The sequence below is a fragment of the Kitasatospora cinereorecta genome, from assembly GCF_024172095.1.
Lineage (GTDB): Bacteria > Actinomycetota > Actinomycetes > Streptomycetales > Streptomycetaceae > Kitasatospora > Kitasatospora cinereorecta.
Map to the genome: position 1 here is coordinate 505,001 of NZ_JAMZDX010000003.1, position 113,840 is coordinate 618,840.

Annotated in this window: 96 protein-coding genes, 1 tRNA gene, 2 rRNA genes, 1 other RNA gene, 1 pseudogene and 1 riboswitch (2 of these 102 running past the window's edge); of the genes and pseudogenes, 73 read left to right on the forward strand and 28 right to left on the reverse strand. The window is 72.8% G+C overall.

Features of this window, described 5'->3' with window-relative positions; translation table 11 throughout:
- The 3 genes from FHR36_RS15875 to FHR36_RS15885 all read left to right on the forward strand — a co-directional run.
- Window positions 1–1,444: ribosomal RNA gene (locus FHR36_RS15875) — 23S ribosomal RNA — on the forward strand (it extends 1,662 nt beyond the left edge of the window).
- A 71-nt stretch (window positions 1,445–1,515) separates the two neighbouring features.
- Window positions 1,516–1,632 (forward strand): 5S ribosomal RNA (rrf, locus tag FHR36_RS15880).
- Between the two features lie 124 nt (window positions 1,633–1,756).
- On the forward strand, window positions 1,757–2,215 hold the full coding sequence (locus FHR36_RS15885) for an SRPBCC family protein (RefSeq protein WP_253797874.1): 459 nt from the start codon (window positions 1,757–1,759) through the stop codon (window positions 2,213–2,215).
- Between the two features lie 57 nt (window positions 2,216–2,272).
- Here the strand turns inward: FHR36_RS15885 and FHR36_RS15890 are convergent, their stop codons facing one another.
- The 5 genes from FHR36_RS15890 to FHR36_RS15910 all read right to left on the reverse strand — a co-directional run bounded on the left by FHR36_RS15890 (window position 2,273) and on the right by FHR36_RS15910 (window position 7,973).
- Window positions 2,273–3,583, reverse strand: a complete 1,311-nt coding sequence (locus tag FHR36_RS15890) for a DUF58 domain-containing protein (protein WP_253797875.1) — start codon at window positions 3,581–3,583, stop codon at window positions 2,273–2,275.
- 134 nt (window positions 3,584–3,717) lie between these two features.
- The gene (locus FHR36_RS15895) at window positions 3,718–4,707 is read right to left on the reverse strand and encodes an AAA family ATPase (RefSeq protein WP_253799308.1); all 990 of its coding nucleotides are present in this window, start codon (window positions 4,705–4,707) and stop codon (window positions 3,718–3,720) included.
- Between the two features lie 125 nt (window positions 4,708–4,832).
- Window positions 4,833–6,101, reverse strand: coding sequence for a DUF4350 domain-containing protein (locus FHR36_RS15900; protein ID WP_253797876.1), 1,269 nt, complete (start codon window positions 6,099–6,101; stop codon window positions 4,833–4,835).
- A complete protein-coding gene (locus FHR36_RS15905; RefSeq protein ID WP_253797877.1) occupies window positions 6,098–6,784 on the reverse strand; it encodes a DUF4129 domain-containing protein in 687 nt (228 codons plus the stop codon). The genes FHR36_RS15900 and FHR36_RS15905 overlap by 4 nt, the downstream gene beginning before the upstream one ends.
- Window positions 6,785–6,788: 4 nt before the next feature.
- Window positions 6,789–7,973, reverse strand: a complete 1,185-nt coding sequence (locus FHR36_RS15910; protein ID WP_253797878.1) for a DUF7847 domain-containing protein — start codon at window positions 7,971–7,973, stop codon at window positions 6,789–6,791.
- 205 nt (window positions 7,974–8,178) lie between these two features.
- Between FHR36_RS15910 and mtrA the strand changes: the two genes are divergently transcribed.
- From mtrA to FHR36_RS39925, 3 genes are all read left to right on the forward strand, one after another.
- Window positions 8,179–8,856, forward strand: a complete 678-nt coding sequence (gene mtrA / locus FHR36_RS15915; RefSeq protein ID WP_033821070.1) for an MtrAB system response regulator MtrA — start codon at window positions 8,179–8,181, stop codon at window positions 8,854–8,856.
- Between the two features lie 142 nt (window positions 8,857–8,998).
- A complete protein-coding gene (gene mtrB / locus FHR36_RS15920; protein ID WP_253797879.1) occupies window positions 8,999–11,011 on the forward strand; it encodes an MtrAB system histidine kinase MtrB in 2,013 nt (670 codons plus the stop codon).
- The gene (locus FHR36_RS39925) at window positions 10,983–12,860 is read left to right on the forward strand and encodes an LpqB family beta-propeller domain-containing protein (RefSeq protein WP_253797880.1); all 1,878 of its coding nucleotides are present in this window, start codon (window positions 10,983–10,985) and stop codon (window positions 12,858–12,860) included. Before mtrB ends, FHR36_RS39925 begins: the two co-directional genes overlap by 29 nt.
- Before the next feature lie 6 nt (window positions 12,861–12,866).
- Here FHR36_RS39925 and FHR36_RS15930 read toward each other — a convergent pair whose 3' ends face one another.
- On the reverse strand, window positions 12,867–13,616 hold the full coding sequence (locus FHR36_RS15930; RefSeq protein WP_308199366.1) for a ComF family protein: 750 nt from the start codon (window positions 13,614–13,616) through the stop codon (window positions 12,867–12,869).
- Between the two features lie 362 nt (window positions 13,617–13,978).
- Here FHR36_RS15930 and hpf point away from each other — a divergent pair, with 362 nt between their 5' ends.
- Entirely contained in the window at window positions 13,979–14,674 is a 696-nt protein-coding gene (gene hpf, locus FHR36_RS15935) for a ribosome hibernation-promoting factor, HPF/YfiA family (protein ID WP_253797881.1), read from the forward strand.
- A 177-nt stretch (window positions 14,675–14,851) separates the two neighbouring features.
- Window positions 14,852–15,583, forward strand: coding sequence for a response regulator (locus tag FHR36_RS15940; protein ID WP_253797882.1), 732 nt, complete (start codon window positions 14,852–14,854; stop codon window positions 15,581–15,583).
- An 84-nt stretch (window positions 15,584–15,667) separates the two neighbouring features.
- On the opposite strand, the gene FHR36_RS15945 is transcribed toward FHR36_RS15940, so the two are convergent.
- Window positions 15,668–16,819 carry a winged helix-turn-helix domain-containing protein gene (locus tag FHR36_RS15945; protein WP_253797883.1) on the reverse strand — a complete coding sequence of 384 codons (1,152 nt, stop codon included), beginning with the start codon at window positions 16,817–16,819 and terminating at the stop codon, window positions 15,668–15,670.
- A 75-nt stretch (window positions 16,820–16,894) separates the two neighbouring features.
- The gene (locus FHR36_RS15950; protein ID WP_253797884.1) at window positions 16,895–17,434 is read right to left on the reverse strand and encodes a GNAT family N-acetyltransferase; all 540 of its coding nucleotides are present in this window, start codon (window positions 17,432–17,434) and stop codon (window positions 16,895–16,897) included.
- Between the two features lie 276 nt (window positions 17,435–17,710).
- Here FHR36_RS15950 and secA point away from each other — a divergent pair, with 276 nt between their 5' ends.
- The gene (gene secA, locus FHR36_RS15955) at window positions 17,711–20,461 is read left to right on the forward strand and encodes a preprotein translocase subunit SecA (RefSeq protein ID WP_253797885.1); all 2,751 of its coding nucleotides are present in this window, start codon (window positions 17,711–17,713) and stop codon (window positions 20,459–20,461) included.
- A 94-nt stretch (window positions 20,462–20,555) separates the two neighbouring features.
- Here secA and FHR36_RS15960 read toward each other — a convergent pair whose 3' ends face one another.
- Window positions 20,556–21,104, reverse strand: coding sequence for an Rv3235 family protein (locus FHR36_RS15960; RefSeq protein ID WP_253797886.1), 549 nt, complete (start codon window positions 21,102–21,104; stop codon window positions 20,556–20,558).
- 261 nt (window positions 21,105–21,365) lie between these two features.
- Here FHR36_RS15960 and FHR36_RS15965 point away from each other — a divergent pair, with 261 nt between their 5' ends.
- The 5 genes from FHR36_RS15965 (at window position 21,366) to FHR36_RS15985 (ending at window position 30,836) form a co-directional block, all read left to right on the forward strand.
- Window positions 21,366–22,520, forward strand: a complete 1,155-nt coding sequence (locus FHR36_RS15965) for a patatin-like phospholipase family protein (protein ID WP_253797887.1) — start codon at window positions 21,366–21,368, stop codon at window positions 22,518–22,520.
- A 139-nt stretch (window positions 22,521–22,659) separates the two neighbouring features.
- Window positions 22,660–23,169 (forward strand): DUF6912 family protein, encoded by a 510-nt coding sequence (locus FHR36_RS15970; RefSeq protein WP_253797888.1) that lies wholly within the window; start codon window positions 22,660–22,662, stop codon window positions 23,167–23,169.
- Between the two features lie 29 nt (window positions 23,170–23,198).
- Window positions 23,199–23,855: an HAD family hydrolase gene (locus FHR36_RS15975; protein WP_308199368.1), complete on the forward strand. Its 657-nt coding sequence runs from the start codon at window positions 23,199–23,201 to the stop codon at window positions 23,853–23,855.
- A gap of 93 nt (window positions 23,856–23,948) precedes the next feature.
- Window positions 23,949–25,601 carry an L-glutamate gamma-semialdehyde dehydrogenase gene (gene pruA, locus FHR36_RS15980; RefSeq protein WP_253799314.1) on the forward strand — a complete coding sequence of 551 codons (1,653 nt, stop codon included), beginning with the start codon at window positions 23,949–23,951 and terminating at the stop codon, window positions 25,599–25,601.
- Between the two features lie 294 nt (window positions 25,602–25,895).
- Entirely contained in the window at window positions 25,896–30,836 is a 4,941-nt protein-coding gene (locus tag FHR36_RS15985) for an NAD-glutamate dehydrogenase (protein ID WP_253797889.1), read from the forward strand.
- Window positions 30,837–31,036: 200 nt separating this feature from the next.
- Here the strand turns inward: FHR36_RS15985 and FHR36_RS15990 are convergent, their stop codons facing one another.
- Complete coding sequence (locus FHR36_RS15990) at window positions 31,037–33,838, reverse strand: FtsK/SpoIIIE domain-containing protein (protein ID WP_253797890.1); 2,802 nt, start codon at window positions 33,836–33,838, stop codon at window positions 31,037–31,039.
- 249 nt (window positions 33,839–34,087) lie between these two features.
- Between FHR36_RS15990 and FHR36_RS15995 the strand changes: the two genes are divergently transcribed.
- The 3 genes from FHR36_RS15995 (at window position 34,088) to prfB (ending at window position 38,499) form a co-directional block, all read left to right on the forward strand.
- The gene (locus tag FHR36_RS15995) at window positions 34,088–35,959 is read left to right on the forward strand and encodes a serine/threonine-protein kinase (RefSeq protein ID WP_253797891.1); all 1,872 of its coding nucleotides are present in this window, start codon (window positions 34,088–34,090) and stop codon (window positions 35,957–35,959) included.
- A gap of 130 nt (window positions 35,960–36,089) precedes the next feature.
- On the forward strand, window positions 36,090–37,355 hold the full coding sequence (locus FHR36_RS16000; protein WP_253797892.1) for a serine/threonine-protein kinase: 1,266 nt from the start codon (window positions 36,090–36,092) through the stop codon (window positions 37,353–37,355).
- Window positions 37,356–37,389: 34 nt separating this feature from the next.
- Window positions 37,390–38,499, forward strand: a complete 1,110-nt coding sequence (prfB, locus tag FHR36_RS16005; RefSeq protein ID WP_253797893.1) for a peptide chain release factor 2 — start codon at window positions 37,390–37,392, stop codon at window positions 38,497–38,499.
- 70 nt (window positions 38,500–38,569) lie between these two features.
- Here the strand turns inward: prfB and FHR36_RS16010 are convergent, their stop codons facing one another.
- Window positions 38,570–38,755 carry a hypothetical protein gene (locus FHR36_RS16010; RefSeq protein WP_253797894.1) on the reverse strand — a complete coding sequence of 62 codons (186 nt, stop codon included), beginning with the start codon at window positions 38,753–38,755 and terminating at the stop codon, window positions 38,570–38,572.
- Between the two features lie 261 nt (window positions 38,756–39,016).
- On the opposite strand from FHR36_RS16010, the gene ftsE reads away from it, so the two are divergent.
- The 10 genes from ftsE to FHR36_RS16060 all read left to right on the forward strand — a co-directional run bounded on the left by ftsE (window position 39,017) and on the right by FHR36_RS16060 (window position 50,606).
- Entirely contained in the window at window positions 39,017–39,706 is a 690-nt protein-coding gene (gene ftsE, locus FHR36_RS16015; RefSeq protein WP_035863161.1) for a cell division ATP-binding protein FtsE, read from the forward strand.
- Between the two features lie 10 nt (window positions 39,707–39,716).
- Window positions 39,717–40,625 carry a permease-like cell division protein FtsX gene (gene ftsX, locus FHR36_RS16020; RefSeq protein ID WP_253797895.1) on the forward strand — a complete coding sequence of 303 codons (909 nt, stop codon included), beginning with the start codon at window positions 39,717–39,719 and terminating at the stop codon, window positions 40,623–40,625.
- A gap of 108 nt (window positions 40,626–40,733) precedes the next feature.
- On the forward strand, window positions 40,734–41,834 hold the full coding sequence (locus FHR36_RS16025) for a S41 family peptidase (protein WP_253797896.1): 1,101 nt from the start codon (window positions 40,734–40,736) through the stop codon (window positions 41,832–41,834).
- Between the two features lie 69 nt (window positions 41,835–41,903).
- Window positions 41,904–42,380 (forward strand): SsrA-binding protein SmpB, encoded by a 477-nt coding sequence (gene smpB, locus FHR36_RS16030; protein WP_253797897.1) that lies wholly within the window; start codon window positions 41,904–41,906, stop codon window positions 42,378–42,380.
- A 93-nt stretch (window positions 42,381–42,473) separates the two neighbouring features.
- Window positions 42,474–42,852: a transfer-messenger RNA gene (gene ssrA, locus FHR36_RS16035) on the forward strand.
- 191 nt (window positions 42,853–43,043) lie between these two features.
- Window positions 43,044–44,393 (forward strand): nitrate/nitrite transporter, encoded by a 1,350-nt coding sequence (locus tag FHR36_RS16040; protein WP_253797898.1) that lies wholly within the window; start codon window positions 43,044–43,046, stop codon window positions 44,391–44,393.
- A gap of 128 nt (window positions 44,394–44,521) precedes the next feature.
- Entirely contained in the window at window positions 44,522–45,742 is a 1,221-nt protein-coding gene (locus FHR36_RS16045; RefSeq protein WP_253797899.1) for a uroporphyrinogen-III synthase, read from the forward strand.
- Between the two features lie 78 nt (window positions 45,743–45,820).
- Window positions 45,821–48,100 carry a HelD family protein gene (locus tag FHR36_RS16050; RefSeq protein ID WP_253797900.1) on the forward strand — a complete coding sequence of 760 codons (2,280 nt, stop codon included), beginning with the start codon at window positions 45,821–45,823 and terminating at the stop codon, window positions 48,098–48,100.
- Window positions 48,101–48,417: 317 nt separating this feature from the next.
- Window positions 48,418–49,893, forward strand: coding sequence for an NAD-dependent malic enzyme (locus tag FHR36_RS16055; protein WP_253797901.1), 1,476 nt, complete (start codon window positions 48,418–48,420; stop codon window positions 49,891–49,893).
- Between the two features lie 431 nt (window positions 49,894–50,324).
- Window positions 50,325–50,606, forward strand: a complete 282-nt coding sequence (locus FHR36_RS16060) for an HU family DNA-binding protein (RefSeq protein WP_253797902.1) — start codon at window positions 50,325–50,327, stop codon at window positions 50,604–50,606.
- 96 nt (window positions 50,607–50,702) lie between these two features.
- Here FHR36_RS16060 and murA read toward each other — a convergent pair whose 3' ends face one another.
- Window positions 50,703–52,043 (reverse strand): UDP-N-acetylglucosamine 1-carboxyvinyltransferase, encoded by a 1,341-nt coding sequence (gene murA, locus FHR36_RS16065; protein WP_253797903.1) that lies wholly within the window; start codon window positions 52,041–52,043, stop codon window positions 50,703–50,705.
- Window positions 52,044–52,271: 228 nt separating this feature from the next.
- On the opposite strand from murA, the gene FHR36_RS16070 reads away from it, so the two are divergent.
- The 9 genes and pseudogenes from FHR36_RS16070 to FHR36_RS39355 all read left to right on the forward strand — a co-directional run bounded on the left by FHR36_RS16070 (window position 52,272) and on the right by FHR36_RS39355 (window position 63,295).
- Entirely contained in the window at window positions 52,272–52,841 is a 570-nt protein-coding gene (locus FHR36_RS16070) for a YqgE/AlgH family protein (protein WP_253797904.1), read from the forward strand.
- Between the two features lie 60 nt (window positions 52,842–52,901).
- A complete protein-coding gene (locus tag FHR36_RS16075; protein WP_253797905.1) occupies window positions 52,902–53,177 on the forward strand; it encodes a DUF3039 domain-containing protein in 276 nt (91 codons plus the stop codon).
- Between the two features lie 67 nt (window positions 53,178–53,244).
- A complete protein-coding gene (locus tag FHR36_RS16080; protein WP_253797906.1) occupies window positions 53,245–54,987 on the forward strand; it encodes a beta-N-acetylhexosaminidase in 1,743 nt (580 codons plus the stop codon).
- Window positions 54,988–55,193: 206 nt separating this feature from the next.
- Window positions 55,194–56,090, forward strand: coding sequence for an FAD binding domain-containing protein (locus FHR36_RS16085; RefSeq protein WP_253797907.1), 897 nt, complete (start codon window positions 55,194–55,196; stop codon window positions 56,088–56,090).
- A gap of 56 nt (window positions 56,091–56,146) precedes the next feature.
- Window positions 56,147–56,642 (forward strand): annotated as a pseudogene (locus FHR36_RS16090) ((2Fe-2S)-binding protein); the annotation flags it as partial.
- A gap of 838 nt (window positions 56,643–57,480) precedes the next feature.
- Window positions 57,481–59,793: a xanthine dehydrogenase family protein molybdopterin-binding subunit gene (locus tag FHR36_RS16095; RefSeq protein WP_253797908.1), complete on the forward strand. Its 2,313-nt coding sequence runs from the start codon at window positions 57,481–57,483 to the stop codon at window positions 59,791–59,793.
- 154 nt (window positions 59,794–59,947) lie between these two features.
- Window positions 59,948–61,318 carry a S8 family serine peptidase gene (locus FHR36_RS16100; protein ID WP_253797909.1) on the forward strand — a complete coding sequence of 457 codons (1,371 nt, stop codon included), beginning with the start codon at window positions 59,948–59,950 and terminating at the stop codon, window positions 61,316–61,318.
- Between the two features lie 125 nt (window positions 61,319–61,443).
- Window positions 61,444–61,773: a hypothetical protein gene (locus tag FHR36_RS16105; protein WP_253797910.1), complete on the forward strand. Its 330-nt coding sequence runs from the start codon at window positions 61,444–61,446 to the stop codon at window positions 61,771–61,773.
- Between the two features lies 1 nt (window position 61,774).
- Window positions 61,775–63,295: a WXG100 family type VII secretion target gene (locus tag FHR36_RS39355; protein ID WP_301330263.1), complete on the forward strand. Its 1,521-nt coding sequence runs from the start codon at window positions 61,775–61,777 to the stop codon at window positions 63,293–63,295.
- 94 nt (window positions 63,296–63,389) lie between these two features.
- On the opposite strand, the gene FHR36_RS16115 is transcribed toward FHR36_RS39355, so the two are convergent.
- Window positions 63,390–64,145, reverse strand: coding sequence for a DUF427 domain-containing protein (locus FHR36_RS16115; protein WP_253797911.1), 756 nt, complete (start codon window positions 64,143–64,145; stop codon window positions 63,390–63,392).
- Window positions 64,146–64,257: 112 nt separating this feature from the next.
- A tRNA-Cys gene (locus FHR36_RS16120) sits at window positions 64,258–64,329 on the reverse strand.
- 259 nt (window positions 64,330–64,588) lie between these two features.
- A riboswitch (guanidine-III (ykkC-III) riboswitch) is annotated at window positions 64,589–64,651 on the forward strand.
- 34 nt (window positions 64,652–64,685) lie between these two features.
- Between FHR36_RS16120 and FHR36_RS16125 the strand changes: the two genes are divergently transcribed.
- Together FHR36_RS16125 and FHR36_RS16130 are read left to right on the forward strand one after the other, a co-directional pair.
- A complete protein-coding gene (locus FHR36_RS16125; protein ID WP_253797912.1) occupies window positions 64,686–65,000 on the forward strand; it encodes a DMT family transporter in 315 nt (104 codons plus the stop codon).
- A 98-nt stretch (window positions 65,001–65,098) separates the two neighbouring features.
- Entirely contained in the window at window positions 65,099–66,550 is a 1,452-nt protein-coding gene (locus FHR36_RS16130; protein WP_407660832.1) for an MFS transporter, read from the forward strand.
- Window positions 66,551–66,577: 27 nt separating this feature from the next.
- Here the strand turns inward: FHR36_RS16130 and FHR36_RS16135 are convergent, their stop codons facing one another.
- The gene (locus FHR36_RS16135) at window positions 66,578–67,921 is read right to left on the reverse strand and encodes a polysaccharide deacetylase family protein (protein WP_253797913.1); all 1,344 of its coding nucleotides are present in this window, start codon (window positions 67,919–67,921) and stop codon (window positions 66,578–66,580) included.
- Between the two features lie 313 nt (window positions 67,922–68,234).
- On the opposite strand from FHR36_RS16135, the gene FHR36_RS16140 reads away from it, so the two are divergent.
- The 4 genes from FHR36_RS16140 (at window position 68,235) to FHR36_RS16155 (ending at window position 75,382) form a co-directional block, all read left to right on the forward strand.
- The gene (locus FHR36_RS16140; RefSeq protein WP_253797914.1) at window positions 68,235–70,832 is read left to right on the forward strand and encodes a phosphatidylglycerol lysyltransferase domain-containing protein; all 2,598 of its coding nucleotides are present in this window, start codon (window positions 68,235–68,237) and stop codon (window positions 70,830–70,832) included.
- Between the two features lie 113 nt (window positions 70,833–70,945).
- Window positions 70,946–71,521, forward strand: a complete 576-nt coding sequence (locus FHR36_RS16145; RefSeq protein WP_253799318.1) for a class F sortase — start codon at window positions 70,946–70,948, stop codon at window positions 71,519–71,521.
- Window positions 71,522–71,546: 25 nt separating this feature from the next.
- On the forward strand, window positions 71,547–72,860 hold the full coding sequence (locus tag FHR36_RS16150; RefSeq protein ID WP_253797915.1) for an alpha/beta hydrolase: 1,314 nt from the start codon (window positions 71,547–71,549) through the stop codon (window positions 72,858–72,860).
- The gene (locus tag FHR36_RS16155; RefSeq protein ID WP_253797916.1) at window positions 72,857–75,382 is read left to right on the forward strand and encodes a DUF2156 domain-containing protein; all 2,526 of its coding nucleotides are present in this window, start codon (window positions 72,857–72,859) and stop codon (window positions 75,380–75,382) included. The genes FHR36_RS16150 and FHR36_RS16155 overlap by 4 nt, the downstream gene beginning before the upstream one ends.
- Window positions 75,383–75,452: 70 nt before the next feature.
- Here FHR36_RS16155 and FHR36_RS16160 read toward each other — a convergent pair whose 3' ends face one another.
- Window positions 75,453–75,920, reverse strand: a complete 468-nt coding sequence (locus FHR36_RS16160) for an SsgA family sporulation/cell division regulator (RefSeq protein ID WP_253797917.1) — start codon at window positions 75,918–75,920, stop codon at window positions 75,453–75,455.
- Between the two features lie 180 nt (window positions 75,921–76,100).
- Between FHR36_RS16160 and FHR36_RS16165 the strand changes: the two genes are divergently transcribed.
- From FHR36_RS16165 to FHR36_RS16185, 5 genes are all read left to right on the forward strand, one after another.
- The gene (locus FHR36_RS16165; RefSeq protein ID WP_253799319.1) at window positions 76,101–76,298 is read left to right on the forward strand and encodes an Arc family DNA-binding protein; all 198 of its coding nucleotides are present in this window, start codon (window positions 76,101–76,103) and stop codon (window positions 76,296–76,298) included.
- A complete protein-coding gene (locus FHR36_RS16170) occupies window positions 76,295–76,672 on the forward strand; it encodes a type II toxin-antitoxin system death-on-curing family toxin (RefSeq protein ID WP_253797918.1) in 378 nt (125 codons plus the stop codon). The genes FHR36_RS16165 and FHR36_RS16170 overlap by 4 nt, the downstream gene beginning before the upstream one ends.
- Window positions 76,673–76,808: 136 nt before the next feature.
- The gene (locus FHR36_RS16175) at window positions 76,809–78,635 is read left to right on the forward strand and encodes a DEAD/DEAH box helicase (RefSeq protein ID WP_253799320.1); all 1,827 of its coding nucleotides are present in this window, start codon (window positions 76,809–76,811) and stop codon (window positions 78,633–78,635) included.
- Window positions 78,636–79,033: 398 nt separating this feature from the next.
- A complete protein-coding gene (locus FHR36_RS16180) occupies window positions 79,034–79,684 on the forward strand; it encodes an IclR family transcriptional regulator (RefSeq protein ID WP_253797919.1) in 651 nt (216 codons plus the stop codon).
- Between the two features lie 42 nt (window positions 79,685–79,726).
- A complete protein-coding gene (locus FHR36_RS16185) occupies window positions 79,727–80,545 on the forward strand; it encodes a hypothetical protein (protein ID WP_407660833.1) in 819 nt (272 codons plus the stop codon).
- Window positions 80,546–80,582: 37 nt separating this feature from the next.
- Here the strand turns inward: FHR36_RS16185 and FHR36_RS16190 are convergent, their stop codons facing one another.
- Entirely contained in the window at window positions 80,583–81,065 is a 483-nt protein-coding gene (locus FHR36_RS16190; protein WP_253797920.1) for an Lrp/AsnC family transcriptional regulator, read from the reverse strand.
- 180 nt (window positions 81,066–81,245) lie between these two features.
- Here FHR36_RS16190 and FHR36_RS16195 point away from each other — a divergent pair, with 180 nt between their 5' ends.
- Window positions 81,246–81,692, forward strand: coding sequence for a VOC family protein (locus FHR36_RS16195; protein WP_253797921.1), 447 nt, complete (start codon window positions 81,246–81,248; stop codon window positions 81,690–81,692).
- Window positions 81,693–81,719: 27 nt separating this feature from the next.
- Here FHR36_RS16195 and FHR36_RS16200 read toward each other — a convergent pair whose 3' ends face one another.
- The gene (locus FHR36_RS16200) at window positions 81,720–82,268 is read right to left on the reverse strand and encodes a hypothetical protein (RefSeq protein ID WP_253797922.1); all 549 of its coding nucleotides are present in this window, start codon (window positions 82,266–82,268) and stop codon (window positions 81,720–81,722) included.
- A 155-nt stretch (window positions 82,269–82,423) separates the two neighbouring features.
- Between FHR36_RS16200 and FHR36_RS16205 the strand changes: the two genes are divergently transcribed.
- The 4 genes from FHR36_RS16205 (at window position 82,424) to FHR36_RS16220 (ending at window position 87,909) form a co-directional block, all read left to right on the forward strand.
- Entirely contained in the window at window positions 82,424–83,128 is a 705-nt protein-coding gene (locus FHR36_RS16205; RefSeq protein WP_253797923.1) for a response regulator transcription factor, read from the forward strand.
- Between the two features lie 26 nt (window positions 83,129–83,154).
- Window positions 83,155–84,534, forward strand: a complete 1,380-nt coding sequence (locus tag FHR36_RS16210) for a sensor histidine kinase (protein WP_253799323.1) — start codon at window positions 83,155–83,157, stop codon at window positions 84,532–84,534.
- 276 nt (window positions 84,535–84,810) lie between these two features.
- Window positions 84,811–86,340 carry a glycoside hydrolase family 18 protein gene (locus tag FHR36_RS16215; protein ID WP_253797924.1) on the forward strand — a complete coding sequence of 510 codons (1,530 nt, stop codon included), beginning with the start codon at window positions 84,811–84,813 and terminating at the stop codon, window positions 86,338–86,340.
- Between the two features lie 168 nt (window positions 86,341–86,508).
- A complete protein-coding gene (locus tag FHR36_RS16220; RefSeq protein ID WP_253797925.1) occupies window positions 86,509–87,909 on the forward strand; it encodes a glycosyltransferase 87 family protein in 1,401 nt (466 codons plus the stop codon).
- A gap of 103 nt (window positions 87,910–88,012) precedes the next feature.
- On the opposite strand, the gene FHR36_RS16225 is transcribed toward FHR36_RS16220, so the two are convergent.
- Window positions 88,013–88,429, reverse strand: a complete 417-nt coding sequence (locus FHR36_RS16225) for an SsgA family sporulation/cell division regulator (RefSeq protein ID WP_253797926.1) — start codon at window positions 88,427–88,429, stop codon at window positions 88,013–88,015.
- Between the two features lie 223 nt (window positions 88,430–88,652).
- Here FHR36_RS16225 and FHR36_RS16230 point away from each other — a divergent pair, with 223 nt between their 5' ends.
- The 3 genes from FHR36_RS16230 to FHR36_RS16240 all read left to right on the forward strand — a co-directional run bounded on the left by FHR36_RS16230 (window position 88,653) and on the right by FHR36_RS16240 (window position 92,568).
- On the forward strand, window positions 88,653–90,749 hold the full coding sequence (locus tag FHR36_RS16230) for an RDD family protein (protein ID WP_253797927.1): 2,097 nt from the start codon (window positions 88,653–88,655) through the stop codon (window positions 90,747–90,749).
- 53 nt (window positions 90,750–90,802) lie between these two features.
- Window positions 90,803–91,762 carry a D-2-hydroxyacid dehydrogenase family protein gene (locus tag FHR36_RS16235; RefSeq protein ID WP_253797928.1) on the forward strand — a complete coding sequence of 320 codons (960 nt, stop codon included), beginning with the start codon at window positions 90,803–90,805 and terminating at the stop codon, window positions 91,760–91,762.
- A 113-nt stretch (window positions 91,763–91,875) separates the two neighbouring features.
- The gene (locus FHR36_RS16240; RefSeq protein WP_253797929.1) at window positions 91,876–92,568 is read left to right on the forward strand and encodes an RDD family protein; all 693 of its coding nucleotides are present in this window, start codon (window positions 91,876–91,878) and stop codon (window positions 92,566–92,568) included.
- Window positions 92,569–92,713: 145 nt separating this feature from the next.
- On the opposite strand, the gene FHR36_RS16245 is transcribed toward FHR36_RS16240, so the two are convergent.
- Window positions 92,714–92,962, reverse strand: coding sequence for a hypothetical protein (locus FHR36_RS16245; protein WP_253797930.1), 249 nt, complete (start codon window positions 92,960–92,962; stop codon window positions 92,714–92,716).
- 226 nt (window positions 92,963–93,188) lie between these two features.
- On the opposite strand from FHR36_RS16245, the gene nfi reads away from it, so the two are divergent.
- The 5 genes from nfi (at window position 93,189) to FHR36_RS16270 (ending at window position 97,817) form a co-directional block, all read left to right on the forward strand.
- Entirely contained in the window at window positions 93,189–93,881 is a 693-nt protein-coding gene (gene nfi, locus FHR36_RS16250; RefSeq protein WP_253797931.1) for a deoxyribonuclease V, read from the forward strand.
- Between the two features lie 163 nt (window positions 93,882–94,044).
- The gene (locus FHR36_RS16255; RefSeq protein WP_253797932.1) at window positions 94,045–94,485 is read left to right on the forward strand and encodes a DUF2563 family protein; all 441 of its coding nucleotides are present in this window, start codon (window positions 94,045–94,047) and stop codon (window positions 94,483–94,485) included.
- A 55-nt stretch (window positions 94,486–94,540) separates the two neighbouring features.
- Window positions 94,541–95,986 (forward strand): WXG100 family type VII secretion target, encoded by a 1,446-nt coding sequence (locus tag FHR36_RS16260; RefSeq protein ID WP_253797933.1) that lies wholly within the window; start codon window positions 94,541–94,543, stop codon window positions 95,984–95,986.
- An 88-nt stretch (window positions 95,987–96,074) separates the two neighbouring features.
- A complete protein-coding gene (locus FHR36_RS16265) occupies window positions 96,075–97,445 on the forward strand; it encodes a S8 family serine peptidase (RefSeq protein WP_253797934.1) in 1,371 nt (456 codons plus the stop codon).
- Between the two features lie 120 nt (window positions 97,446–97,565).
- Window positions 97,566–97,817, forward strand: coding sequence for a hypothetical protein (locus FHR36_RS16270; protein ID WP_253797935.1), 252 nt, complete (start codon window positions 97,566–97,568; stop codon window positions 97,815–97,817).
- Window positions 97,818–97,860: 43 nt separating this feature from the next.
- Here the strand turns inward: FHR36_RS16270 and FHR36_RS16275 are convergent, their stop codons facing one another.
- Window positions 97,861–98,424: a GNAT family N-acetyltransferase gene (locus FHR36_RS16275; RefSeq protein WP_253797936.1), complete on the reverse strand. Its 564-nt coding sequence runs from the start codon at window positions 98,422–98,424 to the stop codon at window positions 97,861–97,863.
- A 63-nt stretch (window positions 98,425–98,487) separates the two neighbouring features.
- Between FHR36_RS16275 and FHR36_RS16280 the strand changes: the two genes are divergently transcribed.
- On the forward strand, window positions 98,488–98,976 hold the full coding sequence (locus tag FHR36_RS16280) for an HIT family protein (RefSeq protein WP_253797937.1): 489 nt from the start codon (window positions 98,488–98,490) through the stop codon (window positions 98,974–98,976).
- A gap of 104 nt (window positions 98,977–99,080) precedes the next feature.
- Window positions 99,081–99,611 (forward strand): DinB family protein, encoded by a 531-nt coding sequence (locus tag FHR36_RS16285; RefSeq protein WP_253797938.1) that lies wholly within the window; start codon window positions 99,081–99,083, stop codon window positions 99,609–99,611.
- A 41-nt stretch (window positions 99,612–99,652) separates the two neighbouring features.
- Here FHR36_RS16285 and FHR36_RS16290 read toward each other — a convergent pair whose 3' ends face one another.
- The 3 genes from FHR36_RS16290 to FHR36_RS16300 all read right to left on the reverse strand — a co-directional run bounded on the left by FHR36_RS16290 (window position 99,653) and on the right by FHR36_RS16300 (window position 102,060).
- On the reverse strand, window positions 99,653–100,738 hold the full coding sequence (locus FHR36_RS16290; protein ID WP_253797939.1) for a DUF2332 domain-containing protein: 1,086 nt from the start codon (window positions 100,736–100,738) through the stop codon (window positions 99,653–99,655).
- A 198-nt stretch (window positions 100,739–100,936) separates the two neighbouring features.
- Complete coding sequence (locus FHR36_RS16295) at window positions 100,937–101,386, reverse strand: hypothetical protein (RefSeq protein ID WP_253797940.1); 450 nt, start codon at window positions 101,384–101,386, stop codon at window positions 100,937–100,939.
- 131 nt (window positions 101,387–101,517) lie between these two features.
- Complete coding sequence (locus tag FHR36_RS16300; protein WP_253797941.1) at window positions 101,518–102,060, reverse strand: hypothetical protein; 543 nt, start codon at window positions 102,058–102,060, stop codon at window positions 101,518–101,520.
- Between the two features lie 317 nt (window positions 102,061–102,377).
- Between FHR36_RS16300 and FHR36_RS16305 the strand changes: the two genes are divergently transcribed.
- The gene (locus FHR36_RS16305) at window positions 102,378–103,406 is read left to right on the forward strand and encodes a type IV toxin-antitoxin system AbiEi family antitoxin domain-containing protein (protein ID WP_253797942.1); all 1,029 of its coding nucleotides are present in this window, start codon (window positions 102,378–102,380) and stop codon (window positions 103,404–103,406) included.
- Window positions 103,407–103,415: 9 nt separating this feature from the next.
- Here FHR36_RS16305 and FHR36_RS16310 read toward each other — a convergent pair whose 3' ends face one another.
- A complete protein-coding gene (locus FHR36_RS16310) occupies window positions 103,416–104,003 on the reverse strand; it encodes an isochorismatase family protein (RefSeq protein WP_253797943.1) in 588 nt (195 codons plus the stop codon).
- A gap of 140 nt (window positions 104,004–104,143) precedes the next feature.
- The gene (locus FHR36_RS16315; RefSeq protein WP_253797944.1) at window positions 104,144–105,475 is read right to left on the reverse strand and encodes a nicotinate phosphoribosyltransferase; all 1,332 of its coding nucleotides are present in this window, start codon (window positions 105,473–105,475) and stop codon (window positions 104,144–104,146) included.
- Between the two features lie 131 nt (window positions 105,476–105,606).
- On the opposite strand from FHR36_RS16315, the gene clpS reads away from it, so the two are divergent.
- The 9 genes from clpS to FHR36_RS16360 all read left to right on the forward strand — a co-directional run bounded on the left by clpS (window position 105,607) and on the right by FHR36_RS16360 (window position 111,420).
- The gene (gene clpS, locus FHR36_RS16320) at window positions 105,607–105,900 is read left to right on the forward strand and encodes an ATP-dependent Clp protease adapter ClpS (RefSeq protein WP_253797945.1); all 294 of its coding nucleotides are present in this window, start codon (window positions 105,607–105,609) and stop codon (window positions 105,898–105,900) included.
- A gap of 30 nt (window positions 105,901–105,930) precedes the next feature.
- Entirely contained in the window at window positions 105,931–106,506 is a 576-nt protein-coding gene (locus tag FHR36_RS16325) for a DUF2017 domain-containing protein (protein WP_253797946.1), read from the forward strand.
- Window positions 106,507–106,582: 76 nt separating this feature from the next.
- On the forward strand, window positions 106,583–108,043 hold the full coding sequence (locus FHR36_RS16330) for an amino acid permease (RefSeq protein WP_253797947.1): 1,461 nt from the start codon (window positions 106,583–106,585) through the stop codon (window positions 108,041–108,043).
- Window positions 108,044–108,048: 5 nt separating this feature from the next.
- The gene (locus FHR36_RS16335) at window positions 108,049–108,480 is read left to right on the forward strand and encodes a M67 family metallopeptidase (protein WP_253797948.1); all 432 of its coding nucleotides are present in this window, start codon (window positions 108,049–108,051) and stop codon (window positions 108,478–108,480) included.
- A 138-nt stretch (window positions 108,481–108,618) separates the two neighbouring features.
- On the forward strand, window positions 108,619–108,756 hold the full coding sequence (locus tag FHR36_RS16340) for a putative leader peptide (protein WP_301330265.1): 138 nt from the start codon (window positions 108,619–108,621) through the stop codon (window positions 108,754–108,756).
- Window positions 108,757–108,855: 99 nt separating this feature from the next.
- A complete protein-coding gene (locus FHR36_RS16345) occupies window positions 108,856–109,134 on the forward strand; it encodes a MoaD/ThiS family protein (protein ID WP_253797950.1) in 279 nt (92 codons plus the stop codon).
- Window positions 109,134–110,102, forward strand: a complete 969-nt coding sequence (locus FHR36_RS16350; protein ID WP_253797951.1) for a PLP-dependent cysteine synthase family protein — start codon at window positions 109,134–109,136, stop codon at window positions 110,100–110,102. The genes FHR36_RS16345 and FHR36_RS16350 overlap by 1 nt, the downstream gene beginning before the upstream one ends.
- 200 nt (window positions 110,103–110,302) lie before the next feature.
- Window positions 110,303–110,491, forward strand: a complete 189-nt coding sequence (locus FHR36_RS16355; protein ID WP_253797952.1) for a MerR family transcriptional regulator — start codon at window positions 110,303–110,305, stop codon at window positions 110,489–110,491.
- Between the two features lie 176 nt (window positions 110,492–110,667).
- Complete coding sequence (locus FHR36_RS16360; protein WP_253797953.1) at window positions 110,668–111,420, forward strand: MBL fold metallo-hydrolase; 753 nt, start codon at window positions 110,668–110,670, stop codon at window positions 111,418–111,420.
- Here FHR36_RS16360 and FHR36_RS16365 read toward each other — a convergent pair.
- On the reverse strand, window positions 111,408–112,322 hold the full coding sequence (locus FHR36_RS16365; protein WP_253797954.1) for a branched-chain amino acid transaminase: 915 nt from the start codon (window positions 112,320–112,322) through the stop codon (window positions 111,408–111,410). The two genes, FHR36_RS16360 and FHR36_RS16365, sit on opposite strands and share 13 nt — an antisense overlap.
- 141 nt (window positions 112,323–112,463) lie before the next feature.
- Between FHR36_RS16365 and FHR36_RS16370 the strand changes: the two genes are divergently transcribed.
- A complete protein-coding gene (locus FHR36_RS16370) occupies window positions 112,464–113,417 on the forward strand; it encodes a helix-turn-helix domain-containing protein (RefSeq protein ID WP_253797955.1) in 954 nt (317 codons plus the stop codon).
- Between the two features lie 61 nt (window positions 113,418–113,478).
- Here FHR36_RS16370 and FHR36_RS16375 read toward each other — a convergent pair whose 3' ends face one another.
- On the reverse strand, window positions 113,479–113,840 hold the final stretch of the coding sequence (locus FHR36_RS16375) for a PTS transporter subunit EIIC (protein WP_253797956.1). Its footprint extends 913 nt past the window's final position; 362 of the gene's 1,275 nt are visible here — the last part of the coding sequence; its start codon lies beyond the right edge, outside the window — the gene reads right to left on this strand; its stop codon occupies window positions 113,479–113,481.

Below are 113,840 nucleotides of genomic sequence, written 5' to 3' on the forward strand. Positions count from 1 at the left end.
CCCGGGGTAAGGGTGTAGGACGAACGGTAGGCAAATCCGCCGTTCACATAGTCTGAGACCTGATGCCGAGCCGATTGTGGTGAAGTGGATGATCCTATGCTGTCGAGAAAAGCCTCTAGCGAGTTTCATGGCGGCCCGTACCCTAAACCGACTCAGGTGGTCAGGTAGAGAATACCGAGGCGTTCGGGTGAACTGTGGTTAAGGAACTCGGCAAAATGCCCCCGTAACTTCGGGAGAAGGGGGGCCATTGCTGGTGACGGGACTTGCTCCCCGAGCTGGTGGTGGCCGCAGAGACCAGCGAGAAGCGACTGTTTACTAAAAACACAGGTCCGTGCGAAGCCGTAAGGCGATGTATACGGACTGACGCCTGCCCGGTGCTGGAACGTTAAGGGGACCGGTTAGTCTAGTTTCGGCTAGGCGAAGCTGAGAACTTAAGCGCCAGTAAACGGCGGTGGTAACTATAACCATCCTAAGGTAGCGAAATTCCTTGTCGGGTAAGTTCCGACCTGCACGAATGGCGTAACGACTTCTCGACTGTCTCAACCACAGGCCCGGTGAAATTGCATTACGAGTAAAGATGCTCGTTTCGCGCAGCAGGACGGAAAGACCCCGGGACCTTTACTATAGCTTGATATTGGTGTTCGGTTCGGCTTGTGTAGGATAGGTGGGAGACTGTGAAGCGGCAACGCCAGTTGTCGTGGAGTCGACGTTGAAATACCACTCTGGTCGTGCTGGATGTCTAACCTGGGTCCGTGATCCGGATCAGGGACAGTGTCTGGTGGGTAGTTTAACTGGGGCGGTTGCCTCCTAAAGAGTAACGGAGGCGCCCAAAGGTTCCCTCAGCCTGGTTGGCAATCAGGTGTTGAGTGTAAGTGCACAAGGGAGCTTGACTGTGAGACTGACGGGTCGAGCAGGTACGAAAGTAGGGACTAGTGATCCGGCGGTGGCTTGTGGAAGCGCCGTCGCTCAACGGATAAAAGGTACCCCGGGGATAACAGGCTGATCTTCCCCAAGAGTCCATATCGACGGGATGGTTTGGCACCTCGATGTCGGCTCGTCGCATCCTGGGGCTGGAGTAGGTCCCAAGGGTTGGGCTGTTCGCCCATTAAAGCGGTACGCGAGCTGGGTTTAGAACGTCGTGAGACAGTTCGGTCCCTATCCGCTGTGCGCGTAGGAGTGTTGAGAAGGGCTGTCCCTAGTACGAGAGGACCGGGACGGACGAACCTCTGGTGTGCCAGTTGTTCTGCCAAGGGCATGGCTGGTTGGCTACGTTCGGGAGGGATAACCGCTGAAAGCATCTAAGCGGGAAGCCTGCTTCGAGATGAGCACTCCCACCTCCTTGAGAGGGTAAGGCTCCCAGTAGACGACTGGGTTGATAGGCCGGATATGGAAGCCTCGTGAGGGGTGGAGTTGACCGGTACTAATAGGCCGAGGGCTTGTCCTCAGTTGCTCGCGTCCACTGTGTTGTTCTGAAACAACGACCGCCCTGCCGGCGGGTCGACAGTTTCATAGTGTTTCGGTGGTCATAGCGTGAGGGAAACGCCCGGTTACATTCCGAACCCGGAAGCTAAGCCTCACAGCGCCGATGGTACTGCAGGGGGGACCCTGTGGGAGAGTAGGACGCCGCCGAACAATTCTTCAGAAATAGCCCCTCCCGGGGAGATCCGGGAGGGGCTTTTCGCATTTCCGGGCCCGGTCGGTCGGAGCTGGATAGGCTTCGGGCACGACCAGCCGGGAAGGCAGGGGGGAATGCGCGATGTGGGAGCACGAGTACATGTCCGAGACGGCGTTGGCGTCTGAGGCGATCTGGACGGTTCTGCGGGACCTCGACAACTGGGCGCGGTGGGACACCTCGATGGAGGTGGTCGAGCTGCTGGGGGCGTTCGAGGTGGGGTCGAAGGTCTCAATGACGCCGATCGGGCAGGAGCCGATCGTCTCGGAGATCACGGGGATCCGGGAGAACGAGTACTACGCGGACCGGACCGAGTTCGGGGGTGTGGTGCTGGACTTCAGCCACACGCTGGAGCGTCTGGCGGACGGTGGCACGCGGGTGGTGCACCGGCTGGAGATCACCGGGCCGGAGGCCGACACGCTCGGGGCCGAACTCGGTCCGGCGATCACGGAGGACTTCCCGGAGGCGATGGCGGCCCTGCTAAGGCGGCTTCCGGCGTGTGAGCCGGGACCGGTGAACGACCGAGGCCCCCGTACGAGATGACTCGTGCGGGGGCCTCGGTCTGTGCCAGGGGGCCAGGGAGCCAGGGGCCAGCCGGCCTCAGAGGCGGCCGGCGGCCTTGAGGGCGAGGTAGGCGTCGGCGACGGCGGGGGCGATCGTGGTCGGCGGGGCGTCGAGGACGGTGACGCCGGCGCGGGTGAGGCGGTCGGCGGTGCGGCGGCGGTCGGCGCGGGTCTGCTCGGCGGCGGCGGCGCCGTAGATGTCCTGGACGGTGCCGCGGGCGGCGGCGAGTTCGTCGAGCCGGGGGTCGGCGACGGAGGCGAGAACGACCTCGTGGCGCTTGGTCAGCAGGGGGAGCTGGGGGAGCAGGCCCTCTTCGATCGGGCGGGCGTCCAGGCCGGTGAGCAGGACGATCAGCGAGCGGTGGGGTGCCATTCGCAGAGCGTTCGCGGTGAGGGCACGGAAGTCGGTCTCGACCAGGGCGGGTTCGAGGGTGGCGAGCGCGTCGGTGAAGGCGGGCAGCACGTCGGTGGGGGTGCGGCCGGCGATGCCGATGCGCTTGCGGGTGTCGTGGGCGAGCAGGTCGACGCGGTCGCCGGCCTTGGTGGCGAGGGCGGCGAGCAGGAGTGCGGCGTCGAGGGCGGCGTCCAGACGTGGTGCGTCGCCGACGCGGCCGGCGGACGTGCGGCCGGTGTCGAGGACGATCAGGACGTGGCGGTCGCGTTCGGGGCGCCAGGTGCGGACGGCGACGGTGTTGCGGCGGGCGCTGGCGCGCCAGTCGATGGAGCGGACGTCGTCGCCGGGCAAGTACTCGCGCAGGGAGTCGAACTCCGTGCCCTGTCCGCGGGTCAGGACCGAGGTGCGGCCGTCCAGTTCGCGCAGCCGGGCGAGCCGGGAGGGCAGGTGCTTGCGGCTGGTGAACGGGGGGAGGGCGCGGACGGTCCAGGGGACGGTGTGCGAACCCTGACGGGCGGCCAGACCGAGCGGTCCGAGGGATCGGACGGTGACCTTGGCCGCGTGGTGGTCGCCGCGCCGGGTGGGGCCGAGTGGGGTGGTGAGGCGGCGGCGCTCGCCGGCCGGGACCGTGACGGTGTGTCGGGACGCGGCGAAGGCGGTGCCGGGCCGCCAGGCGGACGGGGGCCAGGCGTCGCGGATCCGGGCGCGGAGCGGGCGCCGGGAGGGGTTGGTGACGGTGAGTTCGACCGTGGCGTCCTCGCCGAGGCGGACGCTGGTGTCGCCGCCGCGCTCCAGCCGGAGGCTGCGGACGGGGGCGGCGAGCGCGAGGTCGGCGAGGACGCCGAGCAGCACCGGGAGGGTGGCGACGGCGATGCCCGTCCAGGACGGCAGGACCAGGCCGACGACGAGTGCGCCGAGAGCGGCGAGGAGGGCCGTGCGGCCGGTCAGGGCCATGGGTGGAGGTGCTCCGTTCGGTGCGTGGCTCGTGCCTGGTTCGGTGCGTCGCCCGGGGGCACCGGGACGCGCGCGGTGAACGGCGCGGGTGTCCCCCGGGGGTGACGGGTCGGCAGGCGGTGGCGGCTGTGTGGCTACCTGGGCGCCGGGGTCTGGGCGAGGACGGCCTGGATGACGGCGTCGGCGGTGACGCCCTCCATCTCGGCCTCCGCGCGCAGCTGGACGCGGTGGCGCAGGGTCGGCAGGGCGAGGGCCTTGACGTCGTCCGGGGTGACGTAGTTGCGGCCGGCCAGCCAGGCCCAGGCGCGGGAGGTGCCGAGCAGGGCGGTGGCGCCGCGCGGCGAGACGCCGATGGAGAGCGAGGGGGACTGCCGGGTGGCCCGGCAGAGGTCGACGATGTACGCCAGGACCTCGGGGGAGACGGTGAGTTCGGCGATCTCGGCGCGGGCGGCGGCGAGGTCGGCGGGCCCGGCGACGGGGCGGACGCCGGCGGCGGCCAGGTCACGGGGGTCGAACCCGGCGGCGTGCTTGGCGAGGACCTGGAACTCCTGCTCGCGGGTGGGCAGCGGGAGGACCAGCTTGAGCAGGAAGCGGTCGAGCTGGGCCTCGGGCAGCGGGTAGGTGCCCTCGTACTCGACCGGGTTCTGGGTGGCGGCGACCAGGAAGGGCTCGGGCAGCTTGCGGGGCTCGCCGTCGACGGTGACCTGGCGTTCCTCCATGGCCTCCAGCAGGGACGCCTGGGTCTTGGGCGGGGTCCGGTTGATCTCGTCCGCGAGCAGCAGGTTGGTGAAGACCGGGCCGGGCTGGAAGGAGAACTCGGCGGTGCGGGCGTCGTAGACCAGGGAGCCGGTGACGTCGCCGGGCATCAGGTCGGGGGTGAACTGGATGCGCTTGGTCTCGAGGCTGAGCGCGGTGGAGAGGGTGCGGACCAGCAGCGTCTTGGCGACGCCGGGGACGCCTTCGAGCAGGACGTGGCCGCCGCAGAGCAGGGCGACGACGAGGCCGGTGACGGCGGCGTCCTGGCCGACCACGGCCTTGCCGATTTCGGCACGCAGCGCGGTGAGCGCGGCCCGGGCGTCACTCGCCGCCGGGGTCGCGGCGGCGGTGGCAGCGGCCGTGGGCACGGGTGCCGGGGCGGCGGCCGGGGCCGGGACCGCCGGGACCGGCGGGGTGGCGTAGGCGGCGTCCGCGTCGCGGGGGGCGTCGAGGGCCTTGTCGAGGTCGAGGGTGGGGGCAGCGGGCTGCTCGGTCACGGCTGGCGTACCTGCCTTTCCAGGGCATCGAGGTCGTCGGTGAGCCGCAGCAGTGCGGCGTCGTCGGTGGGCGCCGGGCCGTACAGCACCTGCTGGACGTCGGCGGCGGGGTGGCCGAGGCGCGCGGCGACGGCGGCGCACAGGGCGGCCTCGGGCACGTCGCCGGTGGTGGCCGGGATGCCGAGGGCGGCGGCGAGCCGGTGGCGGGCCGCGCGGCGCAGGGCGTCGGCGGCCCGGCCGTGGGCGCGGGCGCGCTGGTAGAGGCGGGCGCGGCCCTCGGTGGTCTCGGTGGCGCGGACGACGACCGGGAGCGGTTCGGTGACCACCGGGCCGAGCCGGCGGGCGCGCCAGAGGGCGGCGAGCCCGGCGGCGACGGCGAGTTGGAGGGTGGCCCAGTACCAGCCGGCCGGGACGTAGTCGGTGAAGCTCTTGCGGGCGACCGAGGGCGCGGGCGCGGAGTAGTCGGGCAGGTACCAGACCAGCTGGGGCCGGGAGCCGAGCAGGCCGAGGGCGAGCGAGGCGTTGCCCTCCTCGGCGATCCGGTCGTTGGTGAGCGGGTCGCCGGTGCCGAGGGCCACGGTCTCCCGGCCGCCGCTCGCGCGGTGCAGCAGGGTGGGGTGGCCGTGGCGGGCGTAGCAGCCGGTGTCGTCGGCGCCGCGGAGGTAGGTGAGGCCGCCGAGTTCGGCGCTGCCGGCGCGGTTGGCCTCGGGGAGGGTGCAGCCGGCGGGGGTGGTGAGCGTGTCGACCAGGTTGGCGGGGCCCTCGGTCTGCCCGGCGACGCGGGAGCCGGGCATCAGCTGGTCGAGGGCGGGCTGCTGGGGGGCGATCAGGACCAGTCGGCCCTCGCCGCGCGGTACGGCGGCGAGTCGGCGCAGCTGGGCGGTGCTGAGCAGGTCGCTGCGGGGGACGACGACGGTGGCGCCGGGGGTGCGCACGGCGGCTTCGAGGTCGCGCTCGGTGTCGACGGTGCGGACGGTGATGCCCCGCTTCTCCAGCAGGTGGACGGCGGCGAGGGTGCCCTCGCGGTCGCCGGAGCGGGGGTCGAGCGCGGGGAAGGTGCTCTGGCCGCTGATGCCGGCGATGAGCAGGCCGACCAGGAGCAGGGCGAGGGCGGTGAACAGGTACCAGCGGCTGCGCCGCCACAGGGTGCGGGCGGTGGGCGAGACGGAGGTGTGCGCGGCGGCGTCGTCCGGGGCGGGCGCAACGGTCTCGGCGGCGTCGGACGGCCCGGTGGGCAGCTCGGTCGTGGCGGTGGTTGCGGTCATGCGGCGGCTCCGCCCACGGGGACGGGGGCCGCGCCCGCGAGGGTGGGCCGGGTGGCCTGCAGCTTCCGGTCGAGGTCGGCGAGGGTGAGGTAGGCGGCCCGGTCGGCGGCGCGGTCGCCGAAGGCGATGTCGTCGAAGGTGCGGGCGGCGTCGGCGAGGGCGGCGGCGTGCTCGGGCAGGACGCGGGCGGCCTCGGCGGCGGCCTCGTCGGCGGTGCGGCCGGGTCGGTGGTCGAGCAGGGTGCGTTCCTCCAGGGAGCGGACCAGGGCGCGCATCTGTTCGCGGACCGCGTCGGCCCACTCGTCCGCGGCGGCGTGGGCGGTGGCGGCCGCGCGGTGCTCGGCGGCGGTGCGCGGGCCCTGCCGGGTGAACAGGGTGTCGGCGCTGCGGGTCCGGCGATGCGGGGTGCCGTAGCGCCACCAGAGGACGGCGAGCAGGCCGAGGACCAGGACGACGGCGAGCAGGACGCCGGCGGTGCCGCCCCGGAGGGGGTGGCCGAGGCCGGTGAGCAGGTCGTCGAGACGGTCGCCGACCCACTTCATGGCGCGTTGGACCAGGCTGGGGTCGTGCCGGTGGTAGGCCGGGTTGAGCAGTTCCTGCTTGGCGGCGTCCCGGGCGGCGTCGCGCGGGACGGTGACCGGGGCGCCGCCGGTGAGCGGCGCCCCTTCCCCCCTGTACGGCATCGGGTCAGGCCCCCGGCGGGGTGAACTGGCCGGGCACGGGCACGGGCACGGTGCCGTAGCCGGGCAGTCCGGCGGCGCGGGCGAGCTCGATGTCCAGGGCCTCGCGGCGGATCCGCTGGTCGACGTAGATCAGCACGGTGGCGGCGGCGGAGGCCGGGATGGTGATGGACTTGACCAGGGTGGTGCCGACGGCGAGCAGCACGATGCCGATCAGCGCGGCGCCTGCGGACTTGGCGGTCTGCGGGCTGCCGAAGCCGCCGCCGAGGGCGGCCGAGACGGCCATGAACGGCATGACCGCGAACATCGCGACGATGCCGACCAGGATCTCGATCAGCGCGGTGATGCCGAAGATCCGCCACCAGGAGCCGCGGACCAGCCGCCAGGAGCGGCGGATCGCGGGGAAGACGCCCTGCTTCTCCAGGACCAGGGCCGGTCCGGCGAGGCTGAGTCCGACGCCGACCCACAGGACCAGGGCGAGCGCGGGCAGCACCAGCAGGACGACGGCGGCGTCGGCGAGTCCGGCGGCGGCCAGACCGAAGATCGGCAGCAGGGCGACCACCAGGGTGCCGAGCAGGATCAGCACGTGGACGGCGGTCAGTCCGAGCAGCCGCCACAGCTGGGGCCGGGTGGCGCGCCAGGCGTCCTTGAGGGTGACCTGTTCGCCGAGGACGGCGCGGCTGACCACGATGGTGAGCAGGCCGCCGGCGAGGACGCCGACCAGCAGGTCGAGCGGCATGGTGGCGTACTGGGTGACGGCGTACACGTCGGCGTCGCCGTCCTGGTAGGCCCACCAGTCGGCGAGGGCCTGCAGGACCTGGACGATCGCGGCCAGGCCGAGCGAGAGTCCCAGCGTGGTGCGCCAGTGGCGGCGGACGGTGGTGAAGGCGCCGTCGAGGAGTTCGCCGACCCCGAGCGGGCGCAGCGGGATGACGCCGGGCTTGGGGCTCTGCGGGACGCCCCAGCCGCCGTAGGGCGGTCCTGGGTGGCCGGTGGGTCCCTGTCCCCAGCCGCCGTACGCGGAGCCGTACGGGCCGGGCTGCAGGGGCGTGGCGGGGGGTACGGGAGCGGCGGGCGGTACGGGTGCCGCGGGCGGGACGCCGTCCTGCGGAGCAGGGGGAACCTCGGGCGGGGTCGGCGCGCCGGGCTCGGGGACGGAGCCGGGCGGGGTCCAGCCCGGGGTGTCGGTCATCACTGCTCCTTGTCGGTGGTGCCGCCCATCGTGCCATGGTGGGGCCGACCACCCCAGAGGTATCCGGCAGTATCCGTACAACTGCCGGCCCGACCCTGTTGAGCTGCGAATTTTGCGGCGGTATGACTGGTTGAAAGGACGGGTGAACCGGCACAATGGCACGGCTGTGCGGCAGGTCACAATCCGGTAATGAGAAGATGGAGTCATGAAGGGACGCGTCCTCGTCGTTGATGACGACACTGCACTGGCCGAGATGCTCGGGATTGTGCTGCGTGGTGAGGGTTTCGAGCCGTTTTTCGTCGCGGATGGGGACAAGGCGCTAGCCGCGTTCCGGGAGACCAAGCCCGATCTGGTGCTGCTGGACCTGATGCTTCCCGGTCGGGACGGCATCGACGTCTGTCGGCAGATCCGGGCGGAGTCGGGCATTCCGATCGTGATGCTCACCGCCAAGACCGACACGGTCGACATCGTGGTGGGCCTGGAGTCGGGAGCCGACGACTACGTCACCAAGCCGTTCAAGCCCAAGGAGCTGGTGGCGCGGGTGCGGGCCCGGCTGCGCCGGGCCGAGGAGCCGACGCCCGAGCAGCTGACCATCGGCGATCTGGTGATCGACGTGGCCGGCCACTCGGTGAAGCGGGACGGGCGGGGCATCCCGCTGACCCCGCTGGAGTTCGACCTCCTGGTGGCGCTGGCGCGCAAGCCGTGGCAGGTGTTCACCCGGGAGGTGTTGCTGGAGCAGGTCTGGGGCTACCGGCACGCCGCCGACACCCGCCTGGTCAACGTGCACGTCCAGCGGCTGCGCTCGAAGATCGAGAAGGACCCGGAGCGTCCCGAGATCGTCGTGACCGTCCGGGGCGTCGGTTACAAGGCGGGCCCGAGCTGACGTGACGCGGCCGTACGAGATCGACGACTCCCCGTCGGGCGGCGACACGTCCGGCGGGGATCACGCTGCTGTGCGCGGTGACGTGCTGAGCTCGACCACGCGGGGGCGCAGGCCCCGGCGGGGTCCGGCGGCGCTGTTCGCCATGGTGGCGCGTCAGTTCCGGCGGCCGGTCAACCGCCTGCTCGCGCTCTACCGGCGCTCGATCCAGCTGCGCGTGGTGGCGACCACGCTGCTGCTGTCCTTCGTGGTGGTGCTGGTGCTCGGCGTGGTCGTGGTGGCGCAGGTGCGCACCGGGCTGCTGGACACCAAGAAGCACGCCGCGCAGGGCCAGGCGATCGGCGGCTTCCAGATCGAGCAGGACAAGATCAACGAGGCGATCAGCCTCCAGGCGAGGGCCGGGGCCTCGGCCGACCCCTCGCGCGACCAGATCGGCGCCTGGCTGACCAAGCAGGTCTCCGACCTGGCCAGCGGCGGCGCCGGGGTGTACTCGGTGATCGCGCTGGCTTCCACCGGCCAGGAGGCGAGCGCCCCCAGCGCCGGGCTGCGCGGCGCCCGCTACTCGGGGTCGATCCTGCCCAGCAGCATCACGCCCGAGCTGCGCGCGCAGGTCGCCGGGGAGGCGGCCGTCCCGCACGAGCAGACCGCGATCATCCACCGCGCCCAGGCCGACGGCACCCCCGCCGAGGACGAGAAGGGCCTGGTGATCGGGAAGCAGTTCAGCGGGCCGGACAACAACGCGTACCAGCTGTACTACGTGTTCTCGTTCAAGCAGGAGACGGACACCCTCGGCCTGGTGATCGGCACCCTGGCGACGGCCGGGATCTTCCTGGTGATGCTGCTCGGCGGCATCGCCTGGCTGGTGGTGCGCCAGGTGGTCACCCCGGTGCGGATGGCCGCGGGCATCTCCGAGCGGCTCGCCGCCGGGCACTTCGACGAGCGGATGAAGGTCACCGGCACGGATGACATCGCCCGCCTCGGTGAGTCCTTCAATCGGATGGCCAACGGTCTGCAGGCGCAGATCCGGCAGCTGGAGGAGCTCTCCCGGGTGCAGCGGCGGTTCGTCTCGGACGTCTCGCACGAGCTGCGCACCCCGCTGACCACGGTCCGGATGGCCGCCGACCTGATCTACGACAGCCGCGAGGACCTGGACCCGATGGCCGCCCGCTCGGCCGAGCTGCTCCAGGACCAGCTGGACCGCTTCGAGTCGCTGCTGGCCGACCTGCTGGAGATCAGCCGCTTCGACGCCGGCGCCGCGATCCTGGACGCCGAGCCGGTCGACCTGCGGGACATCGTGACCCGGGTGGTCGAGGCGGCCGACCCGCTGGCGCAGGCCAAGGGCAGCGCGGTCGTCATCCGCGGCAACGACGAGCCGGTGGTCGCCGAGGTCGACGCCCGCCGGATCGAGCGCATCCTGCGCAACCTGGTGGTCAACGCGCTGGAGCACGGCGAGGGCCGGGACGTGGTGATCCGGCTCGGCTCGGGCGAGGGCGCGGTGGCGGTCGGCGTGCGCGACTACGGCATCGGCCTGAAGCCGGGCGAGGCCTCCCGGGTGTTCCACCGCTTCTGGCGCGCCGACCCGTCCCGGGTGCGCACCACCGGCGGCACCGGCCTCGGCCTGTCGATCGCGGTGGAGGACGCCCACCTGCACGGCGGCTGGCTGCAGGCCTGGGGCGAGCCCGGTGGCGGCTCGCACTTCCGGCTCACCCTGCCGCGCACCCGCGGCGGCGAGATCAGCCGGGCGCCGTTCCGGCTGGAGCCGGAGGACTCGCGGCACAACCGCGGCATGGCGTCGGCCGGTACGCCGTACCGGCGGGCGGTGCGCCCGCACGGGGCGACCGCGCTGACCGTGAGCGGCGAGCCGTCGAGCGTGCCGGAGACACCGGACACCGAGCGGCCGGGCTTCGGCAGCGGTCTCGGCGGGGTGCTGGCGATCGGCCCCGGACTGGGCGAGATCGGCCGCCGGCCGGCCGCCCCGGTCTCCGACCCCTCGGACGTCCGGTCCGCGGCGGCGGGGTACGGTGCCACCGGTGCCCAGGTGCTGGTCGACCGGCCGGCGACCCGGCCGCCGAGCCAGCAGGCCGCCCCGGCCGAGGAACGGGCTCCCAGCGACCAGGAGGGGACGCAGCGTGCGAAGGACGAGCCGCAGGACGGTTGACGTCGGCACGGCGCTGGCCGTCGGCGTGCTCGCCACGGGCTGCGTGGCCATGCCCTCCGGCGGCCCGCCGGAGCGGGTGGAGCAGAGCGCGGCCGCCGACGACCTGCAGGTGCACGTCTACCCGGTGGCCCCGCACCCGGGGGAGCTGCCGGCCGACCTGCTGGCGGGCTTCCTGGACTCCTCCAACGCGGACCAGGCCAACTACGACACCGCCCGGCAGTACCTGACCGCGGACGCCAGCCACCGCTGGAAGCCGGAGGCCGGCGTGGTGGTGCTGGCCAAGATCGCGCAGGCGGTGGGCAGCGGTGCCCCGCAGAGCGGCGACGCACCGGTCGACGTCGCGGTCAGCGGCGAGCAGGTGGCCCGACTGGACGGCAAGCACACGTACTCGGCCGACCACGCCGGTGAGACCTACCGGCAGACCTTCGGCTTCGTGAAGGAGAGCGAGGGGCCGAACAAGGGCGAGTGGCGGATCAACAGCCTCCCGGACGGCCTGATCGTCGACCAGACCAACTTCCTGAACGGCTACAAGGCGGTTCACCGCTACTACTTCGCGGTCACCGACCCGTCCGCCGACCACCCCGTCCAGGTGCTGGTGCCGGACCCGATCTACCTGCGCCGGCGGATCGACCCGCTGACCGCCGCCGCCGAGGCCACCGCCGCGGGCCCGTCCGACTGGCTCGCCCCCGCGGTGTCGACCGCGCTGGACGGCGTACGGGTCAAGAGCGTCTCGGTGAACGACAACCGGGTCGCCACCGTACGGGTGGAGGCCGCGGACCTGTCCGGGCGTCAGCAGCAGTGCCAGCAGATGGCCGAGCAGCTCTTCCAGACCGTCGCCGACCAGCAGGGCAAGGGCCAGCTGGACCGCCTCGAGGTGGCCGGCAACCAGGGCGGCTGCGCGGTCTCCGCCCAGCAGGTCAACCAGGTCGCCCCCGGCTCGCTGGCGAGCGGCCCGAGCGGCGGCCCGGCCGGCGCCCAGGCGTACTTCCAGCTGGAGACCGGTCAGCTGATGCGCTATCAGGACGGCACCCAGGGCGTACCCGTGCCCGGGGTGCTCGGGCAGCCCACCCCGGCCGGGCAGTCGAAGCCCTCGGTGATCGCGGTCCGTCGTGACGGCAACGCGGCCGCCGTGGTCAACCAGGACGGCAAGGCGCTCTACCTGCCCGGGCTCGGCGACACCGACAAGCTGGGCGACCTGGTGGTCCCCAGCCGCGCCCCGCGCCCGGACGCCGGCCTGGCCTCGCCGAGCTGGGACGGCCGGCAGGACCTCTGGCTGGTCGACCGGGACCCTTCCGCACCCCGGGTGCTGATGGTCCGTACGCACGCCGGCGGGCCGGCGCCGCACACGGTCGTGCCGGTGCAGGTCGACGGGATCGACGGCCGCACCGTGCAGGCGCTGCGGATCTCCTCCGACGGCACCCGGATCGCCCTGGTGCTGCGCTCCGGCACCGGCGCGACCACGGTCGCGCTCGGCCTGGTGCTCCACTCCGGCAGCCAGGCCTCCCCGCAGGTCAGGATCACCGCGCTGCGGCCGGTGGCCCCCCAGCTCACCGGCGTGGCCTCGGTCGCCTGGGCCGACCCCGACCAGCTGGTGGTGCTCGGCAAGGAGAAGGACACCCTCCAGCAGCTGCACTACCTGGGCACCGACGGCTCCGCCGCCACCGACTCCCCGCTGCAGATCGGCGAGTCGATGACCTCGGTGTCGGCCACCGAGGTGCGCACCGGCGACAACCAGGGTCCGCCCGCGGTCCTGACCGTCTCGGACACCGGCATCTACCGGCTCAAGGACAACCAGCTGAGCGAAGTGCCGTCCAAGACCCGGGCCGTGGCGTTCGGCTACCCGGGCTGAGCCGACTCACTCCTTCGGCCTGGACCGGCCGCGCCGGGCGGTGGCCGCCACCGTGGCCGCGGCCCGCGGCGGACAGCCGGCCGCGCGCAGCGCCCGCGCCGCCTCGGCGAGGCTGGCGCCGGTGGTCACCAGGTCGTCCACCAGGATCAGCCGGTGGCCCACCAGGCGGGCCGCGAGGCGGGCCGGGACGGCCAGCGCGCCCCGCAGGTTGCGCTGCCGCTCGGCCGCCGACAACCCGGCCTGGTCGGCGACGGGGCGGGTCTGCCGCAGCACCGGCGCCACCCGGGTGGCCACCCCCGTCCGCCGCAGCTCCCGGGCCGCCGCCTGGGCGAGGCGCAGCATCGGGTCGTGGCCGCGGGCCCGGGTGGCCCGCCGGGTGGAGGGCACCGGCACCAGCAGCAGCGGGGCGGCCCCGGCGCCGGTGGCCGAGCGGACCGCGGCGGCCAGCGCCGCACCCAGCGGAGCGGCCAGGCGCAGCGCCCCGCGCTCCTTGTGGGCCAGCAGCAGGCGGCGGACCTGGTCCGCGTACGGGGCGGCGGCGTGCAGCGGCGGCAGGTCGGGCGGGGCCGGGCAGGGGCCGGCCGGGCCCGCCTGGGCGCACTCCAGGAGCGCGCGGCAGCCGCCGCACACCTGGCCCCGTACGCTGCCGCAGCCGGCGCACCGCGCGGGCAGCAGCAGGTCGAGCAGGGTGGACGCGGGGGAGGAGGGGCGGGCGGAGCGGGACGGCGGAGGACAGGTGGAGGAAAAGGTCGTCACGACCGCTCCCAAGGGCTCGCCATGCGGAGACTTGCGCCATACGGTGGGCGGTACAAGGCGTGTTGTCCAGACGTTTACCACCCTTTCACCCGGAGGAGGGTAAACAGGGTGGAACAGCTGTACAGCCAGCCCTGCGCACCTATGTAGTTCGATCGGGGAGGCGAGATCCGCGGGGCAGGTGTTCGATGAAGCTCCGGGGGTTTCAACCGCTCCTGGTGGGGAGGAAGTGAGGTGAGGGCCAGTCGCACCCGCCGACCCCGGTGAAACCGACGTGGTCGACGGACTGGCTGGTCCGGCTGGGTCTCATGCCGATCCGGTACGCAATCCGGTATCGGCGTCAGCACAAGGGATCGGAGTTCTGCGTGGACATCGTCGTCAAGGGCCGCAAGACCGAGGTGCCCAAGAGGTTCCGCGAGCACGTGGCCGAGAAGCTGGAGAAGGTCCAGAAGTTCGACACCAAGGCGATCAGCCTGGATGTCGAGGTGTCCAAGGAACACAACCCGCGGCAGGCCGACCGCTCCGATCGGGTGGAGATCACCCTCCGCAGCCGTGGCCCGGTGATCCGGGCCGAAGCCGCCGCCACCGACCCGTGGGCGGCGCTCGACCTCGCCTCCGCGAAGCTGGAGGCGCAGCTGCGCAAGTCCGCCGACCGTCGCAGGGTCCACAAGGGCGGCGGCAACGGCCGCACCCCGGTCAGTGTGGCCGAGGCGACCGCGGCCCTGGCCTCGCTCCCCGCGACGGCGCCGAGCGAGGGCGGCTACAACGGTTCCGCCCGCAAGACGATGCAGGGTTCCGTGGAGGTGGAGGGCGACGGTCCGCTCGTCGTCCGCGAGAAGACGCACTCCGCCGCGCCGATGTCGCTGGACCAGGCGCTGTACGCGATGGAGCTCGTCGGCCACGACTTCTACCTGTTCCAGGAGAAGGACAGCGGCCTGCCGAGCGTGGTCTACCGCCGGCACGGATACCACTACGGCGTGATCCACCTGAAGGAGGATCTGACCGCCACGGGTGACACCGCCGGTGCCGGCGGTGCGATCAACGGGCCGGACGAGGACTGACCTGCGCCCCACCGGCCGCTCCCGCAGCACAATCCGACAGCAGTGAACGCACCGGTGACCCCGGCGGCCGTGGCCGCCGGGGTCACCCAGCTGGGCGGCGCGACGGCGGAGGGTGATCACGGCGGCCGGTCGTGGAATGATTGGCCCGTCATCGACCGGTAGCCGGGGGAGGAGCGGATGGGGGAGCTGTCGCGCGAGGGGCAGGGACACGGACCCGAGGGGCCCGGGTACCCGCCGCGTCGCGCCGAGCCGATCCGCGTGCTCGTGGTGGACGACCACGCCCTGTTCCGACGAGGCCTGGAGATCGTCCTGGCCGAGGAGGAGGACATCAAGGTCATCGGTGAGGCCGGGGACGGCGCGGAGGCCGTGCTGAAGGCCGCCGACCTGCTTCCGGACATCATCCTGATGGACGTCCGGATGCCGCGCCGCAGCGGGATCGAGGCGTGCACCGCGATCAAGGACGTGGTCCCGAGCGCGAAGATCATCATGCTGACGATCAGCGACGAGGAGGCCGACCTCTACGAGGCGATCAAGGCGGGCGCCACCGGCTACCTGCTCAAGGAGATCTCCACCGACGAGGTGGCCACCGCGATCCGCGCGGTCGCCGACGGGCAGTCGCAGATCAGCCCCTCGATGGCGGCCAAGCTGCTCACCGAGTTCAAGTCGATGATCCAGCGGCGTTCGGACGACCGGGAGTTGGTGCCCGCACCGCGGCTGACCGACCGTGAGCTGGAGGTGCTCAAGCTGGTGGCGACCGGGATGAACAACCGGGAGATCGCCAAGGAGCTCTTCATCAGCGAGAACACGGTGAAGAACCACGTCCGCAACATCCTGGAGAAGCTGCAGCTGCACTCCCGGATGGAGGCCGTGGTCTACGCGATGCGCGAGAAGATCCTCGAAATAGGCTGACCCGCCGGGCTCCGCCGGGTCGGCGGAGCCCGGAATCGGGGAGACGGAACCCGGGGGCCGGAATCCGGAGCCCGGACCGGCCGCTCAGCCGAGCAGCTTCTCCAGCGGCGCCCGCAGCGACTCCTCCGCGAGCGCCTCCACCCGTACCGTGTCGCAGTTCACCCACGCGGCGGCCTCGAGCAGCGCCTCGGCCAGCGCCTCCAGGTGGCGCGGCGACTCCAGTGAGACCTGCTTGGCGACCAGCGTCCGCCCCTCCCGGGCCGGATCGACCCGGCCGACCAGCCGGCCGCCGGCCAGCAGCGGCATGGCGAAGTACCCGTGCACCCGCTTGTGCTTGGGCGTGTACGCCTCCAGCCGGTGGGTCATCCCGAAGATCCGCTCGGTGCGGGCGCGGTCCCAGATCAGCGAGTCGAACGGGGAGAGCAGCGTGGTGCGGTGGCGCCCGCGGGGCTCGGCGGCCAGCGCCTCGGGGTCGGCCCAGGCGGGCGCGGACCAGCCCTCGACGCTCACCGGCACCAGCCCGGACGCCGGCAGCGCCGCCTCCACCTGATGGCCCTTCAGGCGGTGATAGTCCATCAGGTCGGCCCGGGTGGCCACCCCGAGCGCGGCCCCGGCCTGCGCCACCAGCTGCTCGACGCACTCCGCGTCCGACAGCTCCCGGCCGAACAGCTCGGCCGGGATCGCCTGCTCGGCCAGCTCGTACACCCGCTTCCAGCTGCGCCGCTCGGTGCACACCACGTCGCCGAAGGCGAGCGCCCGCTCGACTGCGATCTTGGTGTCCGACCAGTCCCACCACTCGCTGGTGCGCTTGGCCCCGCCGAGCTCGGTGGAGGTCAGCGGGCCCTCGGCGCGCAGCTTGTCCAGCACGTGCCGGTAGGTCTCCGGCGACACCTGGTGGCCCCAGAGGTTGCCGCGCTCCCGGTAGGACCGGCGGCGGAAGGCGAACAGCGGCCACTCTTCCACCGGCAGGATGCAGGCGGCGTGGGACCAGTACTCGAAGGTGGTCTCCTGCCCCCAGTACGCCCCCTCCACCGCCTTGCGGCCGACCGCGCCCAGACGCGCGTACGGCACCAGCTCGTGCGAGCGGGCCAGCACCGAGATGGTGTCCAACTGGACTGCGCCCAGGTGCCGGAGCACCCCGCGGACCCCGCCTCGGCGGTCGGGGGCGCCCAGCAGCCCCTGCGCGCGCAGGGCGATCCGGCGGGCCTGGTCGGCGGACAGCGACGAGACGGTCATGCCGCGAGGGTAGAACGCCCCACTGACAACGCAGCGCGGGCGGCCCCCGTGGCCGGCCCCCGCAGCCGGACGGGGTCAGCGCGGGTCGGTGGCCAGCAGCGAGCCCATCCAGCAGTCCCGGTACGTGCCGCGCTGCTGGTCGTACGAGCGCAGGGTGCCCTCGAAGGTGAAGCCGAGCCGGTCGGCGAGCGCCCGGGAGGGCTTGTTGCCGACGTAGGCCACCCACTCCAGGCGGCGCAGGCCGAGTTCGGCGAACGCCCAGGCGATCACCGCGCGGGACGCCTCGGTCGCGTAGCCGTGGCCGCGCTGCCCGGCGGCGTTCCAGAAGCCGATCTCGCCGGTGCCCGGCCGGCCGGCCTTCAGGGCGACGCCCTGGGTGCCGACCAGCGCGCCCTCGGCGGTGCGCACCACGAAGGTGGCGTTGGTGCCGGACCGCCACCCCTCGGGGGCGAGCCGGTCCACGAAGAACTCGGCGTCCGAGCGGCTGTACGGGGAGGGAACGACCGTCCAGCGCTGGATCTCGGGGTCCTGGCAGGCGGCGGTGATCTCGTCGACGTCCGACGGGTGGGGCGCGGCCAGCACCAGGCGCCCGGTTTTCAGGGTGGGAGTCTCCATGATCGGATTGTTCCGGAGAGTGGATTCGGCGCCCATTCGTTTTTCCCGGGGAACCTCCGGCGGTGCTCGACGGTTGAGCAGGACACGGAGGACCGGTCGGTGACCGGTTTGCCCGCTCGGGTGGCGGTTCGTGGGTTTTGCCACCGCGGGAGACACGGGAATACCGTGCTGACGGACCTCCCGGCGGCTTGGCCTCCTCGCATACGATGGCCCGTACGGTGGGGTAGGACTCGCCGCAAGTCATCCAGAGCCGATCCAGGCAAGGAGCCCGCTCACGTGTCCGTCTTCGACAAGATCCTGCGCGCAGGCGAAGGTAAGATCCTTCGCAAGCTGCAGCGGATTGCTGCCCAGGTCAACTCGATCGAAGAGGACTTCGTCAACCTCACCGACGACGAGCTGCGCGCACTGACCGACGAGTACAAGGCCCGCCTCGCCGACGGCGAGTCGCTGGACGACCTCCTCCCCGAGGCCTTCGCCACCGTCCGCGAGGCCGCCAAGCGCGTCCTGGGCCAGCGCCACTACGACGTCCAGCTCATGGGCGGTGCCGCGCTGCACTTCGGCCACGTCGCCGAGATGCGCACCGGCGAGGGCAAGACCCTGGTCGGCACCCTGCCCGCGTACCTCAACGCGCTGACCGGCAAGGGCGTTCACCTGATCACGGTCAACGACTACCTCGCCGAGCGCGACTCGGAGTGGATGGGCCGGGTGCACCGCTTCCTCGGCCTCGAGGTCGGCGTGATCCTGGCGAACATGACGCCGGCCGAGCGCCAGAAGCAGTACGCGATGGACATCACGTACGGCACCAACAACGAGTTCGGCTTCGACTACCTGCGCGACAACATGGCCTGGTCGCAGGAGGAACTCGTCCAGCGCGGCCACAACTTCGCGATCGTCGACGAGGTCGACTCGATCCTGATCGACGAGGCCCGTACGCCGCTGATCATCTCCGGCCCGGCCGACCAGGCGACCAAGTGGTACGCCGACTTCGCCAAGCTGGTCACCCGCCTCAAGATCGACCGCGACTACGAGGTCGACGAGAAGAAGCGCACCGTCGGCGTCCTGGAGGACGGCGTCTCCCGGGTCGAGGACTACCTGGGCATCGACAACCTCTACGAGTCGGTGAACACCCCGCTGGTCGGCTTCCTGAACAACGCCATCAAGGCCAAGGAGCTGTACAAGCGCGACAAGGACTACGTCGTGATGAACGGCGAGGTCATGATCGTCGACGAGCACACCGGCCGCATCCTGGCCGGCCGCCGCTACAACGAGGGCATGCACCAGGCGATCGAGGCCAAGGAAGGCGTCGAGGTCCAGAACGAGAACCAGACGCTGGCCACCATCACCCTGCAGAACTTCTTCCGCCTCTACGACAAGCTGTCCGGCATGACCGGTACCGGCACCACCGAGGCGGCCGAGTTCCACCAGATCTACAAGCTCGGCGTCGTCCCGATCCCGACCAACAAGACCCCCAAGCGCATCGACCAGCCCGACCTGATCTACAAGTCGGAGCCGGCCAAGTTCGCCGCCGTGGTCGAGGACATCGCCGAGCGCCACGAGAAGGGCCAGCCGGTCCTGGTCGGCACGGTGTCCGTCGAGAAGTCCGAGTACCTGTCGCAGGAGCTGCGCAAGCGCGGCATCCCGCACGAGGTGCTCAACGCCAAGCACCACGAGCGCGAGGCGCAGATCGTCGCCCAGGCCGGCCGCAAGGGCGCCGTCACCGTCGCCACCAACATGGCCGGCCGCGGCACCGACATCATGCTCGGCGGCAACCCCGAGCACCTGGCCGCCGCCGAGCTCGCCCAGCGCGGCATCACTCCCGAGGACACCCCGGAGGAGTACGAGGCCGCGTTCCCGAGCGCCCTCGAGAAGGCCAAGGCCGCGGTCAAGGCGGAGCAGGAGGAGGTGCAGGAGAACGGCGGCCTGTACGTCCTCGGCACCGAGCGCCACGAGTCCCGCCGGATCGACAACCAGCTGCGCGGCCGCTCCGGCCGCCAGGGCGACCCGGGCGAGTCCCGCTTCTACCTGTCGCTCGGCGACGACCTGATGCGCCTGTTCAAGGCCGGCATGGTCGAGCGCGTGCTCTCCATGGCCAACGTGCCCGAGGACGTGCCGATCGAGTCCAAGATGGTCACCCGCGCCATCGCCTCCGCGCAGACCCAGGTCGAGCAGCAGAACTTCGAGATCCGCAAGAACGTCCTGAAGTACGACGAGGTCCTCAACCGCCAGCGCGAGGTCATCTACGGCGAGCGCCGCCGCGTCCTGGAGGGCGAGGACCTGCAGGAGCAGGTCGGCCACTTCATGGACGACACCGTCGCCGCCTACGTCCAGGCCGCCACCAGCGAGGGCTTCGAGGACGACTGGGACCTCGACAAGCTGTGGACCGCCCTCAAGCAGCTCTACCCGATCACCCTCGACCTGGACGAGGTCGAGGAGGAGGCCGGCGAGAACGGCGGCTTCACCCCCGAGTTCCTCACCAAGGTCCTCCAGGAGGACATCCAGGCCTCCTACGGCCGCCGCGAGGACCAGCTCGGCGACCAGATCATGCGCGAGCTCGAGCGCCGCGTCGTCCTCTCGGTGCTCGACCGCCGCTGGCGCGAGCACCTCTACGAGATGGACTACCTGCAGGAGGGCATCGCGCTGCGCGCCTACGCCCAGCGCGACCCGCTGGTCGAGTACCAGCGCGAGGGCTTCGACCTGTTCTCCGCGATGATGGAGGGCATCAAGGAGGAGTCCGTCGGCTACCTGTTCAACCTGGAGGTCCAGGTCGAGCAGCAGGTCGAGGAGGTCCCGCTCGCGGACGAGATCAGCCTCGAGAAGGAGGCCCGTCCGGAGATCAAGGCCAAGGGCCTGGAGGCGCCGGAGCGCAAGAAGCTGCACTACACCGCCCCCTCCGGGGAGATCGGCGGCGGTGTGGTCGAGGGCGACTTCGACGAGGACGGCCTGATCGACAACGGCGACGGCCTCACCCGCGCCGAGCGCCGCAAGGCCGCCAAGGCGGCGGGCAAGGGGCGCCGCCGCAAGGCCTGACGGCCGGTCGCCGCGAACGCGGCTGCGAACCGATGAGGGCGTCATCCCGGGAGACCGGGGTGGCGCCCTCGCCGTTTTCCCCGACGTGCGCTGATCAGTGCGCCTCGACGGCCGTGCACTGCCACTGGGCGGTGCGGTGGTGCTGCTCCAGGCGGAACGCCACCATGTGGTGCCGGTGGCCGAACTCGACCCGTACGCAGACCTCCAGGGCGCCCGGGCCCGGCGCGGAGTCGTAGACCCGGCCCAGCCGCATCCGGGACGCCCCGCCGCGCGGCCGCAGCGGACCGGTGCGGACCAGGGCGGTTAGCTGCTGGTAGCCGTTCATGGTGGTGTGGCGCTGGAGCTGGCCGACCGGGCGGACGCCGGTGAGGACCTCGACCAGGCGGTGGGCGAAGCGGGCGGCGAGGTCTCGGTGGGCGGGGGTGGTGCCGGGGCTGTGCGCGGTGCAGGCGGCCCGGGGGTGGCGGGGCGAGCGGGGGCCGCCCGCGGCGGCCGGGTGGGGCGAGCGGACCGGGCGGCGCGGGTGCGGGTGGCCGGGGGCGTGCACGGCGTGCACCAGCGGGCGGATACGGGGTGCGGGTAGGGGCGCGGGTACGGGCGCGGGCGGAGCTGCGGGGGCGGGCACGGTTGCCTGGTCGGTCATGGCGGCTGCCTCTCGGTCGGATCGTTCGTGTCCTTGCTATCGGCGGCTCCCGCGCGCGGCAAGAACCGGTGGAGCAAGGGGTGGGGCGGTGTCGGGCTGTCACCTATCCGGGTGAGAACCGCGTCGGTGCGGGCCCGTCGCGGCCGACGTCCGATACAGGTGGTTGACGCGAGCGGGTGATCGACAGGGCACGAAGGGGGACGTCGTAACCGGGATTACCCGGAGGTAGGGAGCAGGATCGAGGGACGGAGGTGGTGACGGGTGACCCAGGGCGGCGTTCGTTCCGAGGACACGGGGGAGCGGGCGGCGGGCCCGGTCCGGCGCGGGCTGGTGCTGGGCGGCGGCGGCATGCTCGGCGCCGCCTGGACGATCGGCGCCCTCGCCGCCGTCGAGGAGGCCACCGGCTGGCACCCCGGAGCAGCCGCCATCGTCCTCGGCACCTCGGCCGGTTCGGTGCTCGGCACCATGCTCGCCGCCGGCGTCCCCCTCACCGACCTGCGCGACCACCAGCTCGGCCGCCCGGTCACCCGCGGACCGCTCGCCGACGTCGACTTCGACTACGCGACGGCGGTCGGCGGTGCGATGCCCCCGCGCCCGGCCGTCTCGATCGGCTCGCCCGGGCTGCTGCGGGACGTCGTCCGGCACCCCCGCGACTACCCCTTCCTGACCATGGTCTCGGCGGCCGTGCCCACCGGTCGGGGCTCCGTCGCGCCGCTGGGGGAGCTGGTCCGGCACCTGGTCGGCACCGACGGCTGGCCGCCCGGCTCGCCGCTGCGGGTCGCCGCCGTCGACTACCGGACCGGCCGCCGGGTGGTGTTCGGCGACCCCGGCGCGCCGCGCGCCGCGGTGGCGGACGCGGTGATGGCCTCCTGCGCGATCCCCGGCTGGTTCGCCCCCGTCCAGGTCAACGGCAGCACGTACGTGGACGGCGGTTGCTGGTCCGCCACCAACGTGGACCTGATGGTCGGGCGCGGACTGGACGAGGTGTACGTGCTGGCGCCGATGGCCCTGCGACTGCATCCGCAGGGGCGGGCCGAGCCGGGGCGCGGGACGCTCGCCGCGCTGCGGGAGTGGCGCGAGCGGGAGCGGGGCGAGCGGGGCGAGCGGGGCGAGCGGGGGGATCGGCCGAAGGGGGCGCTCGCGCAGCTGGTCAGCCGGTACCGGCGGGCGGTGACACGGCAGATGCTGCGGGAGGCGAGGGAGTTGCGGGCGACCGGGACGCGGGTGCACCTGATCGCGCCGACGCTGGCGGACCTGGCGGTGATGGGGACGAACATGATGGACCCGGGGCGGCGGGAGGAGACGATGGAGACGGCGGTGCTCACCACGCGCGATGCGCTGATGGCGAACCCAGGGGCGCGGGGAACTGCGCGCGGCGGCAGGGCAGGTGGGGTACTCGGCGACGTTCCGGAGTGACGCGCGGCCCCTTCCGTTTCGCGCAGTTCCCCGCGCCCCTGGGGATGCCCGATCCCGCTGGGTTCCCGCGCCCCTGGGTTGGCGTCACCCGCGGACGGATACGCTTCTGCTCCGAGGTTCGTCGAGGAAGGTGCCTGCGATGCGCGTGTACGTGCCCACCACGGTGCGGGGTCTGGCCGCCGCGCATCCCGACGGTGCGCTGGAGGAGTCGGCGGCCTACGCGGTGACGCCGGCGCTGCGGGAGTGGTACGTCAGCGACGACATCGAGGAGTTGGAGTACGCGGCGCTGAACCGGGCGGCCCAGTCCTCGCTGCGGCTGCTGGCGGCGGACCCGCAGGCGCCGCGGCGCCGGGTGGTGGTGGCGGTGGAGGTCGCCGATTCGGCGGTCGCGCCGTTCCCGGGGGACGAGTACCAGGACCAGGCGTCGCTCGGCCGGGTGGTGCTGCGCGGGCCGGTGCGCCTGGCGAAGGCGGCGGCGGTGCACGCGGACGCAGCGGACACGGACGTGGTGGCGGACGTGACGGCGGCCGCGGCGGTGATCGAGGCGGCGGACAAGGGCGACCAGGACGCCCAGTTCACGGTGGACGGCGCCGAGGACCACGAGTTGCTGTGGTTCGCGACCCAGGAGGTTCCCGGCCTCTTGGCGTGAGCGTCGGGGCCGGGTCGTACCCTTCAGGGGTGCAGAGTCATATCGTCTGGGACTGGAACGGGACGCTCCTCCACGACATGGAGGCGGTGCTCGGTGCGAGCAACGCCGCCTTCGCGACGGTCGGCATCGGGCCGATGACGTTGCAGGAGTACCGGGAGCAGTACGAGATCCCGATCCCCCGGTTCTACGAGCGGCTGCTGGGGCGGATGCCGACCGAGGCGGAGTGGCTGGCGCTCGACGGGGCGTTCCACGACCGGTACAGCGAGCTGTTCCCGGCGGCGGGGCTGACCGAGGGGGCGCTCGCGCTGCTCACCGGGTGGCGGGCGGCGGGTCGCAGCCAGTCGCTGCTGTCGATGTACGAGCACGAGCGGCTGGTGCCCGCGGTGGAGGGCTTCGGGCTGACTCCGGAGTTCCTGCGGGTGGACGGGCGGACGGGTGCGTCGGGCGGGCGGAAGGCCGTTCATCTGGCGCGTCACCTGGCCGCCCTGGACGGGCAGGTCGATCGGAGGCGTACGGTGTTGATCGGTGACGCGGCCGACGACGCGGAGGCCGCCCTGGAGTCGGGGATCCACGCGGTGCTGTACACCGGCGGGTCGCACTCGCGGGAGAAGCTGGCGAAGGTCGGCGTCCCGGTGGTGGACAGCTTGGCCGAGGCGGTCGGGATCGCGGAGCGGATCGCCGGCTGAGGGCCGGCCCGCGTGTCAGCGCGGACGTTGCCGACGCGGCTGGTCACCCTGGACCCACCGCCCAGCCCTCGACCCGTACGGAGCGCCATGCCGATCGACGCCGTCACGCAGGTCCCGCCGCCGGCCAACGAGCCGGTGCGCGACTACGCTCCGGGCAGCCCGGAGCGGGCCCGGTTGCTGGCGAAGCTGGACGAGCTGGCGGCGGAGCCGGTGCCGCTGCCGATGACGATCGCGGGCGAGCAGCGGTTCGGCGGCGGCGAGCGGATCGACGTGGTCCAGCCGCACCACCACGCGGCGAAGCTGGGGGTGCTGGGCAACGCGACGCACGCGGATTCCCAGCTGGCGGTGGACGCGGCGCTGGCGGCGGCGCCGGAGTGGCGTTCGCTGTCGTTCGACGACCGGGCGGCGGTGTTCCTGCGGGCGGCCGACCTGCTGGCCGGGCCGTGGCGGGAGACGCTGGCGGCGGCGACCATGCTGGGCCAGTCGAAGACGGCGTACCAGGCGGAGATCGACGCCACCTGTGAGCTGATCGACTTCTGGCGGTTCAATGTGCACTTCGCGCGGCAGATCCTGGCCGAGCAGCCGCTGTCCGGGCCGGGGGTGTGGAACCGGGCGGACCACCGGCCGCTGGAGGGCTTCGTCTACGCGGTCAGCCCGTTCAACTTCACCTCGATCGCCGGCAACCTGCCGACCGCGCCCGCGCTGATGGGCAACACCGTGGTGTGGAAGCCGGCGCCGACCCAGACGCTGTCGGCGTTCCACCTGATGCGCCTGCTGGACGCGGCCGGCCTGCCGCCCGGGGTGATCAACCTGGTGACCGGCGACGGTCAGGCGCTCTCCCAGGTGGCGCTGGCCAGCCCGGCGTTCGCCGGTCTGCACTTCACCGGCTCCACCGCGACGTTCCAGCAGCTGTGGCGGACCATCGGCGCCAACATCGGCGGCTACCGCGGCTACCCGCGGATCGTCGGGGAGACCGGCGGCAAGGACTTCCTGGTCGCCCACCCGTCGGCCGACGAGGCGGTGCTGCGGACGGCGATGATCCGCGGGGCGTTCGAGTACCAGGGGCAGAAGTGCTCGGCGCTGTCCCGGGCGTACCTGCCGCGCAGCGTGTGGCTGCGGATCAAGGACGAGTTCCTGGCCGAGGTGGACGCGCTGACCGTCGGCGACGTCACCGACCTGTCCAACTTCATGGGTGCGCTGATCGACGACCGGGCGTACGGGCGGAACGTGGCGGCGATCGAGCGGGCGAAGCGGGACCCGGCGGTGGAGCTGGTGGCGGGCGGGCAGTACGACGACGCGATCGGGTACTTCGTCCGGCCGACCGTGCTGGTCTCCGGGGACCGGCGCAACGAGATCTTCTCCACCGAGTACTTCGGGCCGATCCTGGCCGTGCAGGTGTACGAGGACGCCCGCTGGCCGGACGTGCTGGACCGGGTGGACCAGGCGGCGCCGTACGGGCTGACCGGCGCGGTGATCGCGCAGGACCGGCGGGCCATCGCGCAGGCGGTGGAGCGCCTGCGGTTCACCGCCGGCAACTTCTACATCAACGACAAGCCGACCGGCGCGGTGGTCGGCCAGCAGCCGTTCGGCGGCGGCCGGGCGTCGGGGACCAACGACAAGGCGGGTGCGGCGCAGAACCTGATGCGCTGGACGTCCACCCGCTCGATCAAGGAAACATTCGTGCCGCCGACGGACTACCTGCACCCCCACATGGAGTGGGCGCCGGAGCCCGGGCACCGCGGCTGACCGTTCCGTCGCGATCGCGGGACGGATTGGACAAGGTGTCCAGGAAGGATGGATCTTCCTGCGGGTTTGCTCCTCTGTGTCCCCTGACACCTTCGTTTCCTCAGGTTAGGCTGACTGGCGTCGCCGGACCGGTCCCGCAGTCAAAAGGATCTGTCGTACCCAGGCGAAGGGCGTCCCATGCGTGGCACGAGCGCCTTTCATCCTGGACGTGCGGGAGTATTGCGGACGGACCCGGCGGTGCACACCCAGCCACCACCGAGTCACGCAACGGCGCGCGACAGGAGCCAAACAGTCATGCAGACCAAGCTGGACGCAGCCAAGGCCGAACTGCTCAGGAAGGCAGCAGCAGCCGCTGAGAACAGCCAGGTAGGGGGAGCGGCGCCAGGTGAGGGCCTGAGCAACGGCGCTCTGGCCGCGTACCTGCACCACTACTACCTCCACACCGCGCCCGAGGACCTGCTCGACCGGGACCCGGTCGACGTCTACGGCGCGGCGGCCTCCCACTACCGGTTGGGACTGAAGCGTCCCCAGGGCACCGCCGAGGTCCGGGTCTCCACCCCGACCGTCGAGGAGAACGGCTGGTCCTGCGGCCACACCGTGGTCGAGGTCGTCACCGACGACATGCCCTTCCTGGTCGACTCGGTCACCAACGAGCTGACCCGCCTGGACCGCGGCATCCACGTGGTGATCCACCCCCAGCTGGTCGTACGCCGTGACATCACCGGCAAGCTGCTGGAGATCCTGGACATCGACGCCTGCTCGCGCAGCCAGGCCGCCGGCGCCGAGTGGCCGACCGACGCCGTGGTCGAGTCCTGGATGCACATCGAGATCGACCGCGAGACCGACCGCGACGACCTGCGCTCCATCGAGACCAACCTGCGCCGCGTCCTGGGTGACGTCCGCGAGGTGGTCGAGGACTGGTCCAAGATGCGCGACTCGGCCCTGCGCCTGGCCGACGAGCTCGCCGAGGAGCCCCCGGCCGGCCTGCAGGAGCAGGAGGTCGGCGAGGCCTGGGAGCTGATGCGCTGGCTGGCCGACGACCACTTCACCTTCCTCGGCTACCGCGAGTACGACCTGGTCGAGCACGAGGGCGAGGAGGTGCTCAAGGCGGTCGCCGGCACCGGCCTCGGCATCCTGCGCTCCGACCCGCTCAGCCACGACACCGGCCACCACCCGGTCAGCGAGGCCTTCGGCCGGCTGTCCGCCCCGGTCCGGGCGAAGGCGCACGAGAAGAAGCTGCTGGTCCTCACCAAGGCCAACAGCCGCGCCACCGTGCACCGCCCGGCCTACCTCGACTACGTCGGCGTGAAGAAGTTCGACGCCAACGGCGAGCCGATCGGCGAGCGCCGCTTCCTCGGCCTGTTCTCCTCCGCCGCCTACACCGAGTCGGTCACCCGGATCCCGGTCGTGCGCCGCAAGGTCCAGGAGGTGCTGACCGGCTCCGGCTTCTCCAGCGAGAGCCACGACGGCCGCGACATGCTCCAGATCATGGAGACCTTCCCGCGCGACGAGATGTTCCAGACCGCGCCGTCGGAGCTGCTCTCCATCGCCACCAGCGTGCTCTACCTGCAGGAGCGCCGCCGGCTGCGGCTGTTCCTGCGCCAGGACGAGTACGGCCGCTACTTCTCGGCCTTCGTCTACCTGCCGCGCGACCGGTACACCACCCGGATCCGCCTGGCGCTGATGAACATCCTCACCGAGGAGCTCAGCGGCGTCGCCATCGACTACACCGTGTACGCGACCGAGTCGGTGCTGACCCGTCTGCACTTCGTGGTGCGGGTCGCCCCCGGCACCGAGCTGCCGCACCTGTCCGACGCCGACGTCGAGCGGATCGAGAACCGCCTGGCCGAGGCCGCCCGGTTCTGGATGGACGGCTTCCACGACCAGCTGCACACCGAGCTGGGCGAGGAGAAGGCCGCCGAGCTCGGCCACAAGTACGCCAACGCCTTCCCCGACGGCTACCGCGCCGACTTCCCGCCGCGCGCCGCCGTCGCCGACCTCAAGCAGATCGAGTCGCTGGCCGGCGAGGGCGACTTCCGCCTCAACCTGTACCAGCCGGTCGGCGCCGGCGACGACGAGCGCCGCTTCAAGATCTACCGGGTCGGCGGCCCGATCTCGCTCACCGAGGTCCTGCCGGTCCTCCAGCGCCTGGGCGTCGAGGTCCTCGACGAGCACCCGTACGCGCTGCGCCGCTCGGACGGCACCACCGCGTGGGTGTACGACTTCGGTCTGAAGCTGCGCGAGGCCACCGAGTTCACCGAGGAGGACCGCGACCGCTTCCAGGAGACGTTCTCGGCCACCTGGACGGGCCTGGCCGAGAACGACGGCTTCAACGAGCTGGTGTTCAGCGCCAAGCTGACCTGGCGTCAGGCGATGGTGCTCCGCGCGTACGCCAAGTACCTGCGCCAGGCGGGTTCCACGTTCTCCCAGGACTACATGGAGGACGCGCTCCGCAACAACACCCACACCACGCGGCTGCTGGTCAACCTCTTCGAGGCGCGGCTCTCCCCGAGCCATCGCTCGGGCGCGGCCGAGCTCACCGACGCGATCCTGGAGGAGCTGGCCGGCGCGCTGGACGAGGTCGTCTCGCTGGACGAGGACCGCATCCTGCGCTCCTTCCTCCACCTGATCAAGGCCACCCTGCGGACCAACTTCTTCCAGCACTCGGCCGAGGGCACCTGGCACAGCTACGTGTCGATGAAGTTCGACCCGAAGGCGATCCCGGACCTGCCGGCCCCGCGCCCGGCGTTCGAGATCTGGGTCTACTCGCCCCGGGTCGAGGGCGTGCACCTGCGCTTCGGCAAGGTCGCCCGCGGCGGTCTGCGCTGGTCCGACCGGCGCGAGGACTTCCGCACCGAGATCCTCGGCCTGGTCAAGGCCCAGATGGTCAAGAACACCGTCATCGTGCCGGTCGGCGCCAAGGGCGGCTTCGTCGCCAAGCAGCTGCCGGACCCGTCGGTGGACCGCGACGCCTGGCTGGCCGAGGGCATCGCCTCGTACAAGACCTTCATCTCGGCGCTGCTCGACATCACCGACAACCTGAAGGCCGGCGAGGTCGTCCACCCGCTCGACGTGGTCCGCCACGACGAGGACGACACCTACCTGGTGGTCGCCGCCGACAAGGGCACCGCGACCTTCTCCGACATCGCCAACGGCGTCGCGGAGTCGTACGGCTTCTGGCTGGGCGACGCCTTCGCCTCCGGCGGTTCGGCCGGCTACGACCACAAGGGCATGGGCATCACCGCCCGCGGTGCCTGGGAGTCGGTCAAGCGCAACTTCCGCGAGCTGGGCGTCGACACCCAGTCCGAGGACTTCACCGTCATCGGCATCGGCGACATGTCCGGCGACGTGTTCGGCAACGGCATGCTGCTCTCCGAGCACATCCGCCTGGTCGCCGCCTTCGACCACCGGCACATCTTCCTGGACCCGAACCCGGACGCCGCGGTCTCCTACGCCGAGCGCCGCCGCCTGTTCGACCTGCCGCGCAGCTCGTGGGACGACTACGACAAGTCGCTGATCTCGGCGGGCGGCGGGATCTTCCCCCGCTCGGCGAAGTCCATCCAGCTCTCCGCCCAGGTCCGCGAGCGGCTCGGCATCGAGTCCGCCAAGCTGACCCCGGCCGAGCTGATGAAGGCCATCCTCCAGGCCCCCGTGGACCTGTTCTGGAACGGCGGCATCGGCACCTACGTCAAGGCCACCGCCGAGACCAACGCCGAGGTCGGCGACAAGGCCAACGACGCGATCCGGGTCAACGGCGCCGACGTCCGCGCCCGCGTCATCGGCGAGGGCGGCAACCTCGGCTGCACCCAGCTCGGCCGCATCGAGTTCGCGGCCCTCGGCGGCCCGGAGGGCCGCGGCGGCTGGATCGACACCGACGCCATCGACAACTCCGCCGGTGTGGACACCTCGGACCACGAGGTCAACATCAAGATCCTGCTCAACCAGGTGGTCGCCGACGGCGACATGACGGTCAAGCAGCGCAACACGCTGCTCGCCGAGATGACCGACGAGGTCGGCCGCCTGGTGCTGCGCAACAACTACGCGCAGAACGTGGTGCTCGCCAACGCCGTGGCCCAGGCCGCGTCGATGGTCAACGTCCACTCCCGCATGATCAACCGGCTGGAGTCGGCCGGGCAGCTCGACCGGGCGCTGGAGTTCCTGCCCACCGAGAAGCAGATCCGCGAGCGGCAGCAGGCCGGCCGCGGCCTGTCCCAGCCCGAGCTGTCGGTGCTGCTCGCCTACACCAAGATCACGCTGGCCGACGAGCTGCTCGCCACCGACCTGCCGGACGACCCGTACTTCCGCGCCGTCCTGCACGAGTACTTCCCGAGCGCGCTGCGGGCCAGGTTCGCCGACGCGATCGACAACCACCCGCTGCGCCGGGAGATCATCACCACGCTGATCGTCAACGACACGATCAACCGCGGTGGCTGCACCTTCGCCTTCCGCCTCCGCGAGGAGACCGGGGCGACCTACGAGGAGATCGCCCGTAGCCACGCGGCCGCCCGCGCGATCTTCGGCCTGGAGCAGATCTGGGACGAGGTCGAGGCCCTGGACAACCAGGCGCCGGCCCGGGTGCAGACCAAGATGCGCCTGCACTCCCGCCGCCTGGTCGAGCGCGCCACCCGCTGGCTGCTCAACAACCGGCGCCAGCCGCTGGACATCGCCGGCACCATCGAGTTCTTCCGCGACCGGGTCGAGCAGGTCTGGGGCAGCCTGCCCAAGCCGCTGCGCGGCGAGGACGCGGCCTGGTTCGACTCGGTGTACGAGGAGCTGGCCGGCGCCGGTGTCCCGGAGGGCCTGGCCACCCGGGTGGCCGGACTGTCCTCCGCCTTCCCGACGCTCGACATCGTCGGCGTCGCGGACCGCTCGGACGCGGACGTGATGGAGGTGGCCGAGCTCTACTACGACCTCGCCGACCGCCTGCAGATCACCCACCTGCTGGACCGCATCATCGAGCTGCCGCGCACCGACCGCTGGTCGTCGATGGCCCGTGCCGCGATCCGCGAGGACCTCTTCGCGGCCCACGCGGCCCTCACCGCCGACGTCCTGGCCGCCGGCCCGGCCGGCTCCTCCCCGGAGGAGCGCTACATGGCCTGGGCCGACCTCAACGGCACCCTGCTGAGCCGGGCGAAGACCACGCTCGACGACATAAGGGGTTCGGACAACTACGAGCTGTCGAGCCTGTCGGTGGCGATGCGGGTGATCAGGACGCTGCTGCGCAGCGGCCGCTGACGCTCGACCACCAGGGGCGCGGGTCCTCGCGCGACCGGCCGGCATCCACGTGATGCACGGCCGGGAGCGCGGGGACCCGCGCCCTTTCGCGTCGAACCCATCCCGGGCCTTGTTCAGGACGGCAGCCCTCGACTCGGGCATCATCGACCGGGCGGGCGGGGCCACGAGGGGAGTCGCGCCCGCCCGGTCACTGCCGGGCGTTACTGCTCGGCGGCCCGCTGGAGGGCGCTGGCCAGCAGGGCGAGGTCGGTGGGGCCGTTGCCGAGTTCGCGGACCGGCCGGCGGGCCGGCGGGGCGCCGAGGTCGGCGGTGTGGAGGGCGACCACGGTCGGACGGAGGGTGGCCGTCCGGGGGATGCGTCCGCTGACCCGGGCGGCCTGGAAGGCGGTCACGCCGCCGTCCGGCCGGCGCAGGAAGCCGCGGCCGGGGGTGGTGTCGGACAGCGTCGCGGCGTCCGGCAGGTGGATGAGCAGGTCGGACTCGGCGGGCTGGTCCGTACGCAGGGCTATCCGCAGCAGCGACGCCTCGTCCAGCTCGGTACCGGCGGTGGCCTCGGGGGCGCCGGTGGCGGCGATCAGGTGGAGGCCGAGGCGTCCGCCGCGCCGGGCGACCTCGGAGAGGGCGCGGGCGAGCGGGCGGCCGGCCGCGGAGGTGGGGGAGAGCAGCGCGTCGTAGTCGTCGACCACCACCACCGCCCGGACCGGTTCGTCGCCGGCAGGCGTGGACGTGGGCGCGGGCGTGGGCGCGGGCCCGGCGTCCGGTGCGCGGCGCGGCTCGACCACCCGGGCGCCGGACGCCCGGGCGACGGCGGCCCCGCCGGGGGCGACCAGGGCGGGGGCGCGGTCGGCGGCCCGGGCGGCGTGCCACTCGGTGAAGCCGCGGCCCTCGAAGCGGTGCTCGCGCAGGTCGAGCTCGTCCAGCAGCGACTGGGCGAGCAGCATGGCCCGCCGGGGGTCGTCGTCGGCGTTCAGGTGCTCGCCGACGTGCGGCAGGTCGGTGCAGCCGCCGAGGCCGCCGTCCTCACCGGCCCGGCGGCCCTCCACCACGGTGATGTCCAGGCGGCCGGGGCGCTCGGAGACGGCGAGCGAGGCGACCAGGGTGCGCAGCAGCTCGGTCTTGCCGGAGCCGGCGGCGCCGCCGATCAGCAGGTGCGGGCCACCGCTCTCGCCGGGCTCGACCAGGTCGGGGTCGGCCAGGTCGAGGGCGCAGGTGTCGTCCTCGCGGGAGGTGCCGAGCAGCGCGGTGGCGCTGCCCGCGCCGGGCGGCAGGGCGGACCAGCTCGCGGCGAGCTTGGCGGGCGACACGCTCTCCAGCCGCAGCAGGTCGAGCAGGCGCAGGGCCTCCGGCAGCGGGCCGCGGGCGGCCGGGGCGGCCTCGCGGAGCGGGGCGAGGACCCGGGCGAGCCGTTCGGCCCAGGCGGGCGAGACGGCGTCCAGGGCGACCTCGTCGACCTGCTCGCGGGCGCCGGCCGCGGGGCGCTCGACGGTCAGCAGGGTGCCGACCTCGCCGGTGACCAGCGCGCGGGCGCCGAGGCCGGCCGGCAGCCGCTCGGGCAGGTCGGCCAGGCAGACGGTGAAGACGCCGACCGCAGGGCCCTGGCGCAGCAGGACGGCGAGCGCGTCCCGGGCGGCCTGCCCGCCGGGGTCGCCGTCGACCACCAGGACGGTCGCCGGGGCACCGGCGGAGGCGGTGGCCAGCTCGGCGAGCCGGGCCTCGGCCTGCTCCGGGCCGAAGCCGAACAGCTGCCGGCAGGCCTGGCCGTGGGCCGGCCGCAGGTGGGGGAGCCACTGGGCCCAGGTCCACTCGGCGGCGGTCTCCGGCTCGGCGGCGACCACCACCACGCTGAGCCCGCTCGGCGGGTGCAGGGCGGCCAGCTGGGCGACCACGGCGCGGGCCAGGCCGGCCACCCGGTGGCGCGGTCCGGCCAGGCCGAGGCTGCCGGCGGTCTGCAGGTCGACGGTGACCGGGACGGCGGGCAGCAGCGTGCCGGGGGCGGTGCCGGCGCCGCCCGGCCGGTCGGCGGTGCCCAGCCGCAGGGTCAGCGCGTCCGGGTGGGCCGGGCCGCGCTCCCACAGCCGCGGTCCGGCCGACAGGGCGGTGAGCAGCAGGGCGGCCGGGTCGGGCCAGCGTTCGCGCTGGGCGGCGGCCTGCCGGGCCCGGGCGGCGGCGTGCTGCTGGGCGGCGTCCGGCCGGGGGGACTCGGGGGCCTTGGCGCGGCGCAGCGAGAGCAGCGAGCGGCTGCGCCCGGCGGGCTGCGCGGGCTCCGGCTCGGGGGCGGGTACGGGCTGCGCGAGGTGGGCGCGGGCGGCCGGCTGGGGGGCGATCCTCAGGTGGCCCTCGCCGTCGGGCGCGGGCTCGCGGGCCGGGGAGGGGGTCGCCGCGGCCTTCGGGCGGTGGACCTGGAGGGTGGACTCGCCGATCCGGACCAGTCCGCCGTCGGCCAGCTCGGCGCTCTCGTCCCGCAGGAAGCGCTGGTCGGCGCCGGCGCCGCGGGGCTCGTCCAGCACGGTGCCGTTGGTGGAGCCGAGGTCGCGGACGGTGACCCGGCCGTCGGCGGCCAGGTGGAGCGCGAGGTGCAGCCGGGAGACGTCCGGGTCGTCCAGCGGGACGTCGGCCTCGGAGGAGCGGCCGACCCGGATCTCCTCGCCGTGCAGGTGGTGGACGCCGCCCGCGTCGGGCCCGCCGACCACCCGCAGCTCGGCGGCGTGCGGCTGCGGCCCGTCGTCCTCGGTCGCGTCCGGGTCGGGCTCGTTCAGGCAGAGCACCGCGCCGTCCAGCAGCGGGGGGCGGCCCAGCGGGGTCGACTCGTCGAGCCGCCGCGCGCCCGCGTACAGGTGGACGTGGGTGGCCGAGCGGGGACCGCGGACGCCGACGGCCCCGGCCAGGGCGTGCGCCACCGAGCCGAGCGCCGTTCCGGCCGGGGCCGTGACCAGGACGTCGGTGGAGGCGCCGGCACCCGACGGGCCGCTGCGCGGTCGAAGGACGGTGAGCCGGATCTGCATCTCGCCCCTGTGTCCCTTCTGCACACGTGTGGTGCCTGCCATCCTGCCACCCGGGAGGGACAGCCCGCGTACGGTACCGGATTTGACGATCTTGCGATCATCGCCATGGTGGGCCGGACGGAACGTCAGGTCAAGGCAGGCCGTGGTCAGCGTGCCGGGCCGCTGACCAGGACACCCGCCGCTCGCCTCGGAAAGCCGCTCGGACACCGTTAGAGTTGCCGAAAACAGGGGCCAGCGAGGAGTGCACAGGTGCGGCCAGTCGGCAGCAAGTATCTGCTCGAGGACAGCCTCGGGCGCGGGGCCACCGGCACCGTGTGGCGCGGCCGGGTCCGCGAGGACGTCGCGGTGCCCGGGCTGCAGCCCGGACAGGCCGTGGCGATCAAGGTGCTGCGTGAGGAGCTGGCCGCCGACCCGGACGTGGTGATGCGCTTCCTGCGGGAGCGCTCGGTGCTGCTGCGCCTCAGCCACCCCAACATCGTGCGCACCCGCGACCTGGTGGTCGAGGGCGAGCTGCTGGCCCTGGTGATGGACCTGGTCGAGGGCCCGGACCTGTTCCACTACCTGCGGACCAACGGCCCCCTCTCGCCGATCGCCGGCGCGCTGCTGATGGCCCAGGTCGCCGACGCGCTCGCGGTCAGCCACGCCGACGGCATCGTGCACCGCGACCTCAAGCCCGCCAACGTGCTGCTCGCCACCACGCAGAGCGACGGCGAAGAGCGCATGTACCCGATGCTGACCGACTTCGGCATCGCGCGGCTGGCCGACTCCCCGGGCATCACCCGTACCCACGAGTTCGTCGGCACCCCCGCGTACGTCGCCCCGGAGTCCGCCGACGGCCGCCCGCAGACCGCCGCGGTGGACGTCTACGGCGCCGGCATCATGCTGTACGAGCTGGTCACCGGCCGCCCGCCGTTCCAGGGCGACGGCCCGCTGGCCGTCCTCCAGGCGCACCTGGCCCAGGAGCCGGAGCGCCCGCGCACCATGCCCGAGCCGCTGTGGACGGTGATCGAGCGCTGCCTGCGCAAGAACCCGGCCGAGCGCCCCACCGCCGTCTCGCTGGCGCACGCCCTGCGGGTGGTCGCGGCCGGGGTCGGGGTGCACGCCGCCCCGGCGGCCGTGGACGCGGCGCTGTCGGTCGGCGAGCTGCTGGTCACCGACCCGGCCCTGGCGGCAGCCGCGGCCGTCGCGGCCGCTGCCGCCACCGGCGGCGCCGACCCGACCCAGGTGCTGCCCACCCGCGGCTTCGACCCGGCGGCGGCCACCCAGGTGATGGGCCACGCCCCGACGCCCGGCGCCGCCGAGGACCGCACCCAGGTGATGGGCCAGCCCGCGGCCGCGGCCGGCGCGGCCGACCGCACCCGGGTGATGCCCCCGATGCCCGCCGGGGCGCCCGGCGCTCCCGCTGCGCCGGCCGCGCCGGAGACCCCGCACCCGTGGCAGACCCAGCTGCGCGCCGCCCGGGACCGCAACCAGCAGACCGAGATCGGCTACTTCGACCCGGACGAGCTCAGCCGCCCGCAGGTCGCCCCGCAGCCGTACCAGGCCCCCAGGCCCGGCCAGGGCCCGCAGCAGGGCCCGCCGCAGGGCCAGCGCCCCGGGCAGGGCCCGCAGGGCTACGGCCGGCAGCCCGGCAACCGCGCCCCCCAGGGCTACGGCCAGCAGCAGCCGCCGGCCGGCGGCCGGTACGCGCCGCAGGGCGGCCACGCCCAGCGCCCGCCGGTGGCCCCGCCGCCGTACCAGGCGCAGCGCCCGGGCCAGGGGCAGGGCTACGGCGCGCAGCCGCAGGGCCACGGGCAGCCGCAGGCGTACCCGCCGCCGGCGCCGGCCCCCGCGCAGGCCCCGCAGCGGCGGGCCGAGCCGCAGCCGCAGCGCCGCCCGGAGCCGCCCGCGCCGCAGTACCGCGAGCCGGAGCCCCGCGAGCCGCGCCGGCGCAGCCGCAACCGGATGTACATCCCGGGCCTGGGCTGCCTGAAGGGCTGCCTGATGGTGCTGCTGATCCTGGCGATCGCCGCGGTCGCGCTCTGGAACTTCACCCCGCTCCCGCACTGGTGGGAGAACGTGCAGACGTGGTGGGGCGAGGCGCAGACCTGGCTGAGCAGCTTCTCCGGAAGCTCACATTGACGATTTGTCGACAAATTTGAAGATTTCTTTCCGGCAAGGGCCCTGCCAGGAGCCGTCCGGGGCTCCCGGAGGGCCCCCGGGCGCGTAGGTTGTTCGCTGAGCACCGACCTCACGAGCCCACGGAGCAGCATTGGCACGCAAGATCGGCAGCCGGTACACGGTCCACCAGGTGATCGGCCGGGGCTCGGCCGGGACGGTGTGGCTCGGCGAAGGCCCGGACGGTCCCGTGGCGGTCAAGCTGCTGCGCGAGGACCTGGCGTCCGACCAGGTGCTGGTCGGCCGCTTCGTCCAGGAGCGGTCCGCCCTCACCGGCCTCGACCACCCCAACGTGGTCGGGGTCCACGACATGGTGGTGGACGGCAGCGACCTGGCCCTGGTGATGGACCTGGTCCAGGGCAGCGACCTGCGCAGCCGGCTCGAGCGCGAGGGCGTGCTCAGCCCGCAGGCCGCCGCCTCGGTGATCGCCGACGTGGCCGAGGCGCTGGCCGCCGCCCACGCCGCCGGGATCGTGCACCGCGACGTCAAGCCGGAGAACGTGCTGCTCGACCTGGCCGCGGCGCCCGGCCCCGGCGGAGTGCCGCGCGCCAGGCTCACCGACTTCGGCATCGCCCGCCTGGTCGACGCCCCCCGGCGCACCCGGGCCACCCGGATCATCGGCACCCCGGACTACCTCGCCCCCGAGATCATCGAGGGCCTGGAGCCGCGCGCCGCGGTCGACATCTACGCCCTGGCCACCGTGCTGTACGAGCTGCTCACCGGCGCCACCCCGTTCGGCGGCGGGCACACCGGCGCGGTGCTGCGCCGCCACGTGACCGAGAACGTCCCGCCGGTCCCCGGGATGCCGGACGGCCTGTGGCGGATCATCTCCGAGTGCCTGGCCAAGGCCCCCGCCTCCCGGCTGCGCGCCGCCGAGCTGGCCGCCCGGCTGCGCGAGCTGCTGCCCTCGCTGGCCGGCCTGCCGCCGCTGGCGGTCCCCGCGCCGCGCAGCCCCGTCGAGGAGCAGCTCACCCCGGGCGAGGCCGTCTACGCCGAGGTGGACGCCGGCAGCGGCACCCACCGCCGCCGCCGCGGCCCCGCCGTGCCGCTGGTCCCCGCGCCCTCCCCGGACTCCACCCGGGACACCCACACCAGCCTGCGCCGCCCCTCCCCGCAGGAGCTCGCCTCCTACGCCGCCGAGTCGCGTGCCCAGCGCACCGCCGCCCCGCAGAGCCACCGGCGCAGCCGGGCGGCCCGGATCCGGCTGCGCCGCACCCTCGCGGTGGTGGTCGCCGTGGTGCTCCTGCTGGCCGGCGCGGCCGCCGCGTTCGCGGCCTTCGCCGCCGAGCCGCCGCACGGCGGGAAGGCGTTCACCGGCCTCTCCGGGCCCTCCCGGGGAGCCTTCGACCCCCCGCTGTAGCCGAGTCGGGCCGCCGAGCCATTACGCTTGATGCGTGGCAGCCGTCGATCCTTCCGAAGAGCTCAAGAACCTCGAGTCGACCATGGGGTCGATCGAGGCCGTCCTCGACCTGGACAAGATCCGGGCCGACATTGCGACCCTGGAGGAGGAGGCAGCCGCCCCGACCCTCTGGGACGACCTCGCGAACGCCCAGAAGGTCACCAGTCGGCTCTCCTTCCTCCAGGGTGAGTTGCGCAAGTTCGAGACCCTGCGCGGCCGGGTCGACGACCTGGCGGTGCTCTTCGAGCTGGCCGAGTCGGAGGACGACGCGGACACCCGCGCCGAGGCCGAGTCCGAGCTGGAGTCCGTCAAGAAGGCCGTCGAGGAGCTGGAGGTCCGTACCCTCCTCTCCGGCGAGTACGACGCCCGCGAGGCCCTGGTCAACATCCGCGCCGAGGCCGGTGGCGTGGACGCCGCCGACTTCGCCGAGCAGCTGATGCGCATGTACCTGCGCTGGGCCGAGCGGCACGGCTACCCGACCGAGGTCTACGACACCTCGTACGCGGAAGAGGCCGGCATCAAGTCCGCGACCTTCACCGTGAAGGCCCCGTACGCGTACGGCACCCTCTCGGTCGAGCAGGGCACCCACCGCCTGGTGCGCATCTCGCCGTTCGACAACCAGGGCCGCAGGCAGACCTCGTTCGCCGGTGTCGAGGTGCTCCCGGTCGTCGAGCAGTCCGACCACGTCGACATCGACGAGGGCGAGCTGCGGATCGACGTGTACCGCGCCTCCGGCCCCGGCGGCCAGGGCGTCAACACCACCGACTCCGCGGTGCGCATCACCCACCTCCCGACCGGCATCGTGGTCTCCTGCCAGAACGAGCGCTCGCAGATCCAGAACAAGGCCTCGGCGATGAACGTCCTCCAGGCCAAGCTGCTGGAGCGGCGCCGCCAGGAGGAGAAGGCCGCGATGGACGCGCTGAAGGACAGCGGTTCGTCCTGGGGCAACCAGATGCGCTCCTACGTCCTGCACCCGTACCAGATGGTGAAGGACCTGCGGACCGAGTTCGAGGTCGGCAACCCGCAGGGCGTGCTGGACGGCGACATCGACGGTTTCATCGAAGCCGGCATCCGCTGGCGCAAGCAGCGGGAGACCGCGAGCTGACCGTAGTCATGGGAAAGCCCCGGAGCCTTGTGGCTCCGGGGCTTTCCCGTGGACGGGGACCGGTCTGCGGTCAGCGGACCAGAAGGGCCAGCGCCAGCAGGGCCGCAGTCAGCAGGGCCAGCAGCATCGCCGGGCTGAGCGCGGCGAACGGGCCCTGCTGCTCCTGCAGCCGGGCGCGGTTGGCGCGGCACACCGGACACCGGCCGTCGCTCACGCGGCCGTTGCAGTTGGCGCACACCAGATGGTCGCATGTCATGCGATCTCCTCCTTGCTGCTACAGCCAACGCGCCGGAGGCGACTTTGGTTCCGACTCTCTCCACTCTGCCAGGTTCCGAACCCTTCGGCCCCCGGAGGGGAAGGGTTACCCCGCTGTGACATCCATCGCAATTTTCGGGGCAAACCAGATCGATACCTGACGAAACCACGGCCAGTAGCGGGCCGTGGACTGCGGGTGCTCATCGGACTCGCGTAAGGTCACTGGCTCCGATCCACCTAGGATGGCCCCCGTGATGCAGCCGTGATCAGATTCGACAACGTCTCCAAGACCTATCCCAAGCAGAACCGTCCTGCCCTGGACAACGTCTCGCTGGAGATCGAGAAGGGCGAGTTCGTCTTCCTGGTCGGCTCGTCCGGCTCCGGAAAGTCGACGTTTCTGCGCCTGTGCCTTCGCGAGGAGCGGCCGAGCACCGGTGCGGTCCACGTGCTGGGCAAGGACCTCGGCAAGCTGTCCAACTGGAAGGTGCCGCACATGCGGCGCCAGCTGGGCACGGTCTTCCAGGACTTCCGCCTGCTCCCCAACAAGACGGTGGGGCAGAACGTCGCCTTCGCCCTCGAGGTGATCGGCAAGCCCAAGAGTGCCATCAACAAGGTGGTGCCCGAGGTGCTCGACCTCGTCGGCCTCGGCGGCAAGGAGGACCGGATGCCCGGCGAGCTCTCGGGTGGTGAGCAGCAGCGTGTGGCCATCGCCCGCGCCTTCGTGAACCGTCCGATGCTGCTGATCGCCGACGAGCCCACCGGTAACCTCGACCCGCAGAACTCGGTCGGCATCATGAAGCTGCTCGACCGGATCAACCGGACCGGTACCACCGTGCTGATGGCCACCCACGACCAGGCCATCGTCGACCAGATGCGCAAGCGCGTCATCGAGCTCGACAAGGGTCTCCTGGTCCGCGACCAGGCCCGCGGCGTCTACGGCTACCAGAGCTAGGAAGAGAAGCATGCGCGCCCAGTTCGTTCTGTCGGAGATCGGTGTCGGTCTCCGCCGCAACCTGACGATGACCATCGCGGTCGTCGTCAGTGTCGCGCTGTCGCTCGCCCTCGCCGGTGCCTCGCTGCTGGTCCGCGACCAGGTCAACTCCATGAAGGGGTACTGGTACGACAAGGTCGAGGTGAGCATCTACTTCTGCACCAAGGCGGACCAGCACGGTTCGCCGCAGTGCTCGACCGGTGCGGCCACCGACGACCAGGTCAAGGACGTGAAGAGCCAGCTGGACAAGATGCCCCTGGTGCAGAGCGCGACCTACGAGAGCTCCGCCGAGGCCTTCCAGCGCTTCAAGCAGACCAACCCGGACAACCCGCTGCTGGCCGCGGTGGGTGCGGAGTCCATGCCGCAGTCCTGGCGGGTCAAGCTCACCGACCCCACCCGGTACGACGTGATCCAGAGCGCCTTCGCCGGCAAGGCGGGCGTGAAGTCGGTCGAGGACCAACGCAAGATCCTGGAGAACCTCTTCGGCCTGCTGAACGGCCTGCAGACCGCGGCGTTCGTGATCATGGTGTTGATGCTCTTCGTTGCGTTGCTGCTGATCGTCAACACCGTTCGGGTGTCGGCGTTCAGCCGACGGCGCGAGACCGGGATCATGCGCCTGGTCGGTGCGTCCAACTTCTATGTACAGATGCCGTTCATCGCCGAGGCCGCGTTCGCCGCGCTGCTCGGCGCGGCGCTGGCCTCCGTGCTGCTGCTGGGCGGGCACTTCTTCGTCCAGGGCTGGCTGGCCAAGAAGGTGCTGTTCATCCACTTCATCGGCCTGTCCTCGGTGCTGGCGGTCATCCCGCTGCTGGTCGTGGTGGGTATGGGCATGGCCGGCATCGCGGCCTTCTTCACCCTCCGCAAGTACCTCAAGGTCTGACGGAACGTCACAGCAGCCCCGGACGGCAGTGCGCCGTCCGGGGCTGCTGCGTGTCCGTCCCTTCCGGTTCGACGGTTCCCGGGCCGCGGGCCGCCTAGACTCCTGGGCATGCCGACAGCACAGCGGGTCCGACAGGGAGCGACGCTCAGCCTGCTGTTCGGCGCCGTGCTGCTGGCAGGCGCCGCCGCCGGCGCCTGGGGCGAACCCGTCGGCTTACCGCAGAGCCGCTCCGGCGACAGCACCCGGCTCGCCGCCCAGGACCTCAACGGCGCCGCCCTCAGCCCGGCCCAGGCCGAACGGCTGGTCGGGGAGAGCGGCGACAGGTGGGCCGCCTACCTGAGCCCCGAGGAGTACGCCGACTTCACCGGCGGCCGCTACCCCGGCGTCGGCCTCTCCGTCGAGCGCACCGGCGGCGCCACCACCGTCTCCGACGTGGTCCCCGGCGGCCCCGCCGCGTCCGCCGGGATCGCCGTCGGCGACCGGCTGCTGAGCATCGACGGCGCCTCGGCCGACCAGCTGCCCGTCACCGACCTGGTCTCCCGGTTGCGCGGCGAGCGGGCCGGCACGGCGGTCGCGCTCGCGGTCCGGCGGGCGGACGGGCCGGTCCGCGAGGTGTCGCTCAACCGGGCCGAACTGGCCGTCCGCGAGGTCGTGGTCGACCACCCGCGGCCCGGCGTGGTGCGGATCGCCGTCCGGGCGTTCACCTCCGGGGTCGCCGAGCAGGTGCGGCAGGCCGCGCAGGGCGCCCAGGGCGTGGTGCTCGATCTGCGGGGCAGCTCCGGCGGGCTGGTTCAGGAGGCCGTCGCCACCGCCTCGCTCTTCCTCGACGGCGGCCCGGTCGCCTCGTACCAGGTGCAGGGCTCGACCCGGGAGCTGACCGCGGCGCCCGGCGGGGACACCGCGACGCCGCTGGTGGTGCTGGTCGACGGCGGCACCATGAGCTCCGCCGAACTGCTCGCGGGCGCCCTGCAGGACCGCTGCCGGGCCGTCCTGGTCGGCTCCCGCACCTTCGGCAAGGCCAGCGTCCAGCAGCCCACCCGGCTCGCCGACGGCTCCGTCCTCGAACTCACCGTCGGCCACTACGCCACCCCCGCCGGCCGCTCCCCGGACGGCACCGGCCTGCTGCCCGACGTCCCCGTCCACCCCGCCGAACCCGCCGACGACCTGGCCCTGCGCGTCCTCGCCGGCCTGCGCACCCGCAACACGTAGCCGGGCGCGCCGCGCGGGGCGTAAAGGGCTGTCCGGGCGGGTCGGCGGGGTGCGAGAATGGCCAGCGCTATGGCAAAGGAAACGGGTAAGAAGCTGGTCGCGCAGAACAAGAAGGCGCGACACGAGTACACCATCCTGGACACCTACGAGTGCGGCATGGTGCTCACCGGTACCGAGGTGAAGTCCCTGCGCGAGGGCCGGGCGAACCTGGTGGACGGCTACGCGTACATCCAGGGCGGCGAGGCGTGGATCGACAACGTCTTCATCCCCGAGTACGCCCAGGGGACGTGGACCAACCACTCCGCGCGCCGCAAGCGCAAGCTGCTGCTGCACAAGCTGGAGATCCGCAAGATCGAGTCCAAGGTCAAGGAGACCGGCCACACCCTGGTGCCGCTCTCACTGTACTTCAAGGACGGGCGGGCCAAGCTGGAGCTGGCGCTCGCGGTCGGCAAGAAGCTGTACGACAAGCGGCAGACCCTGCGCGAGCGGCAGGACAGGCGCGAGTCCGACCGCGCGGTGGCGGCCGCCCGGCGCCGCCAGCGTTAATCTGCTTGGCGCTCGCCGGTCACGGCGCGTACCATGTGTCCAGCAACGACACCGGAGGGTCCGTCCCTCCGGCGCAGTTTGTCAAATGAACATGGGGATGATCGGTTTCGACAGTGGCAGTCGAAACAGGAGAAGCGAGCCGAGGAATGCGGCCATGATCTCGTTAACCACAGGTCGCAAAAATATAATCGCCAACTCTAAGCGCGATTCCCAGCAGTTCGCTCTCGCAGCCTGATCTGCGAAAGTGAATGGGTGTCAGCCCGGGGCGTTCCCGACCCGGATCCTGGCATAATCTAGGGAACTCAACCCGCCGCTCGGGCTGCGAGGGCGGTGGGGAAATCAAACAGCAGCTGGGCCTGTTGGCGGCTTGTCCGCGTGACCGCCAGGGCCGAGAAAAGCACAGCGGACTGCGCTCGGAGAAGTCCTGAATCCACTCCATTGGACCCGGGTTCGATTCCCGGCATCTCCACAACCCCATGTGCGACGCAGAGCCGTCCTCCGCTCCGGAGGGCGGCTCCGTTGCGTTTCGGGCCCCTCACACCGGTGGGGCGTAGCGGGTGAGAGAACCGTTCCGCAAGCGTCATCCTGCGGATTCTCCTCGAAACCCCGCTCTCCTACCGTCGGTGGTCGACAGGGAGAGGCGCCGTCCGCAAGGGGTGACTGATGAGAACGAGTGCACGCTGGATCCAGGAATGGGACCCGGAGGACACGGCTTTCTGGGAGCGCACCGGAAAGCGGACCGCCAACCGCAACCTGCTGTTCTCGGTGCTCTCCGAGCACATCGGCTTCTCGATCTGGAGCCTGTGGTCGGTGATGGTGCTCTTCATGGGCAAGCCGTACCACGTCGACCCGGCCGGCAAGTTCTTCCTGGTCGCGATGCCGACCCTGGTCGGAGCGTTCGTCCGGATCCCGTACACGGTCGCGGTGGCCAGGTTCGGCGGCCGGAACTGGACGATCGTCTCGGCGGTGCTGCTGCTGGTGCCGACCCTGGCGGCCGCGTACGTGATGCACCCGGGCACCTCGTACACCACGTTCATGGTGGTGGCCGCGCTGACCGGGGTCGGCGGCGGCAACTTCGCCTCCTCGATGACCAACATCAACGCCTTCTTCCCGATGCGCCGCAAGGGCTGGGCGCTGGGCCTGAACGCGGGCGGCGGCAACATCGGCGTGCCGGTGATCCAGCTGGTCGCGCTGGCGGTGATCACCTGGGCGGGGGCGAACTCGCCGCGGCTGGTGCTGGGCATCTACCTGCCGCTGATCGTGGTGTCGGCGACCTGCGCGGCGCTGTTCATGGACAACCTGGCGCCGATGAAGTCCGACACCGGTGCGCTGGCGGCGACGCTGCGCGAGAAGCACACCTGGCTGATGTCGGTGCTCTACATCGGCTCCTTCGGCTCGTTCATCGGCTTCTCCTTCGCCTTCGGCCTGGTCCTGCAGAACCAGTTCGGCCGGACCCCGCTGGAGGCCGCCCAGCTGACCTTCATCGGCCCGCTGCTCGGCTCGCTGATCCGCCCGCTCGGCGGCTGGCTGGCCGACCGGCACGGCGGCGCCCGGATCACCTTCTGGAACTTCGTCACCATGGCGGCCGCGGCGGGCGTGGTCACCTACGCCTCCTCGGTGCGCTCGCTGCCGGTGTTCCTGGTCGGCTTCATCGGCCTGTTCGTCTTCGCGGGCGTCGGCAACGGTTCGACGTACAAGATGATCCCGGGCATCTTCGACGCCAAGGCGCAGGACCGGATCGCGGCCGGTGAGAGCCAGGAGGCGGCGGCCGCCTGGTCGCGGCGGATGTCCGGCGCGGCGATCGGCGTGATCGGCGCGGTGGGCGCGCTCGGCGGCCTGTTCATCAACCTGGCGTTCCGGCAGTCCTTCCTGGACACCGGCAGCGGCACCCCGGCCTTCGCCTCCTTCCTGGTCGCCTACGCGGTCTGCTTCGCCCTGACCTGGGCCGTCTACCTGCGCCGGCCCACCGCGGCGCCGGACGCCGAGCGCGCCGTGGCCCTGGCCCGCACCTGACCTGACCTGCACCCGACACCCCCGGATCGGCCCCGACCTGCTGAAACACGGCGGTAATCGGACCGACCCGGGGGTGTGACGGCATCACGGGACGATGGCCGTCCACCCACCTGAAGGACCCCTGAGCCATGGCCGACCTGACCGACCGCCAGCCGTCCGACTCCGTGCCGACCGCCTCCGCACCGCCCCGGCCCGCGCCGCCCGAGGCGGGATCGCCCACCGAGGCCGCCCCGCCGCTGTCCGGCTGGACCATCGGCATCACCGCCGCCCGCCGCGCCGACGAGCTCGCCGCCCTGCTGCAGCGCCGCGGCGCCACCGTGCTGCGCGCGCCCGCGCTGCGGATCGTCCCGCTCGCGGACGACACCGAGCTGCTCGCCGCCACCCGGGACCTGGTCGCCGCCCCGCCGGACCTGGCGGTCGCCACCACCGGCATCGGCTTCCGCGGCTGGATCGAGGCCGCCGAGGGCTGGGGCCTGGGCGACGACCTGATCGCCACCCTCGGCAAGGCCCGGGTGCTGGCCCGCGGCCCCAAGGCCAAGGGCGCCATCCGGGCGGCCGGCCTGCGCGAGGAGTGGTCGCCGGACTCGGAGTCCTCGGTGGAGGTGCTGGAGCACCTGCTGGAGCAGGGCGTGGACGGCCGGCGGATCGCCGTCCAGCTGCACGGCGCCCCGCTGCGGGACTTCGTCGAGTCGCTCCGGGCGGCCGGCGCCGAGGTGGTGGAGGTGCCGGTCTACCGCTGGCTGCCGCCGGCCGACCCCGGCCCGCTGGACCGCCTGCTGGACGCCTGCTGCAGCGGCGCGCTGGACGCCGTCACCTTCACCAGCGCCCCCGCCGCGATCAGCCTGCTGGCCCGAGCCGCCGAGCGCGGCCTGAGCGCCGAGCTGCTGCACGCCCTGCGCCGCGACGTCCTGCCGGTGTGCGTCGGACCGGTCACCGCGGCCCCGCTGGAGGAGAACGACGTCCCCACCGTCTGGCCGGAGCGGATGCGGCTGGGCGCCATGGTGCAGACCCTCACCGCCCGGCTGCCCGACCGGGCCCGCCGGCTCGCGGTCGCCGGACACACCCTGGAGCTGCGCGGCCAGGCCGCCCTGGTCGACGGCGAGCTGCGGCCCGTCCCGCCGGCCGGGATGGCGCTGCTGCGGGCGCTCGCCCGGCGTCCCGGCTGGGTGGTGCCGCGGGCCGAGCTGCTGCGGGCGCTGCCGGGCAGCGGCGACGACGAACACGCGGTGGAGACCGCGATGGCCCGGCTGCGGGCGGCCCTCGGTGTCCCGGGCCTGATCGCCACGGTGGTCAAGCGCGGCTACCGGCTGGCGGTGGACCCGGTGGCCGACCCCGGCGCGAACCACTGATCCGCTGCCCCGGGAGGCGACGGCGCGGGTAGGATCTTCCGTCCGCCGTTTTCGTTTCACCGCACCACTGGGGTCTTCTTGGGAGCGCACAGCACCGACACCGTCCGCGACCGCGAGATCGCGGAGGAACAGCGCCACCTCGACACCGTCTACCGGCGGCTGGAGGAGAAGCTCGCCGAGGCCGAGTACATCCTGGAGGACGCCGCCAAGCGCGTGCAGGTCGGTACGCCCGGCGCGCTGGCCGAGCGCGACGCCCAGGTGTACCGGGCCGGCGCGCACCTGCAGCGGCTCAACAACGAGTTCGAGGACTTCCTGTTCGGCCGGATCGACCTCCAGCAGGCGGACGCCCCGGAGGAGCACGGCATCCCCTCGCAGACCCCGCTCGACCCGAGCGACCCGGCCGTCGCGGAGACCCTGCACATCGGCCGCCTGGGCGTGCTGGACGCCGAGTACGGCCCGCTGGTGATCGACTGGCGGGCCCCGGCCGCCGCGCCCTTCTACCGGGCCACCCCGCTGGAGCCCGGCCGGGTGATCCGTCGCCGGGTGATCCGCTCCAAGGGCCGCCGGGTGATCGGCGTCGAGGACGACCTGCTGCGCCCCGACCTCAGCCCCACGCTGGACGGCACCGAGCTGGCCGTGATCGGCGACGGCGCGCTGATGGCCTCGCTCGGCCGCGCCCGCAGCCACTCGATGCGCGACATCGTCTCCTCGATCCAGAAGGAGCAGGACGAGGTCATCCGGGCCGCCGCGGCCGGCGCCACCCTGGTCACCGGCGGCCCCGGCACCGGCAAGACCGCGGTCGCCCTGCACCGGGCCGCCTTCCTGCTCTACCAGGACCGCCGCCGCTACGCGGGCGGCATCCTGGTGGTCAGCCCCACCCCGCTGCTGGTCTCGTACACCGAGGGCGTGCTGCCCTCGCTCGGCGAGGAGGGCCAGGTGGCGATCCGCGCCGTCGGCTCGCTGGTCGACGGCATCGAGGCGGGCCGCTACGACACCCCCGAGACCGCCCGGGTCAAGGGCTCGGGGCGGATGGTGCAACTGCTGCGCCGGGCCGCCCGGGCCGCCCTGGAGATCGGCGCGCCGACCGAGCTCAAGGTCTTCGCCCGCGGCCAGGCGCTGCGGCTGGACGCGGGCCGGCTGAAGGCCGTCCGGGGCAACGTGGTGGGCAGCGGCGGCACCCCGCTCAACCTGCTCCGCCCGCGCGCCCGCCGGCTGCTGCTGGACGCGCTCTGGCAGGAGGCCGTCCGGCACCTGCCCAAGCCGCAGACGCACGCGGAGCGGGAGCAGCGCCAGGACGAGCGGGAGTCCTTCGACGACTACGTCGGTGACGAGGCGCCCTTCCTGGACTTCCTGGACGCCTGGTGGCCCGCGCTCACCCCGCGCCGGGTGCTGGCCTCGCTGAAGCAGACCCGGCACACCAACCGGATCGCCCGCCGGGCGGTCACCCCGGACGAGGCCCGGCTGCTGGCCGGGTCCTGGCGCCACCTGTCCGAGCGCGGCGAGGGCGAGCTGTCGGCGCACGACGTGGCGCTGGTGGACGAGCTGCAGCTGCTGCTCGGCGAGCCGGCCCGGCCCAAGGTGCGCGAGGTGGACGCGGTCGACCTGCTGTCCGGCCTGGACGAGGTCACCACGTACGCGGACCGGATGGCCCGCCAGCGCGAGCGCGAGCCGGTGGAGCGGCGCGAGTACGCGCACGTCATCGTGGACGAGGCGCAGGACCTCACGCCGATGCAGTGGCGGATGATCGGCCGCCGGGCCCGGATGGCGACCTGGACCATCGTCGGTGACCCGGCGCAGTCCTCCTGGCCGTTCCCGGAGGAGGCGCAGGCGGCGATGGACGAGGTGCTGTCCGGCAAGCCGCGCCGCCGCCACACGCTGACCGTGAACTACCGCAACCCGGCCGAGATCGCCGAGGTGGCGGCCAAGGTGCTGGCGCTGGCGGCGCCGGGCACCCCGTCGCCGAGCGCGGTGCGCCACGTGGGCGTGGAGCCGCGCTTCGCGGCCGTCCGCGAGCCGGAGCCGGCGGCCTTCGGCGCGGCCGCCCGGGCCGAGCTGGAGCGGCTGCTGGGCGAGGTGGACGGCACCGTGGCCGTGGTGGTCCCGATGGACCGCCGGGCCGAGGCGGCCGGCTGGACCGAGGGCCTGGGCGAGCGCGTGGTGGCCCTGGGCAGCCTGGAGGCCAAGGGTCTGGAGTACGACGCCACCGTGGTGGCCGACCCGACCGGCATCGCCGGCGAGTCCGAGGCGGGCCTGCGGGTGCTGTACGTGGCGCTGACCCGGGCCACCCAGCGGCTCACCGTGCTCTCCGGCCCGGACGACCTGCCGGACGCCGGCGGGGTGCCCGCGCTGCTGCACTGAGGCCGGGAGCCCGGCGGACACGACGAAGGCCCCTCACCACCAGGTGAGGGGCCTTCACACGCTTATGACACCGACCCGCCATGCTCGCCTCGCGGCAAGTGGTCCCTCGTAGGGACGAAGGTTGGGCCCGGGGGCTTGGATCGAGCCGGTGCCTTGTCCAATGTAACGCATCGCCTCGGGAGGGCAAGAAGGCTTGTCGGGTCCGCACACTCAATGAACGTTATTTCTGCCTACTCCTTGGTAGGTGCGACGATCGAGGTCTAGCATGCGGCAGCGAAGAGCTTCAACAAACTGTTGAATGAGGAAGAAGGACGTCGATGGCGACGGTGCCCAGTGTCTCCAACTCGATCACGGTCCGCCTGGAGGTCCCGGCCACCGGCAACGCCGTGAGCTCGATCACCACGGCCGTCGAGTCCTCCGGCGGGTCGGTCACCGGCCTCGACGTCACCGCCTCCGGCCTGGAGGCGCTGCGGATCGACGTGACCGTCGCCGCCGCCTCGGTCGCGCACGGCCAGGAGATCGTCGAGAAGCTCCGCGCGATCGACGGCGTGAGCATCGGCAAGGTCTCGGACCGTACCTTCCTGATGCACCTCGGCGGCAAGATCGAGATGTCCTCGAAGCTGCCGATCCGCAACCGTGACGACCTCTCGATGATCTACACCCCGGGTGTCGCCCGGGTCTGCCTGGCCATCGCCGAGAACCCCGAGGACGCCCGCCGCCTGACCATCAAGCGCAACAGCGTCGCCGTGGTCACCGACGGCTCCGCGGTGCTGGGCCTGGGCAACATCGGCCCCAAGGCCGCGCTGCCGGTGATGGAGGGCAAGGCGGCCCTGTTCAAGCGCTTCGCCGGGATCGACGCCTGGCCGATCTGCCTGGACACCCAGGACGCCGACGAGATCGTCGCCATCGTCAAGGCGATCGCCCCCGGCTTCGCCGGCATCAACCTGGAGGACATCTCCGCGCCGCGCTGCTTCGAGATCGAGGCCCGGCTGCGCGAGGCGCTGGACATCCCGGTCTTCCACGACGACCAGCACGGCACCGCGATCGTGGTGCTGGCGGCGCTGATGAACGCGCTGAAGGTGGTCGGCAAGGAGATCTCCGACATCCGCGTGGTGATGTCCGGCGCGGGCGCGGCCGGCACCGCGATCCTCAAGCTGCTGATGGCCGCCGGCGTGGAGCACGCCACCGTGGCGGACGTGCGCGGCGTGGTCCACCTGGGCCGCGACGACCTCAACGACAGCCTGCGCTGGATCGCCGAGAACACCAACCGCTCGGGCCGCACCGGCAGCCTCAAGGAGGCGGTGGCCGGCGCCGACGTCTTCATCGGCGTCTCCGCCCCGAACGTGCTGGACGGCGACGACCTGGCCACCATGGCCGACGACGCGATCGTGTTCGCGCTGGCCAACCCGGACCCGGAGGTCGACCCGGCGATCGCCCGCCAGACCGCCGCCGTGGTGGCCACCGGCCGCAGCGACTTCCCGAACCAGATCAACAACGTGCTGGTCTTCCCCGGCGTCTTCCGCGGCCTGCTGGACGCCCAGAGCCACACGGTCAACACCGACATGATGCTGGCCGCCGCGCGGGCCCTGTCCACCACGGTCGGTGCCGACCAGCTGAACCCGAACTACATCATCCCCAGCGTGTTCCACCCCGACGTCGCCAAGACCGTCGCGGCGGCCGTGCGGGACGCGGCGCTGGCCGCGCGCGGCGACCTGGAGGCGCCCCCGGCGAAGCCCACTGCGGGCATCGTGGGCACCCTGGACACCGCCTCGTTCCCCGCCGTTCAGCTGTAGGTCGGACCCCGCGTGAACCAAACCGCCGAGTAAACCGTCCTAGCCCTTGCGACACAAGGGCTAGGGGCGTGTTTGGGCTTGTCGGTGCCAGGGCGTACGGTAGCCCTGCGACGGGGCGGCGTGTCCGACAAGTACGGTACGTCCCACCACGCATGCGGCGTGTCGGCTCGACAGCCGCCCGTTCCGGTCCCTCCGGAGCCGACGGAGCGTCACAGTTCCGGCGGGCGGGCGCTGTTCGGGTCAACCACGCCGGAGCCCGATTGGCTTTCTCAGTGCCGGTCGGGGCAGGATTCGTACCCAGGCGGGCAGTTTGCGGCGCTTCGCGGTGCGAGGCCGGCCCCTGACCACCCCTCGCCTGAATGAGCAACGCGTACGGACGGGCCCGGCCCGGGTCCCCGTGCGCGGCATAGCAACAGACCACAGGAGTACACATGAACCGCAGTGAGCTGGTGGCCGCTCTGGCCGAGCGCGCCGAGGTGACCCGCAAGGACGCCGACGCGGTGCTGGCCGCCTTCGCCGAGATCACCGGCGAGGTCGTCGCCAAGGGCGACGAGAAGGTCACCATCCCCGGTTTCCTGACCTTCGAGCGCACCCTGCGTGCCGCCCGCACCGCCCGCAACCCGCAGACCGGCGAGCCGATCCAGATCGCCGCCGGCTACAGCGTCAAGGTCAGCGCCGGCTCGAAGCTCAAGGAAGCCGCCAAGGGCAAGTGACGCCCCCGGGCCCGCCCGTCAGCCGACGGGCGGGCCCGAACGCGACAGTGGCCGGTCTCCCCTCGGGGAGACCGGCCACTGCCGTCAGCAGGCCGCTCAGGCGGTGACGAGCGCCTCGGCGGGCAGCTCGACGTGGGCGCCCAGGTCGCGCAGCTTCGCCATGAAGTTCTCGTAGCCGCGGTTGATCAGGTCGATGCCGTGCACGGTCGAGGTGCCCTCGGCCGCCAGCGCCGCGATCAGGTACGAGAAGCCGCCGCGCAGGTCCGGGATGACCAGCTCGGAGCCGATCAGCTTGGACGGGCCGGAGACCACCGCGGAGTGCTTGAAGTTGCGGGCGCCGAAGCGGCAGGGGGTGCCGCCCAGGCACTCGCGGTACAGCTGGATGTGCGCGCCCATCTGGTTCAGCGCGCCGGTGAAGCCGAGCCGCGACTCGTACACCGTCTCGTGGACGATGGACAGGCCGGTGGCCTGGGTCAGCGCGACGACCAGCGGCTGCTGCCAGTCGGTCTGGAAGCCGGGGTGCACGTCGGTCTCCAGGGCGATCGCCTTGAGCTCGCCGCCCGGGTGCCAGAACCGGATGCCCTCGTCGTCGATCTCGAAGGCGCCGCCGACCTTCCGGAAGGTGTTCAGGAAGGTCATCATCGGGATCTGGTCGGCGCCGCGGACGTAGATGTCGCCCTTGGTGGCCAGCGCCGCGCACGCCCAGGAGGCCGCCTCCAGGCGGTCCGGCAGCGCCTTGTGGTTGTAGCCGCCCAGCTCGTCCACACCGGTGATCAGGATGGTGCGGTCGGTGCCCATGGTGATGATCGCGCCCATCTTCTGCAGCACGCAGATCAGGTCGACGATCTCCGGCTCGACGGCCGCGTTGCGCAGCTCGGTCACGCCCTCGGCGAGCACCGCGGTGAGCAGCACCTGCTCGGTCGCGCCGACCGAGGGGTAGGGCAGCTCGATCTTCGTGCCGCGCAGCCGCTGCGGGGCGACCAGGTAGGTGCCCTGCGGGTGCTTCTCGATGGTGGCGCCGAACTGGCGCAGCACCTCGAAGTGGAAGTCGACCGGGCGGCCGCCGATGTCGCAGCCGCCCAGGCCCGGGATGAAGGCGTGGCCGAGGCGGTGCAGCAGCGGGCCGCAGAACAGGATCGGGATCCGCGAGGAGCCGGCGTGGGCGTCGATGTCGGCGACGTTGGCGCTCTCCACGTGCGACGGGTCGAGGATCAGCTCGCCGTCCTCGTCGCCGGTGCGCACGGTCACGCCGTGCAGCTGCAGCAGGCCGCGGACGACCTTGACGTCCCGGATGTCCGGGACGTTGCGCAGGCGGCTCGGGCCCTGGCCCAGCAGTGCGGCGACCATGGCCTTGGGGACCAGGTTCTTGGCACCGCGGATCTGGATCTCGCCTTCGAGCGGGTTTCCGCCGTGGACCAGCAGGACGTCGTCGGTCATCGTTCTCGCAATCCGGGAGCGCAGGGGAGGTTTTCGGCTGCGGAGCAGAGGGAAAGGCCCTCCACCATCCATAGATGGTAGAGGGTGGGCGATTGGTTCCCGTGTGCCCTATTGGTGATCATGCTTCCCCGGGGGCCCGGAGCGCCGGATGAATGGGCCGTACGGGTGGCCGGACCGGGTTTCGTGTTGGGCGCCCGTTCGGGGACGGACTGGGGGATCATTGCATGCATGACCCCGGCCCTCTCGCACACCGGCCGACTGCTCGTCGCTACGCCCGTGCTGACCGACCCGAACTTCGCCCGAGCTGTGGTTCTGCTGCTGGACCACGACGCGCAGGGCGCGCTCGGCGTGGTGCTGAACCGTCCGACGCCGGTCGACATCGCGAGCGTGCTCGACGGCTGGGCGGACCTGGCCGGCCGGCCCTCGGTGGTCTTCCAGGGCGGCCCGGTGGCACTCGACTCGGCGCTGGCGATCGCGCTCGTCCCGGGTGAGGAGGGTCACGCCGAACCGCTCGGCTGGCGACGGGTGCACGGCGCGATCGGCCTGGTCGACCTGGAGGCCCCGCCGGAGGTGCTGGCCGGCGAGCTCGGCGGGCTGCGGGTGTTCGCCGGGTACTCGGGCTGGTCGCCCGGCCAGCTGGAGAACGAGCTGGAGGAAGGCGCCTGGTACCTGCTCGACTGCGAGCCCGGGGACGTCTTCAGCCCGGACCCGGAGCGGCTGTGGCGGACGGTGCTGCGCCGCCAGCGCGGCCCGCTGGCGATGCTCGCCACGTACCCGGACGACCCGACGATGAACTGAAACTCACCCGTTGTGCGCTTACTGGCCGCCTTCTCGGCGGTCCCCATAGACTTGGCACCCATGAGCACTCTTGAGCCCGAGCGCGGCCTCGGCACCGGCACCCTGGTCGAGCCCGTCCCGCAGACCTCGCACGGCGACGGCGACCACGAGCGCTTTGCGCACTACGTCCAGAAGGACAAGATCATGGAGAGCGCCCTGTCGGGCTCTCCCGTGGTGGCCCTGTGCGGCAAGGTCTGGGTGCCCGGGCGCGACCCCAAGAAGTACCCGGTCTGCCCGATGTGCAAGGAGATCTACGAGGGTCTCAACACCCCCGAGGGCGGCGACGACAAGAGCTGACCCGGTCCGGCGGGCCACTCGTGCAGTGGTCTATGCCAATCCGGGACGGCGGGGCAGGATGGTCCGCATGGACCTCATCCCTGCCCCGCGGCGTTTCCGGGCCCTGCCCGAGCCGGCGTTCACCCTCGGACCCGACACCGGCGTCCGGGTCGGTCCCGGCACCGGGCGGGCCGCCCGCCGGCTGCGCGCCGAGCTGGGCGCGGCCACCGGCTTCGACCTCGACCCGGCGTCCGACGGCCGGATCGAACTGGCCCTCGACCCCGCGCTCGGCGCGGAGGCGTACCGGCTGGAGTCCGGACCGGACGGGATCCGGCTGACCGGCGGCGCGGAGGCGGGCCTCGGCCACGCCCTGCAGACCCTGCGGCAGTTGCTCGGCCCCGCGGCCCTGCGCCGCGCACCGCTGCCGGGCACCCGCTGGGAGGTCCCCGCCGTGCGGATCGAGGACGCCCCGCGCTTCGGCTGGCGCGGCGCCCTGCTGGACGTCTCCCGGCACTTCCTGCCCAAGGCGGACGTGCTGCGCTTCCTCGACCAGCTCGCCGCCCACAAGCTCAACGTGCTCCACCTGCACCTCACCGACGACCAGGGCTGGCGGATCGAGATCCGGCGCCACCCGCGGCTCACCGAGGTCGGCGCCTGGCGGGAGCGCTCGATGGTCGGCTTCCGCGCCGCCGACCGCCGCGACGACCGCCCGCACGGCGGCTACTACACCCAGGACGACCTGCGCGAGATCGTCGCGTACGCCGCCGAGCGGCAGATCGCCGTCGTCCCCGAGATCGACCTGCCCGGCCACGCCCAGGCCGCCATCGCCGCCTACCCCGAGCTCGGCAACACCGATGTGGTGGACACCGCCGCCCTCGGCGTCTGGACCGACTGGGGCGTCAACCCCAACGTGCTGAACGTCTCCGACGCCACCCTGTGCTTCGTCGAGGAGGTGCTGGAGGAGGTCCTGGAGATCTTCCCGTCCACCTTCGTCCACCTCGGCGGCGACGAGTGCCCCAAGGACCAGTGGAAGGCCAGCCCCGCCGCCCAGGCCCGGATCAAGGAGCTCGGCCTCGCCGACGAGGACGAGCTGCAGAGCTGGTTCATCCGCCACTTCGACCGCTGGCTGGCCGAGCGCGGCCGCCGCCTGATCGGCTGGGACGAGATCCTCGAGGGTGGGTTGGCCATTGCGGCCGAGCCGAAGGCTGCGCCGGTGCCGAGAGAGACGAGTGACAAGCGACCGAGGAACGAGGGAGCGCCGGAGCGAGGAACGTCGGCGCCGGACCGGGAGCAGCCGGAGGTGAGGCCGCGGTCACGGGCTGCGGTCTCCTCCTGGCGCGGCTACGCGGGCGGGGTGGCCGCCGCGAAGGCCGGGCACGACGTGGTGATGTGCCCCGAGCAGCACGTCTACCTCGACCACCGGCAGGCGGCGGGGGAGGACGAGCCGATCCCGGTCGGTTACGTGCGCACCCTGGAGGACGTCTACCGCTTCGAGCCGCTCCCGCCCGAGCTGACCGCGCTCGACGACGGCGGGGCCGCCGCCGCCCACGTCATCGGTGTCCAGGCCAACCTGTGGACCGAGTTCATGGACGACGCCCGGGACGTCGACTACCGCGCCTTCCCCCGGCTCGCCGCCTTCGCCGAGGTCGCCTGGTCCGACCTGCCGCGCGACCCGGCCGCCCGGGACTGGGCCGGCTTCGAGCGCCGGGCCGCCGCCCACTACGCCCGGCTGGACGCCCTCGGCGTCGAGTACCGCCACCCGGCCGGACCGCGCCCCTGGCAGCGCCGTCCCGGCGTGCTCGGCCGCCCGATCGACGCCCGTCCCGAGTGACCCGGGGAACTCCGGATACGGACCCCACGTCGTGATCGGATGAACAGCCGATCACGCGTACAACGGCTTGGACGCATTTGCGCCCGAAGTTGTCCTGACTTGTGCACGACTGTCCGCGCCCCGGGAAGTGATCACCGAGCATTGTGTGCCAGAGTTGCCCAACCCGCACCGATCGCCCGTACCCTACGGGCGGGGCCGCACTGCAGATGGAGCACGGTGGAATCCTGGTGAACCGGACGATCATGCTGCCGACCTCGGTCGACGAGGCCGTCGAGGCACTGGCCGCCACCCCGGGCGCGGTGCCGGTGGCGGGTGCCACCGACCTCATGGAAGCCGTCAACGCCGGGCGGCTGCGCCCCGCCGCGCTGATCGGCCTCGGCCGGATCACCGAGCTGCGCGGCTGGCGCTACGAGGACGGCGGCACCGCCGTGCTCGGCGCCGGCCTCACCCACGCCCGGATGGACCGCCCCGACTTCGCCGCGCTCATCCCCGCGCTCGCCGACGCCGCCCGCACCGCCGGACCCCCGCAGGTCCGCAACGTCGGCACGCTCGGCGGCAACATCGCCACCGCCGCCCCCACCGGTGACACCCTCCCGGTGCTCGCCGCCCTGGAGGCCACCGCCACCCTCGCCCGGGCCGGCTCGGTCCGCGAGGTGCCGATCAGCCACCTGCTCACCGGCCTCGACCCGCTGCGCCCCGGCGAGCTGCTGACCTGGGTGCGCGTCCCGCTGCTGCACGCGCCCCAGGTCTTCCTCAAGGCCGGCGGCCGCAGCGGCCCGGCCCGCGCCACCGCCTCCGTCGCCCTCGTGCTCGACCCCGCCCGCCGCGCCGTCCGCTGCGCGGTGGGCGCCGCCGCCCCCGTCCCGCTGCGCCCGCTGGAGGCCGAGGCCTGGGTCGCCGGCTGCATCGACTGGGACGCCCGCGGCGAGGAGGGCGCCGCCCTGATCGACCCCGCCGCGCTCGCCGCCTTCGGCGAGTACGTGGCCGGAGCATGCGTACCCGACACCGGCCTCCCCGGCGAGGGGCCGGGCTCGGCAGCCGCCCGACTGCGGCGTACCGTATCGGTGCTGGCCCGCCGGGCACTGGGAAGGGCACTGAAGTGACGGACGACCTCGGGGACGGCCTCGTGAGCGGCGACGGGCCGGTGGACGGCGACGTGCGCCCCACCGCCTCGTACACCCTGCGCGTCAACGGGTTCGAACGGCCCGTCACCGACGCGTGGATCGGCGAGAGCCTGCTGTACGTGCTGCGCGAGCGGCTCGGCCTGGCCGGCGCCAAGGACGGCTGCGACCAGGGCGAGTGCGGTGCCTGCTCGGTGCAGGTCGACGGCCAGCTGGTGGCCGGCTGCCTGGTGCCCGCCGCGCTCGCCGCCGACAGCGAGATCGCCACCGTCGAGGGCCTGGCCGGCCCCGGCGGCGCGAGCGACGTCCAGCAGGCGCTGGCCGACTCCGGCGCCGTCCAGTGCGGCTACTGCACCCCGGGCCTGGCCATGGCCGTGCACGACCTGCTGCAGCGCAACCACCGGCCCAGCGAGGTCGAGGCCCGCCAGGCGCTCTGCGGCAACCTCTGCCGCTGCACCGGCTACCGCGGCGTGCTCGCCGCCGTCCAGAGCGTCGCCGACGCCCGCGAGGCCGAGCTGGAGGCCGAACTCGCCGCCGCCGAGGCCGCCGCCGGACAGCCCGCCGCCGCGGACACCGACACCGCCGGCAACGGGCCGACCGGCGCCGACGGCCCGCGCACCGCACCCGCCGTCGCCACCGAGCAGTCCGCCGCCGACCTCCCGCTGGCCGGCGAACTCCCGCTCTACGCCGACGCCGAGCTCTGGCACGAGGCCGAGGTCCCGGCAGCCGCCGCCACCGGCGGCGTGGTCCCCGAGGAGGTCCTCGCGGGGCTCTCCGACACCGCCGAGATCCCCACCACCCACCAGACCGGCGTCTACGAGCCCGCCGCCCACCCGGCCGAGGCCTACCCGTACCAGACCACCCCGCCGCACGGCACGCCCTACGACCCCGAGGCCTACCGGACCGGCACCTTCCCCGTCGTCCCCGGCCCGGCCACCGGCTACGACACCGGCAGCTACGACACCGGCACCTTCCAGACCGGCACGTTCCAGACCGGCAGCTTCGCCGCCGCCGGCTACGACACCACGGGCTACGACACCGGCAGCTACCCGCTGCCCGGCTACCAGCACGCCGGCTACGACCCCACGGTGTACGAGACCACCGGCTACGACACCACCCCGGCCCACGGCACCACCCCCGACGGCCACCAGCACGACGGCACCCCGGCCCACGGCACGCCCTACATCCCCACCCCGGCCCACGGCACCGCGCACGGCAGCGTCTACGAGACCCCGTACGACGGCACCACCCCCGCCCACGGCATCCCCGTACCCGGCACGCCCGGTGCACCCGTCCACCCCGGGTACGACTACAACACCGCCGCGCACACCACCCCCGCCCACGGCATCCGGCTCCCCGAGGACGAGAAAGCATGACCTCCGCCACCGAGCTCCCGGCGGCCGCCCCCGCGGAACCGAGCGAGCCCTTCGGCCTCGGCAGCTCGCCGCTGCGCACCGACGCCCTGCCCAAGGCCCTCGGCATCTACCCGTACGCCGCCGACCTCTGGGCCGAAGGCCTGCTCTGGGGCGCCATGCTGCGCTCGCCCCACCCGCACGCCAGGATCGTCTCCGTCGACACCTCCGCCGCCCTCGCCGTCCCCGGCGTGCACGCCGTGGTGACCGCCGCCGACCTGCCCCCCGGCCCCGACGGCACCCCGGACGGCGCCCCCGCCGGACCGATCGTCGCCGACCGCCCGGTCCTCGCCGCCGACGTCGTCCGCCACCACGGCGAACCCATCGCCGCCGTCGCCGCCGACCACCCCGACACCGCGCGCCTCGCCGCCGCCTCGATCGTCGTCGAGTACGAACTCCTCGAGCCCGTCACCGACCCCGAGGCCGCCTTCAACGCCCCGCCGATCCACCCCGACGGCAACCTCCTGCGCCACCTCCCGCTGCGCACCGGCGACCCCGAGGCGACCGGCGAGATCGTCGTCGAGGGCCTCTACCAGGTCGGCCGGCAGGACCCCGCCCCGATCGGCGCCGAGGCCGGCCTCGCCGTCCCGCGCCCCGACGGCGGCGTCGAACTCCACCTCTCCACCACCGACCCGCACGGCGACCGCGACCGCACCGCCGCCTGCCTGGGCCTCGAACCCGACCGCGTCCGCCTGGTCGTCACCGGCGTGCCCGGCGCCACCTCCGACCGCGAGGACCTCTCCTTCCAGGTCTCCCTCGCCCTGCTCGCCCTGCGCACCGGCCGCCCGGTCAAGATGACCCTCACCCGCGAGGAGTCCTTCCAGGCCCACACCTCGCGCCACCCCGCCCTGCTGCGCTACCGCCACCACGCCGACGCCGAGGGCAAGCTGGTCAAGGTCGAGGCGCAGATCCTGCTCGACGGCGGCGCCTACGCCGACGTCTCCGCCGAAGCCCTGGCCGCCGCCGTCGCCTTCTCGGCCGGCCCGTACGTCTGCCCCAACGTCTTCGTCGACGCCTGGGCCGTGCGCACCAACAACCCGCCGTCCGGCCGGATGCGCGGCGAAGGCGCCCTCCAGGCCTGCTTCGCCCACGAGTCCCAGATGGACCAGCTCGCCGCCCGGATCGGCGTCGACCCGATGGAGATCCGCCGCCGCAACGCCATGGCCACCGGCGACCCGCTCCCCACCGGCCAGGCCGTCACCTGCCCCGCCCCCGTCGACGCCCTGCTCGACGCCCTGACCGAATCCCCGCTGCCCGCCCTGCCGGTGGACGACCCCGAAGCCGACTGGCTGCTCCCCGGCGGGCCCGGCGGCGCCGGCGACCCCGCCGCCGTCCGCCGCGGCATCGGCTACGCCGTCGGCATGGTCCACATGCTCGGCGCCGAGGGCGAGGACGAGGTCTCCACCGCCACCGTCCGGGTCAGCGGCGACCACGCCACCGTCATCTGCGCCGCCGTCGACTCCGGCCAGGGCTTCGCCACCCTCGCCCGCCAGATCGTCCAGACCGTGCTCGGCGTCAGCGAGGTCTACATCGCCCCCGTCGACAGCGACCAGTCCGAGGCCGGCCCCTCGGCGCGCGGCCGGCACACCTGGGTCTCCGGCGGCGCCGTCGAACGGGCCGCCCTGATGGTCCGCCACCAGATGCTGCAGCCCATCGCCGCCGACTTCGGCATGTCCGTGGAACTCCTGACCATCGCCGACGGCAAGATCTCCTCCTACGACGGCGTGCTCGGCATGCCGGTCAGCGAGGCACTCGAAGGCCGCGAACTCTGGGCCACCGCCCAGTGCCGCCCCCACCCCACCGAACCCCTCGACGAGAACGGCCAGGGCGACGCCTTCGTCTCCATCGCCTTCTGCGCGATGCGGGCCGTCGTCGACGTCGACATCGAACTCGGCGCCGTCCGGGTTGTCGACGTCACCGTCGCCCAGGACGTCGGCCGCGCCCTCAACCCCCGGCAGATCGAGGACCGCATCGAGGCCGCCGTCGCCCAGGGCGTCGGACTCGCCCTGCTGGAGGACCTGCGGACCGAGGGCGGCCTGCTGGTCAACCCCTCGCTCACCGGCTACCGCCTTCCCACCGCCCTCGACACCCCCGACATCCGGATCGCCTCCCTGGTCGAGGAACGCGACGTGGTCGCCACCTTCGGCGCCAAGGCCGTCAGCGCCGTCCCCGCCGTCGTCGCCCCGGCCGCCGTCGCCGCCGCCGTCCGCGCCGCGACCGGCCTGCCGGTCGGGCGCCTGCCGATCCAGCCGGAGGACGCGGCGGTCGCCTGACGGGTCATCGGCTACCGTGACCCGTTGCTGTCGATGCATCACCCGGGGCCCTGCGCATGACAGGGTTGCGGGAGATACCATCGAAAGGTCCTTCGTTCGTTCCGGGGGCACTGCGAGAACGAACGGGCTGCGGCACACAACTGACGGGGTACTGATGACGCTGACCAAGGCCACGCGCGTACTTGGCGCGACGACATTGGCGGGCGCGATGCTGTTCACGGCTGCGCCCGCGTCCTCGGCGGACCAGGTCCGTGACGGGCAGTGGGTGAACTCGTACTTCGACCTGACGAAGGTCTGGTCGGTCAGCAAGGGCGACGGGGTCATCGTTGCTCTGATCGACGACGGTGTGGACGCCTCGCATCCCGACCTGTCGGGTCAGGTGCTGCCGGGCTACGACCCCAGCGGCAAGGGCCTCGACCAGAAGCCCACCGAGACGCACGGCACGAAGATGGCCGGCATCATCGCCGCACACGGGCACGGCAGCAACGAGGGGGCCGTGGGCCTCGCGCCCGGCGCGAAGATCCTCCCGATCTACAAGAACACTGCTGCAGGTTCGGACGCCGTTCCGCAGGACATCAAGTGGGCCGTCGATCACAACGCCAAGGTCATCAACCTGTCCCAGGGCAACTCCGATGCTGCGAAGTCGAATGCTGCCCTGACCGAAGCCATCGCGTACGCGGCCAAGCACGACGTGCTCGTGGTGGCGGCGACAGGAAACAGCGGGCTGGGGCAGGTCGGAAGTCCCGCCAATGAGCCCGGCGTCCTTGCCGTCGGTGCCTCCGACCAGAGTGATGCGATCTGGTCCAAGTCGAACTACGGCCCCGAGGTTCTGCTGGCCGCGCCCGGCGTGAAGATCGTCGGCACGGGTGCATGCTCTGGTGGGCAGTACTGCATCGGCGACGGCACGTCCGACTCGACCGCCTTCGTGTCTGCGGCCGCTGCCCTGGTTCGGGCCAAGTTCCCGAATCTGACCGCAGGCCAGGTGGCCAACCGTCTCGTGAAGTCGGCGAAGGTCCCGGCTGCCCTGCAGGGTGCGAAGCTGCCGGACGCCCACTACGGTTACGGGATCCTGAGGCCGTACGAGGCGCTGACCCAGAACATCGCTGCCGGTCCCGAGCAGGGGCCGCTCGCAGCGGTGGCCGGAACCGCGAGCGGTTCGTCGCCTACGGCCGGCGCCACCTCCGGCGGCGGCTCCCAGCCGACGGACGGGCTCCCGTCGCTGCCGGGAGTGACCCACGGCGCGAGCTCGGACACCAGCCTCACCTTCGGCGGTCTCTTCGCCGCCATTGGCGCTGTGGTCGCCATTGTGATCATCGCCATCATCGTGCTGGCGATCAAGGGTCGCCGCCGCCGGCCCGCCGGTCCGGTTCCGCCGCAGGGGCAGCCCCCCTACGGCGCCTCTCCGAACTGGCCTCCGGCCCAGCAGCCCTACGGGAACCAGGCCCCGCCGCCCGGCTACCCGCAGCAGAACCCGTACCAGAGCAACAACCCGTACAACCCCGGTGGGAACCAGTCGCAGCGCTGACGGTGTATGAGTAAGGGCAGCGTTAGCGATACGATCGAACGCTCTGACTAACTGAACCTTGTCGCCTGTTGGTTGAGCACGCACACGGGGAAGCATTCGACACTCCAGGGGGAGGAGAGGGCCACGTGGCCGACGGATACCGCGTCAACACAGACGAGCTGGAGGCGGTCGTCAAACGACTGCAGGCGATCCAGCAGAACATGGCTCAGACGACCGAGAAGAGCGCCTACGGCACGATGGTCGCCGAGTCTGACTTCGGCGTGAACTTCAGCCATGCCAACACGCTCTACCAGGCGCATGAGCGCATGCAGGGCTGGCTCAGCCGTACCATCGCGGACCTGAACTCGCTGATCACCGAGTTCGGGAACAACACCCAGACCGTCAACAACGCGTACAAGAGTCGCGACGAGGACTACGCCGCCGTCATGACCAAGTACCAGCAGGAGTTGGACTGACATGGGACAACGCATTCCTGAGTTCGAGGGTCAGGCGCTGATCCCGCTCAAGGCGATGGTCGCGAACTCCCGGCCGGAGAACCTCACCAAGGCCGCCGAGCACTGGGGTTCCGTCAACACGGAGCTCCAGGGCGCAGCCAACGACCTCCAGCAGGCCGTGCAGCACGCCATGGCCAACTGGGACGGTGCGGCCGCCGAGGGCTTCGCGAACAAGGCCGCCCAGATCCAGACCAATCTCACCAACACGGCCGAGCACGCGGCGAAGACGTCCTCGGCGATGCACCTCGCCGCGAACGCGCTGCAGGCGACCAAGAGCCAGATGGGGGACATCGAGGTCCCGAGCCACCTGGACAGCGGCCTCAAGTTCGTCTCCGACCTGGGCGACCGCTCGGACGCGCAGTTCAAGTCCGACCTGGCCGGCGGCATGGACCGCTTCGCCGCGGTCAACAAGAACTACGACGAGCTGTCGGCCACGGAGATCCAGCACCAGTACGCCATCGGCACGATGGAGTACCTGGCGCCGTACTACGACCAGGCCGCCAGCGAAATGCCTCCGCCGCCCGGTGGGCGTGACAGCTATGGCGGCGGCGACGAGGCGTACCCGCCCAAGCCCGAGAATCCGGGCGGCAAGGGCAGCAACCCGCCGGTGCAGCAGCCGCCGACGATGATGCCGCCGAAGACCCCGCCGCAGCAGCCGCCCGGCAACGGTCAGACGCCTCCGACCGGTCCCGGTCAGCCGCCTGGGCTGCCGCACCAGCCGGTGCCGCCGGGCCAGCTCCCGCCGACCGACACGACGCCCAAGCCCCCGACGATCAACCAGCCTCCGGGTACCGGCATCGACCACTGGACGCCGCCGACGACGGGCAACCCGCCCGGTGGCGGTAGCCCGACGTACCCGGGCGGTACCGGCACCCTGCCTCCCGTTCCGGGTGGCGGCGGTGGTGGCGGTGGTGGCGGTGGCGGCGGCTACGTTCCCGGTGGCGGCGGCTACATCCCCGGCGGTGGCGGTGGCGGCGGGTACCCGGGTGGTGGTGGTCGTACGACCACGCCCGCGGGCACCGGTCGCGGCGGCTCGACGGGTGGTACCGGTGGCGCCGGCGGTTCGGGTTCGACCCGTCCGGGTGGTGCCGGTGGCACGGGTGCCGGGACGGGCGGCCAGACCGGCCGGGCCGGCGCCGGTGGCATGGGCGGCGGCATGCACGGTGGTGGCATGGGCGGCGCCGGTGGCGGCGGGAAGGGTGGTGCCAAGGGCGGTAGCGGCCTGGTCCGCAAGGCCGGTGGCACTGTCGGCGGCGCGGCCAAGGGCGGTGCCGGCGGCCGGTCGTTCACCCAGGGCGGTTCCGGCATCGGCAAGGGCCGCGCGGCGGGCCAGGGCGGTGCGGGTGCGGGCGGTATGCACGGCGCCCCCGGTGCTCACGGCAGCGGCAAGAAGAAGGGCAAGGACGGGAACCGTCCGGACTACCTGGTCGAGGACGAGGACACGTGGCGCGGTGGCTCGGCCAACCCGCCGGTGATCGAGTAATCACACCCGGGTAGGCCGACCAAGTAGAGAAGAAGAAGAGGAGTGGGCATCCCCCGACCTGGGGGGTGCCCACTCCTCTTTGAACATCCCCCGATCAGGAGAACCGGGTGCGCGGCCGCTCCTGGAGCACGTCGTCGACGTACAGGTCGACCTTCTCGTCGTAGAAGGCGACCAGTCCGGCGATCTTCTGGCTCTCCGGGAAGGGGGAGCGGTACGTCCAGGCGATGTCGGGGTGCCAGGTGTCGCCGATGTGGACCGACAGGTGTTCGGCGGTGCCCTTGTAGGGGCAGTGGGTGGTGCGGGTGCCCGGGCCGAGCAGGTCGCGCCGGAGGTCGGTGGCCGGCAGGTAGTAGCGGGTGGGCAGCCCGGTCTCGAAGAGCAGCCGTGGCGCGCGGGACTCGGCGAGTACGGTGCCGTCGAGCTCCACCCGGACGGTTCGGGAGGACGCCAGGATGTCGATCCGGGTGTACGGGTCGCGGGGGTGGGTGAAGACCTCCTCGTCCTCCTCGAACCAGGCGTCCATCGCCTTCCAGTCGAAGCGGACCAGGTCGCGCAGCGGCTCGGCGGGGGAGTTCTCGTACCGCCAGGCGGCGTCCTCGGCGATCCGGCCGCCGGCGGCGACGGTGAACAGGCGGGAGTCGCCGAGGCGCGGGCGGTGCGAGCTGCGGCCCGAGGCGGTGAGCAGCTCCATCCGGACGTCGGCGAGCGGGAAGTAGTAGGCGGGGAAGGCCGGGTGCTCCCAGACCATCACCGCGTTCACGGAGTCGACGACGGGCAGGCCGCCGAGGTAGGCGCGGATCCGCTTGCGACAGGGCTCGATCCGCAACGCCAGGGGTGTGGACGGACTCATGCCAGGTCCAACGACCTGGCGGCCGGATTCATTTCTGGCACCGGCGCCGGGAATTCGGAAATGCCGAACAACCGGTCGCGGAATTCGGTCGCGACCGGTCATTCGGATGCGGAGGCCATGACGGGAATCGAACCCGTGTAAACCGTTTTGCAGACGGTTCCCTGATCCACTCGGGCACACGGCCGGGGACGGAAGCGGGCCTCGGCGGCCCGTCCGGAAGGGGTGGTTGTGCTCAGGCGCAGCAGGCGCAACAGGCGCAACACGAACAGCGGGGACAGGAGGCACAGGTGCGGGGCGCTGCGAAGGCCACCGTCTTCCTGTTCATTGCCGACTCCTGTCGTCGTTCGCCGTCGTTGTCGTTGCTGAATTCATCGTGGCGCATCCGGCCCCGCGACGTCAATATCCGAATATGAATTCCGCGTGTCGTGATGTGTTACGGTCGGATCAGGCGGTCGAACCCGCTCCGGACGAGGTGCGTCGTACCCGGCACGACAAGACGACGCAGTAGCTGCAACGACTACTGCGGAGGTGTCTGTCGTCATGGCCTGGATGGTCCTGATCGTCGCGGGTGTGCTGGAGACCGTGTGGGCGGTGGCCCTGGAGGCCACCAAGGGGTTCTCCCGGCCGCTGCCGACGGCGGTGTTCGCGGCGGCGCTGGCGCTCTCGATGGGCGGGCTGGCGTACGCGATGCGGACGATCCCGCTGGGGACGGGCTACGCGGTGTGGGTGGGCATCGGCGCGGTCGGCACCGCGCTGTACGGGATGCTCGCGCTCGGGGACGCGGTGACGGTGGCCCGGATGAGCTGTCTGGTGCTGATCCTCGGCGGGGTGGTGGGACTCAAGGTGCTGCACTGACCGAACCCTGGTGCCCGGGTCCTAAGCCTGAAGGGGGAGGCCGGGTTCCGCCCGGAGGTCAGGAGCAATTCGACCGGTCGGCACTTACGATGTTGGGCATGACCACCACCTCTCCCACCCAGGTCGGCAGTCCGTCCGCGATGCCCGAACCGGACACCGGCGGCGTGCTGAGCGGCCCGTACCGGGCGCTGACGCTGGGCATCGTGTCGGTGGTGCTGCTGCTGGCGTTCGAGGCGACGGCGGTGAACACGGCGATGCCGGTGGCCGCCCGCCAACTGCACGGTCTCGGCCTGTACGCCTTCGCGTTCTCCGGCTACTTCACCACCACGCTGTTCGCGCTGGTGGTGTCCGGGCAGTGGTGCGACCGGCGCGGGCCGCTGGCACCGCTGTTCACCGGCATCGCGGTGTTCGGGGCGGGGCTGGTGACGGCCGGGACGGCGGCCTCCATGTGGCTGTTCGTGGCCGGCCGGGCGATCCAGGGGCTCGGCGGCGGGCTGGTGATCGTGGCGCTGTACGTGGTGGTCGGCCGGGCGTTCCCCGAACGGCTGCGGCCGTCCGTGTTCGCCGCCTTCTCGGCAGCCTGGGTGCTGCCCTCGATCCTCGGTCCGCTGATCTCCGGCGCGGTGACCCAGCACCTGGGCTGGCGCTGGGTGTTCCTGGCGGTGCCGGTGCTGATCCTGCTGCCGCTGGCGGTGATGGGCCCGGCGCTGCGCCGTTCGGAGCGGGCCCGGAAGCAGTCCCGGGACCGGCTGGACCCGCAGCCGTACGACCGCGGGCGGACCGTCGGTGCGGCGATGGCGGCGCTGGGTGCCGGGCTGCTGCAGTACGCGGGTCAGCGGCGGGACGCGGTCGGGCTGCTGCTGGCGGTGGCCGGGGCAGCGCTGCTCGGTCCGGCGGTGGTCCGGCTGCTGCCGGCGGGGACGCTGCGGGCGGCCCGCGGGCTGCCGACGGTGATCCTGCTGCGCGGGGTGGCGGCGGGTGCGTTCTTCGCGGCCGAGGCGTTCGTGCCGCTGATGATGGTGACCCAGCGCGGGCTCTCGCCGACGCTGGCCGGCCTGACGCTGACCCCGGGAGGGCTGGCCTGGGCGCTGGGGTCGTGGCTGCAGGGCAGGCCGGGGGCGGAGAAGCACCGGGACGCGCTGATCCGGCTGGGTTTCGTGCTGACCGCGGTGGCGATCGCGGGGGCGGCGCTGGTGCTGGTCCCGGCGGCGCCGACCTGGACCGCGGCGGTCGCCTGGGCGGTCGGCGGGGTCGGGATGGGGCTCGCGGTGGCGAGCATCAGCGTGCTGATGATGAAGCTGTCGACGCCGGAGGAGACCGGCGCCAACTCGGCGGCGCTGCAGCTGAGCGACGCGCTCGGGAACGTGCTGCTGATCGGCCTCGCGGGCGTGCTGTTTGCGGCGCTGGGCGGCGGCTCGCTGGCCGCCGCCCAGAGCGGGCCGACGCCGGTGGCGCCGTTCGCGGTGATCTTCCTGGTGATGACCGGGGTGGCGCTGGTGGGCGCGGCGGTCTCCGGCCGGACGTCGGTCCGTCCGGCCGCCCGAACCTAGGCCGGGCGGGGCCAGGACCGGACCGGGTCAGGACGAGACGTGGGCGGCCGAGGCCCGCGCGCTCGCCGCTCCCGACGGTGCGCCGGACGCCCCACCCGCCGACGCGCCCGCCGGGGCGGAGGCCACCGGGCCGCCGAGGAAGGTCCCCCAGCCGCCCGCCGGCGACTCGCCGGGGGCGAGCGAGGTGAGCTTCTTCAGCACGGCCGGGTCCTGCGCCTCCAGCCACTGCACCAGCTGGCGGAAGGAGACCAGTCGGACCTCGGGCTTGTCCGCGATCGTCTTGATCACCTCCTCGACGGCGTTCATGTAGATGCCGCCGTTCCACTGCTCGAAGTGGTTGCCGATGATCATCGGGGCGCGGTTGGAGTTGTAGGCGCGCTCGAAGCCGGCCAGGTAGGCGTCGCGGGCCTGGTTCTGCCAGAAGCCGTACTTGCTCGGGTCGCCCTTGGTGTTGTTGCCGGACTGGTTGTACATGATGTTGTAGTCCATCGAGAGCACCTGGAAGCTGTGCCCGGGGAACGGGACGGACTGCAGCGGCATGTCCCACAGGGCGCCGCCGGCGAACTTCTGCGGCCAGACCTGGAGGCCGCCGGGGCCGCTGCTGTCGTACTTCCAGCCGCGCTTGGCGGCGGTCGGCAGCAGGCCGCGCTGGCCCTCCAGGCAGGGGGTGCGGCCGCCGATGAGCTCCTTGCGGTAGTCGAAGGGGAGCGCCGGCAGGTCGGTGTGGCCGGTGTTGGTCCGCCAGTTCATGACGAAGTTCATCGCCTGCTCGATCTCGCTGTCCCAGTCCTCGGGGGACCACTTTCCGCCGCCGTTGGGGCCGCAGAAGTGTCCGTTGAAGTGGGTGCCGATCTCGTGGCCCTCCAGCCAGGCGTCGCCGACCTGCTGGATGGTGTCGCGGACGTGGTCGTCGCTGAGGTAGCCGATGTCGGATGCGCCGACCGGGTGCTGCGGCGGGCGGTAGAGCGTCTTCTTGGACTCCGGCAGGGTGTAGATGCCGGAGAGGAAGAAGGTCATCGAGGCCTTGTGGTCCTTGGCCAGTTGGCGGAACCGGCTGAACAGCTTGTTGTCCAGCTCGCCGGCGCCGTCCCAGGAGAAGACCACGAACTGCGGCGGCCGCTCGCCGAGGCCCAGCTGGTCGGGCTTGGGCTGATTGGGCTGCGGTCCGGTGTCGGAGGTCGAGCCGTCACCGATCAGGGTGGCGGGCGGCTTGGGGGTCGCGGAGGGACTGGTGGCGGCCATGCCCGAGGCCGGTGCGGGCGGGCCGGCCTGTTCGCCTCCCTTGCCGGTGGTCGTGGCGCAGCCGGCCGCCAGGGTGGCGGCGGTCGCCGCTCCGGCGGCCAGCAGGGTCCGGCGGGAGAGGGCGTCCATGTCTCACATCCATTGGCCAGGGGCGGTCATGCAGCTCGGTACGTCAACTCGGTAAGTCAACCGCTCAGACAGTGTGGTGATCTGATGAACTGATCGATAAGCCTGTCCGCGGGAGTCGCGCCCAGCATGGCACGACGGGGCGCGCGGCGCAGGTAAGCGCGGCTTGCGGCGCGGGTGACGGGCGGTACGCCCGGGCGACGCTCACCTGTTCGGATCAGGTGGCCGGCCGCAGCGGTGGCGCACCGGGATGAACCGGCGTCAGCTGGGGAGACGGCCCCGCCGCCCGCCGCAGCCCCGGAGGTACCCGCCCGCCATGTGGCAGTCGCTGCTCGACGCGTACCGCGAGCGGATCGTCGAGACCGGCCGCGAGCCGCTCTTCCTGCTGCTGCTCGGCCTGATCCTCTCCTTCCTGTTCATCCGCTTCAGCGTGCGGATGATCCGCCGCGGCACGTCCTGGTGGCCGGGCAACGTCACCCCGGGCGGGCTCCACATCCACCACGTGGTGTTCGGTCAGGCCCTGCTGCTGATCTGCGGGATCTCGGCGTTCGCGATCCGCGGCGACGGCGGCCAGTGGTGGAACCTGCTGGGCTTCGGCTTCGGCGTCGGCTGCGGTCTCGTGCTGGACGAGTTCGCCCTGGTGCTCCACCTGGAGGACGTCTACTGGAGCGAGCAGGGCCGCACCTCGGTGGACGCGGTGGTGCTCGCGGTCGCGATGATCGGCCTGCTGCTGATCGGCGAACTGCCGCTCGGCGGCTTCACCCGCCACCCGAGCGGGTCCGAGCTGGTGGGCGCCGCGTTCCTGCTCCTGCTGGTCGTCGTCGCCCTGCTCAAGGGCAAGATCTGGACCGGCCTGTTCGGCCTGATGCTCTGGCCGCTGGCGCTGGTCGGCGCCGTCCGGCTGGCCCGCCCGGCCAGCCCGTGGGCCCGCTGGCGCTACCGCTCGCGCCCCCGCCGGCTGGCCCGCGCCGAGCGCCGCGAGGACCGGATCCACCGCCGGCTGGTGGCCGCCAAGACCTGGACGTACGACCTGGTGGCCGGCACCCCCGACCTGGCCGCCGAACTCGCCCCGCCCGAGGCCGAGGTGCCCGAGCCGGCCCCGCCGGTCCCCGCGCTGCCGGACCTGGTCGAGCCGTGGGAGCCCGGCCCGATGCCGGCCTGGCGGCAGCGGTGCGCGGCGGGCGCCGTCTGGTACCTCAAGGTCGCCACCGCCCTCAATGTGCTGGGCGCCCTGATCGAGCCCTTCCGCGATCAGGTGAAGCGGGCCAACCAGGGCCAGTTCTTCACCCCGGTGCTGCTCACCTCCGGCTTCACCGCCGGCCTGCTCGCCGGCCTGCTCGCGGTCATGCTGCGCCGCCGCAAGCGCGCGGCCTGGCTGATCACCACCACCGTGGTCGCCGGCTACTCCGCGGTCTTCGTGCTGGCCATGTTCTCCGCCGACTACCGCACGCACCCGTTCAACTGGATCTCCGCCACCCTCACCGTCGGCCTGCTGGCCGCCCTGCTGCTGGGCCGGGACGCCTTCCGGGTGCGCGGCGAGCGCGGCAACGTGGTCACCGCGCTGGCCGTCCTGCTGCTCGGCGGCACGCTGGTGGTGGTGATCGGCGCCGCGGTGGTCCGGCTCACCTACCCCGAGACCCCGCCCGCCTGGGGCGACGCCATGGTCTACGTGCTGCTGCGGCTGTTCACCCTCTCGGGGCTGTTCGACTACGCCAACGTGGACGTCCCCGGCTGGGTCGACCTCGGCATCAACGTGCTCGGCGCCGCGGTGATGCTGATGGCCCTGCGGATGCTGCTGCGCTCCGCCCACGGCCGGATCCAGCAGAGCCCCGAGGACGAGCGCCGGCTGCGCGAACTGCTGGAGCGGCACGGCGCCCGCGACTCGCTCGGCTACTTCGCGCTCCGCCGCGACAAGGCGGCCTGCTGGTCGCCCTCCGGCAAGGCCGCGGTGCTCTACCGGGTGGTGTACGGCGTGGCGCTGGCCTCCGGCGACCCGGTCGGCGACCCGGAGGCCTGGCCGCAGGCGATCGAGGCCTGGCACGAGCAGGCCAGGGCGCACGCCTGGATCCCCGCCGTCACCGGAGCCGGCGAGCAGGGCGGCACGGTGTACGCCCGGGTGGCCGGCCTGAAGGCGCTGCAGTACGGCGACGAGGCGGTGGTCCAGGTCGACGGCTTCACCCTGGAGGGCCGCTCGATGCGTACCCTGCGTCAGACGTACAACCGGGTGCGCAAGGCGGGCTACCGGGCGGTGGTGCGCCGGATGGGGGAGATCCCCGAGCCCGAGCTGGCCCGGCTGGTGGTGCTCGCCGACGCCTGGCGGCACGGCCGGACCGAGCGCGGCTACTCGATGGCGCTCGGCCGGATCGGCGACCCGGGCGACGCCGACTGCCTGCTGGTCGAGTGCCGCGACGAGAACGACCGGACGGCCGCCCTGCTCACCTTCGTGCCCTGGGGCGCGCACGGGCTCTCGCTCGACCTGATGCGCCGTGACCGGGAATCCGACAACGGCCTGGTGGAGTTCCTGGTCAGCGAGCTGCTGCTGCGCGCCCGGGCCGGAGAGGTGGCGGTCACCCGGATCTCGCTGAACTTCGCGATGTTCCGGGAGGCCTTCGAGCAGGGCGGCCGGCTCGGCGCCGGGCCGGTGCTCCGGCTGTGGCGCACCGTGCTGCGGTTCTTCTCCCGCTGGTGGCAGCTGGAGTCGCTCTACCGGGCCAACGCCAAGTACCTGCCCAGCTGGGAGCCGCGCTACGTGCTGTACGAGAAGACCTCCGAGCTGCCGGCCATCGCCGCGGCCAACGCGGCGGCCGAGGGCTTCCTGACCCGCCCCCGGCTGCCCAGCGTCCGCTCGCTGCGCCGCGCCCGGAGCGCGCCTGACACCGCCTCACCCGCCCGGAGCCGCCCGGATGCCGCCTGAGGGCGGCGCGGATTGACTGGACCGGAGTGCGATCAAGCAAAGGAGCGCGGGCGGTGACGGAACAGACGGCCAGGAGTGCCTGGCCGGGGGCGCTGGCGGCCGGTACGGCGCTGATGGTCGGCGCGTGGCTCCTGCACGACGGCGACGTCCTCGGCCTCCCGCCGGCGCCCAGCGCCGCCGAGGCCTTCGAGGCCGGCGCCGGGTCCTGGCCGGTGGTGCCGCCCCTGCCCTCCTCCCCGCCGACCCGGATCCGGATCCCGGTCCTCGGCCTGGACGCCCCGGTCACCCGGCTCGGCCTGGACGGCGAGGGCCGGCTCCAGCCGCCGCCCGACAACGACCGCAACCTGGCCGGCTGGTACCGGGGTGGCGCCGCCCCCGGCGCCAGGGGCGCCGCCATCGTGGCCGGCCACGTCGACACCGCCGCCGGACCGGCCGTCTTCTACCGGCTCGGCGCGTTGCGCCGCGGCGACCAGCTGGAGGTGGCCCGCGAGGACCGGGCCACCGCGTACTTCCAGGTCGACGCGGTCGAGGTCTACCCGAAGAAGGACTTCCCCGACGGGAAGGTCTACGGCGCCACCAAGGACGCCCAGCTGCGCCTGATCACCTGCGGCGGCGGGTTCAGCCGCGCCACCGGCTACGACGGCAACGTCGTGGTCTTCGCCCACCTTGTCCGCACCGCGCGGGCCTGACCGGAGCCCATCCGAGGGGAGCCCGATGACCGCCAGGCCACTCGCGTCACTCAACCCGCTGGACTGGTCGCTGCTCCACGGCCCCGTCCCGTACCTGTTGCTGGTGCTCGGCTGGTGCGCCCTGATCGGCCTGCTCGTCTCCTTCACGACGCACTGGTGGACCCGGCGGCTGCCGATCGCGGTGGGGGCCACCGTGGTGCTCACCCTGCTGATCGACTGGATCGTCGACGACCTGTGGCAGCCGTTCGCCGAGGACCTGCCGAGCGACGTGGTGTTCTGGATCGCCATCGCGCTGTTCGGGGTGTGCCTGGCGGCCGTCCGGATCCCGGTGCTGCGCTGGCGCGGGCGGGTCCTCGCGGTGGTGGCCGCGGCGCTGGTGGTGGCGATGGGCGCCAACGAGGTCAACCGGCACTACGAGCAGTACCCGACGCTGCGGGCCATGTTGGCGCCGAGCACCTCCGCGCTGACCGAGGGCAAGGACTCGCAGACCGTCTCCGCGCCGGCGGGCAAGACGCTCTCCGAGGTGTGGCACCCGCCCGCGGGCCTGCCCGCCAAGGGCACGCTCTCCTCGGTGGCGATCCCCGGCACCAAGTCCGGCTTCAAGGCCCGCGACGGGTACGTCTACCTGCCGCCCGCCTACAAAGCCAGCCCGCGGCCGCTGCTGCCGGTGCTGGTACTGATGGCCGGTCAGCCCGGGCAGCCCTCGGACTGGATCAACTCCGGCGGCATGGTCGACGTGCTGGACTCCTTCGCCGCCGCCCACCAGGGCCTCGCCCAGGTGGTGGTGGTGGTCGACCCGATCGGCGGCTCGCTCGACAACACGCTCTGCATGAACTCGAACATCGCGCAGTCCCAGACCTACCTGGCCGAGGACGTGCCGAACTGGATCCACGCCAACCTGCAGACCGCCACCGACCGCCAGGCCTGGTCGATCGGCGGGCTGTCCTTCGGCGGCACCTGCGCCATCCAGCTGGCCGTGAACGCGCCCAAGGTCTACGCGTCCTTCCTCGACATCTCGGGACAGGACGAGCCGACCCTGGGCACCCACCAGGAGACCGTCCAGCAGGCCTTCGGCGGCGACGAGGCGAAGTTCGACGCGGTCGACCCGATGCACGTGATGTCCCGCACCAAGTTCCCGGACACCGCCGGACTGTTCGTGGTCGGCGCCGGCGACGGCGAGTTCGGGCCGCAGCAGAAACGGATGTACGCCGCGGCGACCGCCGCCGGCATGCACACCGAGTTCCAGACCGTCCCCGGCGGCCACGACTGGGGGGTCTTCCACCAGGGGCTGGTGATCGGCGTGCCGTGGCTGGCCAAGCAGGAAGGACTGATCCGATGAGCGACGCGGTGCGGGCCGCCGATGCCGTCCCGGTCAAGCCCAGGCCCGACCGGGGCTGGGAGCGCTGGCAGCGGGCGCTCGCCCCCCTGGTGGAGCAGCTGCGGAGCGCACCGCTCACACTCGCCCTGCTGATCGCCCTCTGGGTGGTCGGCGCCGCCACCGGCTCGCTCGGCAGCGGTCCCTCGCCCAGCCTGCTGGCGCACGTCGGCGTCGGCCTGCCCACCCTGGAGGCCGGCCGCTGGTGGACCCCGTTCAGCTCGCTGCTGTGGTCCTCCGGCATCGGCGCGTACGTGGTGCTCAGCCTGCTGCTGGTGCTGATCGGCCCGTTCGCCGAGCGGCGGCTCGGCACCCCGCTGTCGGCCGTGGTGCTGGTGGCGGGTCAGGTGCTCGGCACCCTGCTGGGCACCGCCGCGGTCCGGCTGGGCGTCGCCGCCGGATTCGGCTGGACGCTGGACATCCAGGACCAGATCGCGGTCAGCCCCGGCGCCGGCCTGCTCGCCCTCGCCGCGGTGCTCAGCTACCGGCTGACCGCGCTGTGGCGGCGCCGGGTCCGCCTGGTCGGCGTCCTGGTGCCGCTGGTGATGGCCCTCTACGTGGGCCATCTGCAGGGCGTGCAGCGGCTGGCCGGCATGCTGATCGGCCTGGCCGGCGGCGCGCTGCTGTACCGGCGGACACCGCGCCGCACCCACCGCGCCTCGTACACCGAGACCCGGGTGCTGGTCGCGCTCTGCCTGGCGGCCACCGCGCTCGGACCGCTGGTCGCCTCGCTCTACTCCTACGCGATCGGCCCGTTCAACAACCTCGACTTCATCTACTTCTCGCACGGCCCCTCCGCCCAGCAGATCGCCGACGCCTGCGCCGCGTCGGCCGACGCCTGCGCCCGGGCCCACTCGGTCGACGAGTTCTTCTCCTCGCCGGGCCGGCTGATGGCGGCGCTGGTGCCGGCCCTGCTGCTGGTCCTCGCCGAGGGCCTGCGCCGCGGGCTGCGGCTGGCCTGGTGGATCACCGTGGTCACCGAACTGGCCTGGGTCGCGGTGCTGTTGTGGCTGCTGACCCTCAACTACGGCCAGGACTCCGCCGACGGCGGCGCCTCCTACCTGCTCCAGCTGATCGTCGAGGCGCTGGTGCTGCCGGCGGCGATCGTGGTGCTGCTGGCCGTGACCAGAGGGTCCTTCCGGCAGCGGCTGCCGCGGCGCGACATCCGGCGCCTGGCCCTGGTGGTCGGCGCGGCGCTGGTGCTGACCTGCGGCGCGTACATCGTGATCGGCTGGCTGGTGCGCGACCAGTACCAGCCGCACGCCGGCCTCGGCGACCTGTTCGCCGGGCTGCCCGCGGAGCTGCTGCCGCCCGCGTACAACGACCTGCTGCCCGCCTACCCGGTCGCGGTCGGCGGGGCGGCGCGCGGCCTGGAGAACTACTGCGGCGTGGTGTTCTGGGCCATCGCCCTGGTCGCGCTGCTGCTGGCGTTCCGCCGCCCGGTGGTGCACGCGGACGCCGAGGAGGCCGCCCGGGCCCGGGCGCTGCTGGTCGCGCACGGCGGCTCCACGCTCTCCTTCATCTCCACCTGGGACGGCAACCACTACTGGTTCGACGCCGAGGGCCGCGCCGCCGTGCCGTACCGGGTGATCGCCACCGTGGCGCTCACCACCGGCGACCCGTTCGGCGAGCCGCTCGCGCGCCGCCGGGCGGTGGCCGGCTTCGCCGCGTACTGCGACGCCCGCGGCTGGACGCCCTGTTTCTACAGCTGCACCGAGGAGATCCGCGACGCCGCCGTGGAACTCGGGTGGCGCGAGCTGCAGGTCGCCGAGGACACCGTGGTCGCCCTGCCCGAGCTGGCCTTCACCGGCAAGAAGTGGCAGGACATCCGGACCTCGCTGAACAAGGCCGGAAAGGCGGGCATCACCGCCGAGTGGTGGGTGTACGAGGAGGCGCCGATCGCCATCCGCGACCAGGTCCGCTCGATCTCCGAGGAGTGGGTCTCCGACAAGGGCCTGCCCGAGATGGGCTTCACCCTGGGCGGGCTGGCCGAACTCTCCGACCCGGCGGTGCGGATGCTGGTCGCGGTGGACCAGGACCGCACGGTGCACGGGCTGACCAGCTGGATGCCGGTGTACGAGGAGGGCGTGCCGGTCGGCTGGACGCTGGACTTCATGCGGCGCCGCTCGGAGGGCTTCCGCGGAGTGATGGAGTTCCTGATCGCCTCCGCCGCGCTCGGCTTCAAGGAGGAGGGCGCCCGCTTCCTCAGCCTCTCCGGCGCGCCGCTGGCCCGCGCCGACCGGGGCGAGCCGCCCACCGCGCTGCAGCGGATGCTGGACTGGATGGGCCGGGTGCTGGAGCCGGTGTACGGCTTCCGCTCGCTGCTCGCCTTCAAGGCCAAGTTCCAGCCCGAGTACCGGCCGATGTTCATGGTCTACCCGGACCCGGCGGCGCTGGCCGCGATCACCCGGGCGATCGGCAAGGCCTACCTGCCGCACATGACGCCCGCGCAGGGCGTCCGGCTGATGCGCAAGCTCTCCGGCTGAGCCCGGGACCGGAGGTCCGAACCGGGCCGCCGGGGCCGTGGGGGTGGACCGGCGGCCGGCCCGGGCGGGGTCAGCCGAGCAGCTCGGCCAGCTCGCGGTCCGGGTCGAGGCCGCGCAGCTCCTGCCCCTCGGGGACCACCACGTAGCTGCGCCACAGGAAGCGGCTCAGCGCCGCGGACTCGAAGCGCAGCAGCGCGGTGCCCTCGGCGGAGCGCAGCTCCACCATCGTCCAGCCGCCGGCGGCCGGCCGGACGTGCACATCGCCGAGGCCGGCCGGCAGGTCGAGGCCGGCCGCCAGCAGGTGGCGGGCGAAGACCCACTCGATCTCGGTCCCGGTCGGCGCCGGGTCGGGCTCGGGTCCGGCGTTCCACGGGTCCTCGTCGCCGTCCAGCGTGTACTCGGCGGGGAAGAGCATCCGCAGGGCGAGCGGGTCGTCGGCGCGGTAGCGCAGGGTGACCCGCAGCGGGGCGGAGCGGTGGGTGGTGAGGAGCAGGCGGGCGTGGACGAGCTGGTCGATCACGGCAGGCGTACCGGACATGAATCCTCCCGAAGGTGTCCTCCCCCGGGTGAGCCGGAGGAGAACGTTGCGGCATGTGTGGGTCGTGTGACGGACGGGCCGTCAGGGACTCCCCTGATCCGAGAGTCGGGAGGGCCTCGGGTCTTACCCGTATTTCGGTACCGAAATGACCCCACCGCTGCCTACCATGCCGGTATGGCGATGAATCTGCGACTGACCGAGGAGCAGCAGGAGGCCCTGCGCCGCCGGGCCGAGGAGGAGGGCCGCTCGATGCACTCGGTGGTGCTCCGCGCGATCGACCGGTACCTGGAGGAGGAGACCGACCACGAGTCGGTGCGGCGGCTCGGCGCCAAGTACGCGCAGCGGCACGCGGATCTGCTGAGGCGGCTGGGGGAGTGAAGTACCTCACCGTCCAGGAGATCCTGGAGCTGGCGGAGTGGGCCTGCCAGGGGCAGGACCTCGGGGTGCGCGACCTTGGCCTGCTGGCCTCCGCCGCGCACCGGCCGGAGTCCCAGATGTTCGGCGTCGAGGCGTACCCGGAGCTGTTCGAGAAGGCGGCGGCGCTGCTCCACTCGCTGGCGGTCAACCACCCCTTCGTCGACGGCAACAAGCGGACCGCCTGGATGAGCACCGCGGTCTTCCTCGACCTCAACGGTGTCGACATGGCGGAGATCGACCAGGACGCCGCCTACGACCTGGTGGTGGCCGTCGCGGCGGGCGAGATCGACGACGTGGCGCTCATCGCACAACGGCTGCGCGGGCTGCGCCGCTGACCCGGTCCGGGTCGGCGGGCCGGTAGGCTGGGCGGGTTGTACGACCGCCCGCCGGACCGCGGCGACGGGCCGGGAAACCGGCTCTGACCTGCGACGAACCCCTACGGAGACCGTGAGTACCGCCGCCTCCTCCGCGATGGCCCCCCTGTTCTCGCACGTCGACAGCGCGACGCCGCACCGGCCCGCCGGCACGTCCGCCTCGACGCACCTGTCGCCCGCCTTCCCCGGCCGCGCCCCCTGGGGCACGGCCGGCAGGCTGCGCGCCTGGCAGCAGGGCGCGCTGGACAAGTACATCGAGAAGCAGCCGCGCGACTTCCTCGCGGTCGCCACCCCCGGCGCGGGAAAGACCACCTTCGCGCTGACCCTCGCCTCGTACCTGCTGCACAACCACCTGGTGCAGCAGATCACCGTCGTGGCGCCGACCGAGCACCTGAAGAAGCAGTGGGCCGAGGCGGCTGCCCGGATAGGGATCAAGCTCGACCCGGCGTACTCCTCGGGGCCGCTGTCGAAGGAGTACCACGGCATCGTGGTCACCTACGCGGGCGTGGGCGTCAACCCGATGCTGCACCGCAACCGCACCGAGGCCCGCAAGACCCTCGTGATCATGGACGAGATCCACCACGCCGGTGACTCCAAGTCCTGGGGCGAGGCCTGCTTCGAGGCCTTCGAACCGGCCACCCGGCGGCTCGCGCTGACCGGTACGCCGTTCCGCTCGGACACCAACCCGATCCCGTTCGTCAGCTACGAGGCCGACACCGACGGGCTGCGCAAGTCCGTCGCCGACTACACCTACGGCTACGGGCACGCGCTGGCCGACCACGTCGTCCGTCCGGTGATCTTCCTCTCGTACAGCGGCAACATGCGCTGGCGGACCAAGGCCGGCGACGAGCTGGAGGCCCGGCTCGGCGAGCCGATGACCAAGGACCTGATCGCCCAGGCCTGGCGCACCGCGCTCGCCCCGCAGGGCGAGTGGATCCCGGCCGTGCTGCAGGCCGCGGACCGGCGGCTCACCGAGGTCCGCAAGGCCATCCCGGACGCCGGCGGCCTGGTGATTGCCACCGACCAGAACGTGGCCCGCGCGTACGCCAAGCTGCTGCGCGAGATCAGCGGCGAGAAGGTCACCCTGGTGCTCTCCGACGAGGCCGAGGCGTCCAAGCGGATCTCCGACTTCTCCGAGGGCACCTCGCGCTGGATGGTCGCCGTCCGCATGGTGTCCGAGGGCGTCGACGTCCCGCGGCTGAGCGTCGGCGTGTACGCCACGTCGATCTCCACCCCGCTGTTCTTCGCCCAGGCCGTGGGCCGCTTCGTGCGTGCCCGCAAGCGGGGCGAGACCGCGTCGGTGTTCCTGCCGACCATCCCGATGCTGCTCGGCTTCGCCAACGAGATGGAGCTGCAGCGCGACCACGTCCTGGACCGGCCGAAGAAGGAGGGCGACGGGCTCTTCGACGAGGAGGACCGGCTGCTCGCCGAGGCCGAGAAGGCCAACGACGGGGCGGACACGGCGGGCGGCGAGGAGTTCTCCTACGAGGCGCTGGGCAGCGACGCGGTCTTCGACCGGGTGCTGTACAACGCCATGGAGTTCGGCATGCAGGCGCACCCGGGCAGCGAGGAGGAGGAGGACTACCTCGGCATCCCGGGCCTGCTGGAGCCGGACCAGGTGCAGATGCTGCTGCAGAAGCGGCAGCACCGGCAGATCCAGCGCTCCAAGGCCAAGCCGGCCGAGGAGGCGGACCTGATCGAGCTGCCCGCCGAGCAGCGGCCGGTGGTGACCCACCAGGAGCTGCGCGAGCTGCGCAAGGAGCTCAACGCGCTGGTCGCGGCCTGGCACCACCGCACCAACCAGCCGCACGGCACGATCCACAACGAGCTGCGCCGCCAGTGCGGCGGGCCGCTCACCGCCCAGGCCACCGCCAACCAGCTGAAGGCGCGGATCGGCCGGATCCGGGAGTGGGCCACCGCCTGACCGCCGGCGCTCGCCCCGCCCCGTCGCGGCGCTCGCCCGGATGCGTGCGGACACCCGGACCCCGGGTGTCCGCACTCCGGAGTTCGTTCGAACATCTGAGCGAAAGCAGGCCGGAGGAATGGGCGTTTTTGTCCGGAGTTAAATCTCGAATCCGCGTCGATCCAGATCGGATTTTGGACAACCACTTCCCCAGTACACCTCCGGTTCACTACCTTTCCCCCCACGCTCACTCGAACGCCCACCCCAACCCGAGGCGAGCCCGCAGAGCAGTGTGCTCGTCGATGGCGCCGACGCACCCGCTCCAGCGCGGACACCCCACCTGCGCGCGACAACCTCCGTCCCGGCCCCGGCAGTTCGGCCGGCGGGCCGGTGACCGCCGCGGAAAGGAATTGCGCGTCGTGACTGCTGAGACCTCTCAGACCCTGGACAGAGGTGTCCGGGTACTGAAACTGCTCGCCGACTCCGAGCGCGGGCTGACCGTCACCGAGCTGGCCGCCCGGCTCGCGGTCAACCGCACCGTCGTCTACCGGCTGCTGGCCACCCTGGAGCAGCACGGACTGGTCCGCCGGGACATCGGCGGCCGGGCCCGAGTGGGCCTGGGCGTGCTGCGCCTGGCCCACCGGGTGCACCCCCTGCTGCGCGAGGCTGCCCTGCCCGCGCTGCGCAGCCTGGCCGAGGACCTCGGCGCCACCGCCCACCTCACCCTGGTGGACGGCAACGAGGCCCTGGCCGTCGCCGTGGTCGAGCCGACCTGGACCGACTTCCACGTCGCGTACCGGACCGGCCTGCGCCACCCGCTCACCGAGAGCGCGGCCGGCCGGGCGATCCTGGAGGCCCGCAACTTCCCCGGCCAGCGACGCCCCGACACGGGCTTCGTGATCACCCGGGCGGAGGAGCAGTCCGGCGCCAGCGGCGCGGCCGCGGCCCTGCTCGGCCTGAGCGGGATCGAGGGCAGCGTCGGCGTGGTGATGCTGAACGGGCTGGTGCCCGAGCGGGTCGGCCCGCGCGTGGTCGAGGCGGCCACCGAGGTCGCCGACGCCCTGCGCTGACGCCCTGCGCCGACGCGTGTCGCGGCGGGTGGGCGTGGTTGGATGCGGGGTGTGCCTCCTGAGAAGCTGCCCGCGGCCCTGACCGCCCCGAAGACCCGCGCCCTGGCGATCTGCTCCGTGCTGGTGGGCGTGCTGCTCGCGGTCGGGATCTTCGTTCCGCTGCCGTTCACGCTCACCGAGCCGGGCGTCACCGCGGACACCCTCGGCAGCTACCAGGGCAAGCAGGTCATCACCATCAGCGGGGCGCCCGTGCGCACCACCAGCGGGCAGCTGCGGGCCACCACCATCTCGGCCACCAACCCGGACCAGAAGCTCAGCCTGTGGCGCTCGCTGCAGGCCTGGGCCGACCCGAACGAGGCCCTGCTGCCCACCGACGCGGTCTACCCGCACTCCGACCCGGTCAAGGCGCAGCAGGAGACCCAGCAGCAGATGACCGAGTCGCAGGACAGCGCGACCACGGCGGCGCTGGCCTACCTCCACCTGTCGCCGGACCAGGTCAAGGTGACCATCGACCTCGGCGACATCGGCGGCCCCAGCGCCGGGCAGATGCTGGCGCTCGGGATCATCGACAAGCTGGCCGGCGACGGCAAGGGCGGCGACCTGACCGGCGGCAAGGTGATCGCCGGCACCGGCACGGTGGACCCCGACGGCCGGGTCGGCGCGGTGGGCGGTGTCCCGCTGAAGACCCAGGGGGCGGCGCGGGACGGGGCGACCGTCTTCCTGCTGCCGCTCGGCGAGTGCTCCGAGGCCAAGGTGAACACCCCGGCCGGCCTGCGCCTGGTGCCGGTGGAGACCCTCAGCGACGCGGTGGCCGCGCTGACCGCGCTGAGCACCGGCAGCGGCGAGGTGCCGCACTGCTGAGACCGGACCGCGCCCGGCTGTTCGGCGTTGCTCGGCGCTACTCGCCGGAGGCCTGCTCGACCAGCGGCAGGACCCGGTAGGGCACCGGGTTCTCCAGGGCGATCGCGGTGGACGCCCGGACGATGCCGTCGAAGCCCACCACCCGGTCGATCACCCGCTGCAGGTCGGCGTTGGACCGGGCCACGATCCGCACCAGCATGTCGCCGTGGCCGGTGATGGTGTGCAGCTCCAGCACCTCCGGCACCGCCGCCAGGTGCGCCCGGACGTCCATGCCCTGGCCCTGCGAGATCTCCAGCGTGGCGAAGGCGGTCACCGGGTAGCCGAGCGCGGCCGGATCCACCTGGGGGGCGAAACCGCCGATCACCCCGCGCGCCTGCAGCCGGTCGAGCCGGGCCTGCACGGTGCCCCGGGCGACCTGCAGCCGCCGCGAGCACTCCAGTACGCCGATTCTCGGCTCCTCGCTGAGAAGTCTGATCAACTTGCCGTCGAGCGCGTCGATGGCGTCGGTGGGGGAGTGCACGGCGGCTCCGTCCGGTGGGCAATCTGTCCAGCTGCACCCGCCATTTTCCGGCCCCGCGGCACAGCTTGCCCAGGAGGAAACGGAACAGTTGCGCATCGATCCGACGGCCGTCACGCTCCTGCACACCCCGCGGTGCGGGCCCCCACACCGGGCCGCGGGGCCACCCTGGGGAGGGACCGCGTGACCGACATCTTCACCGCGCCGCTCGGCGCCCCCGACCTCGACCGCGACCTGTTCGAGCCCTTCGCCGGGCCCGACGCCATGATCCTCGCCGTACCCGATCCGGCCGCCTGCGCCCGGTACTACCGCGGCGCACTGGCCCTGCGCTGTACCGCCCACCACCCCGGGCTCGGCGCGTACCTGATGGAGGGCGGCGGCCTGCGCTGCCTGCTCACCCCCGGCACCGGCGGCCTGGTCGACCTCTCGCTGCGGGTCGACGACGGCTACGCCGCGTACGACTACGCGGTCGACCGCGGGGCACGCTCCATCACCGAGCCGTACGAGCTCGGCGACCGCTACGGCACCGTGGTGCTCGCCACGGTGGGGGTGGGGTCGACCCGGCACACCCTGGTCGACCGGTCCTGCTACAGCGGGCCCTATCTGCCCGGCTACCGCAGCGTGCCGTGATCGGCGCAGTCGGTATGACCGCCCGGGTCAGCCGGGGACGGTCTGGACGTCCGGCGGGTGCCCGTTCCAGGTGACGAAGACCGAACTGGTCCGGCCGCCCTGCGAGAAGTCGATCCGCATCCACTGGTCGCCGTGCCAGATCTGCATCTGCCAGCCCGAGTCGGGCGTCGCGGTGACCAGCTCCGCGTGGTCCGGGCGCAGGTCCAGGGCGACCCGGCCGCCCGGCAGCGCGTAGCTGTGCAGCGAGGTGGTCGGCGACGGCTTGGTGGCACCCGCGGGCGGGGGCTGCGCGGTGGTGGCGGAGGCCCGGCCCGGCGAGGGGCCGGCCGGCGTGGCCGCCTGCGTGGCGGCGGTCGCCGACGCCGGGGCGGCCGGGGACTCGCCGCCGACCGTTCCGGTCGCCGTGCCCGGCTCGCGGTCGTCGGCGGCGGTGGCGGTCGGCGAGGGCAGCGGCACCGCCACCGGCTGCTCGAACACCGTGTCGGCCAGCACCGCGTGCACGCCCAGCCAGGACAGCGCCACCGCCGCCCCGGTGGCCGCAGCCCACGCGCCCAGTTGCACCAATTGGCTCCGCATCGCGGGCCATCCTGCCGCATCCCGGCCCCGGGCAGGTCAGCGCCCCTGGTGATCGGAAGAAACGTTGCGAAAAAAGGTCCGAACCGGGCCGTATCTCCACCCGGTGCCCCCCGAGGTACAGACCATTCGGGCGGGATGCCGTACCGTGCAGCCCCATGGCAACTGTGCTCGTGGTCGAGGACGACCCCTTCGTACGATCCGCCCTCATCCGCCACCTGTCCGAGTCCGGCCATGCGGTGCGCAGCGTCGGTACGGCCCTGGAGGCGTTGCGCGAAGTCGCCCAGGTCGGCTGCGACCTGGTCATCCTCGACCTCGGCCTGCCCGACCTGGACGGCAGCGAGGCGCTGAAGATGATCCGCGGCCTCACCAACGTCCCGGTGATCATCTCCACCGCGCGGGACGACGAGGCCGAGATCGTCCGGCTGCTCAACGACGGCGCCGACGACTACCTGGTGAAACCGTTCTCCGGTGAGCATCTGACGGCCCGGATGACGGCCGTGCTGCGCCGGCTCGGCGGCGGCGCGGTGAGCGCTCCGCAGGTGCTCAGGGTCGGCGGGCTGGCGATCGACCCGCAGCGCCGCGAGGCGGTGCTCGACGGCCGGGCCCTCGACCTGACCCGCCGTGAGTTCGACCTGCTGGCCTTCCTCGCCGCCCGGCCCGGCGTGGTGGTGCCGCGCAAGGAGATCCTCGCCGAGGTCTGGCGGCAGACGTACGGCGGCGACCAGACCATCGACGTCCACCTGTCGTGGCTGCGCCGCAAGCTCGGCGAGACCGCCTCCAACCCGCGCTACCTGCACACCGTGCGCGGGGTGGGGGTGCGGCTGGAGGCGCCCGCCGGTCCGGTCGGGTGCACCACGTGAGCCGGCCGCGGGGGGCCGGCCGCTCGCTGCGCTGGGCGCTGGTCAAGGCCGCCATCGCCGGCACCGTGATGGTCGCGCTGGCCTTCCTGATCCCGCTCGGGCTGATGGTCCAGCAGACCGCCCGCGACCGGGCCTTCACCGCCGCCGAACGACAGGCCGCCGCGATCGGACCGGCCCTGGCGATCACCACCGAGCAGGACGCCATCGCCCGGGCCCTCGCCTCCACCGACGCCGGCGCCCAGGGACGGATCGCCGTCCACCTGCCGAGCGGCGCCGCGGTCGGCGACCCCCGGGTCACCGCCGCCGACCTCTCCGCCGCCGTCGAGCACGGCCGGGCCGGCACCGTCGGCGCCCCCGGCGGCTACGCCCTGCTCCAGCCCGTCGCGGTCGACGACGGCAGGGTCGCCGTGGTCGAGGTGTACGTCGCCGAACGCGACCTCAGCCACGGGGTCGGCACCGCCTGGCTGGTGCTCTCCGGCGTCGCCCTCGCGCTGGTCGCCATCTCGGTGACGGTCGCCGACCGGATGGGCGCCCGGATCGTCGGCTCCGCCCGCCGCCTCGCCGCCGCCGCCCGGTCACTCGGCTCCGGCAACCTGGCCGTCCGGGTCCCGGTCGAAGGCCGGAGCGCCGCCGGCGCCCCCGCCGAACTGCTGGAGGCCGGCCACGCCTTCAACGCCATGGCCGACCGGGTGGTCCGCCTGCTCGCCGCCGAACGCGAACTCGCCGCCGACCTCTCCCACCGGCTGCGCACCCCGCTCACCGTGCTGCGGCTCAATGCCGCCTCGCTCGGCGACGGCGACGCGGCCGACGCCACCCGGCACGCCGTCGCCCAACTCGAGCGCGAGGTCGACCAGATCATCCGCACCGCCCGCCACGACCGGGACGACACCCCGCCGGTGGTGATCGGCTGCGACGCGGTCGAGGTGATCCGCGAACGGGTCGGCTTCTGGTCCGCGCTCGCCGAGGACGAGGGCCGCGCCTGGCAGCTGGCCGGCGCCGACGGCCCCGCCCCCGTACCCGTCCAGCGCGGCGACCTGGCCGCCGCCGTGGACGCGCTGCTCGGCAACGTCTTCCGGCACACCACGCTCGGCACCGCCTTCTCGGTCGACCTGCTCACCACCGAGAGCTCGGTGATCGTCCTGGTCGGCGACGCGGGCCCGGGCTTCACCGACCCCGACGCCGCGATCGAACGCGGCGCAGGCCACGGCGGCGAGGGCTCCACCGGCCTCGGGCTGGACATCGTCCGCAAGCTCGCCGAGGCCACCGGCGGCGACATGGCGCTCGGCCGCTCCGCCGTGCTCGGCGGCGCCGAGATCCGCCTGCGCCTGCGCACCCGCCCCGACGACGGTGGGCCGCCCCGGCAGTCCCGGCGGCGGCTCTCCCGCGGACGGGCCGCGAACGGCTGACGCGGGCCGCGGGCGGCTGACGGCACGTCGAGGGCAGCTGACGGCGCTTCGCGGGCGGCTGACGGTGCGTCGCGATTCGGGCCGGGTGGCGGGCCTCGCGGGTGAACGATCCGTGGAGAGCCGGGGGAGGCGGAGTCCCCTTCCTTAAGTCGTCCCTAAAGGCGGTCTACGCCTGGCTCAGCAGCCGATTTCCGGCCCCCGGCGGCCGCTAGCGTCGGCGTCGCCCGGGCACCCCGCCCCGGGAAGACGCTCGCTTTCCGCGGAGGTACGCCGAGCATGACCAGCCAGCCCACCCGACGTGCAGGACACCGCCGCAGCCGCAAGGGTGTGGTGATCGGCGCCTCCGCCGTCGCCGCCGCGGTCGTCGCGGGCGGTGTCGTCGCCCTCGCGACCTCCGCCAGCGCCGCCTCCCTCGGCGCCGTCTACAGCCGCACCAGCAACTGGGAGAGCGGCTACACCGGCCAGTACCTGGTGTCCAACTCCACGTCCTCCGCCATCGACGACTGGACGCTCAGCTTCGACCTCCCCGCAGGCGCCCAGATCTCCTCGCTCTGGAACGCCGGGTTCACCGCCTCCGGGCAGCACGTCACGGTCAAGCCGCAGGCCTGGAACAAGCGGATCGAGGCCGGCAAGTCGGTCGACATCGGCTTCGTCGTCCAGGGCGCGGGCGGTGCCCAGGCCGAGCCCGGCAACTGCCTGATCAACAACGTCTCCTGCGCCGCCGGTACCGGCCCCACCCCCGTCCCCTCGGGCCGGCCGACCACCCCGGCGCCCAGCCCCAGCGCCACCACCGCCTCGCCGAAGCCCAGCCCGACCAGCGCCTCGCCGACCGCGACGAAGACCACCCCGGCCCCGACCCCCACCGCCACCACGCCCGTCCCGACCGGCAGCGGCCGCTTCACCCCGTACGTCGACACCTCGCTCTACCCGGCGTTCGACCTGGTCGGCACCGCCAAGGCGAGCGGCGTGAAGACCTACAACCTCGCCTTCCTGGTCTCCGGCGGCGGCTGCACCCCCAAGTGGGGCGGGGTCACCGACCTCACCGCCGACGGCGTGGCCTCCCAGATCGGCGCCCTGCGCGCCCTCGGCGGCGACGTCCGGGCCTCCTTCGGCGGCGCCAACGGCAGCGAACTGGCCCTCACCTGCACCTCGGCCGGCGACCTGGCCGCCGCCTACCAGAAGGCCGTCGACGCGTTCGGGCTGACCAAGCTCGACTTCGACATCGAGGGCGGCGCGATCGCCGACACCGGCGCCAACACCCGCCGCGCCCAGGCCATCGCCCAGCTGCAGAAGAACGCCGCCGCCAAGGGCAGGAGCCTGGACGTCTCCTTCACCCTGCCCGCCCTGCCCACCGGCCTGACCCAGGACGGCGTCAACCTGGTCTCCGGCGCCAAGAACGCCGGTGTCGAGATCGGCGCGGTCAACATCATGGCCATGGACTTCGGCGACGGCGTCGCCCCGAACCCGCAGGGCCGGATGGGCAAGTACGCGATCGACGCGGCCACCGCCACCCAGGCCCAGATCAAGAGCGTGCTCGGCCTCTCCGACGCCGCCGCCTGGGCCAAGACCGCGGTCACCCCGATGATCGGCGTCAACGACGTCTCCACCGAGGTCTTCACCGTCGCCGACGCCACCCAGCTCGCCGAATTCGCCAAGACCAAGCACCTCGCCTGGCTCGCCATGTGGTCCGGCACCCGCGACAAGGCCTGCCCCGGCGGCCCCAAGCAGTTCGCGGACGCCACCTGCAGCAGCATCGACCAGCAGCCGCTGGCCTTCACCAAGGCCTTCGGCGCGTACACCGGCTGACCTCGTCAGCAGGACCGGCCCCCGGGGATCGCCGACCCCCGGGGGCCGCCGTGCTGTGCCCCGGCCGGGTGGCAACCGCGACCGGTGGCGGGTCGGAGCAGGTCCGGTAGTGTCGGCTGCTGGCTGACCGGAGAACCCGGACGGGCCACCGGCGGACGGAGCAACACGGTGACAACGGCGCAAGAGGAACGCAGGACGCCCGAGCGGCGCCCCGAGCAGCCCCCTGCCACGGCAGGCCGGCGGCGCGTCCTCGGCTCACCCGGGCGGGCGCTCGGCGCCGCCGCGACCGCCGTCCGCGAAGCCCCGCGCCGCCCGATGGTCCTGGCCACCGCCCTGGCGCTGGTCTCCCTGCTCGCGTACGCCACCGTCCGGCACTTCGTCGGCACCTCGATGGTCGACATGATCGTCTACCGGGCGGAGGGCGCCGCCGTCGCCCACGGCCAGGACCTCTACGCGCTGCGCGTCACCGAGTGGAACCTGCCCGCCACCTACCCGCCGTTCGCCGCCATGCTCTTCGTCCCGACCACCTGGTTCGGGATCGGCGTGCTGCGGGTCGCCATCACCGCCGGCAACATCGCCCTGCTCGGACTGCTCGCCGCCCTCTCCTTCAAACTGGTCGGCTGGCCCGGGCGCCAGCTGCGCCCGGTCGGCGTGGTGCTGGTCGCCGGCCTCGGCGTCTGGCTGGAGCCGGTCTTCACCACCCTGCGCTACGGCCAGATCAACCTGGCGCTGGCCTGCCTCATCCTCTGGGACCTCACCCGCCCCGACGGCCGCCGCAGCAAGGGCATCGCCATCGGCATCGCCGCCGGCATCAAGCTCACCCCCGGCCTGTTCGCCGTCTACCTGCTGATCACCGGCCGGGTCCGGGCGGCCTTCACCGCCGGCCTCACCTTCCTCGCCACCTTCGCGCTCGGCGCGGCCGTCCTGCCGGACGCCACCTACGGCTTCTGGACCAAGTACCTGTACGACTCCACCCGGGTCGGCAAGACCGTCATCGTCGACAACCAGTCGGTCCGCGGCGCCGTCGCCCGGCTGCTGCACGCCGAGAACCCCGGCCTGACCGCCACCCTGCTCGGCGCCGCCGTCGCGGTCGCCGGACTCGCCGTCGCCGCCTGGGCCCACCGCAGCGCCCCGTGGGCGCCGCGCGCCGAGGCCTGGGGCGTGTGCGCCGCCGCCGTCACCGCCGTACTGATCTCCCCGATCAGCTGGACCCACCACTGGGTCTGGTGCGTGCCGATGCTCGTCCTGCTCGCGGCCGAGGCCGCGCACGAGCGTTCCCGGCCCGCCGCCGTCCGGCGCATGCGCTGGCGGCCCATCCTCGGGGCGACCGTGCTCGGCTTCCTCTCGTTCGCCATGTGGATCGTCCCCCACAAGGGCGACCTCGACGAGCACCTGCCCGCGCTGCACCAGCTGCCCGCCTCGGTCTACCCCGTGATCGGCGTCTGCTTCCTGGCCGTCGCCGCGCTGCGGGTCCGCGCCCGACGGCGGGCGGCCGGCGAGCCGCTGGTCCGGCTGCCGCAGCAGCGCCCGGCGGAAGGCGAGTCGCAGAAGGCCCCCGCGGCCCGCTGAGACCGGCCCCGCCGGGAGGTACGGGTGGGGGGAACGTGGCAGGGGGTCGACGCCGTCGCTCGGGAGAGTGGCGGCGTCCGGTCCCGTCCGCGCGTCCGGGCGCTCACGCGAGCAGCTCGGCCAGCGAGCCGTCCAGGTCCAGCGCCGCCAGCTCCGCGCCCGGCGGCACCAGCCGGTGCGCCCGCTCCAGCCACGCCGCCACCGTCGCCAGCGGCGCCTCCAGCAGCGCGTCCCCGGCCGGCGAGCTCAGCGCCATGCACAGCACGCTGCGCCGTCCCGACCGCGTCGGCCAGATCCGCACGTCCCCCTGCCCGCACGGCCGGAACGTTCCCTCCACCAGCAACTCCCGGGCGAACACCCAGGTCACCGGCGTCCCGCTGTCCAGGTGGAAGGTGACGTACACCGCGAACGGGTCGTGACTCCCGTACGAGAGCCGGGCCGCCACCGGCACGCTGCGCTCCGGCGAGAGCACCAGATTGAGCTCCAACTCCTGCTCCACGACGCCCGTCGACTGTCCCATGGCCGTACTTCCTCTCCGCGTTCCGCGTCGGCAGGGCCGCATCCCGACCCTTCGTCTGAAGAGAGGGTCTAGCGCGCGGACTCTTACACGCGTTTCGGAAGGACTCTTTTTCCGTTGAACCAGACTGGTGCGCGCCCTCCAGGCACTACCCTTTGTGACTGCCTCGCGACTCTCCGCTCGCACGCGCGTTCGTACTGGTGACGGCACGGGAAAGAAGTACGACATGACGGACCGGCCCTACCCGGGTGGATCGACTCAGTCGCTGGCCGCCGACACGGCCGGCCCCACGCCCGGCTACTACCCGGACCCGTCGATCCCCGGCTTCGTCCGCTACTGGGGCGGCAGCGCCTGGGTGCCCGGCACCAGCCGCCCCGCGCCCGCGCCCGGCGAGGTGCTGGAACCGCCGCGGTTCGTCGCCCGCTACGTCGCCCAGGCCCCCCAGGTCGCCACGGCGCGGTACGTGCCGCCGCCGGTGGTGCCGGAGCCCGGGGAGACCGGGCCGGTGTACTTCGACGAGACCTCGGCCGGGACGTCGTTCGCGATGGCGTCCGACGGGCGGGAGGTGCCTGACGTACCGCAGGCGCCACAGACACCGCACGCGGAGCTGGAGCTCCGGGCGCGCGGGGACGTGGCGTCGCGGGGGCGGGCCGGGACCGGGGCGGGGGCGGGGGCGGCGGAAGGGGTTGCGGTCGGGCCCGAGCCCGAGCTGGAGGCGCTTCCGATGCCGCAGCCCGGGGCGATGCTGCGACCGGTCACGCCGGAGTCGTGGGCGAGGGCCGACGCGCTGGGCGGGTTCGGTGGCTTCGGCGGGTTCGCCGGCTTCGCCGAGGGTGCGGTACCGCAGCCCGGGATGGCGGGCGAGCCCTGGGGCGACCCGGGGTGGGGACCGGCGGAGGGTGCGCTCGCGGGCACGGATCGTCCGTCGGAGCCGGCGGCAGAGCCGGTGGCGGGGCCGGTGGCCGGTGATGCGGGGCGTCCGGTGGTGGACGCCGGGCCGAGACCGGTGAGGGAACTGCTGCCGTCCCGGCCGCCCGTGTCGGAGCCCGAGCCCGAGCTGTTGAGGGTCGAGGTCGAGGTGGCGGCCGAGGTGTCGGAGCTTCCGGTGCAGCCTTCGCCGGAGCCGGGCTGGCCGGCCGAGGACTTCGGCTGGCGGGCCGATCCGTTGGCGCAGCGCGGACTGCTGGAGACCGGGAACGCGCCGCGCTGGGTGACGTGGGGCGTCGACCAGGCGGAGAGCGGGAGCGAGGAGACCGAGCCGGGTACGGCCCCGGCCGCGGCCGCCGGCGGTGTGCTCGACGGCGGTCCGGTGTCGGCGGCGCCGTGGGACGGCGCGGTGGCCGGAGGCGTGCCGCGGGCCGCGGGCGGGCCGGAGGCGGAAGCGGCGGCGGAGGCGACGGCCGGAGGCTCGTGGGAGGCCGAGTCGGCCCGCGGGCGCGTCGCGGAGCCGCGCATCGGCGAGGGCGGTGTCGCGGAGCGGGCCGATTCCGGCGGGCAGACGGTCGGTCGGCAGCGGTCGGTGCCCGAGACGGCCCGTTCGGCGGGCGGCGCGGGCGCGGCGGCCAAGGGCGCAGGCGTCGGTGGTGCGGTGCCCGGGGCGGGTGTGAGCGGGGCGCCGAGGCCGGGTGCCGGTGGCGGCGCGGGCACCGGCGCCGGGTCTGGTGCTGGTGCTGGTGTGGGAGCTTCTGCCGGCGGGGCGAGGTCGGCCGGGGCGGCGGTGCCGCGGGCCAGGGCGGGTGCCGCTACGCCGAAGGCGACGCCCGCGGCCGGGCGGCCCCAGCAGCGCCGTACGGGTGGCCCAGCGGCGGCCGCCGGGCGGCGGGGCGGCGTGGCCGCGCCGGTGGTGGCCGGGCTGGGCAGGCGGCTGGTGGCCCGGGCGGTGGACACGGCGGTGTTCGCCGTGGTGGCGGTGGCGGCCGGGGTGCCGCTGCTCGGGTCGGCGCTGGCGCACGTGCAGGAGAAGGTCGAGCGGGCGCAGGAGGCCGCCCGGCTGGCGGGCCGCCACACCCAGGTGTGGCTGGTGGACTCGGTGACACTGGGCAAGTTCGGTGCGCTGCTGGGCGTCCTGGTGCTGCTCGGCGTGGTGTACGAGATCCTGCCGACGTCCCGCACCGGGCAGACGTTCGGCAAGCGGTTGGCCCGGATCAAGGTGGTGGACGCGGCCGGTTCGCGGCCCCCGAGGGTCGGCCGGTCGGTGGCTCGCTGGCTGGTCAGGCAGGTTGGTGTGCTGCTGGTGTTGGGCCTGCTGTCGCCGCTGCTGGACCGCCGTACCCGGCGGGCGTGGCACGACCGGGCCGCCCGGACCCGGGTGGTCCGCGCCTGAAGCCCGGCTGTCCGGCAGGGCCCGGTCCATCGGGGGTCTGCGAGAGTGCGCGTATGAGACTTCGCTGCGCCGTGCTCGACGACTTCCAGGGTGTCGCCACCACCGCCGCCGACTGGTCGGTGCTCGGCGACCGGGTGGAGGTGGTCCCGTTCCGCGAGCACCTCGCGGGCGAGGACGAACTGGTCGCCGCACTCGCCGGGTTCGAGATCGTGGTGACGCTGCGGGAGCGGGTGGCGTTCCCCGGCTCGATGCTGCGCCGGCTGCCCCGGCTGCGGCTGCTGGTCGCGTCGGGCATGCGGAACTCGGTCATCGACCACCCGGCCGCGCGGGAGTGTGGGGTGGTGGTGTGCGGGACGGAGAGCTCATCCACCCCGCCGGTCGAGCTGACCTGGGCGCTGCTGCTCGGACTTGCCCGCGGGATCGTCCCGGAGAGCACCGCACTGCGGGCGGGCGGCCCGTGGCAGAGCACCGTCGGCGCCGACCTCGACGGCCGGCGGCTCGGGCTGCTCGGCCTGGGGAAGATCGGCAGCCGGGTCGCCCGGGTGGGCCTCGCCTTCGGGATGGACGTGGTGGCGTGGAGTCAGAACCTCACCGCCGAACGGGCGAAGGAGGTCGGAGTCGGCCTCGCCCGTTCCAAGGAGCAGCTGCTGGCGGGCAGCGACTTCGTCTCCGTCCACCTGGCGCTGGGCGACCGCACCCGCGGCCTGATCGGAGCCCCGGAGCTGGCCCTGATGAAGCCGACCGCTTTCCTGGTCAACACCTCGCGGGCCGCCATTGTCGACCAGGACGCGCTGCTCGCCGCCCTGCGGGAGGAGCGGATCGCGGGCGCGGGCGTCGACGTCTTCGACCAGGAGCCGCTCCCCGCCGACCACCCGATGCGTACGGCCCCGCGCCTGCTGGCGACGCCGCACCTCGGGTACGTCTCCGCCGCCAACTACCGGACGTACTACCGGCAGGCGGTGGAGGACATCGCCGCCTTCCTGGACGGTGCGCCGATCCGGCTGCTGGGCTGAGCCCGCAGGCGGCTTCGGGTGGGGTGCGAGCGGCATTTCCGAAACCCCTGCAAACAGCTCGAAACGGGCCAAATATCCCAACATCGTAGGAATCCCGATGTTCTACTCGGGGCATGAGCACCTACGACCCGTCATCCGGCACCGAGCCGGAGGAAGGCCCCGGCAAGCCCTCCTTCGGCAAGCAGCCCCCGCAGCCCGGCAGCCCGTACGACAGCCCGCCCGACTACGGCGGGTCGTACGGTGCCCCGCCCGGCGGCTCGCCCTACGACAAGCCGCCACCCGCCTACGGTCCGCCGCCCGGGGGACCGCCCCCCGGTTCGCCGTACGGTGCACCCGGTCCGGGTCCCGGTCCGGGCCCGGGTCCCGGCCCTGTGCCCGGGATGCCGGCGCTGGGCAGCTGGCTCAACCGGATCGTCGCGGTGGTGCTCGACTGGGTGCTGGTCCAGGTCGTGGCGATTCTGGTGCTGCTGCCGTTCGTCAGCTTCGACAAACAGGACGGCTGGGTCGGGTCGGCGTGGCTCGGCTACGGCCTCTTCCTGGTCTACGAGGGCGTGATGCTCAGCCGGGACGGCCAGACGCTCGGGAAGAAGGTGATGAAGGTCCGGGTCGCGATGCTGATCGACGGCAGCTCGCCCACCCCCAGCGCGGCATGGACCCGGGCGGCGACCTTCATCGTCCCCGCGCTGATCTGCTGCGGCGGCCTGTGGTGGCCGGTCGACGGCCTGTTCGGAGTCTTCGACAAGCCGTACCGGCAGTGCATCCACGACAAGGCGGCCAAGACGGTGGTGGTGTCCACCGCGCTCTGACCGGCAGGCGGGATGGGGGCGGAGGGCGAGGGTGCGCAGGGACGCGGGCCGCGACCGGTGTCAGGAGCCGGTCGCGGCCCGCGGGTCCGTACGGGCAGCGTGGAGGTGCCCTCAGCGGTGCCGCCCTCGGGGCCGGGGGAAGCGGTCAGGTCTGTTGTGCGTACTCCGGCTGGGACTGGTGGGCGGCGTGACCGCCGCTGCGGGGGGACGGCCTCCGGTGGGCGGCCGCCGACATGAGCAACGCCGTGGCGAGCGTCCCCAGCGCGATGGCGAACGCCACCAGCACCGTGATCTCGAACACCCCGGTCGAACCGGAGACGGCGAGCAGGGCCACCGTGGTGGCGACGGTGATCAGAGTGCCCGTGCACAACTGGGCGGTCGTAGGGCGCGGCATGGCGTTCAGTCCTTCGCGCGGTCGGGAAATTCCGTACACAGTTCCGTACTGAAGGTGTACCCATGACGGAGGGTCGGTAAGTACAGCCTAATCTGGCAGTCGGTGCACCGTCGGGGGCACAGGGGGCGCACGGACTCATGCGGCGGAGCACTCGCCGCCGCCGCGCCCGGTCGACTTGTCGGTACGGTGGTGGCGAGCCGTCAGCTGATCAACGGGGAGTCAGCCCATGTCCGTACCGTCCGACTGGCCGAGCACCGAACGCGAGGCGCTCGCCGAACAACAACGGCTGCGCCCGATGGTGGCGACGGACGGCCCGGCCCCGGACCGGGTCGCCGGAACGCTCGTCGCCGGCGTCGACGTCGCCTACGACGACGAGCGCGACGTCGTCGCGGCGGCAGCCGTCCTGCTCGACTACGCCACGCTGGAGGTCGTCGAGGAGGTCACGGCGGTCGGACAGGTGGCCTTCCCGTACCTGCCCGGGCTGCTGGCGTTTCGTGAGGTCCCGGCCGTGGTCGAGGCACTGGGACAACTGAGCGCCGAGCCCGCCCTGGTCGTCTGCGACGGCTACGGGGTCGCCCACCCGCGCCGCCTCGGCCTCGCCAGCCACCTCGGCGTCCTGACCGGCCTGCCGACCATCGGCGTCGCCAAGACCCCGTTCACCTTCACCTACCGCGCGCCCGGCGCCGAGCGCGGCGCGTGGGAACCGCTCGTGGACGCCGGTGAGATCGTCGGCCGCGCCGTCCGCACACGCGAAGGGGTGAAACCCGTCTTCGTCTCCGTCGGCCACCGCATCGGCCTCACCGAAGCCACCGAGGTCACTCTCGCCCTCACCCCTCACTACCGCCTCCCCGAAACCACCCGCCGCGCCGACTCCCTGTGCCGCAGAGCACTCGCAGAGGCGGTGTCGGCGGCCGGGTGAGATGCGATCCTGGTTCTCGGACAGCGCAGGCCAGCGCGGGGATGGGTAGTTGGCGTGCGAGGGGACGTTTTGACGGTGGGTGGCATGTGTTAGACATAGAGGTTGGGGCCGGGCTACAGCGGCGCACGGCAGCAGCAGAGCAGTACGGGGGAGGTACGAGGACGTGAGTTCAGGCTTTCAGGTTGAGGTCGACAATCTGCGGGCGTTCGCCGCGCAGGTGCGACGGCTGTTGAGCGACTTCGAGGCAAACGCGGGCGGCGGCAGGGTGCACGCTCTGAGCAGCGTGGCAGGCGGCGCGTTCGGCGGTTTCGCGGAGGCGCAGGACCTTCACGCGAAGTACCAGGACATGAGCAACCACCTGCGCAGCGTCCTGGACCTCATTTACGACGCGATCGACGACTCGCAGCGCAAGGCCGACATGACGGCCACCAACTACGAGGAGCACGAGCACCAGACGGCTCAGACGCTCCGGCTCAGCGACGACGGTTGGTCGACCGCCCCGCCGCCTGCACGGCAGGTGACGTCGAGCGGTCAGACAACCCGTCCTGTGGCCGTGCAGCAGCCGGGCACGGGAACGACGTCCAGCGGTGATGGCACATGGTAGGGCCGAGCACAGCAGGTAGGACCTTCCTGCGATTCGGATTGGGGGACACTCAGCAATGACCGACTTCCACGGGTACAGCCACGGGCAGATGCGCGACATGCTCGACGCGATGGATCCCGCCGCGATCATGGAGGCAGGCGACCGCTGGCGTAGTGCTGGTGACACGCTGCGGCTCATTCACGGCGCCCTATCGAACGCTTCGACCGACGCCGTCTCGTCCTGGAACGGCGCGTCCAGCGATGCCTTCAACACGCGGATGACGACGATCGCGAAGTCCGTCGAGGAAGCCTCGAAGTACGCGGACGACGCGGCGAACGCGATGCGTGACGCGTCAGACGCGATCAGCGAGGCGAAGGCCGCCATGCCGCCGGAGCCGAGCTTCTGGGACAAGGCGACCGACGCCGTCAGCGACACGGCCAAGGGTGTCGTCGGCGTTGACGACGAGGACACCCGTACAGCGATCGCCGACTCGGAGAAGGCCAAGGCCGTCGCGGTCATGCAGGTGTTGGCGGTCAAGTTCTCCACTGCCAACAAGGCAATGAAGCCTCCGACGGTGCTCCGGAACGACCCGCCCGAGTTGGAGCCGCATGCGCCGTCTGCAGCGGAGGCCATTGGTGCCGTGATCATGGGCGGTGGCATGGGCTTCGTCGGCACCGGCGCGGGGCAGAGCAGCAGCTCGTCCGCCGGGCCGCGGTCGTCGAGCCAGCAGCGCCGTACGACCAGCCAGGCGCCGAAGGTGGTCGGTTCCGGCGGTCCGACCGACTCCGGGATCAAGGGCGGCACGGCCAACCCCGCGCCGCGTCCGAAGTCCCCGACGACGACCGGGATCGATGGCGTCAGCGGCGGTACGAAGATTCCGGGATCGACCAACACCGGTACGCACCTCGAGAACCCGGGCGGCGTGCACCCCGGGCAGGGCAATACCGGTGGCACCGGCGGTTCCGGTGGCACCATCACCACGTCCTCCAGGGGCGGTGGTGCCGGTGCCGGTGGGCTCAAGGGTGCCGGCGGCCTCAAGGGCGACGGTGCCGGTGCAGGTGGGCTCAAGGGTGCCGGTGGCCTCAAGGGCGGCGGCGCGACCGAAGGCACCGTCGGAGCCGGCCGCAGTGGTGGCCTGGGTGCGGGTACCGCGCGCAGCGGCTCCGCGTTCGGGGCCGGCGGCATGGGTGAGGGCCACGGCGGCGGAGCGGGCGCGGGCGGCAAGGGCGGCCTCGGTGGCCGTTCGGGCTCCGGCCTGAACCGCAAGGGTGGCGGCGTGGTCGGCGAGGCCAGTGCCGGCCGGGCCGGTGGCCGCTCGTTCACCGAGGGCGGCACCGGGATCGGCCGCGGCCGCGGCGCTCAGGCCGGCCAGGGCGCCGGTGGCCAGGGTCACGGTATGCCCGGTCACGGCCAGTCCGGCAAGAAGGACAAGAAGCAGGGCAAGGACCGTCCCGATTACCTCGTCGAAGATGAGGAAACGTGGGCGTCGGGGGACCAGGTCAATCCGAACGTGGTGGAATGACCTCGGACCGCTAGACGATTCGAACACCATGGCCGTCCCGTGAGCAGGTGCTTGCGGGACGGCCGTCCAACGAGTGGGGTGACGAGGCTTGACGACCAGCCGGACCACGCGCGGTTTGGCCGTGCTCGCAACGGGAGCCCTCCTGTGGGGACTCAGCGCTGCTCCCGCGTCCGCCGACAGTGAGCGCGACGCGCAGTGGCCGATCAAGAAGTACGACCTCGCCAACAAGGTGTGGCCGATCACCCAGGGCGATGGCGTCATCGTTGCGGTCATCGACAGCGGTGTGGCCAAGCACCAGGACCTCGAGGGACAGGTCGTCCCCGGCCTCAACAACTCGGGTGCAGCGGGTGACGAGCGTTCCGACGCCGACGGGCACGGTACGGCGATGGCAGCTCTGATCGCCGGCCGTGGTCACGGAGACGGCGCGGGGATCACCGGACTTGCCCCCAAGGCAAAGATCCTTCCGGTGAAGATCACGCAGGGCGGCCTTGACTCGCAGTCGGGTCGGGACGGCCAGCTCGCCGAGGCGATCCGATTCGCAGTCGATCACGGCGCGAAGGTCGTCAACATGTCCTTTGCGGGCGACTCGAGCCGCGATACCCGTGACGCAATCACCTACGCGATCAGTCGCGATGTCGTTCTGATCAGCTCCTCCGGCAACGGCGGCAACCACGACGAGCCGGTTGACTACCCTGCAGCGATTCCTGGTGTGGTCGCCGTCGGCGCGGTCGATGAGGACGGCAAGCTGTGGGCGAAGTCGAACAAGGGTCCCGAAGTGACGCTTGTGGCCCCCGGAGTCAACATCGAGTCGGCGGACAGTACGTCCCCGACTGCGTACAAGAAGTCTGACGGCACTTCGGACGCCAGCGCCCTCGTATCGGGGATCGCTGCGCTGGTCCGCGCCAAGTATCCCAACCTCTCGGCCGGTCAGGTCATCAATCGGATGATCAAGTCGGCCGTGGCCCCGCCCGACAAATCGACGGTGCCGAACAACAGCTACGGCTACGGCATTGCGTCGCCGCAGCGGGCGCTGGAGCCCAACGCCGCAGTGGACAACGGGCCGAAGGACAACCCGCTTCTCAACCGGCCGGAGTCGCAGAACAGCGGCAACTCGGCTGCGCCGTCGGCGGGTGCGTCGAAGCCCGGTGCGCCGGCGCCCGGGAGCAATGACAGTGCGGCGAAGGACGAGAAGAGCGGCGGCTCGTCGATGCTGCTGGTGGGCGGCGCGGTGGCCGTGCTGCTGGTGGTCGTGGTGATCGTGTTGCTGGTGCGCCGCTCCCGTAAGGGTGGCGGCGGCGGCCAGGGCGGTCCCGGCGGTGGTGGTGGCGCTCCGTACGGGGGGAACCCGCAGCAGCAGGCGCCGTACGGGGCTCCGACGCAGGGCGGCTACCCGCCGCCGCAGCAGCAGCAGTACCCGCCGCAGCAGCCGCCGGCCGGGGGCAATCCGTACCAGCGCTGACCGGTCCGGCCGCGGCCGGACCTGACACGCCCACGGACGGCGGACGATCCTTCCAGGCGAACGGCCCTTCGGGTAGGAGATGGCTCGACCATCACCGACTGACCCGAAGGGCCGTTCGTCATGTTGCGCAAGAAATTCGCCGTCCTCGCCCTGCTCATCGCCGCGGCGGCCGTCGCCCCGGCCGCCGTGTCCGCCGCTCCGGCGCTCGCGGACGGACCGAAGAACGAGAAGGAGGCCACGGTCTGTTCGAAGCTGCTCGGCTCGGTGCTTCCTGGCCTGGTGCCCACGAAAACCGTGTGCAAGGTGAACGTCGACAATCACGGTGGCGGCACGAACGTCACCGGTCCGGGTGTCGGCAAGATGTTCGACTGACGGGTGACCGCCGATCGGTGGCGGGCTGTGGCCGAGGGGCGGGTCAGCAGCCTTCGGCCCGCCACTCGGGGCGCAGGGCGGCCATGTGCAGGACGTCGAAGCGCTCGCCCTCCCACACCAGTGCCTGCCGGCTGCGGCCCTCGTGCTGGAAGCCGGCCTTCTCGTAGGCGCGGACGGCGCGCGGGTTGTACTCGAAGACCTCCAGCTGGACGCGGTGCAGGCGGACCTCCTCGAAGGCGTACCGCAGCATCAGGCGCGCGGCCTCGGTGCCGTAGCCGCGGCCGGGGGCGCCGGGGGCGAGGGCGATGCGGAAGGAGGCGGACTGGGCCCTCTCGTCGAGTTCGATGAGGGCGAGTTCGCCGAGGAAGGCGCCGCTCGCGAGGTCCTCGACGGCGAGGTCGAGGCGGTTGTCCTGTTCGCACCGGCCGGCGCACCACGTCTCGACGTCGTCCAGGGTGAACTCCCGTACCGTGCCGGTGAGTCTGCGGGTCTCGGGGTCCATGGTGGAGCGCCACATGGGTTCGGCGTGCCGCAGGGTCAGGGGGACGAGACGGATGCGGTCACCGATGAGCGTCGGCTTGTCGGTCAGGGCAACGGAGTTGATCACCCATCCGTTCTACCGAAACGCGGGCCCTGGCTGCCAGCGCGATCATGCGCCTAGGCTCGGTGCATGCTGATCGATGACTGGGATGACCGCGACGACTACGAGGACTGCTACACCTGTCGGATGTCGGCCGAGGTCGAGGCGGGTGCGGCGGCCGCGCCGCGGCACCGGATCGCGGCGGACGAGCACTGGCGGGTCGCGCACGCCTTCGGCACCGCGCTGCCCGGCTGGCTGGTGCTGGTGCCCCGCCGCCACGTCACCTCGATCGCCGAACTGACCGACGAGGAGGCGGCGTTGCTCGGCGGCTGGCAGGTGCGGCTGTCCCGGGCGCTGGGCGAGGTGACCGGGTGCGTGAAGACGTACGTGGCCCAGTTCGCCGAGCGGGAGGGGTTCGGGCACGTGCACTTCCACATCGTGCCGCGCCCGGCCGACCATCCCGAGGAGCTGTGGGGGCCGCGGGTGTTCGGTGCGCTGGACGGGACGCGGGCGGCGGTGTCCGAGGCGGAGATGGACGAGCTGTCGCTGCGGCTCGCCGCCGCCCTCGGCGCTGCCTGACCGCAGTCACGGCGAGGTCGCGCCGGGCCCGCCTGGCGGCATCTTGACGCAGGCTGGCTGTCCCGCCGCTGGTTGCCCATGCCCCGCCGGGCCATCCTGGATGCATGATCACTCCTGACACCAAGGACTGGACCTGGGTCCTCGAGCGCTCCTGCCCCGACTGCGGCCTGGACGCCCCCGCCGTGGTCCGCGAGGACGTGGCCGGCATGGTGCGCGCCAATGCGGCCGTCTGGGTGGAGCTGCTGGCCGGTGAGCGGGACGGGCTCGGCCGCCGGCCGAGCCCGGACACCTGGTCGCCGCTGGAGTACGCCTGCCACGTCCGGGACGTCTTCCGGCTGTTCGACGTTCGCCTGGGGCTGATGCTGGCCGAGGACGGCCCGCTGTTCGCCAACTGGGACCAGGATGTCACCGCGGCGGAGGAGCGGTACGGCGAGCAGGACCCGGCGGTGGTCGCGGTCGAACTGGCCGAGGCCGCCGAGCGCCTGGCGGCCTCCTTCGAGCGGGTCGCGGGCAGGCAGTGGCAGCGCACCGGGAACCGCAGCGACGGGGCCCGCTTCACGGTCGAGTCCTTCTCGCGCTACCTGATCCACGACCCGCTGCACCACCTGTACGACGTCACCGGCGTGCGGTACTGAGCCGCCAGGACCTACCGCACCGGGACCTACCCCGCCAGGTCCTACCCCACCGGGCCGAGCTCCGCCTCGGTGACCGTCCAGGCCGGGAGTCCGTGCGGCACCGCCTCGGCGAGGATCTGCCGGGGCTCGGCGCCGCGGCGGACGGTGAGCAGGAAGCGGTGCTCCTCGCCGACCCGGTGCGGTTCCAGGGCGATGTGGGCGAACGGCGCCCGCTCGGTCGAGGCGTCGGCCAGGCGGGCCAGTTCGGTCTCCACCCGGGCCCATTCCTCCTTGGGGACGTACTGGCGCATCACCGAGTGCCAGACCACGGTCAGCGCACCGTCGGCCGGCCGTACGTCGCGCAGGAAGGCGGCGGCGCCGACCGGGTCGACCCGGGGCGGGGTGTCGGCGGCCAGCCGGAGGGCGCCGTCCAGGCGGGCGAAGCGAGCGGGCTGGTCCGCCCAGACGTAGGCGCGCAGGGCGAGGGCGCCGTCGGGGGAGAGCGGGTCGATCGGCGTCGGGTCGCAGCCCTGGCGGACGGCGAACCGCAGCGGTGGGGCGTCGTGGAGCCATCCGGGAGCCGCGCCGCGCCAGGCGTCGAGCAGCACGACGGGCGAGTCGGCCGGGCCGTACGCGAGGTCGGGGGACTCGATCCGGAAGCGGTCGGCGAGCAGGTTGAGTCCGGCGCTGGAGCCGAGTTCGTACAGGCGGACCGGGAAGTCGGCGCCGCCGAGGGCGTACAGCAGGCCGGTGATCAGCAGGTTGGCCCGGCCGACCTCGTTGGTCTGCGGCGGGCGGGTCATCCACTCCCGGACCTCGGGGAGGTGGGCGGCGACGACGGCGCGGAAGGCGGGCCACGCCGGGTCGGGGTGGGCGGGGTCGAAGGTGCCGCCGGCGCTCGGGTAGTGCGCGGCGAGATCGGGGGCGCGTCCGGTCAGGACCAGGGCGTGCACGGCGCCCAGCAGGCGCAGGGCGATGGCCGCGGGCCCCGGGGCGTCCTGGTGTCCGGCGACGGCGTCGGCGCAGGGGCCGCCGGCCGCGATGTCCTCGGCCGCCCGGTGGAGCAGGGCCGCGGAGAGCGGGGAGCCGAGCTGCGCGCAGGCGTCGGCCTGCTGGTGGAACATCCTGACGGCGTGGTCGAGTGGCATGCGGGGTCTCCGTCCGTGATCGACTGGAGATCATCTTTCGCCTGCGGACGGTCCGCCGACAGGGGGTGTCCGGGTGATACCGCTCACCACCGGGTGACACCGCCCACCACTCGCTGACCCGACCCGCGCCACCGCGGACTCCGCGCCCTCACATCACCATTCGCGGCGTCACCATGCGCATCGTCACCACTCGCGGCGTCACCATTCGCGGCCGCCGGGGCGGCGGCTGTGGCGGAGCTGGCTGACGATGTTGGCGGTGTCGCCGCCGACCACGTCGGCGATCTCCGGGGTGGCCAGGCCGACCACGTAGTGCAGGATCGCCAGGTCCTCGTCGGCGGAGCCCGGGCGGATCCCGGCGGGGGCGGCCGGGGTGTGCCGGTCGGCCACGGTGGCGCGGAGGATCTCCCAGGCGGCGGCCGCCGGGTTGGGGCTGCCGAGGACCTCGGGCCAGACCTCGGCCAGGGCGTGCAGAGCGAGCCGGACCACCTCGGCGGCCTCGCCGGGCTCCCGGAACCAGACCCGGGCGTAGCTCAGGTAACGCGGTCGGTGCAGCTCACAGAAGGCGGTGAACTCGACCGGCATGCCGGTCAGTTCGCCATGTCGCGGGGCGGATGCCGAGTCCGCGGCGTGGATATGACGGTCAGTCACATCAGCCCTCTCGATCTGGTCGCGACGGCGGGAGCTGCGCTCACTCTAGGCCCTCGGGCGGGCGCTGTGGGTGACAAGTCTGCTGAGATGCCTGACCGGAGGGGCGGATTCGGTCGTTGTGTGACGTGCAGTCAGCAGTCGGCGGCACCAGCCCCCTTCCGGGCGGCCAGGTGGGCGTCCCGGGCCCCCAGCGCGGCCCGTGCGGCGGCGCTGGTGGCAGCGGCGGTGGCGGCCGCCACCACCTCCTCGGCGACGGCTTCCCGTCCACCGGGCGGAGTCTGACGCCGGGTCTGCTCGGGGATCGGGCCGGCGGCCTCTCGGCGGCTCTGCTCGGGGATGCCGCCGGCGGACGCCCTGCGGTTGCGGGCGAGCGCCTCCACGGCCTCCCTGGCGGCCAGGTAGGCCTGGACGGCGGCGATCCCGTAGACCGGTTGGATCAGCTGCTGGCCCTTGAAGAACGGCCGGGCGGGGGCGAAGCCGGCGGCGACCACCAGGTCCCGGATCTCGGCTATCTCCTGCTCGGTGCGGGCCGTGAAGCGAACCTCCCAGCCCTTCTTGTACGCCCGGCCGTCCTCGCCGCCGCGGCGGTTGGGGTCGGGGCGGCGGACGTAGCCGGGCAGGCGGCCGAGGCGCAGCTGGGCGGTGCGCTGGGCTGAGGACTCGTCACGAGGCATGAGGGTGATGGTAGGCAATCGAAGGGGCCCTGGGGGCGGCGGGGTGGTACTCCACCGTATGGTCTCGGTCACGCTGGGTCAGGATTCGCAGGTCGTGCGGACGGTTCGGCGGGTGGTCCGAGGGGTGTCGATCCGATGAAAATCGGATGGTACGGGCCAAAGTCTGAACTATTCCGGCAACCGAAGGAACGTCCCATCCGCCGAATGGGTGAGGGTATGGGGACTTTAGTGCGGAGCAGTCCCGGTTTCACGACGGTTGGGTAACAGGTCGTCAGGTCGAGGATGGCCTGTCAGAGGTCCGGGGGAGGCTTATCGGCATGAACTACCAGATTCCTTCCCAGGCGCCGTCCCTCGAAGAGCTGGCCCGCCGCCAACAGAACGTGATCACCGCGAGTCAGTTGAGGGCCCGCGGGGTGCCGACGCGCCAGGTCAGCGAGTTCTGCCGACGAGGCGGGCCCTGGCAGCGGCTGCTGCCGCGGGTGTACCTGCTCCAGGAGGGTGAACCCACGCCGGAGCAGCGGATGTGGGCCGCGCTGCTGTACGCGGCGCAGGACGGCCGGGAGGAGGGCGGCCGGGAGGGCGCGGTGATCACCGGGGTGGCCGCGCTGGCGCTGTACGGCTTCGTGTCGATGCCGCGGCTGCCCGCCGTCACCGGGGTGGAGGTCCTGGTTCCGCGACAGCGCCGGCTCAAGGACGCGGGGCAGGTGCGGATCCGGCGGACCGCCCGCGCGCTGGTGGCCCGTTCGGTGCACGGTCTGGCCTGCGCCCCGGTGGCCCGCGCGGTGGCGGACGCGGTCCGGGAGTGGACGGACGCGTGCGCCTTCGACACCGGCCTGGTCGGCCCGGGGCTGCTGCGCTCGCTGCTGCGCGAGGCCGTCACCCGTTCGCAGGACGGCTGCACGGTCCGGGAGCTGCTGGCGGAGCTGCGCGACGCCGAGCTGCTGGAGGAGCCCCGGGTGCGCGCCGCGGTGGACGAACTGCTGGCGGCGGAGCGGGAGTCGGTGTTCCTGCGGCTGGGCGAGCTGATCGACGAGTGGCTGCTGCCGGTCCCGCTGACCGGTCCCGAGCTGCGGATGCGTGGCGGCACCTACGTCGCGGTGCCGGACCTGTACTGGCCGGAGGCGGGCGTGGCGGTGGAGGTGGACTCGGAGCTGCGCTGCGTCAGCGAGGGCGAGGCGGCCTGGGTGCGCGGCGGGCAGCACCGGATGGAGTACCTCGGCGTCCGCGTGGTGTACGTGTCGGGCCTGCGGCTCGCCACCGAGCCGGACGTGGTCGGCGGCGAGCTGCGGGAGGCCTTCGTGGCGGGCGGGGAGGACGTGGTGGAGCTGGTGGTGACGGAGCGCTGACCCGGGGGCTCAGCGGACGACCGGCGTACCGGTCAACTCGACGCCCGCCGCGCGCAGTTCCGCCAGCGCCCGCTCGGTGGTGGCGGCGGCGACCCCGGCGGTCAGGTCCAGCAGCACCCGGGTGGTGAACCCTTCGCGTGCGGCGTCCAGCGCGGTGGCCCGCACACAGTGGTCGGTGGCGATGCCGACCACGTCGACCTCGGTGACCTGGCGCTCGCGCAGCCAGGCGGCCAGCGTGCCGCCGTTCTCGTCCTCGCCCTCGAAGCCGCTGTAGGCGGCCGCGTACGCGCCCTTGGAGAAGACCGCCTCGATCGCCCCGGAGGTGACCGAGGGGGCGAAGTTGGGGTGGAAGCCGACGCCCTCGGTGCCGGCCACGCAGTGCTCGGGCCAGGAGTGGACGTAGTCGGGCTCGGCGGCGAAGTGCGGACCCGGGTCGATGTGGTGGTCACGGGTGGCGACGATGTGGGCGTAGCCGGGGGTGGCCTCGGCGATCAGGTCGGTGATCGCGGCTGCGACCTCGGCACCGCCGGCGACGGCCAGGCTGCCGCCCTCGCAGAAGTCGTTCTGCACGTCGACGACGATCAGGGCCCGGTGCATGGCTGGCTTCTCTCGTAGCGGGTCGATAGTGGGGTCGGGGTTGAAACTTTAGGGAGTGACGCGCGTAGGCGGAAGGGTGTTCGCCGTTCCGCGGGCGCGTTCCGCCCACTGCGCCGTGGTCGCGCTCCTCCGGTGGGTCCTCAGGCCCGCGGTTCCGGCGCCAGGTGGTACAGCTCGGTGGTGATGACCGGCTCGCCCCGGGAGAGCTGGGTGGCGGACAGCGGCAGCGCGGCGCGGGCGGCCAGGTGGCGCTCGCGGGCGGCGGCGAGCGGCTCGCGGCCGACCACCTCGCCCTTGTGGATCAGCGGCACCTGCAGCAGGTGCGGCTCCAGCTCGGCCGGGACGGGGCCGGTGCCGACCACCTCGGCCTCGGCGACGCCGTCCGCGTCGGGCCGGCGGGCCGCCCACTTGCGGCCGCCGACGCTGCTCTTGCCGCCGGCCGAGCGCTTGGCGACCGGCTCCAGCGGCCCCTCCGGGCTGGTGGCACGGGCGACCAGCTTGTAGACCATGGCGCAGGTGGGGTGGCCGCTGCCGGTGACCAGCTGGGTGCCGACGCCGTAGCCGTCCACCGGGGCGGCGGCGAGGGCGGCGATGGCGTACTCGTCGAGGTCGGAGGTGACGATGATCCGGGTGTCGCGGGCGCCGAGCTCGTCGAGCTGGCGGCGGACCCGGTGGGCGAGCAGGGTCAGGTCGCCGGAGTCGATCCGGACCGCGCCCAGCTCGGGCCCGGCCACCTCGACCGCGGTGCGGACCGCCTCGGCCAGGTCGTAGGTGTCCACCAGCAGGGTGGTGCCCCGGCCCATCGAGTCGACCTGGGCGGTGAAGGCGTCCCGCTCGGTGTCGTGCAGCAGGGTGAAGGCGTGCGCGGCGGTGCCGGTGGTGGGGATGGAGTAGGTGAAGCCGGCCTCCAGGTCGGAGGTGGCGCCGAAGCCCGCCACGTACGCGGCGCGCGCGGCGCTGACCGCGGCCCGCTCGTGGGCGCGCCGGGCGCCCATCTCGATCACCGGCCGGTCGCCCGCGGCGGCGGTCATCCGGGAGGCGGCGGCGGCGATCGCCGAGTCGAAGTTGAGGATGGAGAGGATCACCGTCTCCAGGATCACCGCCTCGGCGAAGCTGCCCTCGACGGTGAGCACCGGCGAGCCGGGGAAGTAGACCTCGCCCTCGGGGTAGCCGCGCAGGTCGCCGGTGAAGCGGTAGTCGGCCAGGAACCGCAGGGTGGCGTCGTCGACGACCCGCTGGTCGGCCAGCCAGTCCAGCTGGGGCGTGGTGAAGCGGAAGTTCTCCACCGCGTCCAGCACCCGGCCGGTGCCGGCCAGCACGCCGTAGCGGCGGCCGTCGGGCAGGCGGCGGGTGAACACCTCGAAGACCGAGCGGCGGTGCGCGGCGCCGCTGCGCAGGGCGGCCTGCAGCATGGTGAGCTCGTAGCGGTCGGTGAGCAGCGCGGTGGAGGGCTGCGCGATGGTGGCGTCCATGGGGACGATGGTAGCACCACTTAGCGTCAGAGTGACGATATCTCGGGCCGGATCGACCCGGATTCGCTCCTGCGTCCCTCGGATGGAAGCATGAGTCGGGGAAAGCCAAGGCCAACGAGGAGAGTCAGCCCGTGAGTGTCGCGCCGGTGGAGATCGAGCGCCCGGAGGTGGAGAGCGTCCCGGTGACGGAGCCCGACACGCCCTGGGTGACCATCGTCCACAACGACCCGGTCAACTTGATGAGCTACGTCCAGTACGTCTTCCAGGCCTACTTCGGGTACCCGAAGGACAAGGCCCGGCAGCTGATGATGGAAGTGCACACCAAGGGCCGGGCGGTCGTCTCCAGCGGAACCCGCGAGGAGATGGAACGCGACTGCCAGGCCATGCACGGCTACGGCCTGTGGGCCACTCTCCAGCACGACTGACCACCATTACCAAGGACTGATTCAAGACTCATGGCTGGGTTGTTCGAGAGCGCCGGTGGCGGCGGCGCGGCGATCGCGCTGGACGAGGTCGAGGTCTCCATCCTGCGCTCGCTCGAGGTGCAGATGCTGGAACTGATCGGCCCGGGCCCGGGCGGGGAGAGCGGTGATCCGCTGGCCGCGCTGTTCGCCGAGGGGCCGTCCGAGGCGCCGGACGACCCGGCGCTGCTGCGGCTGTTCCCCGACGCGTACGGTGCGCCGGGCGAGCCGGTGGATGCGGAGACGGCGGAGATGGCCGCCGAGTTCCGCCGCTACACCGAGCTCGACCTGCGCGCCCGCAAGCGCGAGGACGTGCTGGCCGTCGTCCGCGCCCTGGACGGACTGGGCGGCGAGGGCGGGGTGCTCAAGCTGGCCGGCGAGGACTGCCTGCGCTGGCTCGGCGCCCTCAACGATCTGCGGCTCGCCCTCGGCACCCGCCTCGAGGTCACCGAGGACGAGGAGCAGGGCCTCTACAACCTCCCCGACGACGACCCGCGCAAGCCGCTGGTGATGGCGTACCTGTGGCTCGGCGCGATGCAGGAGAGCCTGCTGGAGGCGATGGCCGGCTGAGCCGCCGCCCGACGGTTCCTCATATGTCGCTCAGATACTCACCGGTATCCGGACGGTCCGTGCTTCACTGCCCTGCATGGCACAGCAGCTTGAGAACCGGGTGACCGACGCCGACGAGGGCGAGGAGGGCTACGAGCGCGGGCTCGGCGGCCGGCAGATCCAGATGATCGCGATCGGCGGCGCGATCGGCACCGGGCTCTTCCTCGGCGCCGGCACCGCGATCTCCAAGGCCGGGCCGAGCCTGCTGCTCAGCTACGCGGTGGCCGGCCTGGTGATCTTCGTGATCATGCGGGCACTCGGCGAACTGCTCACCTACCGGCCGGTCTCCGGCAGCTTCGCGGAGTACGCCCGCGAGTTCCTGGGCCCGTTCGCGGGGTTCGCGACCGGCTGGACGTACTGGCTGTTCTGGGTGGTCACCGGCATGGCCGAGACCACGGCGGCCGCGGTGTACGTGCGCTACTGGGCGCCGGGCGTCCCGCAGTGGCTGAGTGCGCTGGCCTTCCTGGTGGTCCTCTACGCGGCCAACCTGATCTCGGTGAAGCTGTTCGGCGAGCTCGAGTTCTGGTTCTCCATGGTCAAGGTGACCGCGATCATCGGCATGATCCTGATCGGGGTCGGGGTGCTGACCCTCGGCTTCGGCGACGCCGGGCAGAGCGCCTCGCTCACCCACCTGTGGGCCGGCGGCGGCTTCTTCCCGCAGGGGATCGGCGCCACCGTGATGACCCTTCAGATCGTCATGTTCGCCTACTGCGGCGTGGAGTTGGTGGGCGTCACCGCCGGGGAGAGCGCCAACCCGGAGCAGACCCTGCCCCGGGCGATCAACACCCTGCCGTGGCGGATCGCGCTGTTCTACGTCGGCGCGCTGCTGGTCATCCTCGCGCTGGTGCCGTGGACCGAGTTCCGGCCCGGCGTCAGCCCGTTCGTGGTCGCCTTCGGGCGGGTCGGCATCCCGGCCGCCGCCGGCATCGTCAACTTCGTGGTGCTCACCGCCGCGCTCTCCTCCTGCAACTCCGGGATGTACTCCACCGGCCGGATGCTGCGCGACCTCGCGCTGCGCGGCGAGGCGCCCCGGATGCTCACCGCGCTCAACCGCCGCCGCACCCCGGCCGCCGCGATCACCCTGTCCTGCCTGCTGATGGGCGTCGGCGTGGTGCTCAACTACCTCGTCCCGGCCCGGGCGTTCGAGTACATCACCGCGGTCGCCACGGTCTGCGGACTGTGGACCTGGGCGGCCATCCTGCTCAGCCAGATCCGCTACCGGGCGGCCTGGCAGGGCGGCCGGCTGCCGGCACCGGCCTTCCGCGCCCCGGGCGGCCTGTGGCGCAGCCGGGCCGCGCTGGCCTTCCTGGCCGCGGTGCTGGTGCTGATCGCCCTCGACCCGGCGAGCCGGATCTCGCTCTACGTCTTCCCCGGCTGGGCGCTGGCCCTGGCGGTCGGCTACCGGGTGCTGGTCCGGCGCGATCCGCAGGCCGTCCGGGGCGGCGGCCGGCCGCCCGTCCACGCCGGACCGGCGCCCGAGAGCGGCTCGCTATCCTGACCCGCATGCTGACCATCACCCGAGAACTGCGCGACCGGATCGTCGCCCACGCCCGCGCGGACCACCCGGACGAGGCCTGCGGCGTGGTCGCGGGTCCGGCCGGCAGCGGACGGCCCGAGCGGTTCATCCCGATGCTGAACGCGGCCCGCTCGCCCACCTTCTACGAGTTCGACTCCGGCGACCTGCTGAAGCTCTACCGCGAGATGGACGACCGGGACGAGGAGCCGGTGGTGGTCTACCACTCGCACACCGCCACCGAGGCCTACCCCTCGCGGACCGACGTCAGCTACGCCTCCGAGCCGTTCGCCCACTACGTGCTGGTCTCCACCGCCGAGGGCACCGGGGAGGACGACCCGTACCAGTTCCGCTCGTTCCGCATCGTGGACGGTGTGATCACGGAGGAAGACGTCGAGGTGGTGGAGGCGTACCAGGGCTGAGTCGTCCACCCTCCCGGGGCCCGCCGGAGCCGCGCGCGGTGCGGCCCGGCGAGCCCTCTTCTCGCCCACTGGTACACGGACGCCCGGATGGCGAGACGTGGATGTCGGTCGGGGGTCGGGAATCTATACGATGAGCCCATGCGTTCCGTCGATGTGAGCAACCAGGCCCCAGGCATCCGCCTCGTGGCGCGCCTGCACGTCGACCTGTGCCGGCTCGCCAGCGCGATCTGTCCCCGCGTGACGGAGCAGCCGGCCGGCGCCGCCGACGCCTGCTGACTTCGCCGCCGTCCGCCAGTCCGCCCCGGCGCCCGGGGCCCTCCCCGCCTGCCGCGCACCGCGCCGGCACCCCGAACTCACCTCCACAGGAGCGCAGTCATGGCCATCGAGGTCCGCATCCCGACCATCCTCCGCAGCTACACCGACGGCGCCAAGGCCGTCGAGGGCGCCGGCGCCAACCTCGGGGAGCTCATCACCGACCTCGACGCCCGCCACCCGGGCATCGCCGAGCGCCTGCTCGACGGCGGTGAGCTGCGTCGCTTCGTCAACGTCTACCTCAACGACGAGGACGTCCGCTTCCTGAGCGGCATCACCACCGAGGTCGCCGACGGCGACAGCGTCACCATCCTCCCGGCCGTCGCCGGCGGCATGCGGTAATGCGCTACGACAGCCCGATCGACGCCGTCGGCAACACGCCGCTGGTCCGGCTGCCCCGGCTGTCGGCCGCGGTGCCGGGCAACGAGGACGGCCTGGTCACCCTCTGGGCCAAGCTGGAGGACCGCAACCCGACCGGCTCGATCAAGGACCGCCCGGCCCTGCACATGATCGAGCGGGCCGAGGCGGACGGCCGGCTCACCCCGGGCTGCACCATCCTGGAGCCCACCAGCGGCAACACCGGCATCTCGCTCGCCATGGCGGCCAAGCTCAAGGGCTACCGGATGGTCTGCGTGATGCCGGAGAACACCAGCGAGGAGCGGCGCGAGCTGCTCCGCATGTGGGGCGCCGAGATCATCTCCTCCCCGGCCGCCGGCGGCTCCAACACCGCCGTCCGGATCGCCAAGGAGACCGCCGCCGAGCACCCCGACTGGGTGATGCTCTACCAGTACGGCAACCCGGACAACGCCGGCGCGCACTACGCCGGCACCGGCCCCGAGATCCTCGCCGACCTGCCCACCGTCACCCACTTCGTGGCCGGCCTCGGCACCACCGGCACCCTGATGGGCGTCGGCCGCTACCTGCGCGAGAAGGTCCCCGGCGTGCAGATCGTCGCCGCCGAGCCGCGCTACGACGACCTGGTCTACGGCCTGCGCAACCTGGACGAGGGCTTCGTCCCCGAGCTGTACGACGCCGAGGTGCTCACCACCCGCTTCTCGGTCGGCTCCGCGGACGCCGTCCGCCGCACCCGCGAGCTGCTCCAGCAGGAGGGCATCTTCGCCGGCGTCTCCACCGGCGCCATCCTGCACGCCGCGATCGGCGTCGCCCGCAAGGCCGCCAAGACCGGCGAGCGGGCGGACGTGGTCTTCGTGGTCGCCGACGGCGGCTGGAAGTACCTGTCCACCGGCATCTACACCGCCGAGTCCACCGAGGCCGCGGTCGAGGCGCTGCAGGGCCAGCTCTGGGCCTGACACCCCCGCATCACCCTTCGAAGGCGCGGTACCCGGATCCGGGTACCGCGCCTTCGCGCTGTGACAATCCGGGATTTGTCCGTTTCCTGTGACGATCCGGTCACGTTCCGTCGACCGCGCAGGTCGGCGGGGCGGCGCCCGGGGGACGCCGGGGAGGCTGGGAGCGCACCCGGATCGCCGTCACCCGGAGGTGACCCGCCATGGCCGGCAACGAGCTCTGGTCGTACGTCGAGATCGCCCGCCACATCAACGTGCAGGCCGAGACCGTCCGCAACTACCGTCGGCACGGCCTGCTGCCCGAGCCCGACCTGGTCGACCCCGGCGGTCATCCGCGCTGGTACGCCGACACGATCCGGGTCTGGGCGCGCAACCGGCCGCGCCGTCGCTGACCCTCCCACCCCCGTCCGGCGGCCCGCCCCGATCTGGTGATTCCAACCACAGCCCGGCACGGGGACGGGGGCAAAGTGCCGCCCGGCCCTTACCCTCGACAGGCGAACACCGTGCTACCAGCAGGTAGTGCGGGCCGCTGCGAATCATGACCCATCGGGGCGGGGAAGGGCTCGGCATGAAACTGACCGTGGTGGGGTGCTCGGGTAGCTTCCCGTCCGCCGACTCGCCCTGCTCCAGTTACCTGGTGGAGGCCGAGGGAACCCGGGTGGTGCTGGACCTCGGCAACGGTTCGCTGGGCGCCCTGCAGAAGTACGCCGGCCTGTACGAGATCGACGCCGTCCTGCTCAGCCACCTGCACGCCGACCACTGCGTCGACCTGTGCGCCTACTGGGTGGCCCGCAACTACCGGGTCGAGGGCTGCCCCGACCCCGTCCCCGTGTACGGCCCGGCCGGCACCGCCGAGCGCCTGGCCCGCGCGTACGACATGCCCGAGGAGCCGGGCATGAAGGAGGTCTTCGACTTCCGCACCCTGCACGACGGCGCCGTCGTCGACATCGGCCCGCTGCGGATCACCGCCGTCCGGGTCAACCACCTGGACGCCGAGGCGTACGGCTTCAAGGTCGAGCACGCCGGCCGCAGCCTGGTCTACTCCGGGGACACCGGCCACTGCCCCGAACTGGTCGAGCTGGCCCGCGGCGCCGACCTGTTCCTGTGCGAGGCCGCCTACACGGACGGCAAGGAGACCTACGAGTCGATCCACCTCAACGGCCGGGAGGCCGGCGAGCACGCGGCCGCCGCCGGGGTCGGCCGACTGGTGCTCACCCACATCCCGCCGTGGACCGACGCCGAGCGCAACCGCCGGGACGCCGCCGCCGCCTTCACCGGGCCGGTCGAGCTGGCCCGCCCCGGAGCCGTCTACGAGCTGTGAACCGGGGTGAGCCAGCGCCGGTAGCGCGGCTCGCCCCCGGTGGTCGCCGCCCGGTACAGCTCCGCCAGCCGCTTGGTCAGCTCGCCTTCCTCCGAAGGGAGTTCACGCCCGTCCAGGGAGGCCACCGGCACCACGCCGGCCGCCGTCCCGCAGACGAACACCTCGTCCGCCGCGTACAGGTCCGAGCGCAGCAGATTCTCCACCCGCACCGGCACGCCCAGGTCCCGGGCCAGCGTCAGCACGGTGTCCTGGGTGATCCCCTCCAGCGCGCCCGCACTGGCCGGCGGCGTGCGCAGCACACCGTCGCGGACCGCGAACACATTCTCCGAACTGCACTCGCTCACCGAGCCGTCCGAGGCCAGCAGCAGCGCCTCGTCGTACCCGGCGTCGGTCGCCTCCCGCCGCGCCAGCGCCGAGTTCAGGTACGGGCCGGTGCCCTTGGCGGCCGGCGGCACCGCGTTCGGGTCGTTGCGGCGCCAACTGCTGGTCATCAGCCGCAGCGCCCGCCCGCCCAGATAGTCGGGCCACTCCCAGCTCGCGATCACCGTGTCGGTCGGGGAGTGGCGCATGTCCAGACCCATCGACCCGTACCCGAGGAACGCGAAGTGCCGCACGTAGCACGACTGGTGGCCGTTGGCGCGGACCAGCTCCAGGGTGGCGCCGGTCAGCTCCGCCACCGAGTGCGGCAGCGGGATGCGCAGCATCCGGGCGCTGCGCTCCAGCCGCCGCAGGTGCTCGGGCAGCCGGAACACCGCCGGCCCCTCCGGCGTCGGGAACACCCGGGTGCCCTCCAACACTCCTGTGCCGTAGTGCAGCCCGTGGGTGAGCACGTGCACCTGCGCCTCGTGCCAGGGCACCAGGGCGCCGTTGAACCAGATCGTGGAAGCCTCGGGAATCGCCATGCCGCCCATCGTGGCCGCCCCCGCACCGCTCCGGGAGGCCACGGCGGGCGCCGGATCCGGCCATGGCCGGGAGCGGAGCCGCCGTCTCGGATGCCGGAATCCGCGGTCCGGATCCCGGCGGCGACACTAGGGTCCGGGAGGATGGAGACCTCGGCCGCCGGCACCGACCTGTACGCCCGGCTGCTCGCCGGACCCGGCCGGACGCCGGACGAGATCAGGGACGAACTCGGCTGGGACGAGGACGAGTTCACCCGGGCGCTGGCCGAACTGCGGGAGCTCGGGCTGCTCCGGCCCACCACCGCCACCCCGAGCGGACTGGCCCCCGTCCCGGCCGGCACCGCGGTGCGCCGACTGCTGGCCGACGCCGACGCGCACCTCGCCGAGCTGTACGAACAGGCCCGCCGCAGTCGCGCCGCGGTCGAGCGGCTGCACACCGACTACCTGCCGCTGCGGCCCGACGCAGCCCACGAGCTGGTGCGCGGCGCCGACCGGATCGCCTCCCTCCTGGAGGACGCCGCCCGCGGCGCCCGCACCGAGGCGCTCTCGCTGCGGCCCCGCCAGGACCACTCGCCCGCCGCCCTCGCCGGGAAGCTCGCCCGGGAGCGGATCGCGCTGGCGCACCGGGTCGAGCTGCGCACCGTCTACCCCGCCGCCGCGCTGCACCAGCCCGCCGTGGTGGCGCACGTCCGGGAGCTGACCGCGGCGGGCGCCAGGATCCGGGTGGCGCACACCCTGCCGCTGTGGCTGATCGTGGTCGACACCGACCTGGCGGTGCTGCCCGCGCCCGGGGAGGCCGGGGCGGCCGCCGTGGTGGTGCGGGATCCGGCGGTGGTGGGGGTCGTGCGGGAGCTGTTCGAGCACTTCTGGGCGGGCGCCTGGGTGCCACCGGAGCTGCTCGGCCGGGCGGCCCCGGACGACCGCCACCGCGAGGTGCTGCGGCTGCTCGCCGCCGGGCTCACCGACCAGGCGATCGGCCGGCAGCTGGAGATCTCCGAGCGCACCGTGCGGCGGCTGGTCGCCGACCTGACCGCCGACCTGGGCGCGCAGTCCCGCTTCCAGGCGGGCGTGCACGCGGCCCGCCTCGGCTGGATCTGAGGGCCGCGGAACACGGACGGACCCCGCCCTGAGCAGCTGGGCGGGGTCCGTACGGCGAGGGTCAGGCCTTGGTCGCTTCCTCGATCGAGGAGTCGTCGTCACGACCGGGGGTCTTCAGGTCGAACTTGACGATCGCGAAGCGGAACACCGTGTAGTAGATCGCCGCGAAGACCAAGCCGATCGGGATGATCAGCAGGGGGTGGGTGGCCTTGCTGAAGCCGAGTGCGTAGTCGATCAGGCCGGCTGAGAAGGTGAAGCCGGCCTTTACTCCGAGTGCCCAGGTGACCGCCATCGAGACGGCGGTGAGCACCGCGTGGATGACGAACAGGACCGGGGCGATGAAGAGGAAAGCGAACTCGATCGGCTCGGTCACACCGGTGACGAAGGAGGTCAGCGCCAGCGACATCATCATGCCCATGACCG

Excerpts from the sequence above, each read along its gene's own strand:
- FHR36_RS15885 (WP_253797874.1), top strand. The coding sequence starts at position 1,757 with ATGTGGGAGCACGAGTACATGTCCGAGACGGCGTTGGCGTCTGAGGCG.
- FHR36_RS15890 (WP_253797875.1), bottom strand. The coding sequence starts at position 3,583 with ATGGCCCTGACCGGCCGCACGGCCCTCCTCGCCGCTCTCGGCGCACTC.
- FHR36_RS15900 (WP_253797876.1), bottom strand. The coding sequence starts at position 6,101 with ATGACCGCAACCACCGCCACGACCGAGCTGCCCACCGGGCCGTCCGAC.
- FHR36_RS15905 (WP_253797877.1), bottom strand. The coding sequence starts at position 6,784 with ATGCCGTACAGGGGGGAAGGGGCGCCGCTCACCGGCGGCGCCCCGGTC.
- FHR36_RS15910 (WP_253797878.1), bottom strand. The coding sequence starts at position 7,973 with ATGACCGACACCCCGGGCTGGACCCCGCCCGGCTCCGTCCCCGAGCCC.
- mtrA (WP_033821070.1), top strand. The coding sequence starts at position 8,179 with ATGAAGGGACGCGTCCTCGTCGTTGATGACGACACTGCACTGGCCGAG.
- mtrB (WP_253797879.1), top strand. The coding sequence starts at position 8,999 with ATGGTGGCGCGTCAGTTCCGGCGGCCGGTCAACCGCCTGCTCGCGCTC.
- FHR36_RS15940 (WP_253797882.1), top strand. The coding sequence starts at position 14,852 with ATGGGGGAGCTGTCGCGCGAGGGGCAGGGACACGGACCCGAGGGGCCC.
- FHR36_RS15945 (WP_253797883.1), bottom strand. The coding sequence starts at position 16,819 with ATGACCGTCTCGTCGCTGTCCGCCGACCAGGCCCGCCGGATCGCCCTG.
- FHR36_RS15950 (WP_253797884.1), bottom strand. The coding sequence starts at position 17,434 with ATGGAGACTCCCACCCTGAAAACCGGGCGCCTGGTGCTGGCCGCGCCC.
- FHR36_RS15960 (WP_253797886.1), bottom strand. The coding sequence starts at position 21,104 with ATGACCGACCAGGCAACCGTGCCCGCCCCCGCAGCTCCGCCCGCGCCC.
- FHR36_RS15970 (WP_253797888.1), top strand. The coding sequence starts at position 22,660 with ATGCGCGTGTACGTGCCCACCACGGTGCGGGGTCTGGCCGCCGCGCAT.
- FHR36_RS15985 (WP_253797889.1), top strand. The coding sequence starts at position 25,896 with ATGCAGACCAAGCTGGACGCAGCCAAGGCCGAACTGCTCAGGAAGGCA.
- FHR36_RS15990 (WP_253797890.1), bottom strand. The coding sequence starts at position 33,838 with ATGCAGATCCGGCTCACCGTCCTTCGACCGCGCAGCGGCCCGTCGGGT.
- FHR36_RS16010 (WP_253797894.1), bottom strand. The coding sequence starts at position 38,755 with ATGACATGCGACCATCTGGTGTGCGCCAACTGCAACGGCCGCGTGAGC.
- ftsX (WP_253797895.1), top strand. The coding sequence starts at position 39,717 with ATGCGCGCCCAGTTCGTTCTGTCGGAGATCGGTGTCGGTCTCCGCCGC.
- FHR36_RS16025 (WP_253797896.1), top strand. The coding sequence starts at position 40,734 with ATGCCGACAGCACAGCGGGTCCGACAGGGAGCGACGCTCAGCCTGCTG.
- smpB (WP_253797897.1), top strand. The coding sequence starts at position 41,904 with ATGGCAAAGGAAACGGGTAAGAAGCTGGTCGCGCAGAACAAGAAGGCG.
- FHR36_RS16040 (WP_253797898.1), top strand. The coding sequence starts at position 43,044 with ATGAGAACGAGTGCACGCTGGATCCAGGAATGGGACCCGGAGGACACG.
- FHR36_RS16045 (WP_253797899.1), top strand. The coding sequence starts at position 44,522 with ATGGCCGACCTGACCGACCGCCAGCCGTCCGACTCCGTGCCGACCGCC.
- FHR36_RS16055 (WP_253797901.1), top strand. The coding sequence starts at position 48,418 with ATGGCGACGGTGCCCAGTGTCTCCAACTCGATCACGGTCCGCCTGGAG.
- FHR36_RS16060 (WP_253797902.1), top strand. The coding sequence starts at position 50,325 with ATGAACCGCAGTGAGCTGGTGGCCGCTCTGGCCGAGCGCGCCGAGGTG.
- murA (WP_253797903.1), bottom strand. The coding sequence starts at position 52,043 with ATGACCGACGACGTCCTGCTGGTCCACGGCGGAAACCCGCTCGAAGGC.
- FHR36_RS16070 (WP_253797904.1), top strand. The coding sequence starts at position 52,272 with ATGACCCCGGCCCTCTCGCACACCGGCCGACTGCTCGTCGCTACGCCC.
- FHR36_RS16075 (WP_253797905.1), top strand. The coding sequence starts at position 52,902 with ATGAGCACTCTTGAGCCCGAGCGCGGCCTCGGCACCGGCACCCTGGTC.
- FHR36_RS16080 (WP_253797906.1), top strand. The coding sequence starts at position 53,245 with ATGGACCTCATCCCTGCCCCGCGGCGTTTCCGGGCCCTGCCCGAGCCG.
- FHR36_RS16085 (WP_253797907.1), top strand. The coding sequence starts at position 55,194 with ATGGAGCACGGTGGAATCCTGGTGAACCGGACGATCATGCTGCCGACC.
- FHR36_RS16095 (WP_253797908.1), top strand. The coding sequence starts at position 57,481 with ATGACCTCCGCCACCGAGCTCCCGGCGGCCGCCCCCGCGGAACCGAGC.
- FHR36_RS16100 (WP_253797909.1), top strand. The coding sequence starts at position 59,948 with ATGACGCTGACCAAGGCCACGCGCGTACTTGGCGCGACGACATTGGCG.
- FHR36_RS39355 (WP_301330263.1), top strand. The coding sequence starts at position 61,775 with ATGGGACAACGCATTCCTGAGTTCGAGGGTCAGGCGCTGATCCCGCTC.
- FHR36_RS16115 (WP_253797911.1), bottom strand. The coding sequence starts at position 64,145 with ATGAGTCCGTCCACACCCCTGGCGTTGCGGATCGAGCCCTGTCGCAAG.
- FHR36_RS16125 (WP_253797912.1), top strand. The coding sequence starts at position 64,686 with ATGGCCTGGATGGTCCTGATCGTCGCGGGTGTGCTGGAGACCGTGTGG.
- FHR36_RS16130 (WP_407660832.1), top strand. The coding sequence starts at position 65,099 with ATGACCACCACCTCTCCCACCCAGGTCGGCAGTCCGTCCGCGATGCCC.
- FHR36_RS16135 (WP_253797913.1), bottom strand. The coding sequence starts at position 67,921 with ATGGACGCCCTCTCCCGCCGGACCCTGCTGGCCGCCGGAGCGGCGACC.
- FHR36_RS16140 (WP_253797914.1), top strand. The coding sequence starts at position 68,235 with ATGTGGCAGTCGCTGCTCGACGCGTACCGCGAGCGGATCGTCGAGACC.
- FHR36_RS16145 (WP_253799318.1), top strand. The coding sequence starts at position 70,946 with ATGGTCGGCGCGTGGCTCCTGCACGACGGCGACGTCCTCGGCCTCCCG.
- FHR36_RS16150 (WP_253797915.1), top strand. The coding sequence starts at position 71,547 with ATGACCGCCAGGCCACTCGCGTCACTCAACCCGCTGGACTGGTCGCTG.
- FHR36_RS16155 (WP_253797916.1), top strand. The coding sequence starts at position 72,857 with ATGAGCGACGCGGTGCGGGCCGCCGATGCCGTCCCGGTCAAGCCCAGG.
- FHR36_RS16160 (WP_253797917.1), bottom strand. The coding sequence starts at position 75,920 with ATGTCCGGTACGCCTGCCGTGATCGACCAGCTCGTCCACGCCCGCCTG.
- FHR36_RS16165 (WP_253799319.1), top strand. The coding sequence starts at position 76,101 with ATGAATCTGCGACTGACCGAGGAGCAGCAGGAGGCCCTGCGCCGCCGG.
- FHR36_RS16175 (WP_253799320.1), top strand. The coding sequence starts at position 76,809 with ATGGCCCCCCTGTTCTCGCACGTCGACAGCGCGACGCCGCACCGGCCC.
- FHR36_RS16185 (WP_407660833.1), top strand. The coding sequence starts at position 79,727 with ATGCGGGGTGTGCCTCCTGAGAAGCTGCCCGCGGCCCTGACCGCCCCG.
- FHR36_RS16200 (WP_253797922.1), bottom strand. The coding sequence starts at position 82,268 with ATGCGGAGCCAATTGGTGCAACTGGGCGCGTGGGCTGCGGCCACCGGG.
- FHR36_RS16205 (WP_253797923.1), top strand. The coding sequence starts at position 82,424 with ATGGCAACTGTGCTCGTGGTCGAGGACGACCCCTTCGTACGATCCGCC.
- FHR36_RS16215 (WP_253797924.1), top strand. The coding sequence starts at position 84,811 with ATGACCAGCCAGCCCACCCGACGTGCAGGACACCGCCGCAGCCGCAAG.
- FHR36_RS16225 (WP_253797926.1), bottom strand. The coding sequence starts at position 88,429 with ATGGGACAGTCGACGGGCGTCGTGGAGCAGGAGTTGGAGCTCAATCTG.
- FHR36_RS16230 (WP_253797927.1), top strand. The coding sequence starts at position 88,653 with ATGACGGACCGGCCCTACCCGGGTGGATCGACTCAGTCGCTGGCCGCC.
- FHR36_RS16235 (WP_253797928.1), top strand. The coding sequence starts at position 90,803 with ATGAGACTTCGCTGCGCCGTGCTCGACGACTTCCAGGGTGTCGCCACC.
- FHR36_RS16240 (WP_253797929.1), top strand. The coding sequence starts at position 91,876 with ATGAGCACCTACGACCCGTCATCCGGCACCGAGCCGGAGGAAGGCCCC.
- FHR36_RS16245 (WP_253797930.1), bottom strand. The coding sequence starts at position 92,962 with ATGCCGCGCCCTACGACCGCCCAGTTGTGCACGGGCACTCTGATCACC.
- nfi (WP_253797931.1), top strand. The coding sequence starts at position 93,189 with ATGTCCGTACCGTCCGACTGGCCGAGCACCGAACGCGAGGCGCTCGCC.
- FHR36_RS16260 (WP_253797933.1), top strand. The coding sequence starts at position 94,541 with ATGACCGACTTCCACGGGTACAGCCACGGGCAGATGCGCGACATGCTC.
- FHR36_RS16270 (WP_253797935.1), top strand. The coding sequence starts at position 97,566 with ATGTTGCGCAAGAAATTCGCCGTCCTCGCCCTGCTCATCGCCGCGGCG.
- FHR36_RS16280 (WP_253797937.1), top strand. The coding sequence starts at position 98,488 with ATGCTGATCGATGACTGGGATGACCGCGACGACTACGAGGACTGCTAC.
- FHR36_RS16285 (WP_253797938.1), top strand. The coding sequence starts at position 99,081 with ATGATCACTCCTGACACCAAGGACTGGACCTGGGTCCTCGAGCGCTCC.
- FHR36_RS16290 (WP_253797939.1), bottom strand. The coding sequence starts at position 100,738 with ATGCCACTCGACCACGCCGTCAGGATGTTCCACCAGCAGGCCGACGCC.
- FHR36_RS16300 (WP_253797941.1), bottom strand. The coding sequence starts at position 102,060 with ATGCCTCGTGACGAGTCCTCAGCCCAGCGCACCGCCCAGCTGCGCCTC.
- FHR36_RS16305 (WP_253797942.1), top strand. The coding sequence starts at position 102,378 with ATGAACTACCAGATTCCTTCCCAGGCGCCGTCCCTCGAAGAGCTGGCC.
- FHR36_RS16310 (WP_253797943.1), bottom strand. The coding sequence starts at position 104,003 with ATGCACCGGGCCCTGATCGTCGTCGACGTGCAGAACGACTTCTGCGAG.
- FHR36_RS16315 (WP_253797944.1), bottom strand. The coding sequence starts at position 105,475 with ATGGACGCCACCATCGCGCAGCCCTCCACCGCGCTGCTCACCGACCGC.
- FHR36_RS16325 (WP_253797946.1), top strand. The coding sequence starts at position 105,931 with ATGGCTGGGTTGTTCGAGAGCGCCGGTGGCGGCGGCGCGGCGATCGCG.
- FHR36_RS16330 (WP_253797947.1), top strand. The coding sequence starts at position 106,583 with ATGGCACAGCAGCTTGAGAACCGGGTGACCGACGCCGACGAGGGCGAG.
- FHR36_RS16335 (WP_253797948.1), top strand. The coding sequence starts at position 108,049 with ATGCTGACCATCACCCGAGAACTGCGCGACCGGATCGTCGCCCACGCC.
- FHR36_RS16340 (WP_301330265.1), top strand. The coding sequence starts at position 108,619 with ATGCGTTCCGTCGATGTGAGCAACCAGGCCCCAGGCATCCGCCTCGTG.
- FHR36_RS16345 (WP_253797950.1), top strand. The coding sequence starts at position 108,856 with ATGGCCATCGAGGTCCGCATCCCGACCATCCTCCGCAGCTACACCGAC.
- FHR36_RS16350 (WP_253797951.1), top strand. The coding sequence starts at position 109,134 with ATGCGCTACGACAGCCCGATCGACGCCGTCGGCAACACGCCGCTGGTC.
- FHR36_RS16355 (WP_253797952.1), top strand. The coding sequence starts at position 110,303 with ATGGCCGGCAACGAGCTCTGGTCGTACGTCGAGATCGCCCGCCACATC.
- FHR36_RS16360 (WP_253797953.1), top strand. The coding sequence starts at position 110,668 with ATGAAACTGACCGTGGTGGGGTGCTCGGGTAGCTTCCCGTCCGCCGAC.
- FHR36_RS16365 (WP_253797954.1), bottom strand. The coding sequence starts at position 112,322 with ATGGCGATTCCCGAGGCTTCCACGATCTGGTTCAACGGCGCCCTGGTG.
- FHR36_RS16370 (WP_253797955.1), top strand. The coding sequence starts at position 112,464 with ATGGAGACCTCGGCCGCCGGCACCGACCTGTACGCCCGGCTGCTCGCC.